Origin of the sequence: Pseudomonas sp. Os17, assembly GCF_001547895.1 — a bacterium.
Taxonomy (GTDB): domain Bacteria; phylum Pseudomonadota; class Gammaproteobacteria; order Pseudomonadales; family Pseudomonadaceae; genus Aquipseudomonas.
Genome location: NZ_AP014627.1, coordinates 5,372,442 through 5,485,077, shown reverse-complemented (window position 1 = coordinate 5,485,077; position 112,636 = coordinate 5,372,442). Strand labels below are relative to the sequence as shown.

At 63.3% G+C, this 112,636-nt stretch carries 108 protein-coding genes (1 of these 108 running past the window's edge); 43 read left to right on the top strand and 65 right to left on the bottom strand.

The window, feature by feature from the left end:
- The 3 genes from POS17_RS24105 to POS17_RS24095 all read right to left on the bottom strand — a co-directional run.
- A protein-coding gene (locus POS17_RS24105) for a glucose/quinate/shikimate family membrane-bound PQQ-dependent dehydrogenase (RefSeq protein ID WP_060840842.1) crosses the window boundary here: on the bottom strand, positions 1-459 show its beginning. Its footprint begins 1,962 nt before the window's first position; 459 of the gene's 2,421 nt are visible here — the first part of the coding sequence; it begins with the start codon at positions 457-459; its stop codon lies beyond the left edge, outside the window.
- Between the two features lie 116 nt (positions 460-575).
- Entirely contained in the window at positions 576-1,949 is a 1,374-nt protein-coding gene (locus POS17_RS24100; protein WP_060840841.1) for a carbohydrate porin, read from the bottom strand.
- Positions 1,950-2,172: 223 nt separating this feature from the next.
- Positions 2,173-3,375, bottom strand: coding sequence for a benzoate/H(+) symporter BenE family transporter (locus POS17_RS24095; protein WP_060840840.1), 1,203 nt, complete (start codon positions 3,373-3,375; stop codon positions 2,173-2,175).
- Positions 3,376-3,682: 307 nt separating this feature from the next.
- On the opposite strand from POS17_RS24095, the gene POS17_RS24090 reads away from it, so the two are divergent.
- The gene (locus POS17_RS24090) at positions 3,683-5,071 is read left to right on the top strand and encodes an aminotransferase-like domain-containing protein (RefSeq protein WP_060840839.1); all 1,389 of its coding nucleotides are present in this window, start codon (positions 3,683-3,685) and stop codon (positions 5,069-5,071) included.
- 66 nt (positions 5,072-5,137) lie between these two features.
- Here POS17_RS24090 and POS17_RS24085 read toward each other — a convergent pair whose 3' ends face one another.
- On the bottom strand, positions 5,138-7,177 hold the full coding sequence (locus POS17_RS24085) for a TonB-dependent receptor (RefSeq protein WP_060840838.1): 2,040 nt from the start codon (positions 7,175-7,177) through the stop codon (positions 5,138-5,140).
- Between the two features lie 265 nt (positions 7,178-7,442).
- Here POS17_RS24085 and POS17_RS24080 point away from each other — a divergent pair, with 265 nt between their 5' ends.
- Both POS17_RS24080 and POS17_RS24075 read left to right on the top strand, forming a co-directional pair.
- Positions 7,443-7,673 carry a VF530 family DNA-binding protein gene (locus POS17_RS24080; RefSeq protein ID WP_019093117.1) on the top strand — a complete coding sequence of 77 codons (231 nt, stop codon included), beginning with the start codon at positions 7,443-7,445 and terminating at the stop codon, positions 7,671-7,673.
- Between the two features lie 8 nt (positions 7,674-7,681).
- Positions 7,682-8,350 carry a Pr6Pr family membrane protein gene (locus POS17_RS24075; RefSeq protein WP_060840837.1) on the top strand — a complete coding sequence of 223 codons (669 nt, stop codon included), beginning with the start codon at positions 7,682-7,684 and terminating at the stop codon, positions 8,348-8,350.
- A 6-nt stretch (positions 8,351-8,356) separates the two neighbouring features.
- Here the strand turns inward: POS17_RS24075 and POS17_RS24070 are convergent, their stop codons facing one another.
- The 3 genes from POS17_RS24070 to POS17_RS24060 form a co-directional block, all read right to left on the bottom strand.
- Positions 8,357-9,142 (bottom strand): siderophore-interacting protein, encoded by a 786-nt coding sequence (locus POS17_RS24070; RefSeq protein WP_060840836.1) that lies wholly within the window; start codon positions 9,140-9,142, stop codon positions 8,357-8,359.
- A complete protein-coding gene (locus tag POS17_RS24065; RefSeq protein ID WP_060840835.1) occupies positions 9,139-9,717 on the bottom strand; it encodes a PadR family transcriptional regulator in 579 nt (192 codons plus the stop codon). Before POS17_RS24065 ends, POS17_RS24070 begins: the two co-directional genes overlap by 4 nt.
- 123 nt (positions 9,718-9,840) lie before the next feature.
- Positions 9,841-12,948: a transglycosylase domain-containing protein gene (locus POS17_RS24060; protein ID WP_060840834.1), complete on the bottom strand. Its 3,108-nt coding sequence runs from the start codon at positions 12,946-12,948 to the stop codon at positions 9,841-9,843.
- A gap of 597 nt (positions 12,949-13,545) precedes the next feature.
- Between POS17_RS24060 and POS17_RS24055 the strand changes: the two genes are divergently transcribed.
- Positions 13,546-14,967: an amino acid permease gene (locus POS17_RS24055; protein ID WP_016968550.1), complete on the top strand. Its 1,422-nt coding sequence runs from the start codon at positions 13,546-13,548 to the stop codon at positions 14,965-14,967.
- A 101-nt stretch (positions 14,968-15,068) separates the two neighbouring features.
- On the opposite strand, the gene POS17_RS24050 is transcribed toward POS17_RS24055, so the two are convergent.
- From POS17_RS24050 to POS17_RS24025, 6 genes are all read right to left on the bottom strand, one after another.
- Positions 15,069-15,668, bottom strand: coding sequence for a hypothetical protein (locus tag POS17_RS24050; RefSeq protein WP_060840833.1), 600 nt, complete (start codon positions 15,666-15,668; stop codon positions 15,069-15,071).
- A gap of 8 nt (positions 15,669-15,676) precedes the next feature.
- Positions 15,677-16,267 (bottom strand): papain-like cysteine protease family protein, encoded by a 591-nt coding sequence (locus POS17_RS24045; protein WP_060840832.1) that lies wholly within the window; start codon positions 16,265-16,267, stop codon positions 15,677-15,679.
- Between the two features lie 251 nt (positions 16,268-16,518).
- Entirely contained in the window at positions 16,519-17,361 is an 843-nt protein-coding gene (locus tag POS17_RS24040) for an alpha/beta fold hydrolase (protein WP_060840831.1), read from the bottom strand.
- Positions 17,362-17,441: 80 nt separating this feature from the next.
- Positions 17,442-17,738: a cupin domain-containing protein gene (locus tag POS17_RS24035; protein WP_060840830.1), complete on the bottom strand. Its 297-nt coding sequence runs from the start codon at positions 17,736-17,738 to the stop codon at positions 17,442-17,444.
- 76 nt (positions 17,739-17,814) lie between these two features.
- The gene (locus tag POS17_RS24030; RefSeq protein WP_060840829.1) at positions 17,815-18,099 is read right to left on the bottom strand and encodes a putative quinol monooxygenase; all 285 of its coding nucleotides are present in this window, start codon (positions 18,097-18,099) and stop codon (positions 17,815-17,817) included.
- 64 nt (positions 18,100-18,163) lie between these two features.
- Positions 18,164-19,783 (bottom strand): FMN-binding glutamate synthase family protein, encoded by a 1,620-nt coding sequence (locus tag POS17_RS24025; protein WP_060840828.1) that lies wholly within the window; start codon positions 19,781-19,783, stop codon positions 18,164-18,166.
- Between the two features lie 309 nt (positions 19,784-20,092).
- Between POS17_RS24025 and POS17_RS24020 the strand changes: the two genes are divergently transcribed.
- From POS17_RS24020 to POS17_RS24000, 5 genes are all read left to right on the top strand, one after another.
- Positions 20,093-20,362 (top strand): type B 50S ribosomal protein L31, encoded by a 270-nt coding sequence (locus POS17_RS24020; RefSeq protein WP_060840827.1) that lies wholly within the window; start codon positions 20,093-20,095, stop codon positions 20,360-20,362.
- A gap of 194 nt (positions 20,363-20,556) precedes the next feature.
- Positions 20,557-21,903, top strand: a complete 1,347-nt coding sequence (locus POS17_RS24015; protein WP_060840826.1) for an HD domain-containing phosphohydrolase — start codon at positions 20,557-20,559, stop codon at positions 21,901-21,903.
- Positions 21,904-22,002: 99 nt separating this feature from the next.
- The gene (locus POS17_RS24010) at positions 22,003-22,437 is read left to right on the top strand and encodes an NUDIX hydrolase (protein WP_060840825.1); all 435 of its coding nucleotides are present in this window, start codon (positions 22,003-22,005) and stop codon (positions 22,435-22,437) included.
- A 27-nt stretch (positions 22,438-22,464) separates the two neighbouring features.
- Complete coding sequence (locus POS17_RS24005) at positions 22,465-23,103, top strand: LysE family translocator (RefSeq protein ID WP_060840824.1); 639 nt, start codon at positions 22,465-22,467, stop codon at positions 23,101-23,103.
- Between the two features lie 23 nt (positions 23,104-23,126).
- Entirely contained in the window at positions 23,127-23,642 is a 516-nt protein-coding gene (locus POS17_RS24000) for a GNAT family N-acetyltransferase (RefSeq protein ID WP_060840823.1), read from the top strand.
- Between the two features lie 45 nt (positions 23,643-23,687).
- Here POS17_RS24000 and metR read toward each other — a convergent pair whose 3' ends face one another.
- Entirely contained in the window at positions 23,688-24,605 is a 918-nt protein-coding gene (gene metR, locus POS17_RS23995) for a transcriptional regulator MetR (protein WP_060842009.1), read from the bottom strand.
- Positions 24,606-24,713: 108 nt separating this feature from the next.
- Between metR and metE the strand changes: the two genes are divergently transcribed.
- Both metE and POS17_RS23985 read left to right on the top strand, forming a co-directional pair.
- Positions 24,714-27,023, top strand: coding sequence for a 5-methyltetrahydropteroyltriglutamate--homocysteine S-methyltransferase (gene metE, locus POS17_RS23990; protein WP_060840822.1), 2,310 nt, complete (start codon positions 24,714-24,716; stop codon positions 27,021-27,023).
- A 156-nt stretch (positions 27,024-27,179) separates the two neighbouring features.
- Positions 27,180-28,214 carry an alpha/beta fold hydrolase gene (locus POS17_RS23985; protein ID WP_060840821.1) on the top strand — a complete coding sequence of 345 codons (1,035 nt, stop codon included), beginning with the start codon at positions 27,180-27,182 and terminating at the stop codon, positions 28,212-28,214.
- Positions 28,215-28,285: 71 nt separating this feature from the next.
- On the opposite strand, the gene POS17_RS23980 is transcribed toward POS17_RS23985, so the two are convergent.
- Genes POS17_RS23980 through POS17_RS23955 form a run of 6 tightly spaced genes read right to left on the bottom strand, consistent with a single transcriptional unit; the run spans position 28,286 to position 35,529 of the window.
- The gene (locus tag POS17_RS23980) at positions 28,286-29,683 is read right to left on the bottom strand and encodes a sigma-54-dependent transcriptional regulator (protein WP_060840820.1); all 1,398 of its coding nucleotides are present in this window, start codon (positions 29,681-29,683) and stop codon (positions 28,286-28,288) included.
- Positions 29,673-31,445, bottom strand: a complete 1,773-nt coding sequence (locus POS17_RS23975) for a sensor histidine kinase (RefSeq protein WP_060840819.1) — start codon at positions 31,443-31,445, stop codon at positions 29,673-29,675. The genes POS17_RS23980 and POS17_RS23975 overlap by 11 nt, the downstream gene beginning before the upstream one ends.
- A complete protein-coding gene (locus POS17_RS23970; protein WP_060840818.1) occupies positions 31,442-32,569 on the bottom strand; it encodes a GNAT family N-acetyltransferase in 1,128 nt (375 codons plus the stop codon). Before POS17_RS23970 ends, POS17_RS23975 begins: the two co-directional genes overlap by 4 nt.
- A gap of 14 nt (positions 32,570-32,583) precedes the next feature.
- Positions 32,584-33,450 carry an alpha/beta hydrolase gene (locus POS17_RS23965; RefSeq protein WP_060840817.1) on the bottom strand — a complete coding sequence of 289 codons (867 nt, stop codon included), beginning with the start codon at positions 33,448-33,450 and terminating at the stop codon, positions 32,584-32,586.
- Entirely contained in the window at positions 33,447-34,841 is a 1,395-nt protein-coding gene (locus POS17_RS23960) for an aspartate aminotransferase family protein (RefSeq protein WP_047288922.1), read from the bottom strand. Before POS17_RS23960 ends, POS17_RS23965 begins: the two co-directional genes overlap by 4 nt.
- On the bottom strand, positions 34,834-35,529 hold the full coding sequence (locus POS17_RS23955) for an HAD-IB family phosphatase (protein ID WP_060840816.1): 696 nt from the start codon (positions 35,527-35,529) through the stop codon (positions 34,834-34,836). Before POS17_RS23955 ends, POS17_RS23960 begins: the two co-directional genes overlap by 8 nt.
- A gap of 229 nt (positions 35,530-35,758) precedes the next feature.
- Between POS17_RS23955 and POS17_RS23950 the strand changes: the two genes are divergently transcribed.
- The gene (locus POS17_RS23950; RefSeq protein WP_060840815.1) at positions 35,759-36,529 is read left to right on the top strand and encodes a MipA/OmpV family protein; all 771 of its coding nucleotides are present in this window, start codon (positions 35,759-35,761) and stop codon (positions 36,527-36,529) included.
- A 103-nt stretch (positions 36,530-36,632) separates the two neighbouring features.
- Positions 36,633-37,499, top strand: coding sequence for a fatty acid desaturase (locus tag POS17_RS23945; protein WP_060840814.1), 867 nt, complete (start codon positions 36,633-36,635; stop codon positions 37,497-37,499).
- Positions 37,500-37,857: 358 nt separating this feature from the next.
- Here POS17_RS23945 and POS17_RS23940 read toward each other — a convergent pair whose 3' ends face one another.
- From POS17_RS23940 to POS17_RS23875, 14 genes are all read right to left on the bottom strand, one after another.
- Positions 37,858-38,259, bottom strand: coding sequence for an EamA family transporter (locus POS17_RS23940; protein WP_016964655.1), 402 nt, complete (start codon positions 38,257-38,259; stop codon positions 37,858-37,860).
- Positions 38,260-38,290: 31 nt separating this feature from the next.
- On the bottom strand, positions 38,291-38,665 hold the full coding sequence (locus POS17_RS23935) for an EamA family transporter (RefSeq protein ID WP_060840813.1): 375 nt from the start codon (positions 38,663-38,665) through the stop codon (positions 38,291-38,293).
- Positions 38,662-39,582: an arginase gene (locus POS17_RS23930; RefSeq protein ID WP_060840812.1), complete on the bottom strand. Its 921-nt coding sequence runs from the start codon at positions 39,580-39,582 to the stop codon at positions 38,662-38,664. The genes POS17_RS23935 and POS17_RS23930 overlap by 4 nt, the downstream gene beginning before the upstream one ends.
- Before the next feature lie 163 nt (positions 39,583-39,745).
- Entirely contained in the window at positions 39,746-40,075 is a 330-nt protein-coding gene (locus POS17_RS23925) for a GlpM family protein (RefSeq protein ID WP_169892259.1), read from the bottom strand.
- Positions 40,076-40,101: 26 nt separating this feature from the next.
- Positions 40,102-41,427 carry a sigma-54-dependent transcriptional regulator gene (locus tag POS17_RS23920; protein WP_060840811.1) on the bottom strand — a complete coding sequence of 442 codons (1,326 nt, stop codon included), beginning with the start codon at positions 41,425-41,427 and terminating at the stop codon, positions 40,102-40,104.
- Positions 41,424-43,325: a sensor histidine kinase gene (locus POS17_RS23915; protein WP_060840810.1), complete on the bottom strand. Its 1,902-nt coding sequence runs from the start codon at positions 43,323-43,325 to the stop codon at positions 41,424-41,426. The genes POS17_RS23920 and POS17_RS23915 overlap by 4 nt, the downstream gene beginning before the upstream one ends.
- Positions 43,326-43,457: 132 nt before the next feature.
- Positions 43,458-44,192 (bottom strand): amino acid ABC transporter ATP-binding protein, encoded by a 735-nt coding sequence (locus POS17_RS23910; RefSeq protein ID WP_016964662.1) that lies wholly within the window; start codon positions 44,190-44,192, stop codon positions 43,458-43,460.
- Positions 44,189-44,860 carry an amino acid ABC transporter permease gene (locus POS17_RS23905; protein WP_011063127.1) on the bottom strand — a complete coding sequence of 224 codons (672 nt, stop codon included), beginning with the start codon at positions 44,858-44,860 and terminating at the stop codon, positions 44,189-44,191. Before POS17_RS23905 ends, POS17_RS23910 begins: the two co-directional genes overlap by 4 nt.
- Positions 44,860-45,606, bottom strand: a complete 747-nt coding sequence (locus POS17_RS23900; RefSeq protein ID WP_011063126.1) for an amino acid ABC transporter permease — start codon at positions 45,604-45,606, stop codon at positions 44,860-44,862. The genes POS17_RS23905 and POS17_RS23900 overlap by 1 nt, the downstream gene beginning before the upstream one ends.
- 192 nt (positions 45,607-45,798) lie before the next feature.
- The gene (locus POS17_RS23895) at positions 45,799-46,713 is read right to left on the bottom strand and encodes a glutamate/aspartate ABC transporter substrate-binding protein (RefSeq protein ID WP_060840809.1); all 915 of its coding nucleotides are present in this window, start codon (positions 46,711-46,713) and stop codon (positions 45,799-45,801) included.
- Positions 46,714-47,078: 365 nt separating this feature from the next.
- Positions 47,079-48,617: a glycerol-3-phosphate dehydrogenase gene (gene glpD / locus POS17_RS23890; protein ID WP_060840808.1), complete on the bottom strand. Its 1,539-nt coding sequence runs from the start codon at positions 48,615-48,617 to the stop codon at positions 47,079-47,081.
- 281 nt (positions 48,618-48,898) lie between these two features.
- Complete coding sequence (locus POS17_RS23885; RefSeq protein WP_011063123.1) at positions 48,899-49,654, bottom strand: DeoR/GlpR family transcriptional regulator; 756 nt, start codon at positions 49,652-49,654, stop codon at positions 48,899-48,901.
- 95 nt (positions 49,655-49,749) lie between these two features.
- Positions 49,750-51,255 carry a glycerol kinase GlpK gene (gene glpK, locus POS17_RS23880; protein WP_060840807.1) on the bottom strand — a complete coding sequence of 502 codons (1,506 nt, stop codon included), beginning with the start codon at positions 51,253-51,255 and terminating at the stop codon, positions 49,750-49,752.
- Between the two features lie 76 nt (positions 51,256-51,331).
- Positions 51,332-52,180, bottom strand: a complete 849-nt coding sequence (locus tag POS17_RS23875) for an MIP/aquaporin family protein (RefSeq protein WP_060840806.1) — start codon at positions 52,178-52,180, stop codon at positions 51,332-51,334.
- Between the two features lie 370 nt (positions 52,181-52,550).
- Here POS17_RS23875 and ybaK point away from each other — a divergent pair, with 370 nt between their 5' ends.
- Together ybaK and POS17_RS23865 are read left to right on the top strand one after the other, a co-directional pair.
- On the top strand, positions 52,551-53,021 hold the full coding sequence (gene ybaK, locus POS17_RS23870; RefSeq protein WP_060840805.1) for a Cys-tRNA(Pro) deacylase: 471 nt from the start codon (positions 52,551-52,553) through the stop codon (positions 53,019-53,021).
- Between the two features lie 120 nt (positions 53,022-53,141).
- Complete coding sequence (locus tag POS17_RS23865) at positions 53,142-53,924, top strand: PhzF family phenazine biosynthesis protein (RefSeq protein ID WP_060840804.1); 783 nt, start codon at positions 53,142-53,144, stop codon at positions 53,922-53,924.
- Between the two features lie 74 nt (positions 53,925-53,998).
- Here POS17_RS23865 and POS17_RS23860 read toward each other — a convergent pair whose 3' ends face one another.
- Positions 53,999-55,108: an ABC transporter ATP-binding protein gene (locus tag POS17_RS23860; protein WP_060840803.1), complete on the bottom strand. Its 1,110-nt coding sequence runs from the start codon at positions 55,106-55,108 to the stop codon at positions 53,999-54,001.
- A complete protein-coding gene (argF, locus tag POS17_RS23855; protein ID WP_060840802.1) occupies positions 55,105-56,025 on the bottom strand; it encodes an ornithine carbamoyltransferase in 921 nt (306 codons plus the stop codon). Before argF ends, POS17_RS23860 begins: the two co-directional genes overlap by 4 nt.
- Before the next feature lie 415 nt (positions 56,026-56,440).
- Here argF and POS17_RS23850 point away from each other — a divergent pair, with 415 nt between their 5' ends.
- From POS17_RS23850 to grxD, 3 genes are all read left to right on the top strand, one after another.
- Entirely contained in the window at positions 56,441-56,731 is a 291-nt protein-coding gene (locus POS17_RS23850) for a hypothetical protein (protein WP_060840801.1), read from the top strand.
- A gap of 135 nt (positions 56,732-56,866) precedes the next feature.
- Positions 56,867-58,975 carry a molybdopterin oxidoreductase family protein gene (locus POS17_RS23845; protein ID WP_060840800.1) on the top strand — a complete coding sequence of 703 codons (2,109 nt, stop codon included), beginning with the start codon at positions 56,867-56,869 and terminating at the stop codon, positions 58,973-58,975.
- Between the two features lie 96 nt (positions 58,976-59,071).
- Positions 59,072-59,410, top strand: coding sequence for a Grx4 family monothiol glutaredoxin (gene grxD, locus POS17_RS23840; protein WP_011063114.1), 339 nt, complete (start codon positions 59,072-59,074; stop codon positions 59,408-59,410).
- A gap of 78 nt (positions 59,411-59,488) precedes the next feature.
- Here grxD and bfr read toward each other — a convergent pair whose 3' ends face one another.
- Complete coding sequence (gene bfr, locus POS17_RS23835) at positions 59,489-59,962, bottom strand: bacterioferritin (RefSeq protein ID WP_011063113.1); 474 nt, start codon at positions 59,960-59,962, stop codon at positions 59,489-59,491.
- 212 nt (positions 59,963-60,174) lie between these two features.
- Complete coding sequence (locus POS17_RS23830) at positions 60,175-60,393, bottom strand: bacterioferritin-associated ferredoxin (protein WP_011063112.1); 219 nt, start codon at positions 60,391-60,393, stop codon at positions 60,175-60,177.
- A 322-nt stretch (positions 60,394-60,715) separates the two neighbouring features.
- Here POS17_RS23830 and POS17_RS23825 point away from each other — a divergent pair, with 322 nt between their 5' ends.
- A complete protein-coding gene (locus tag POS17_RS23825; protein ID WP_007922432.1) occupies positions 60,716-61,318 on the top strand; it encodes a peroxiredoxin in 603 nt (200 codons plus the stop codon).
- 77 nt (positions 61,319-61,395) lie between these two features.
- Here POS17_RS23825 and rnt read toward each other — a convergent pair whose 3' ends face one another.
- Both rnt and pyrC read right to left on the bottom strand, forming a co-directional pair.
- The gene (gene rnt / locus POS17_RS23820) at positions 61,396-62,067 is read right to left on the bottom strand and encodes a ribonuclease T (RefSeq protein WP_060840799.1); all 672 of its coding nucleotides are present in this window, start codon (positions 62,065-62,067) and stop codon (positions 61,396-61,398) included.
- Positions 62,064-63,110, bottom strand: coding sequence for a dihydroorotase (gene pyrC, locus POS17_RS23815; protein WP_060840798.1), 1,047 nt, complete (start codon positions 63,108-63,110; stop codon positions 62,064-62,066). Before pyrC ends, rnt begins: the two co-directional genes overlap by 4 nt.
- Positions 63,111-63,267: 157 nt before the next feature.
- Here pyrC and POS17_RS23810 point away from each other — a divergent pair, with 157 nt between their 5' ends.
- From POS17_RS23810 to POS17_RS23800, 3 genes are all read left to right on the top strand, one after another.
- Positions 63,268-64,182, top strand: coding sequence for a flagellar protein MotY (locus POS17_RS23810; RefSeq protein WP_060840797.1), 915 nt, complete (start codon positions 63,268-63,270; stop codon positions 64,180-64,182).
- A gap of 129 nt (positions 64,183-64,311) precedes the next feature.
- Complete coding sequence (locus tag POS17_RS23805) at positions 64,312-65,529, top strand: argininosuccinate synthase (RefSeq protein WP_016965323.1); 1,218 nt, start codon at positions 64,312-64,314, stop codon at positions 65,527-65,529.
- A 387-nt stretch (positions 65,530-65,916) separates the two neighbouring features.
- Complete coding sequence (locus tag POS17_RS23800; protein ID WP_016965324.1) at positions 65,917-66,543, top strand: response regulator transcription factor; 627 nt, start codon at positions 65,917-65,919, stop codon at positions 66,541-66,543.
- 135 nt (positions 66,544-66,678) lie between these two features.
- On the opposite strand, the gene POS17_RS23795 is transcribed toward POS17_RS23800, so the two are convergent.
- The 8 genes from POS17_RS23795 to metG all read right to left on the bottom strand — a co-directional run bounded on the left by POS17_RS23795 (position 66,679) and on the right by metG (position 73,749).
- A complete protein-coding gene (locus POS17_RS23795; RefSeq protein WP_016965325.1) occupies positions 66,679-66,858 on the bottom strand; it encodes a PA3496 family putative envelope integrity protein in 180 nt (59 codons plus the stop codon).
- Positions 66,859-66,965: 107 nt separating this feature from the next.
- The gene (gene nth, locus POS17_RS23790) at positions 66,966-67,604 is read right to left on the bottom strand and encodes an endonuclease III (RefSeq protein WP_060840796.1); all 639 of its coding nucleotides are present in this window, start codon (positions 67,602-67,604) and stop codon (positions 66,966-66,968) included.
- A gap of 7 nt (positions 67,605-67,611) precedes the next feature.
- Complete coding sequence (locus tag POS17_RS23785; RefSeq protein ID WP_060840795.1) at positions 67,612-68,208, bottom strand: Rnf-Nqr domain containing protein; 597 nt, start codon at positions 68,206-68,208, stop codon at positions 67,612-67,614.
- A complete protein-coding gene (locus POS17_RS23780) occupies positions 68,201-68,812 on the bottom strand; it encodes an RnfABCDGE type electron transport complex subunit G (RefSeq protein WP_060840794.1) in 612 nt (203 codons plus the stop codon). The genes POS17_RS23785 and POS17_RS23780 overlap by 8 nt, the downstream gene beginning before the upstream one ends.
- 2 nt (positions 68,813-68,814) lie before the next feature.
- A complete protein-coding gene (locus POS17_RS23775) occupies positions 68,815-69,801 on the bottom strand; it encodes an RnfABCDGE type electron transport complex subunit D (protein ID WP_060840793.1) in 987 nt (328 codons plus the stop codon).
- Positions 69,788-70,993, bottom strand: coding sequence for an electron transport complex subunit RsxB (gene rsxB / locus POS17_RS23770; RefSeq protein WP_060840792.1), 1,206 nt, complete (start codon positions 70,991-70,993; stop codon positions 69,788-69,790). Before rsxB ends, POS17_RS23775 begins: the two co-directional genes overlap by 14 nt.
- The gene (locus tag POS17_RS23765; RefSeq protein WP_060840791.1) at positions 70,990-71,568 is read right to left on the bottom strand and encodes an Rnf-Nqr domain containing protein; all 579 of its coding nucleotides are present in this window, start codon (positions 71,566-71,568) and stop codon (positions 70,990-70,992) included. Before POS17_RS23765 ends, rsxB begins: the two co-directional genes overlap by 4 nt.
- A gap of 129 nt (positions 71,569-71,697) precedes the next feature.
- The gene (gene metG / locus POS17_RS23760) at positions 71,698-73,749 is read right to left on the bottom strand and encodes a methionine--tRNA ligase (protein ID WP_060840790.1); all 2,052 of its coding nucleotides are present in this window, start codon (positions 73,747-73,749) and stop codon (positions 71,698-71,700) included.
- Positions 73,750-73,911: 162 nt separating this feature from the next.
- Here metG and apbC point away from each other — a divergent pair, with 162 nt between their 5' ends.
- Positions 73,912-75,006, top strand: a complete 1,095-nt coding sequence (gene apbC / locus POS17_RS23755; protein ID WP_060840789.1) for an iron-sulfur cluster carrier protein ApbC — start codon at positions 73,912-73,914, stop codon at positions 75,004-75,006.
- 101 nt (positions 75,007-75,107) lie between these two features.
- Here apbC and POS17_RS23750 read toward each other — a convergent pair whose 3' ends face one another.
- Entirely contained in the window at positions 75,108-75,866 is a 759-nt protein-coding gene (locus POS17_RS23750) for an SDR family oxidoreductase (protein ID WP_060840788.1), read from the bottom strand.
- Positions 75,867-76,032: 166 nt separating this feature from the next.
- On the opposite strand from POS17_RS23750, the gene POS17_RS23745 reads away from it, so the two are divergent.
- The 4 genes from POS17_RS23745 (at position 76,033) to groL (ending at position 79,545) form a co-directional block, all read left to right on the top strand.
- On the top strand, positions 76,033-76,764 hold the full coding sequence (locus POS17_RS23745; protein WP_060840787.1) for a HugZ family pyridoxamine 5'-phosphate oxidase: 732 nt from the start codon (positions 76,033-76,035) through the stop codon (positions 76,762-76,764).
- Between the two features lie 66 nt (positions 76,765-76,830).
- Positions 76,831-77,307, top strand: coding sequence for an FxsA family protein (locus tag POS17_RS23740; RefSeq protein ID WP_060840786.1), 477 nt, complete (start codon positions 76,831-76,833; stop codon positions 77,305-77,307).
- Positions 77,308-77,558: 251 nt separating this feature from the next.
- Positions 77,559-77,852, top strand: a complete 294-nt coding sequence (locus POS17_RS23735) for a co-chaperone GroES (protein WP_011063093.1) — start codon at positions 77,559-77,561, stop codon at positions 77,850-77,852.
- A gap of 49 nt (positions 77,853-77,901) precedes the next feature.
- On the top strand, positions 77,902-79,545 hold the full coding sequence (groL, locus tag POS17_RS23730) for a chaperonin GroEL (protein WP_016965560.1): 1,644 nt from the start codon (positions 77,902-77,904) through the stop codon (positions 79,543-79,545).
- A gap of 153 nt (positions 79,546-79,698) precedes the next feature.
- Here the strand turns inward: groL and POS17_RS23725 are convergent, their stop codons facing one another.
- Positions 79,699-81,648 (bottom strand): LTA synthase family protein, encoded by a 1,950-nt coding sequence (locus POS17_RS23725; RefSeq protein ID WP_060840785.1) that lies wholly within the window; start codon positions 81,646-81,648, stop codon positions 79,699-79,701.
- 205 nt (positions 81,649-81,853) lie between these two features.
- Here POS17_RS23725 and colR point away from each other — a divergent pair, with 205 nt between their 5' ends.
- From colR to POS17_RS23700, 5 genes are all read left to right on the top strand, one after another.
- A complete protein-coding gene (gene colR, locus POS17_RS23720; protein ID WP_060840784.1) occupies positions 81,854-82,537 on the top strand; it encodes a two-component system response regulator ColR in 684 nt (227 codons plus the stop codon).
- Positions 82,527-83,807, top strand: coding sequence for a sensor histidine kinase (locus tag POS17_RS23715; RefSeq protein ID WP_060840783.1), 1,281 nt, complete (start codon positions 82,527-82,529; stop codon positions 83,805-83,807). Before colR ends, POS17_RS23715 begins: the two co-directional genes overlap by 11 nt.
- A 198-nt stretch (positions 83,808-84,005) precedes the next feature.
- Positions 84,006-84,686 (top strand): class I SAM-dependent methyltransferase, encoded by a 681-nt coding sequence (locus tag POS17_RS23710; RefSeq protein ID WP_060842008.1) that lies wholly within the window; start codon positions 84,006-84,008, stop codon positions 84,684-84,686.
- 3 nt (positions 84,687-84,689) lie between these two features.
- Positions 84,690-85,403 (top strand): lipopolysaccharide kinase InaA family protein, encoded by a 714-nt coding sequence (locus POS17_RS23705; protein WP_060840782.1) that lies wholly within the window; start codon positions 84,690-84,692, stop codon positions 85,401-85,403.
- Between the two features lie 2 nt (positions 85,404-85,405).
- Positions 85,406-85,630 (top strand): hypothetical protein, encoded by a 225-nt coding sequence (locus tag POS17_RS23700; protein WP_060840781.1) that lies wholly within the window; start codon positions 85,406-85,408, stop codon positions 85,628-85,630.
- Positions 85,631-85,724: 94 nt separating this feature from the next.
- On the opposite strand, the gene POS17_RS23695 is transcribed toward POS17_RS23700, so the two are convergent.
- The 8 genes from POS17_RS23695 to POS17_RS23660 form a co-directional block, all read right to left on the bottom strand.
- On the bottom strand, positions 85,725-86,822 hold the full coding sequence (locus POS17_RS23695) for a DUF1513 domain-containing protein (protein ID WP_060842007.1): 1,098 nt from the start codon (positions 86,820-86,822) through the stop codon (positions 85,725-85,727).
- Positions 86,823-86,824: 2 nt separating this feature from the next.
- On the bottom strand, positions 86,825-87,889 hold the full coding sequence (locus POS17_RS23690; protein WP_060840780.1) for an imelysin family protein: 1,065 nt from the start codon (positions 87,887-87,889) through the stop codon (positions 86,825-86,827).
- A gap of 43 nt (positions 87,890-87,932) precedes the next feature.
- The gene (locus tag POS17_RS23685) at positions 87,933-89,357 is read right to left on the bottom strand and encodes a di-heme oxidoreductase family protein (RefSeq protein ID WP_060840779.1); all 1,425 of its coding nucleotides are present in this window, start codon (positions 89,355-89,357) and stop codon (positions 87,933-87,935) included.
- Positions 89,358-89,547: 190 nt separating this feature from the next.
- Complete coding sequence (locus POS17_RS23680; protein WP_060840778.1) at positions 89,548-90,888, bottom strand: imelysin family protein; 1,341 nt, start codon at positions 90,886-90,888, stop codon at positions 89,548-89,550.
- Positions 90,889-91,050: 162 nt separating this feature from the next.
- Positions 91,051-93,102, bottom strand: a complete 2,052-nt coding sequence (locus tag POS17_RS23675; protein ID WP_060840777.1) for a putative bifunctional diguanylate cyclase/phosphodiesterase — start codon at positions 93,100-93,102, stop codon at positions 91,051-91,053.
- A gap of 303 nt (positions 93,103-93,405) precedes the next feature.
- Positions 93,406-94,002, bottom strand: coding sequence for a superoxide dismutase (locus POS17_RS23670; protein WP_011063080.1), 597 nt, complete (start codon positions 94,000-94,002; stop codon positions 93,406-93,408).
- A 176-nt stretch (positions 94,003-94,178) separates the two neighbouring features.
- Positions 94,179-94,781: a LysE/ArgO family amino acid transporter gene (locus tag POS17_RS23665; protein WP_060840776.1), complete on the bottom strand. Its 603-nt coding sequence runs from the start codon at positions 94,779-94,781 to the stop codon at positions 94,179-94,181.
- A 2-nt stretch (positions 94,782-94,783) separates the two neighbouring features.
- Complete coding sequence (locus POS17_RS23660; RefSeq protein ID WP_060840775.1) at positions 94,784-95,188, bottom strand: ACT domain-containing protein; 405 nt, start codon at positions 95,186-95,188, stop codon at positions 94,784-94,786.
- Positions 95,189-95,298: 110 nt separating this feature from the next.
- Between POS17_RS23660 and POS17_RS23655 the strand changes: the two genes are divergently transcribed.
- From POS17_RS23655 to POS17_RS23640, 4 genes are all read left to right on the top strand, one after another.
- Positions 95,299-96,198 (top strand): LysR family transcriptional regulator ArgP, encoded by a 900-nt coding sequence (locus POS17_RS23655; RefSeq protein ID WP_060840774.1) that lies wholly within the window; start codon positions 95,299-95,301, stop codon positions 96,196-96,198.
- 103 nt (positions 96,199-96,301) lie between these two features.
- Complete coding sequence (locus tag POS17_RS23650) at positions 96,302-97,294, top strand: NAD-dependent epimerase/dehydratase family protein (protein ID WP_060840773.1); 993 nt, start codon at positions 96,302-96,304, stop codon at positions 97,292-97,294.
- 106 nt (positions 97,295-97,400) lie between these two features.
- Positions 97,401-98,240: an ATPase gene (locus tag POS17_RS23645; protein WP_060840772.1), complete on the top strand. Its 840-nt coding sequence runs from the start codon at positions 97,401-97,403 to the stop codon at positions 98,238-98,240.
- 117 nt (positions 98,241-98,357) lie between these two features.
- Complete coding sequence (locus POS17_RS23640; protein WP_060840771.1) at positions 98,358-99,206, top strand: cache domain-containing protein; 849 nt, start codon at positions 98,358-98,360, stop codon at positions 99,204-99,206.
- A 56-nt stretch (positions 99,207-99,262) separates the two neighbouring features.
- On the opposite strand, the gene POS17_RS23635 is transcribed toward POS17_RS23640, so the two are convergent.
- Positions 99,263-100,777, bottom strand: a complete 1,515-nt coding sequence (locus tag POS17_RS23635) for an MDR family MFS transporter (protein WP_060840770.1) — start codon at positions 100,775-100,777, stop codon at positions 99,263-99,265.
- A 402-nt stretch (positions 100,778-101,179) separates the two neighbouring features.
- On the opposite strand from POS17_RS23635, the gene POS17_RS23630 reads away from it, so the two are divergent.
- Positions 101,180-102,094: a helix-turn-helix domain-containing protein gene (locus POS17_RS23630; RefSeq protein ID WP_060840769.1), complete on the top strand. Its 915-nt coding sequence runs from the start codon at positions 101,180-101,182 to the stop codon at positions 102,092-102,094.
- Here POS17_RS23630 and POS17_RS32220 read toward each other — a convergent pair.
- Both POS17_RS32220 and POS17_RS23625 read right to left on the bottom strand, forming a co-directional pair.
- Positions 102,087-102,263 (bottom strand): hypothetical protein, encoded by a 177-nt coding sequence (locus POS17_RS32220; protein WP_016968420.1) that lies wholly within the window; start codon positions 102,261-102,263, stop codon positions 102,087-102,089. The genes POS17_RS23630 and POS17_RS32220 overlap by 8 nt on opposite strands.
- 129 nt (positions 102,264-102,392) lie before the next feature.
- Positions 102,393-103,298, bottom strand: a complete 906-nt coding sequence (locus POS17_RS23625) for a LysR family transcriptional regulator (protein WP_060840768.1) — start codon at positions 103,296-103,298, stop codon at positions 102,393-102,395.
- A 113-nt stretch (positions 103,299-103,411) separates the two neighbouring features.
- Here POS17_RS23625 and POS17_RS23620 point away from each other — a divergent pair, with 113 nt between their 5' ends.
- Both POS17_RS23620 and POS17_RS23615 read left to right on the top strand, forming a co-directional pair.
- On the top strand, positions 103,412-104,296 hold the full coding sequence (locus tag POS17_RS23620) for an MBL fold metallo-hydrolase (protein WP_060840767.1): 885 nt from the start codon (positions 103,412-103,414) through the stop codon (positions 104,294-104,296).
- Positions 104,297-104,365: 69 nt separating this feature from the next.
- Positions 104,366-104,980 carry an NAD(P)-dependent oxidoreductase gene (locus tag POS17_RS23615; protein WP_060840766.1) on the top strand — a complete coding sequence of 205 codons (615 nt, stop codon included), beginning with the start codon at positions 104,366-104,368 and terminating at the stop codon, positions 104,978-104,980.
- A 116-nt stretch (positions 104,981-105,096) separates the two neighbouring features.
- Here POS17_RS23615 and POS17_RS23610 read toward each other — a convergent pair whose 3' ends face one another.
- Positions 105,097-105,978, bottom strand: a complete 882-nt coding sequence (locus POS17_RS23610) for a LysR substrate-binding domain-containing protein (protein ID WP_060842006.1) — start codon at positions 105,976-105,978, stop codon at positions 105,097-105,099.
- 144 nt (positions 105,979-106,122) lie between these two features.
- Between POS17_RS23610 and POS17_RS23605 the strand changes: the two genes are divergently transcribed.
- On the top strand, positions 106,123-107,760 hold the full coding sequence (locus POS17_RS23605) for a 5-guanidino-2-oxopentanoate decarboxylase (protein ID WP_060840765.1): 1,638 nt from the start codon (positions 106,123-106,125) through the stop codon (positions 107,758-107,760).
- A complete protein-coding gene (locus POS17_RS23600; RefSeq protein WP_060840764.1) occupies positions 107,757-109,205 on the top strand; it encodes an aldehyde dehydrogenase family protein in 1,449 nt (482 codons plus the stop codon). The genes POS17_RS23605 and POS17_RS23600 overlap by 4 nt, the downstream gene beginning before the upstream one ends.
- A 27-nt stretch (positions 109,206-109,232) precedes the next feature.
- Here the strand turns inward: POS17_RS23600 and POS17_RS23595 are convergent, their stop codons facing one another.
- Positions 109,233-110,162: an AraC family transcriptional regulator gene (locus tag POS17_RS23595; protein ID WP_060840763.1), complete on the bottom strand. Its 930-nt coding sequence runs from the start codon at positions 110,160-110,162 to the stop codon at positions 109,233-109,235.
- A gap of 328 nt (positions 110,163-110,490) precedes the next feature.
- On the opposite strand from POS17_RS23595, the gene POS17_RS23590 reads away from it, so the two are divergent.
- Together POS17_RS23590 and POS17_RS23585 are read left to right on the top strand one after the other, a co-directional pair.
- Positions 110,491-110,856 (top strand): putative quinol monooxygenase, encoded by a 366-nt coding sequence (locus POS17_RS23590; protein WP_060840762.1) that lies wholly within the window; start codon positions 110,491-110,493, stop codon positions 110,854-110,856.
- A 9-nt stretch (positions 110,857-110,865) separates the two neighbouring features.
- Positions 110,866-111,138 carry a hypothetical protein gene (locus tag POS17_RS23585; protein ID WP_060840761.1) on the top strand — a complete coding sequence of 91 codons (273 nt, stop codon included), beginning with the start codon at positions 110,866-110,868 and terminating at the stop codon, positions 111,136-111,138.
- A 9-nt stretch (positions 111,139-111,147) separates the two neighbouring features.
- On the opposite strand, the gene POS17_RS23580 is transcribed toward POS17_RS23585, so the two are convergent.
- Positions 111,148-111,777 (bottom strand): flavin reductase family protein, encoded by a 630-nt coding sequence (locus POS17_RS23580; protein ID WP_060840760.1) that lies wholly within the window; start codon positions 111,775-111,777, stop codon positions 111,148-111,150.
- Positions 111,778-111,942: 165 nt separating this feature from the next.
- Entirely contained in the window at positions 111,943-112,317 is a 375-nt protein-coding gene (locus POS17_RS23575; protein ID WP_060840759.1) for a hypothetical protein, read from the bottom strand.
- Between the last annotated feature and the right edge of the window lie 319 nt (positions 112,318-112,636).

Sequence of the window (112,636 nt, the reverse complement as noted above, 5' to 3'; positions counted from 1 at the left end):
CAGGTCGCCGGAGATTTCCCCAGGGTGGGTGAACTGGCTGCCGATAGCGGCGCCACCGGCCAGGACCACGGCCACGCTCAGGGCCGCGGTGCCCATCGGTGCCGGGCCATCGCGCAGCAGCGGACGGCGGAACCAGGGCAGCAGCAGGACCACGCCGAGGGCGAACCACAGCGACAGGCGTGGCACCAGTTGCCACCAGTCCAGGCCGATTTCCCACAGCGACCAGACGGTGCTGGCGAACAGCACCAGGGCGTACAGACCCAGTGCCGCGCGTTTGCCGGCCAGCAACAGCAGGCCGGTCAGCGTCAGGCCGATACCGGCCAGGACGTAGTACAGCGAGCCGCCGAGCATGCTCAGCTTGATCCCCCCGGCCAGCAAGGCCAGGCCCATTAGCAGCAGCAAGATCCCGAGCAGGCTTGGCAGCCAGCGGCTCGGACTTGAAGCACCCTCAGTGCTCATAGTGTGGTTCTCCGTGACGTTAAGAGTGGACCCGCGCTTGTTCACTGTAGATGACGATCAGGCGCGGGCTTGGTTCAGCTGAAAACTGTGAATGACGTTGTTGGGTACCAGGGGCCTTAGAACGAACTCTGGATCTTGATCCCGCCGATCAGGGCGTCGTCGACCTGGCTCACGCCACCGGGATGGCGGATGTATTGCAGGTTGGGGCGCACGGTCAGCCAGTTGGCCAGGTGCACGCCGTAGTACAGCTCGGCGCTGTATTCGGTGTCCTGCGGCGGCAGGTAGCCGGGGTTGTTGTAGTCGTAGATCGCGCGGGCCTGGTTGCTGGCCTGGGCGTTCTTGCGGTACGCCGGGTTGACGTGGACTCGGGCCAGGGCAAAGCCGATGTCGTCCTTGGCGCGGGCATCGAACAGGCCCTTGTAGACCAGGCCGGCCTGGACGTAGTTGTCGATGGCGTTGGTCTTCTTGTCATGGGCGGTGACGTTGGCGAACAGGCTCAGGCCGCGGGAATGGTCGCTGGCGACGCTGGTGACTTGCTGTTGCGCGCCGAACCACAGGCCGTGCTTGCTTGAGCTGCTGCGGTAGGCTTCGCCGCTCAGGGCCGCGCTCTGGCCGTTGCTGTCCTTGTACACGTCGCTGGCCTTGGCGCTGCTGTAGTAGTAGCCGGCGCGGTACTCACCGGCCAGGCCGTTGAGCTTGGGCGTCCACACCAGTTCCACCGGCAACAGGGTGCCCTGGGTGCCGCTGCCGCTGAGCTTGAAGCCGTTGTCGCGGTCCAGGTTCGATGGGTTCTGCTCATAGGCGCCGATCTGCGCGTAGACCTCGGGCGAGAGGTGGTATTTGACCCGCAGCGCCCACTGGCTGACCGGCCAGTTGTACCAGACGCTGCCAGCCCAGTTGCCCACCTGGGAGCCGCAGAACGCCAGGTTCTGGAAGTCGCAGGGGAAGCTGTTGAAGTCTTCGCCCTGGCCGAAGCGGCCGGCCTTGATGTCGAGCTTCTGGTCGAAGAATTTCTGCTGGTACCACATCTGCGTCAGGCGCCAGGTCTGGCCGCGGCCCCAGACTTCCTGGGCCGAGGTGAAGCCGCCGACCCGTGGGTCGTTGATCCGGTCGTTGCTGATGTTGTCGCCGTCGCGCTTGGTCACCGTCAACTGGAACTCGGCGTCATCCCAGCCGAGGATCTTCTGCAGGTCCAGGTGGCTGCCGAAGGCGAACTGGTCGCTGTAGCGCGCGGTGCGGTCGTGGTCGTAGCCACCGTGCAGGTTCGACCCCATCTCGCCGACGTAGTCGACCTTGAAGTCGTAGCCCTTGTTCGCCAGTTCCGTGCGCGTGCCGTTCCAGTCGCCGAGCATCCAGGGCGAGTCGCTGTCGAAGGCCGGGGCGGCCTGGGCGCAGGCGGCGAACCCCAGGGCGCCGAGCAGGCTCAGGGTCTTGGGCAGGGCAACGGGAGTCAGGACAGCGCTGTCTTTTAAGCGCTGAAAAACGGGCATAGGCATTCGAGTCAGGTCTTTTTCTAGGAATAGGCAGAAGCAAGGGCAGGCTGCGTGGCTTTGATCGCGATGGATCAAGGTGGCATGCCGCTGATTTCAAAAGGAAAGATGAAGCGTTTCAGCTTCAGGGTGCGAAGGATAAAGCGCCGTCTCCTGGAGAGAAAGCGCTTTTATTGACATGAACCCTTTCGGATTCGGTAACAGTGGCCGGGGCCGGGCAGGTTCAGCGCGGCGCGGTGGCCGCGGCGAGGGCGTGTTTCTGCCGGGTGTAGCTCAAGACGCAGTGCGCCACCAGGCCGAAGATCAGCCCCCAGAACGCCGCCGCCAGGCCGAGGAAACTCATGCCCGAGGCGGTGACCAGGAAGGTGATCAGCGCGGCTTCACGTTGCTTCTCGTCGGCCATGGCGCCGCTGAGCCCGGCGCTGATGGCACCGAACAGGGCCAGGCCGGCCAGGGCCGCGATCAGTTCCTTGGGCAGGGCGGCGAACACCGAGGCCAGGGTCGCGCCGAAAATCCCCATGAGGATGTAGAACAGGCCGCAGGCGATCCCGGCGATGTAGCGCTTGTTCGGGTCTTCGTGGGCTTCGCGGCCGGTGCAGATGGCGGCGGTGATGGCGGCGAGGTTGATGCCGTGGGAGCCGAAGGGCGCCAGCAGCGCCGACGTGATGGCGGTCCAGGACACGATCGAGCGCGCCGGGGTGGTGTAGCCGGCGCTGCGCATCACCGCCATGCCCGGCACGTATTGCCCGGTCAGGGTCACCAGGGCCAGGGGCAGGCCGATGTTGACGATGGCGTGCCAGTTCCACTCGGGGGCGATGAAGATCGGTTCGGCCAGGGCCAGGGTGATGGAGCCGCCGTTGAACTCGCCAAGGCCGGCGGCCACGGCGCAGCCCACCAGCAGCACCGCGAGAATCGCGTAGCGTGGCGAGAAGCGTTTGCCCAGCAGATAGGCGGCGATCATTGCCAGCACCAGGGCCGGTTGCAGGGTCACCGAAGTGAACAGCCCGGCGCCGAAGCGGAACAGGATGCCCGCCAGCATGGCCGCGGCAATGGCCTTGGGCAGGCGGCTCATGAGCTTGTCGAAGGCCCCGGACAGGCCGAGCACGGCGATGATCAACGAGGCCACGACATAGGCGCCGATGGCCTGGGGCAGCGATACCGTGGGCAGCATCGATACCAGCAGCGCTGCGCCGGGAGTGGACCAGGCGGTGATCACCGGCACTTTCAGGCGCCAGCTCAGCAGCAGGCCGGTGAGGCCGCTGCCGATGGAGATGGCCCAGATCCAGGACGACACCTGGTCACTGGGCATATGGGCTTCGCGGGCGGCCTGGAACACGATGATCAAGGGGCCGGCGTAGGAAATGATCACGGCGATCAGGCCGGCGATCACGGCGGAGAGGGACAGGTCCTTGCTGAGACTGTGCATGGCATCTCGACTGGGCATGGGGTGGAAGAAGTTGAGTCGATTGAGTTGGCGAGGGTCGAGTGTATTTCAATGAATTGAATCGATTCAATTGTTTCTCGATGTGGGCACGGCAAAATCGTTGGTGATTGAAAGTCAAGTTACTGATTTATAGGGCTTTATAGGGTTTTCAAAAAGTTGTTGGACGAATCTAGGCCAGCGGTTTGGCCTATGGATCGAATCAATTTGTCAAATGAGTCGATGTTAAGGTCGATGCACGGCTGTGATATGCTCCGGTCCACCTCAACGCAGCCGATGGTCATCAGCCTCCATGTGGGTTCCCCAGTTAAGCGAGTTCAATCAGCCGGTCTACCTGTCCATTGCCGATGCCCTGGCGCGGGATATCGGCAGCGGCCTGTTGAATGACGGTGATCGTCTGCCGACCCTGCGCGAGCTGGCGGTGACCCTGAATGTCACCCCCGGCACCATCAGCCGCGCCTACAGCGAAGCCCAGCGGCGCGGGCTGGTGCAGGGGGAAGTCGGGCGTGGCACCTACGTGCTGGCGCAGCCGCCGCTGGCGTTGCCCGAAGGTTCCAGCGCGCCGTCGCTGTCCCTGGGCCAGTCCGACGTCCTGGACCTGTCGATCATCAAGCCCTACAGCGAAACCCTGGAGTACTGGTTGCGCGGCGCTCTGGTGGGCATGGCCCACAGCAGCGACTTCGGCCGCGCCCTGGACTACGCCCCCGACGGCGGCCATCCGGCCCATCGCGAAGCCGGTGCCCAGTGGTTGCGCCACTCCCTGTCCGAAGTCCATTGGCAACAGGTGGTGCTGACGGCTGGGGCCCAGCACGGCCTGACGGTGGCCATCAGCGCCTTGAGCAACGCCGGTGACCTGCTGCTTTGCGAGTCGTTGACCTACCCGGGCATCATCTCCGTGGCCCATGGCCTGGAGCGGCGCCTGAGGGGCGTGGCGATGGACGAGGAGGGGATGCTGCCCGAGGCCCTGCGCGAGCAGTGCCTGCGGGAAAAACCGACATTGCTGGTGTGCGTCGCCAGTTGTCAGAACCCCACCACGGCGATCATGTCGCCCCGGCGCCGGGCGCAGATCGCGGCGATTGCCGAAGAGTTCGACTTTCTGATCATCGACGACGATATCTACGGCTTTCTTGCCACCGATCCGTCGATCAAGCCGCTTTCCAGCTATGCGCCGCAGCGTTCGGTGTACCTCACCAGCCTGTCCAAGGCGATCATGCCGGCGTTGCGCGTGGGTTACCTCTACAGCCCGCCCAAGCTGCTGTCGCGCCTGAGCTCGATGGTTCGCAGCAGTGTGTGGATGCCGTCGCCCCTGACCGCGCAATTGGCCAGCAACGTGATTGTCGAGGGGTTGGATCGCAAGCTGGTGCAGACCCAGCGCAGCGAAGCGGCAGTGCGCCAGGCGATTGCCCGGGAGGTGTTTGCCGGTCTGCAGATCCAGACCCAGCCCCACAGCTATCACCTGTGGCTGACGTTGCCGGAGCCGTGGAGCGCTGATGAGTTCGCCACCCTGGCCCGGGCCAATGGGGTGCTGGTGATGAGCGGCAGCCAGTTCCAGGTGGAACGCGGCGTCAGCTCCCGTTGTGTGCGGGTGGTGCTGATGTCGCCCACCACCCGGGACGAGTTGCGTTTTGCCCTGACTCAGCTGGCCAGCCTGATCGAGGCGGACCCGCGCCGTTATCGCTAAGCCCTTTGCCGGCAAGCCGGCTCCTGCACCGATCGGTAGGAGCCGGCTTGTCGGCGAACAGGGCCCTTAGAAGGTGGTGCGCAAGCCCACTTCCACGCTGCGCCCGGCGGCCGGGGCGATATCCCGCAGGATCGAGCTGGCGTAGCGCACGGTCTGGTTGGTCAGGTTCTCGCCCTTGACGAAGGCCAGCCACTGGCTATGGCCGATGTCGAAGCGATAGCCGGCGCTGGCGCCAAAGGTGGTGTAGCCATCGGTGCCGCTTTCGTGGTCCGGCACCCGGCCCTGGCTGGCGGCATGTTGCACATCCAGGCGCGCCTGCCAGCGATCCAGTTCCCACAGCAGGCCGCTGTTCAGACGCAGCGGAGCAATGCGCGGCAGGTCCTGGCCGTTGTCCAGGTTCTTGGCCCGGGTGTAGTCGCCGGACAGCTCCAGGGCGAACTTGCCGTAGGCGCTTTCCCCCAGGGTCCAGCGATCCTGGGCTTCGATCCCGGTGAAGCGTGCTCGTACTCCGCTGTAGGCGTATTCCGGAATTCCGCCTGCCTCTTCTTCGCCTTCATCGTTGAGGGTCCGGCCCGTGCCCAGCAGGCCGATGTAGTTGGAGAAGTGGCTGTAGAACACCCCGACGCTGCCTTTGTGGGTGCCGTTGTCGAAGCGCAGGGCCAGGTCGCTGGACACGGCTTTTTCCTTCGACAGCTTGGCGTTGCCCACTTCATAGGTGCCGGTGGCGACGTGAGCGCCGTTGGCATACAGCTCATAGAAGGTCGGAGCGCGTTCGGTGTAGCCCAGGGTCGCGGCCAGGGACCAGACCGGGGTCAGGGTGTAGACCGCGCCGGAGGACAGGCTGCCGGCGGTGAAGCTGCTGGACTTGTCGGCCTGGGCGAAGCGTGGGTTGCCTTTGCCGTCCGGGTCCACGGTGGTGTGTTCCAGGCGCCCGCCGAGACTCAGGCGCAGGCGTTCGGTGGCTTGCAGCTCTTCGAGGATGAACAGCGCGCCGCTGTTGGTATCGGTTTGCGGGACGAAGGCTTCTTCGCCCAGGGCGGAGAACTCGTTGCGATTGACCTGGGCGCCGATCACCCCTTCCAGCGGGCCGAGGGGCTGGTGCCGGGCTTCGACCCGGGCTTCGTAACCCTTGTTCTTGAAGGTGGTGCCGGTTTCGCCGCCCTCGATCTCACGGTGTTGGTAGTCGGTGTAGCCCGCGTTGAACTTGAGCGAGCTGAACGGGCCCTGCAGGTTGCGCAGTTCCGAAGCGAAGGCGTAGTGGTCCTGCTTCATGCGGATGCGCACGTCGTCTTCGGCGGGGGAGCCGTAGTTGGAGTCGTAGTTGCTGTAGGACAGGCCGGCATAACCGTCGTCCCAGGTGTAGGAACCGCCGATGGCGCCGCCGTCCTGGCGTCCGTCGCTGTTGCCCAGGCGGCCTTTCTTGGCATCGCCGTCGTCACTGGCCGGGGCGTGGCGGCTGCGGGCGTAGCCGGGAATCTTCAGGTCGTTGAACTGCCGGGAGTTGGCGTCCAGGTGCAGGGCGAAGGTGCCGTCGCCGGCTTCCAGTTTGCCGGCGCTGCTGCGGGTGGTGTCGGCGCCGCCGTAGCGCAACTCGCCGGCGCCGTGAATCCCTTCGATGGCTTCGGTGGGAATGCGATTGTCGAAGCTGTTGATCACCCCGCCAATGGCGTTGCCGCCGTACAGCAGGGCCGCCGGGCCGCGGACGATTTCAATGCGCTCGACGTTCACCGGGTCCAGGGGCACCGCGTGATCGTAGGACAGCGACGAAGCATCCAGGGCGCCGACGCCGTTCTGCAGGATGCGGATGCGGTCGCCGTCCAGGCCGCGAATCACCGGGCGGCTGGCGCCGGGGCCGAAGTAGGACGAAGACACCCCCGGCTGTTTGTTCAGGGTTTCACCGAGGCTGCCTTTCTGTTCCAGGGTCAGTTGGTCGCCTTCCAGCACGGTGCTCGGGGCGGCCAGCTCGGTGCTGCCCAAAGGGTTGGCGGTGATGACCTGCCGGGGCAATTCCACGGCGTGGGCCTGGGAGGCGAGCAGCAGTGCGGCGGACAGGGGCGACAGGCGCCACAGTAAAGAGCGAGAAGGACGGGAGGCTGAACGGGACATCGGTCATTCCTTGGCAAGCAGGGCGCTAGGCGCTTTGAGTCAGAGGACAGGCGGGACACGGGGGTGCCCAGAATGCGGGTGAGTTGTTATTGATTGATACAATATAACATCTCTTTTATCGCGAAAAGCCAGGAACTTTTTGCCGCTCATGCCCGAGCACCGCACGGGCGGGTGGCGGCTACAGTTATTCAAGCGCTCTGGCGCGGGGGCATGCCCTCGGCTAAGGTGCGCGGCTTTCCCTCTTTTCTTCCCGCAAAGGCCTGGCATGACCGACACCCACACCGACCCGCTGCATGGCGTGACCCTGGAACAGATCCTCAAGGCGCTGGTGGAGCACTACGAGTGGTCGGGGTTGGCCGAGCGCATCGATATCCGCTGTTTCAAGAGCGATCCGAGCATCAAGTCGAGCCTGACCTTCCTGCGCAAGACGCCCTGGGCGCGGGAAAAGGTCGAGAAGCTCTACGTGAAGTTGCAACGCACCAAGCGCCCGCTTTAAGGAACCCCATGGCTGGCTTCTCGCTGCGGGGGCTGTTCACTCGGCGCGGCCTGATTGCCGTGGCGGCGATCCTTGGCTGGTTCGGGCTGACCGTCCAGCTGTACCTGATCCTGCTGCTGCGCTGGGAGGTGGGCGCCAGTCTGTTGGGCGGCCTGGTGAATTTCTTCAGCTTCTTCACCGTGCTCAGCAACACCCTGGTGGCCAGTGTGCTGACCTGCGCCCTGAACCTGCGGATATCCCGGGGGCAGGCATTCATGCTCAGGCCCGCGGTCAGTGGCGCGGTGGCGGCGAGCATTGTGCTGGTGGGCTTGGCCTACAGCCTGCTGTTGCGTCACCTGTGGCATCCCCAGGGCTGGCAATGGCTGGCCGATGAGTTGCTGCACGACGTGATGCCGCTGCTGTTTTTGCTCTATTGGTGGTGTTGCGTGCCCAAGGGCGGGCTGCGACTCAAGCACATCGGTCTGTGGATACTCTACCCGGTGCTGTATTTCGCCTACCTGCTGTTGCGCGGAAATCTGCTGGGGCTGTACCCCTATCCCTTCATTGCCGTGGACAAGCTGGGGTATCCCCAGGTGTTGCTCAATGCCCTGGGGATATTGGCCGGATTTGTCCTGGTGTCCCTGCTGTTGCTGGGCCTGGACCGCTGGCTGGGCGGGCGCCAATCCCAGCCCCGGTAGGCGGGGTTATTCCGCTTCGCTGCTGTCCAGGCGCCAGTAACCGGCAGCCTTGACGAATTCGTCGTTGAGCCGGTGTTCATCCAGCAACACCCGACGAACCTGGCGCGACACTTTGCTCTCGGTGGCCACCCAGGCGTACAGCTTGCCTGGCGGCATCTGCAACTGACGCACGGTGCTGAGCAGGTCCTGCCCGCCACCGTCACGTTCGACCCAGATCACCTGCACCTCGGCGGCGCTGTCCAGGGGCTGACGTTCGGCGGCGTCCTGCACCTCGATCACCGCCAGCACCCGGCGGCCGGCCGGCAGCTCTTCCAGGCGCCGGGCAATGGCCGGCAAGGCGGTTTCATCGCCGATCAACAGGTAGCTGTCGAAGATGTCCGGCACGATCATCGAGCCCCGGGGGCCGCCGATGTGCAGGTACTGCCCCGGCTTGGCCTGCTCGGCCCAGGTCGAGGCCGGGCCGTCGCCGTGGAGCACGAAGTCGATGTCCAGTTCGCCCAGCTCCAGGTCGTAGCGGCGTGGGGTGTAGTCGCGCATGGCCGGCATCGGGCCGCTGTCCTTGCCCGGGCCCAGCACCAGGGTTTCCAGGGCGGCTTGCTGTTCGGCGTTCTGCGGAAACAGCAGCTTCACATGGTCGTCGCTGCCCAGGCTGATGAAGCCGGCCAGCTCGGGCCCGCCGAGGGTGATGCGGCGCATGCGCGGGGTCAGGTCGACGACGCGCAGGACCTCCAGGCGCCGGCGCTTGATCTCGTGCATGACCCGGTGAATGGACAGTTCTGGGCTGGCAGTCATTGGCTTTTCTCCTGGGCAGGGTGGCTGAGGGGGCCATCGACAATGGCCTTGGCGGTGTTGTTCAGCAGGTCGCGGACCCGGAGGATTTCTTCCGGGCTCCAGCGGCCGTGGTGCATCTGCAGGGCGTGGCGCAGGTTGTGCACCGCCTCGTGGATCTCCGCGGGGCGATCGTGCCCGCGCAGGGAACGCTTGCTGACTTCGATGCGCATGCGCACGCCGTCCAGGGCGATGGCTTGCTCCTGCAGGGACTGACGTCCGGCGTCGGTCACGCTGTAGCGCTTTTTGCCGCCTTCGGCGTCGCCCAGGATCAGCTCGCTTTCTTCCAGGAAGGTCAGGGTCGGGTAGATCACCCCGGGGCTGGGGCTGTAGGCGCCGTCGAACATGCTTTCGATCTGGCGGATCAGGTCGTAGCCGTGGCACGGCTGTTCGGCGATCAGCGCCAAGAGCAGCAGTTTCAGGTCGCCGGGGGCGAAGACCCGGGGGCCGCGACCACCGCGTTCGCGGCCGGGGCGGCGTTCGAAAATCTCATGGTTGTCCCCGTGTTCACGATGGGGAGGAGGGTGATGCTCGCTCATTTTCTCGTTCTCCGTTTCGATTTAGACATAACTTAAGATATATCTTAAGTGGCGTGCAAGCATTTCTGCCCGCGACGCAGCGGCCGTTTGTCGGAGAAGGAGGAGTGAACGACGAACCCGGATTCAGCGTTGGGCGAGGTTGCCCAGGCACTGGGTACTGCTGTCCGGCTGCAGGTACGGCATGAGGATCGGCGCCATGCCCTTGAGCACCTGCACCGGCAAGGCCGAGGTGAACTTGAAGGCTTGTGCCGAGGCGCCCGGCACGTAGGCGGTGAGGGTGCCGAAGTGGTGCTCGCCGATATAGAACACGAAGGTCGCGGTGCGGTTGATGGACTTGGAACTCAGCACCCGACCGCCGGCACCGATGGCTTCGATGCGGTTGTCGCCGGTGCCGGTCTTGCCGCCCATGGCCAGCGGGGTGCCATCCGCCAGCTTGAAGCTGCCGGACACCCGTTTCGCGGTGCCGGCATCCACCACCTGGGACAAGGCCCCGCGCAGGGCCGTGGCGACTTCCGACGGCATGACCCGCTTGCCCTTGCCCGGGTCATTGCTCAGGCGGGTTTCGTAGGGCGTGCCGGCGGCGAAGTGCAGGCTGTCGATGCGCAAGGTCGGCAGGCGCACGCCGTCGTTGAGGATGGTGCCCACCAGCTCGGCCAGGGCCGCCGGACGGTCGCCGGAGCTGCCGATGGCGGTGGCCAGGGACGGCACCAGGTGGTCGAACGGATAGCCGACGCTCTGCCAGCGCTGGTGAATATCCAGAAACGCCTCGATCTCCAGCATGGTGCGGATGCGACTGTCCCGGGCGCTGCGATGGCGACTCTTGAACAGCCAGCTGTACACCTCCTGACGCTCGAACTCGCTGGCCTTGACGATCTGGCTGAAGCTCGCGTCGGGGTTGTTCATCAGGTAGCCCAGCAGCCACAGATCCAGGGGATGGACCTTGGCGATGTAGCCCTGGTCCGGCAGGTCGTAGGCTCCCGGGCCATAGCTGGCGTAGAGCTTGTCCAGGCGTTCGTCGGTGAGCTTTTCGCCGGTCTTGGCGTTTTTCATGTGGGCCCGGACAAAGCGCTTGAAGCTTTCCTGGCTGGCATCGGGCAGCAGGTAGCGGTGCACCGCGGCCAGGCGGATCGCCGTGGGATGCATGCCGTCGAGAAAGGTGTCCAGGCGTGTCTGGGTGTCCTTGTTGCGGTACTTCTTCCAGAACCGCAGGAGAAACGACGTGCCTTCGCGATCGGCGAAGCGCGCCAGGTACTCCTGGCGCCGCGGGTTGGCGTCGTCGCTGAGCAGTTCGGCGCTGGCGCTGTCGCCACCGTAGGTGCTGTAGCGCACCAGATCGCGCATCAGGCGGATGAACGGCAGGTTGATGGATTCGCGCAGGGCATCGCGCAGGGTCGGGCTGCGGCCGTTGTCTTCATTGCGGAAGTTGTGGAAGTGATGCACCCCGCCCCCGGTGAAGAAGGCTTCGCCGGGACTGGCGGAGTAGGTGCGGTCCAGGGCCGCGTCGAGCATCTTCGGCAGGCTGCGGTCGCTGTTCTGCATCAGGTAGTCGATGGCCCAGCGGCTCAGCCGGTCCTGGTCGTTGACCGCAACCTTCTTCAGCTCGGCCGGGGTCTGTCCGGCATGCCTGTCGTGCAGCTCGGCGATGATCTGCAGGTAGGTGGTCAGCACCCGCAGCTTGGCAGTGGAGCCCAGTTCCAGCTTGCTGCCTTCGTTGATATCGAACGGCTGGTCGGTGCTGTCGGTCTGCACTCGCACCCGCGAGCCGTCCGGGGTCAGTTCGAACAGGGTGAAGCTGTAGCGCACCTGGGTGGTGCTGGTGGGGGTCAACAGGCGCTCGCCGAGCACGCCGATCTGCGCGGCGAAGGCCGGGTCGGCCAGGTGCTTGAGGTAGTCGGTGGCCTGGCGTTGCAGGTCGCTCTGCAGGGTGCTGGTGGCGGACAGGTCGAGGCGGTCCAGGTCGTACAGGGGCCGGTTGAGCAGCGCCGCCAGCCGGCTGCGGGCCACGCTGATGCCCTTGTTGGTTTCGATCGGCTGGATCGTCGGCTGTTGCTGCCAGTCGCGGTAGCTGACCTTGCTGGCCAGGGCGGCGGCGCTCAGGGCCGGGTCGATGATGTCGTTCTGGGCCAGCAGGCGGATATGGCTGTCGGTCAGTTCCGCCAGCTCTGCGCGGCCCTTGGCCAGGTAATGGGAAGGGCGACGTTGCGCGATCATCAGCGACAGCACCTGACGCAGGGCCAACCCGCGCTGGGCCAGGCTTTGCGAGTCGTTGGCGGTGCTGCTCAACGCCCGGTTGACCTGTTCGAAATCGGCGCCGTACCAGACCCGCAATCCTTCGGCCATGCCATGCACCTCACCGTGTCCGGGCACTGCCGACAGCGGCACGCTGTTGAGGTAGTCGCGGACGATCCGGCGCCGGGCTTCCAGGGTTTGCGGGCCATCCTGATAGGCACGCACGCTGGCAGAGACCATCTGCCGGATCTTCTCGCCCCCGGACAGCGTCAGGCCGTCGGGGGAGTGGCGGTATTTCTCCAGCTGGGTGGCCAGGGTGCTGCCGCCGGCTGTCTGTCCCGGCAGGTGCATGAGCTTGGCCACCTGGGACCAGGCGGCCTTGGCGAAGCGTGGCCAGTCCACCGCCGGATTGGCCAGGGCCAGCTTGGGATCCAGCAGGTCGCGGTTCTCGATGAACAGCAGGCTGTGCACCATCAGCGGGGGGATGCTGGCGAAACTGGCATACAGCTGTTGCGGATAATTGAAGCGGTACAAGGGCGCGGCGCGGCAATCGGTGATGGACAGCCCGGCCTGGATCTTTTCGGTATAGGGCACGAAAAAGCCATGTTTGCTGTAGTCCATCAACGCTGCGGAAAACCGCGTCTGTGCGTCGATCTGGTAGCCGCGCTTGAGCAGGCGCGGCAGGAATTCCCCCAGGGCGCTGTAGCCCAGGCGGCGGTCGAAGGGACCGGCGCCAGGGTAGAGCACGGCATCGCTGGGCCCGGGTTGCAGGGAGTAGCTCAAATCGCTGGCCAGCCGGCTGAATTCCCGGGCCTGGAGCTTGGAGGTGCGCATCTCCCGGGACGCGGCTACCCCCAGGGCAATCAGGGCAATCAGCAGCAACAGCCAGAACAGGCGCCAGGCATAACGGCGCGCTCGGGGCTTTTTGGGTAAAGGCGCTTCGTCCTCGCTGTGGCCTGGCACTGCGGTTTTACGCGAATCGGTTTGCCACAGAGCGCCCATAGTCGATTGATCCATTCACGCAGATTGATCGGACTTGCCTGAAGCTTAGTCGGTGGCGGCCATGGGTGAGGAAATTGTGAAAACGACTCGGTCCCGCTTCTGTGGCGAGGGAGCTTGCTCCCGTTCGACTGCGCAGCAGCCGCCAAGCCTGAGCATGGGTTGCGTCAGAGAGATCACGGTGGCTGAGTCCAGGGCCGCTGCGCGACCCGGCGGGAGCAAGCTCCCTCGCCACAGGGTGGTGGGAGATTGCCGGGCTAGAGCCTTTGCATAGGTAAATACGCCCTAGGTAGGGGCATGACGATGCACCAGGGCTGTGCAATACTCCGGACCCTTTCGGAATGAGGTATTGAGGCAAAAAGCAGGTAATGCTTCTTTGCAAAAGCGCTTTAGGCCGAGATTTCTCTCTGAATTTAGCTACTTATAGAGTGAAAAGCCCTATCAGGAGCTTTTTATACTGCGCACCCCGCTGATCTGGCAGGTCTTGTCCTACAGACGCGCCGCCCCACAAGGCCGGAACGGTTGAGCAAGCTGCGGCTACCCGCCATGGCTTCGCAGACTCGGTGGTTCAATCCAATAACAAAATGAGGTTGTATCTCTATGTCAGTTGGCAACCAACTGCCCCACGGCGAGTCCGCTCAGGGCGGTCCGCTGAAACGCGAACTGGGTGAACGGCATATTCGCTTGATGGCCCTGGGCGCCTGCATTGGTGTCGGCCTGTTCCTGGGCTCGGCCAAGGCCATCGAAATGGCCGGCCCGGCCATCATGCTGTCCTACATCATCGGCGGCCTGGCGATCCTGGTGATCATGCGCGCCCTCGGCGAGATGGCGGTGCACAACCCGGTCGCCGGGTCCTTCAGCCGTTACGCACAAGACTACCTGGGTCCATTGGCGGGTTTTCTCACCGGCTGGAACTACTGGTTCCTGTGGCTGGTGACCTGCGTCGCGGAAATCACCGCGGTGGCGGTGTACATGGGCATCTGGTTCCCCGATGTGCCGCGCTGGATCTGGGCCCTGGCGGCCCTGGTGAGCATGGGCTCGATCAACCTGATCGCGGTCAAGGCCTTCGGTGAGTTCGAGTTCTGGTTTGCCCTGATCAAGATCGTCACCATCATCGCCATGGTCATCGGCGGTGTCGGCATCATTGCCTTCGGCTTCGGCAACGATGGCGTGGCCCTGGGGATCTCCAACCTGTGGACCCACGGCGGCTTCATGCCCAATGGCGTGACCGGCGTGCTGATGTCGCTACAGATGGTGATGTTCGCCTACCTGGGCGTAGAGATGATCGGCCTCACCGCCGGTGAAGCGCGCAACCCGCAGAAGACCATTCCCAACGCCATCGGCTCGGTGTTCTGGCGCATCCTGCTGTTCTACGTGGGCGCGCTGTTCGTGATCCTGTCGATCTACCCGTGGAACGAGATCGGCACCCAGGGCAGCCCGTTCGTGATGACCTTCGAGCGTCTGGGCATCAAGACCGCCGCCGGCATCATCAACTTCGTGGTGATCACTGCCGCGCTGTCGTCCTGCAACGGCGGCATCTTCAGCACCGGGCGCATGCTCTACAGCCTGGCGCAGAACGGCCAGGCCCCGGCCGGCTTCGCCAAGACCTCGAACAACGGCGTGCCGCGTCGCGCGCTGCTGCTGTCGATCTTCGCCTTGCTGCTGGGCGTGCTGCTGAACTACCTGGTGCCGGAGAAGGTGTTCGTCTGGGTGACGTCGATCGCCACCTTCGGTGCGATCTGGACCTGGGTGATGATCCTTCTGGCCCAGCTCAAGTTCCGCAAGGGCCTGAGCCCGAGCGAGCGTGCCGCGTTGAAGTACCGCATGTGGCTGTACCCGGTCAGTTCCTACCTGGCCCTGGCGTTCCTGGTGCTGGTGGTGGGGCTGATGGCCTACTTCCCGGACACCCGCGTGGCGCTGTACGTCGGCCCGGCGTTCCTGGTGCTGCTGACCGTGCTGTTCTACCTGTTCAAGCTGCAACCGACCAATGTCCAGCAAGGGGCGGTACGCTCGGCGTCCTGAGAGGTGCTGCGGGGATGCGGCTGGCTTGAACATCCCCGACTGAAAAGCTGAGACACGCCATCCGGCGGCCTGCCAAGGCCGCCGGATTTTTTTTGCCCGGGTCAGCCGCCCAGGGTGCCGCTGCGATCGGCGTCGAAGATGGCCTTGGCCTGTTGTGCCGGGGGCGTCAGCAGGGCCAGCAACGCTGTCTCGCTGTAGAGCTGCCGGTTGGCCAGGGTTTTCGGCGTGGGTTCGATGGGAATCAGCTGATCCTGGTCGCCGCCGTGCAGCCAGATCGCGGTCATTTGCAGGGCCGGGACGAACAGCAAGCGCAGCTCATGGCTTTGGCCCTGCAACTGGGGAGCCTGCTCGGCAAGTTCCAGGGCACTCACCACGGACGCCGCCAGGGCACCGTGGTTCAGCGCCGAGAAGCCGAGCTTGCCGGCCACCTCGCTCAGTTGCGCATCGGCGATCGACACCCCGGCATCGAACACCAGGTAGTGCCAGTCACCGGCCTTGGCCTCGGCCAGCCCTTTGCCCTGGGCCAGGTCCTCCAGGCCCAGGGTGTAGCCGCGAAAGGCCTGGGACAGCTTCAGGTTGCCGGCGCGGGCCTGGGCAAACCCGCGGTTGATGCCGAAACCCTGGGTCTGCAGGGCCGCCTGGAGTGCCGAACGCAGGTGCTGGACGCCATCGACAGGCGCCTTGGGGTAAGTCAGTTGCATGACGCCTCCTAGTTTTTCCGGGTGAAGTAGGTGTGGGTCCAGTAGCCGCCGCCGTTGTAGGAGGCGGGGAAGCTGTTCAGGGCGCGTGTCGAGTAGCCGTAGATCGAGTCCGCCACCAGAAGGTAGCCGCCGTCGCTGCCGTAGATCGTCAGAAAATGCGCGCCGCCGCCGTACCAGGCGCAGCGCAGGCCCACGGGGCGGCCCATGCCCAGCTGGTTGTCGATGGCCGGCATCTGCATCCGGTCTTCGCGCATGCCGCCATAGCAGCGGGTGGTGCGCAGGGCCGAGTCCAGGTAGCCGTAGACGTTGCACGGCCCGGGCTGGCTGCAGCAGGAGTGGCGGCCCAGCTCGGCATTGGCCACTGCGCATTGGGTCCAGGACCCGGTGCCGTAATAGTTGCCGACCGAAGCGGACAGGGCGGCCCAGCACCAGTTGCTCTGGGTTTGCGGCTGCACGCTGAAATTCAGCCGGGCAGCGGCCTGGGGCGCCGCTTCGGCGCGGGGATCGACTTCGCTCAGTTGCGGGTCCAGCAGCGTATCGGCCAGGCACTGGGGCAGGGCCTGGAGAGTGCCGCTGGGGGTCAGGTTGCTACTTAACATGTTCATCCTCCATGAATGAAAACCAGCCTCCGGCTGGGTCGCTGTAACGTGTCGGCTACGGTCAGTAGCCGGACCCGGCGAGCTGTTGCTGCGCCGTGCCAGCCTCGATGGCCGGCGCTGACCGGGTCTGTAGACAACCTTAGAGGGTTTATGCGTTTATGCAATTTAATGATGCATAAATGCATTATTGCGCGCATGGATGTCCCCGCTAAGGGGGGCATCCGTGGCCGTAGCCGAAGGCGAGTGCCGGGCTATTTTTCGTCGAGGAAGTGCTCCAGGGCCGCATTGAACAGGCCCGGGTCCTGGAGGAAGGCGAAGTGACTGACGTTCGGCAGAATCAGCAGTCCGGCGCCGGGAATGGTCGCGGCCATGTACTGGGTGTGCTCGCGCTTGATGGCTTCATCGTGGTCGCCATCGACGATCAGCACCGGCGTCTTGATCCGCGCCAGGTCGGCGTCGCTCCAGTTCGGTTGGCTGGCCCACATGTGGCCGATCTGCTCGACAAAGGCCGGGTACTCCTTGGGTGTCGGTGACAGTCGGGCGTATTCCCGGCCGGCCCGCTCGATGTAGGCGGCGAAGGTCGGGTTGTTCTCCACGCCTTCCTTGACCCCGGAGGTCTGGGTGTTGGCGGCGTAGGCGAAGACCTTGCCGACCCGCTGCGGATAACGCATGGCCAGGTCCAGGCCGAGGATCGCGCCGTCGCTCCAGCCGACGAAGTCGGCGCGAGGGATCTTCAGTTGATCCAGCAGGGCGATCACGTCATCGGCCATCAGGTCGTAGCCGTAGGGCCGGGCATCTCGGGTGCTGCGCCCGTGGCCGCGGCTGTCGACGCTGATCACCGTGTGCCGGGCGGCCAGGGCCTTGGCCTGCAGCCCCCAGTAGTCGGCATTGCCCAGGCCGCCATGCAGCAGCACCACCGGCGAGCCGTGGCCGAGCTTGCTGTAGTAGAGGCGGATGCCGTTGACCTCGGCATACCCGGCTTGCGCCCCGGCCACCGGCGCGGGTGTGGGCGGCAGGGTCTGCCAGCGTTCGCCGGCAAAGGCGCTGTTGAAGGACATCACTAGAGCGATCACTGCAAATAGACGACGAGGCATGGGCTTCTCCGTGCATGGGCCCTCGGGTCGGACCGACCTTGGGGCAGGTGGTTACCGCGGTTGAGTCGATGAGGGACAGGCTAGACGTCGATGACCACCAGGGTGCCGTGGCTGCCGGGCAGTACGCTGTGGGGCTGGCCGGCCTCCACCAGGTACATCTGGCCCGCCAGGACTTCCACGGTGGCCTGGCCAATGCCCAGGCGCAGGCAGCCCTGGGTCACCAGCAGGCCTTCGTTGTAGTCGTGGGTTTCTTCCGGATGGGGCTGCTGGTCCATGCGCAGCACCTTGATACGGGCCGGGCCGACCTGGCCCACCCGCGTGGAGTGCCAGGGACTCGGCAGCTGGCTGGACAGGTGTTCGAATGACAGCAGGGGCATGGCGGATCTCCGAAAGGTCAGTGAGGCTGGTGGCTGCTTTCGGTGGTCCGGTCAAGCAAGGGCTGGGTCGGGTTTTCTAGAATTCGTCCATCAGCAGCACGCGGCATTCGCGGCGCTGGAAGGCATTGATCTGCGGCACCAGGCGGGTGAAGTGCTCGGTCTGGCAGTGGGCGTCGAGGGCCGCTTGGTCCGGCCACTGTTCGACGAAGATGAAGTGCCCGGGGTCTTTCTGATCGACGAACAGATCGTAGGCGATGCACAGCGGTTCCTGGCGGGTTTTTTCCACCAGTTCGGCGTACCACGGGCGCACGGTGTCCAGGTGTTCGGGGTGGATGAAGTCTTCAGCGATGACCTTGAGCATTGCAATCTTCCTTGGCTGTCGCCCGGCGCTCCCCGGCAACCGGGCAGCGTCGGGCAATAGGAGGTTAAGCCGCGGCTTGGGTATTGGGTTCGAAGCTGTCGGCCCGGGCCAGTTGCCACATGCGCGAGTAGAACTCGCCGTTGACCTCGCCGGTCAGCAGTTCGCCGGGCTTGAGGAACACGTGCAACTGGGAGAACAGCTTGATCTCGGTGGCCGACATGCGCCGCACCAAGTGCTTGGCTTCCAGTTGCGAAGGGTGTTGCAGGCCGGCGGCGGCGAGCATTTCTGCCAGGGCCTTGAGGGTATTGCGGTGGAAACTGTAGACCCGCTGGGCCTTGTCCGGCACCACCAGGGCGCGCTGGCGCAGGTTGTCCTGGGTGGCCACGCCGGTCGGGCACTTGTTGGTGTGGCAGCTTTGCGACTGGATGCAGCCGATGGCGAACATGAAGCCGCGGGCCGAGTTGGCCCAGTCGGCGCCGATGGCCAGCACGCTGGCGATGTCGAAGGCGCTGACGATCTTGCCGCTGGCGCCGAGCTTGATCTTGTCTCGCAGGTTCAGGCCCACCAGGGTGTTATGGACGAACAGCAGGCCTTCGCGCATCGGTGCGCCGATGTGGTCGGTGAATTCTACCGGTGCCGCGCCGGTGCCGCCTTCCTTGCCGTCGACCACGATGAAGTCCGGGAGGATGCCGGTTTCCAGCATGGCCTTGGCAATGCCCATGAATTCCCACGGGTGGCCCAGGCAGAACTTGAAGCCCACCGGTTTGCCGCCGGACAGCTCACGCAGCTGCTGGATGAAGTGCATCATTTCGATCGGGGTGGAAAAGGCACTGTGGCTCGATGGCGAAATGCAGTCCTCGCCCATGCGGATGCCGCGGGTGTCGGCAATTTCCTGGGTCACCTTGTGCTTGGGCAGGATGCCGCCGTGGCCCGGCTTGGCGCCCTGGCTCATCTTGATTTCGATCATCCGCACTTGCGGGTTCTGTGCCTGGGCGGCGAAGCGCTCGGGGTCGAAGCGACCGTCGGCAGTGCGGCAGCCGAAGTAGCCGCTGCCCAGTTCCCAGGTCAGGTCGCCGCCGTGTTCGCGGTGGTAGGGGCTGATGCTGCCTTCACCGGTGTCGTGGGCGAAGTTGCCGAGCTTGGCGCCCTGGTTCAGGGCGCGGATGGCGTTGGCGCTGAGGGAGCCGAAGCTCATCGCCGAGATGTTGAATACCGAGGCCGAATAAGGCTGGGTGCATTGCGGGCCGCCGACCGTCACGCGAAAGCTGCTGGGATCGCTCAGGGGCGCCGGGCGCATGGAGTGGCCGATGAACTCGAAGCCCGATTGATAGACGTCGATCAGGGTGCCGAAGGGCTTGTCGGCGCTTTCGTTCTTGGCCCGCGAGTACACCAGCGAGCGCTGGGCGCGGGAAAAGGGCAGGGCGTCGCTGTCGGACTCCAGCAGGTACTGGCGAATCTCCGGACGGATGCCTTCCACCAGGTAACGGATATTGCCCAGGATCGGGTAGTTGCGCCGTACCGCGTGCGGGCTTTGCAGCAGATCGAAGATCCCCAGCAGGCTCAGCAGGCCGGTGACCAGGGTGAATGGCCAGAGCCAGTCGTGTTCGAGAAAGGGCAGGCTGGCGAGGGTGAACATCACGCAGGCGGCAAAGAAGGCGTAGCGGCTCAGAAGGGACAGGCTCATACGGTTTCCTTGGTTCGGACTCATCGGTTCAATCAGGCAGCAGGTGCCTGGGCAACGGGTAATCGACAGCGCCACCGAACGGCTGGGACGGTGAGCTGCGCGGGTATTTCTTATAGGAATTCACGGCTGTGTCAGAGCGTCGCAGGCCAGCATACTGGCCCGCCAGTGCCGTGCGGGCAAGCCTGAATCGGCGGATCAGGGCTGGCGTTAGACCATTGTTGCAGGATCTTATTGCGATAAATTCTCGTTTGAGTTGGGTTTTATTGTTACTGTATAACAGTATTTTTACCCCAGCCGCTGGAGACTCCGATGAAACCCAACATCCACCCCGACTATCGCACCGTGCTTTTTCACGACACCGCCGCCGACGTGTTCTTTCTCATCGGCTCCACCGTCGACACCGATCGCACGCACACCCACAGCGACGGCAAGACCTACCCTTACGTGACCCTGGACGTGTCCAGCGCCTCGCACCCGGTGTACACCGGCCAGCAGCGCAAGACCCAGTCCGAAGGCCGTATCGCCGGCTTCAACAAGCGTTTCGCTGCATTCGGCTCCAGCGGCAAAGCGGCCAAGTGAGGACCTGGCCGGCGGGCGTTGCCTGAGGGCGGCGCCTGCTCCTGGCCGCGCTTGGACGCTGGCAACGGATGGATGGCATTAAAAAGCCATCATTGGGCTGGAAATTCTTCTAGTCTTGAATCAGGCGACAGGGATTGCGGTTGCCAGTCCAACTCATCAAGGACATGTGCATCGATGGTGACCCGAGGTGTCTCATGGGTGAACTAAACGTTGCCACAGTCACACGCTTGCCCGGGGTCCTGCTGGTGGATAGCCAGGACACCATTCTGCAACGCCTGCATCAACTGCTCAGCGCCCATGACTACCGCCTGTTCCTGGCCCACGATGCCGGCGAGGCGTTGCAGGTCATGGCCCGCGAGGAAGTGGACCTGGTGATCAGCGCCGCCCATCTGCCGCAGGTGGACGGCGCGACCCTGCTGGCGCGCATGCACCAGGACTATCCGGCCACCACGCGCATCCTGCTGACCGGTGATCCGGACTTGAAGCTGATCGCCAAGGCCATCAACGAAGGGGAAATCTACCGTTACCTGAGCAAGCCCTGGGATGACCAGGAGTTGCTGCTGACCCTGCGCCAGGCCCTGGACCATCAGCATTCCGAACGCGAGCGCCAGCGCCTGGAAGCCCTGGCCCAACAGCAGAATCGCGAGCTCAAGGCGGTCAATGCCTTGCTCGAGAAGCGGGTTGCGGCGCGTACCGCCGAGTTGCAGCAAACCGCCGACATGCTCGATCTGGCCTATGAAGAGCTCAAGCACAGTTATGCCACCGGCGCCGAGCTGTTCTCGCTGCTGGTGAACCAGCGTCTGCCCAGCGACAAGCAGACCAATCGCCGGATCATCGAACTGGTGCGCGCCTACTGCAAGGTCCAGGGCATCGACGCCGTGGCCCAGCGCGACCTGGCCATGGCCGCGGCCCTGCACAACATCGGCAAGCTGAGCTGGAGCGACAGCATGATGATCACCCCGGCCGATTTGCTGCATCACCATGAGCGCGAGCGTTATCGGGCCTATCCGGCGCAGAGCGAGTCCCTGCTGATGACCCTGGAACCGGTGCAGGATGCCGCGCGTCTGATCCGTCACCATCAGGAACACTGGGACGGCACGGGCTTTCCCGATCACCTCAAGGGCGAGGCAATTCCCCTGGGCTCGCGGCTGCTCAAGCTGGCGGTGGATTTTGTCGAACTGCAGTGCGGGCTGATCCTCGAACGCCGCATGAACAGCGACGAGGCCCTGGTGTTCATCCGCAAGTACGCCGGCCGGCTGTACGATCCGCAACTGGTGGAAGGCTTCATCCAGGTGTGTTCGGTGTACCTGAGCGACGTGACCCTGGGCGACCCTTCGGTCAAGGTCCTGAGCACCCGGGAGCTGCAGGCGGGCATGGTGCTGGCGCGCAACCTGAATGCCGACAACGGCATGCTGCTGCTCAACGCCGGCAAGGTGTTGAGCATGCCCCTGGTGGACAAGCTGATCGCCTTTGAAACCATGGAGGGCGGCCGCTACAGCGTGTTCGTCAAACTGCCCCGGGAGCAGCCGGCCCAGGCTTGAGGCGAGCGGCAGCGGGTCGGTCAAGGCGCTGTTGGCGGATGACGAGCGGCCGCCGGGCATGGGATCCTTGCGCCCTCTTGTTCAAGGTTTCGGATGCCCATGTCGCTGTCTTGCGTTGCTGTACCTTCCCTGATTCGTATCGCCGCGGCCCTGTTGATCGGGGCCGACGGCCACACCCTGCTGGTGCGCAAGCGCGGCACCCTGGCCTTCATGCAACCCGGTGGCAAGATCGAGCCCGGTGAGCTGCCGGTGCAGGCCCTGGCCCGGGAGCTGGAGGAGGAACTGGGGTTGCGCATCGACCCGAGCCAGGCTCGCTACCTGCAGCAGTTTTCCGCGCCGGCGGCGAACGAACCCGGGCATGTGGTGCAGGCCGAAGTCTTTCTGGTCCACATCGATGCACCGGTGCTTCCGGCGGCAGAGATCGAGGAGGTGCGCTGGATCGATCCGGCCGGCGATGGCGATTTATTCCTGGCGCCGTTGACACGGGATCTGATCTTGCCGTTTTATCGCCAGGCCCAGGCGGATCTCGCCTGACCTCCCCCCCGCTCGCCAAGGACTGCCATGATTCCACTCCACGATTTCCTGATCTTCGCTGCCGCGTCGCTGTTGATGGTGCTGACCCCCGGGCCGAACATGATCTACCTGATATCCCGTTCGATCTGCCAGGGGCGCAAGGCCGGCGTCACTTCGCTGTTGGGCGTCGTGGCGGGTTTCTTTGTCCACCTGTTCGCGGCCGCCCTGGGGCTGACCGCGGTGTTCATGGCGGTGCCCCTGGCCTATGAAGTGCTCAAGTGGGCCGGTGCCCTGTACCTGCTGTGGCTGGCCTGGCAGGCGCTCAAGCCGGGCGCCCGCTCGCCGTTCGAAGCCCAGCAACTGCCGGCGGACTCGCCGCGCAAGCTGGTGACCATGGGGTTCCTGACCAGCGCCCTGAACCCCAAGATCGCCATGTTCTACCTGTCGATCTTTCCCCAGTTCATCAACCCTGAACACGGTTCGGTGTTCTCCCAGAGCCTGATTCTCGGTATGACCCAGATCAGCGTGAGCTTCTCGGTGAACCTGCTGATCGCGCTGTTTGCCGCGGGCATTGCCTCCTGGTTCGCCAACAACCCGACCTGGCTCGCGGTACAGCGCTACTTCATGGGGTTCGTGCTGGCGGGGCTGGCGGTGCGCTTGATGTTCGAACAACGCCGTACCAACTGACTATCACGCCCTGACGATCCCGCATGAGCCCGCAGATCCAGCACCTGACGCCTGACGATGCCGAGCAATACCGGGCCTTGATGCTCGAGGCCTATGAGCGCCATCCCCAGGCGTTCACCTCCAGTGTCAGGGAGCGCGAGAAGCTGCCCCTGGCCTGGTGGGGCGCCCGTCTGGACGGGGAGCTGGACCTGATGCTCGGAGCCTTTGTCCAGGGCCGGCTGGCGGGGATCGTCGGCCTGGCCTTCGAGCTGCGGGAAAAGGCCCGGCACAAGGCGACCCTGTTCGGTCTCTACGTCACCGCCGAGCAACGTGGCAGCAGCCTGGGCCGGCAACTGGTGCAGCAACTGCTGGCCGAGGCGGCGCGCTATGAAGGACTGCGCCTGGTGCAACTGACAGTGACGGCGGGCAATGACCCGGCGCTGTCCTTGTACCGGCGCTGCGGCTTTGTCCAGTTCGGTCTGGAACCCCAGGCGGTGCGCGTGGGGGACGACTATTTCGACAAGATCCATATGTGGCGGGAAGTGCCGGTCGACGCGTGAACCGGGCCGCGGGGCCCGGTCGCTGGCCAGCCGATGCCAGGCGGATCAGCGTACCGCGCTGACACCGTCCAGGGTCGAGAACGAGGTGTCCTTGGCCGTCAGCAGGAAATCGCGCATGTAGGGCGCGTCCAGCATGTCGGCGCGAACCGCGGCGTACAGCGTGGCGAACAGTCCCTTTTCACCCAGGCGCTTGGCCTTCACATAGCCCCGTGAGCTGTATTCATGCAGGGCCCAGTGGGGCATGCCGCACACACCGCGGCCGCTGGCCACCAGCTGCATCATCATCACCGTCAGTTCCGAGGTGCGCACCTGCGCCGGCTCGATGTCCGCCGGTTCCAGGAAGCGGGTGAAGATGTCCAGGCGGTCCCGTTCCACCGGGTAGGTGATCAGGGTTTCGTTCAGCAGGTCTTCGGGCACTATGTAGGGCCTGTTCGCCAGGGCGTGCTGGTTGGCCACGGCGAGCATGGCTTCGTAGGTGAACAGCGGCACATAGGTGATACCGGTCAATTCCACCGGATCGGAGGTCACCACCAGATCCAGGTCGCCCCGGGCCAGGGCGGGCAGCGGGGCGAAGGAAAAGCCCGAGGCCAGGTCCAGCTCCACTTCCGGCCAGGCGTCGCGAAACTGATCGATGGTCGGCATCAACCACTGGAAGCAGCTGTGGCATTCGATGGCCATGTGCAAGCGGCCGGCGGTGCCGCCGGCCAGGCGGGCGATGTCCCGTTCGGCGCCGCGCAGCAGGGGCAGGGTCGCGTCCGCCAGTTGCAGCAGGCGCAGGCCGGCGCTGGTGAAGCGCACCGGTTTGGTCTTGCGCACGAACAACGGCATGCCCAGGCGCTCTTCAAGTTCCTTGAACTGATGGGACAGGGCGGACTGGGTCAGGTGCAGGCGTTCGGCGGCTTCAACCAGGCTGTCGGCTTCGCGCAGGGCGTGCAGGGTCTTCAGGTGACGGATTTCGAGCACCAGTTCCTCCATGAGTAAATTTTGTGATCAACACGAAAAGGTTGAGTTTGTCTCATGTTGCTCGGGCTGTCGACAATAGCGCCATCTTTTACAAGGAGGCACTTTCCCATGGCACTGGCCCACACCCTCGGTTTTCCCCGCATCGGCGCTGACCGCGAACTGAAAAAAGCCCTTGAGTCCCACTGGAAGGGCGACCTCGATCAGGCCGCCTTGCAGGGGATTGGTCGCGAGCTGCGGGCCCGGCACTGGCAATTGCAGAAAGACGCCGGCATCGACCTGCTGCCGGTGGGCGATTTCGCTTGGTACGACCAGGTGCTCACCCACTCCCTGACCTTTGGAGTGATTCCCGAGCGCTTCGACAACCTTCGCGATGCCCAGGGTCGCCCGACCCTGGACACCCTGTTCGCCATGGCCCGCGGCGCGTCCAGCGGTTGCTGCGGAGAGCAGGGGCAGGCGCAGTACGCCCAGGAACTGACCAAGTGGTTCGACACCAACTACCACTACCTGGTGCCTGAATTCAGCGCCGACCAGGCTTTCCAGCTGAGCTGGGAGCAGTTGTTCGACGAGGTCGAAGAGGCCCATGCCCTGGGGCATCAGGTCAAGCCGGTGATCATCGGCCCCTTGACCTACCTGTGGCTGGGCAAGGCCAAGGGCAACGCCTTCAACAAGCTCGATCTGCTGGAGCGCCTGTTGCCGCTGTACGGCGAGATCCTCAACCGGCTCAAGGCCCAGGGCGTGGAGTGGGTGCAGATCGACGAGCCGATCCTGACCCTCGACCTGCCCCAGGAATGGAAAAGCGCCTTCGAGCGGGCTTACCACATCCTTCAGTACTCGCCCTTGAAAAAGCTGGTGGCCACCTACTTCAGCGGCTTGGAAGACAACCTGGGCCTGGCGGTGGGCCTGCCGGTGGACGGCTTGCACATCGACGCGGTGCGGGCCCCGGAACAACTGGGCCAGGTCCTGGACCGGCTGCCGACCTACAAGATTCTTTCGGTGGGGCTGGTCAACGGGCGCAACGTCTGGCGCTGCGAACTGGAGCAGGCCCTGCAACAGCTGCAGGTGGCCCAGGAGCGTTTTGGCGACAACCTCTGGGTCAGCAGTTCCTGCTCCCTGCTGCACAGCCCGGTGGACCTGTCCCGGGAAGATCAGCTGGATGCCGAACTGAAAAGCTGGCTGGCCTTCGCCGTGCAGAAATGTGGCGAGATCTCGGTCCTGCGTGATGCCCTGAACGATCCCCAGGCCCCGGCGGTGCAGGCGGCCCTGGCGCAAAGCCGGGCGGTCCAGGCCAGTCGCGCCCGCTCGCCACGGATTCACAAGCCCCAGGTCCAGGCGCGGGTCGAGGCCATCAGCGCCGCCGACAGCCAGCGTCGCTCGCCCTTTGCCCGACGCATCGAGCAGCAGCGGGCTCGCCTGCAACTGCCGGCCTTTCCCACCACCACCATCGGCTCTTTCCCGCAGACCTCGTCGATCCGCCTGGCGCGCCAGGCCTACAAGCAAGGCAAGCTGTCGCTCAATGACTACACCGACGCCATGCACCGTGAGATCCGTCACGCGGTGGAGATTCAGGAGCGCCTGGGCCTGGACGTGCTGGTCCACGGTGAAGCCGAGCGCAACGACATGGTGGAGTACTTTGCCGAACAGCTGGACGGCTACCTGTTCACCCGCTTCGGCTGGGTCCAGAGCTACGGTTCACGCTGCGTCAAGCCGGCGATCATCTACGGCGACCTGAGCCGGCCCCGGGCCATGACCGTGGACTGGATCCAGTACGCCCAGAGCCTCACCGACAAGATCATGAAAGGCATGCTCACAGGCCCGGTGACCATGCTCATGTGGTCCTTCCCCCGGGAGGACGTGTCACGCAAGGTCCAGGCCCAGCAGCTGGCCCTGGCCCTGCGCGATGAAGTGCAGGACCTGGAGCGGGCCGGGATCAGGATCGTGCAGATCGACGAGGCAGCGTTCCGCGAAGGCCTGCCCCTGCGCCGGGCGCAATGGCAGGAGTACCTGGATTGGGCGGTGCAGGCCTTCCGCCTGAGCGCCTCCGGGGTGAAGGATGAAACCCAGATTCATACCCACATGTGCTACAGCGAGTTCAACGACGTGATCGACGCCATTGCCGCCATGGATGCCGACGTGATCACCATCGAGACTTCCCGCTCGGACATGGAGTTGCTGCAAGCCTTCGAGGCCTTCGATTACCCCAACGACATCGGCCCGGGGGTGTACGACATCCACTCGCCACGGGTGCCGGATACCGCCGAGATGGTCAAGCTGATCAGCAAGGCCGCCCGGCGCATTCCCGCCGAGCGTCTGTGGGTCAACCCCGACTGTGGCCTCAAGACCCGCGCCTGGCCGGAAACCGAAGCGGCCCTGGTGAACATGGTGGCCGCCGCCCGCCAGCTGCGCAGCCAGCTGGCCTGAGCCCCTGGCCGGCGAAGGCGATCACCGGATCCTCTTCGTCGGCCAGGGATGACCGCTGGGCAATCTTCATCAAACTGTCACGCAACTGTGGCAGCGCGAATCATCGAAGTTCATCAGACTCGCGCTCCACTGGGGTTCTGCGTTTCGGTGTTTTCCATGCGGGCAAGATTGTTTTCCACTGTCATCCTGCTGGCCGGGCTATTGCTCGGCCAGCTGTCCTTTGCGGCCGCGCGCTGCGATGTCAACGTACCCACGCAACGGGTCGACCTGCCACAGGTGAGCCTGGCCTACCAAAGCATTGGCCGGACTTCCGATCCGGCGCTGTTGCTGGTCATGGGGCTGGGCGGGCAATTGATCCACTGGCCGGACGAGGTGGTCATGGCCTTGTGTCAGCAGGGCTTTCGGGTCATTCGCTATGACAATCGCGACGTCGGCCTGTCCACCTGGCGCCAGGCTCCGGCCAGCGCCAACCTGACCTTCGAAGTGCTGCGCTACAAGCTGGGCCTGCCGGTGTCGGCGCCCTACACCCTGACCGACATGGCCGACGATGCCCTGGGGCTGATGAATGCCCTGCACATCGAGCAGTTCCATGTGCTGGGGGCGAGCATGGGCGGGATGATTGCCCAGCACCTGGCGGCCATGGCGCCACAGCGGGTCGAGAGCCTGACCCTGATCATGACCAGCTCCGGCGCCGAGGGCCTGCCCGCGCCGAACGCGGCCCTGGTGCAGTTATTGTCCCGGCGCAATGCACCGAACCGCGAAGCGGCCCTGGAGCAGCAGGCGGACCTGCTGGCGGCCCTGGGCAGCCCGAAGGTCGCGGATGATCGTCAGGTTCTGCTGCATCAGGCTGCGTTGTCCTATGACCGGGCGTTCAACCCGCAGGGGGTTCAGCGCCAGATCATGGCGATCCTCGCCGAGCCGAGCCGGGTGGCGCTGCTCAAGCAACTGCGGGTGCCGACCCTGGTGGTGCACGGCACCGCCGATCCGCTGTTGCCGGTGATGCACGGTGTGCACCTGGCGGCGCAGATCCAGGGCAGTCAGTTGAAACTGATCCCGGGCCTGGCCCATCGTTTCCAGGAAGCTTTCAAGGCACCCTTGCTGGCGGCGGTGCTGCCATACCTGCAAAACCATCGCGAAGACACGTCCCACTGGGCCCAGATCGAACCACTGGAAGTGGGGCGCATGCTCTGAGCCAAGCCTCAAACGGCTAGATTTTCACTTGCAGCTTGCAGCTTGCAGCTTGCAGCTGGTCGCTGTTCGCGTCAGCGAACGATCTTGTCCACCTGAATGCCGAGTTTCTTCAGGCGGTACCAGAAGCTGCGCTCGGAAATGCCGATCATCTGCGCCGCCGCAGCCTGGACGCCGTTGCTCTGCTGAAGGGCCGCGAGGATGTAGCTGCGTTCCACCTCCGCCAGGGCTGCATCCAGGTCGCTGGGCACTGGCGCACCGACTCCGGGGAGTGCGCCGCCTTCGACTCCCGCGGGCTGGGTGTCGAACAGATAGCCCGGCAGGTCGCTCTCTTCGATGACCGAGGCGCGGGCCACGATGGTGGCGCGCTCCACGCAGTTCTGCAGTTCGCGAATGTTGCCCGGCCAGTTGTAGCTGGCCATGGCCTGTAGCGCCTGCGGGCTGAAGCCGGTGATGCGCTTGCCCGCGGCGGCGCCCAGGCTGTGGGCGAAGTGGCGGGCCAGCGGGGCGATGTCCTCGACCCGTTCGCGCAGCGCCGGCAAGGGGATCGGGAACACATTGAGGCGGTAGTACAGGTCTTCGCGGAATTCCTTGTTGGCCACCGCTTCCAGCAGGTTCTTGTTGGTCGCGGCAATCACCCGCACATCGACCTTGCGCTCTCGCGGGTCGCCCACCGGCTCGATCACCCGCTCCTGCAGGGCGCGGAGAATCTTGGCCTGCAGGGCCAGGGGCATGTCGCCCACTTCGTCGAGGAACAGGGTGCCCTTGTCGGCCTGCTGAAAGCGCCCGACGCGGTCGGCCACGGCGCCGGTGAAGGCGCCCTTGCGATGGCCGAACATCTCGCTTTCCAGCAGGCCCTCGGGAATCGCCGCGCAGTTGACCGCGACAAACGGCTTGTCGGCGCGATTGCCGTGCTTGTGGATGGCCCTGGCGACCATTTCCTTGCCGGTGCCGCTTTCTCCGGTCAGGAGGATGGTGGCATTGCTGTCGCGCACCGAGTCCACCGCCTGCAGCACCTGGCGAAAGGTCGGGCTGTCGCCCACCAGACTGTCGAACTGCTGGTGTTCGTCGAGTTCGGCGCGCATGCGCTGGTTGTCTTTGAGAATGTCGCGAAACTGCAGGGCCTTGCTGACGGTGATGTCCAGCTCGTCGATATCGAACGGCTTGGCGATGTAGTCGTAGGCGCCGTTGCGCATGGACTGCACGGCGTTCTTCACCGTGCTGTAGGCGGTCATCACGATCACTGGCAGGTTCGGGTAGCGCTGCTTGATTTCCCCCAGCAACTGCGGCCCGTCCATGCCCGGCATGCGCCAGTCGCTGATCACCAGGTCGATGTCCTCCTGCTCCAGCACCTTGAGGGCGTGCAGGCCGTTGCTTGCGGTGAACACCTGAATGCCGTCCTGGCTCAGGGCCGAGGACAGCAGGTCGCAGAGTTTCGGTTCGTCGTCGACCACCAGCAGGTTATGCGTCATCACTGTCCTCGTCGTCCTCTTCACCGTTGGCCGGAATGTACAGGCTGAAGGTGGCGCCGGCATCTTTTTCGCTGACGCACTCGATATGGCCGTCATGGCTTTCCATGATCGAGAAGACTTTAGCCAATCCCAGGCCGGTGCCCGAGGCCTTGGTGGTGACGAATGGGGTGAAAATGCGCTCCAGCATGTCCGGCTCGATGCCCTGGCCGGTGTCGCTGACGCTGATGATGGTTTCGTCTTCCTGCTGGGCGATGCCCAGGGTCAGGCGGCCGCCCTCGGGCATGGCGTCGATGGCGTTGAGGATCAGGTTCAGGCAGGCCTGCTTGAGCTGTCGGGCGTCGGCGTGGATGGTCGCGCCGGGGGCCTGGTCATCAATGCGCGCGTCGATGTTGTGGGTCGCCAGTTCCGGGGCGCAGAAGCCCAGCAACTCTTCCAGCAAGGGGCGCGCCGGCTGGGTGGCGCGGATCGGTGCGCTGGGCTTGGCGAAGTCGAGGAACTCGGTGATCAGGTCATTGATCCGGCTGACCTCGCTGATCACGTATTCCAGGTGGCGCTTGTCGTTTTCCGGCAGGTTGGCCCGGCGGTGCAGCAGTTGGGTGGCGGTCTTGATGATGCCCAGGGGATTGCGGATCTCGTGGGCCAGGCCCATGGCCACTTCGCCCAGGGCGTGCAGGCGGTCCCGGCGACGCAACTGGGCTTCCAGGTGCTGCAGTTCGCCGAGACGTTCGGTCATGTGGTTGAAGGTGCTGCTCAGCTCCGCCAGTTCGTCGCCACCGATCACCGGCACCCGTTGCCGGTAGTCGCCGGCAATCACCGCCTGGACGCCCTTGGACAGGCCCCGCAGCGGCCGGGTCAGGCGTTGCGACACCAGCCAGCCGACACACAGCGAGGCCGCCGAGCTGAGGAGAAAGATCAGGATGAACAGGTTGCTCTGGTTGACCAGGCCCACCAGGCTGCTGTGGCGCAGCAATCCGCTGAAAATCACCCCCACCAGGTCGCCGCTGTCATTGAAGATCGGTCGGTACAGGCCGCTGTAGCGGCTGGTGAACTGTTCGGTGGGCTGGCGCGTGGCGCGCAGGATGTCTTCGATCTTGTGCGGCACCCGCGGGGGGTGATCCTCGAAGCGCTGGGTGGCGAAAATCTCGGAGAAGTCATCGGCCTTGGCCAGGTACAGGCGCAGGTCCAGGGAGTGCACGTCGGCCACGCTGGTGAGGAAGCTGGCGTCCAGGTAGGTGGCGATCAACAGCTGATAGTCGACGCCGTCCAGCTGGGTCTGGAAGGTCGAGACCACCGCGCCGGTGGCCACACCGCCAACCTGGATCGTCTGCAGCACGGCATTGGAGGCGGTGCTGATCTGCCCCACCACGTCATCGGCGGCGGTGGTGAACATCACTTTGTGGTCGTTCTTGCGAATCAGCGCCACCACGTCGATGCCCATGGAGTCGGCGATGTCGGCGGTGAGCTTGTCGTGCTTGGCCGCATTGCGATCGGTGGGCGGGCGGGTGTAGCGCAGGAACAGCTGGGCGATCCGGGCGTTGTCACGCAGGATCTCGGTGATCTCGTCCTCGACGATCTTGGTCGACTCCTGCAGCCAGATCCGCACGTTGCTGTCGAAAATTTCCGACAGCGTGGTGGCCGCCAGCTCAGCCGCGATCATGGTGGGGATCACACTGACCAGCCAGAAGGCCAGCACCAGCTTGCGCTGCAGGCTCCAGCGGGAGATGGCGAAGGGGCGAGGCGGGCGACGATCTTTTCTGGTCATGTACTTTCGCTTATTGCAGCAGCCATGGCGGGGTCGGAGCGATCCGGGCGAACAAAGCGTTTTATCACTTTGAGCAGGGCATTGAGCAACGGATTGCGGTGGCGGAAAAACAGCATGTTACCGGTGAAGCGGCAACCCAGGCGCAGTTTGCTGGCATAGCCCGCCTGGCCGCACTCGTAGAGCGGAATCCGTTGCTGGATGCAGAAGTCGACATTGGCCAGCCAGCTGCGGAAATACAGGTTGTGCTCGCGACTGACGTTGAGGTCGTGGGCAAAGAACTTGTCGATCAGCCGATGCTGGTCGATGAGGATCAGGTTGAACGCCACCAACTGCTCGCCGACCCAGTACAGGACGCAGGCGGCACGCTCGCCCAACTGCTCGAGGATCGCCGTGAAGTAGTCCGCCGGCAGGCGTTCGAACTGCAGGTCGCTGCGGTTCAGGGTCGCTTCGTACAGGCGCATGATGTCCGGCAGCACGTCGTCGATCTGTCGGCGCCATTCGATGCGCGGTGCCGGAGCCCGGAGCTTGCGGCGCAGGTCCTTGCGGGTGGATTTGCCCAGGGTGCCCAGGTACGCGTCGATCGAGGCGAAGGGCACGGGCAGCAACGCGGTGGGCAGGCTGGGCATGGCTTGCAGGCCGGCGGCCAGGCAACTGTCGGCCCATGGCTGATCGTGGCTGGGGGCATCCTTGACCGCCAACAGGCCGATGCCAAAGCTGTCGGCGTCGCGCCGGGCCAGTTTCAGCAGTTCTTCGAGCAAGGCCTGACGGCGCTGGGGCGGGACGTGGCTGGCGGTGCCGGCGTTGCACTGTTCGGCCACGGGCGAGCCGATGGCGTACAGGCGCAGTTGCAGGACACCGGGCCACTGGCGCTCCAGACGCTCGGTAAAGCGTTTGGCCAGTCCCGACACCGTGGTGTCGAGCCGGTACTGGGTGGTAAAGGCCGGGGCCACCGCCACCAGGGTCGAGCCCTCGAAGACCGCCAGGTAGCGCCACTGAAAGTCGGCAATGGCGGCTTTTTCCACGGCCAGGTAGTAATCCCAATCCTCCAGGGCCCCCGGAAAACAGTCATTCCAGGCACTGCGTTCGATGGCCTGTATGGTTGAAAAGGCTTGGGCGGTAATCACGTCTCTTCCTTAAGTCACGCCAGCTGTCGGTAGTCTTCACGTTCGGCGGGTTGGGTCACTCGTTGCTGGATGAAGTCGACGCTCAGCTCGATCACTCGCTGGTACTGCAGGTCCACGGTGATCATGTGATAGCAGTTGTCGAGGAGGATCTTGGTCACCGGTCCGCCGAGCTTGCGCTCCACGTAGTTGGCGTTCCAGGGACTGGTGATGTCGTCCTCGCTGGAGTGCAGCACCAGGGCCGGGGTCATGATCGAAGGCATGCGTTTCTTGACCACGGCGTTCATCCGATGCAACTCGCGCACCGTCACGCCCTCCATGGTCAGGAGCCCGGCATTGCTGCTTTCGCCGGCTTTCATCTGCTTCTCGACGATGGCCCGCAGGCGTTCGTTCTTGATGCCGTAGGGCGGTTTCTCTTCGAAACGGCAGATGTGCACGCCAAAGGGGATCTTCATCAGCAACGGCGTGAGGAACGCCAGCTTGTTGATGCTCCAGCCGTCGTACTTGAGGGTGGTGGAGTACATCAGCAGGCCGCTGATCCGGCCCGGATGCTCGGAGGCCAGGTACATGGACATCACCGCGCCCATGGACAGGCCGCCGACGAACACCTCTTGGTGACGCTGCTGCACGCCGACAAAGGTCTTGCGCACGCCTTCGTACCAGTCCTGCCAGCCGGTGGCCTGCAGGTCGCTGTTGTCCCCGCAGTGCCCGGGCAGGGTCGGAACGTACACGCTGCACGTTCCGTCCTTGGCCAGGCCCTGGGCCACCCGACGGAGTTCCGTCGGGGTGCCGGTCAGGCCGTGGATCAACAAGACCCCGACCGGACCCGTGCCGAGAACGAAGCCGGCGTCGCCTTCGCCCAGATCGATCTCAGCCTGGCTCATCGCTTCATGGCCCGATCCAGCAGGCGGTCCAGCAGTGCGATGCCCAGATCGATTTCCGCGTAGCTGATTTCCAGCGACGGGGCCAGGGTGATGACGTTCTTGTAGTAGCCGCCCACATCGAGGATCAGGCCCAGGCGCTGACCGTTGATTTCGATGTCGCCCTTCATGCCTTCCTCGACCATGAAGTCCAGGGTCGCCTTGTCCGGGGTGAAACCGTCGGTGGTGCAGATTTCGCAGCGCAGGGCCAGGCCCAGGCCGTCGACATCGCCGATGATCGGGTAGCGTTTCTGCAGGTCTTGCAGGCCGGCCAGGAAGTACTTGCCCTTTTCCATGACCATCGCGCCGTAGTCGATCTCGCTGGTCATCTTGAACATTTCCAGGCCCACGGCGGTGCCCAGCGGGTTGGAGGCGAAGGTGGAGTGCGTCGAACCTGGCGGGAACACGCCCGGGTTGATCAGCTCTTCACGGGCCCAGATGCCGCCCAGCGGGTTGAGGCCGTTGGTCAGCGCCTTGCCGAACACGATCACGTCGGGTTTGACGTCGAAGTGCTCGATCGACCACAGCTTGCCGGTGCGGTAGAAGCCCATCTGGATTTCGTCCACCACCAGCAGGATGCCGTGCTGGTCCAGCACATGCTTGAGCTCGCTGTAGAAGTTCATCGGCGGGATCACGTAGCCGCCGGTGCCCTGGATCGGCTCGACGTAGAAGGCGGCGTATTCGCTCTGGCCGACTTTAGGGTCCCACACGCCGTTGTATTCGGTTTCGAACAGACGGGCGAACTGCTGCACGCAGTGGCTGCCGTACTCTTCCTTGGTCATGCCCTTGGGGCCGCGGAAGTGGTACGGGAACGGGATGAACTGGGCGCGCTCGCCGAAGTGGCCGTAGCGGCGACGGTAGCGGTAGCTGGAGGTGATCGACGAGGCACCCAGGGTGCGACCGTGGTAGCCGCCTTCGAAGGCGAACATCAGGCTCTTGCCGTTGGTGGCGTTGCGCACCACTTTCAGCGAGTCTTCGACCGACTGCGAACCGCCGACGTTGAAGTGCACGCGACCGTCGAGGCCGAACTTCTTCTTGGCGTCCACGGCGATCATTTCCGACAGTTCGATCTTGCCTTTGTGCAGGTACTGGCTGGCGATCTGCGGCAGGGTGTCGATCTGTTGCTTGAGGGCGTTGTTCAGGCGCGGGTTGGCGTAGCCGAAGTTCACCGCCGAGTACCACATCTGCAGGTCGAGGTAAGCCTGGTCGCTGGTGTCCCAGACATAGGAGCCTTCGCAGCGGCTGAAAATGCGCGGAGGTTCGATGTAGTGAACGGTATCGCCGTAGGAGCAGTACTTGGCTTCTTTTTCCAGAAGGATCTGGTCTTCGGCGGTCGCGATGCGGATATCAGACATGGTGGAAGAGTTCCTGGGTTTCAAGAGAGAAATTGGTGGCGTTGGCGGCGTTGTTCGGCAGCTTGGCCAGCAGCGCCGGCAGTTCGGCGAAGGAGTCGAACCGCGCATGGGGAATCTGGTTGCGTTCGCAGTAGTCGGCCAGGCGGTCCTTGGCGAACACGAAGTCGGCGGTGGAAGCCACGCACATGTCCGACTGGCCGTCGCCGATCACCAGTACGCGTTTGCCCCGTGGGGTGGACTTGCACTTGCAGTTGCCGGAGGCGGCGCGGCAGGCGTCGCTGGCGTAGGGAAAGTCGATGCGCCAGCTGTTGTGGTCGACCTGGCGCAGGCGGTTGGCGAGGATCGGCAGCAGGGTCACGTAGTTGCGTGCCAGGATGCGGGCGATGCCTTGTTCGATGCCGTCGCTGACCACTTCGATGGAAGCCCCCAGGCCGATCACGTGATCGACGAAGTCGGGGAAGTCGGGGTCGATTTCGACACTGTCGAAGTAGCCCAGCAGTTCGGCGGGCGAGGCCTTGACCAGGGCCAGTTGGCGGCTGAGGCATTCTCGGGAGCCGATGTGACCGTCCAGCCATTCCTGCTCGATGCCTTCCCAGCTCGGGTCGGCGAAGCGTTGGAGAACGTTATCGATCACGTCGGCGCGGGAGATGGTCCCGTCGAAGTCACATACGATATGCCAGTGCATCATCTGCTGTTACCTGTTGAATAAGAGCGCTGTTTGCGCTTGCGGCAGGGGTAGAGCAGGGACTGTGCCAAGTGGCGAAAACCCAGCAGGGCCGGGGCTCTGGTCGGGCGGGGAGGGGTTTTGTAGTTTTCTGGCTACAATTTTTGTAGCTTGCTACAACCAACATCAGTGCTTGCGTCCGTGGGGCGCTCTGGTGATTGATGCGCGGCTGTTCAGACAAGGAAACTCACTCATGCCTAGGCTTTCTCTCCCCGCCATACTGGCCGGCCTGCTGTCGCTGGGCGCGGCCATGGGCGCCGCCGCCGACTCCGGTATCACCGGTGAACTGGGACTTGGCCTCGGCTACCAGCCCCACGACCCGACCGGCAGCAGCTACGACACGGTGCCGCTGCCTTATATGGATCTGGAATGGGGCGATGTCAGCCTGAGCACCGATGACGGCCTGACCTGGAGCGCCTTCAAGGGCAATGGCTTGAGCATCGGTCCATACGTCAACTACCTGCAGGGGCGCAACGCCGACGGCAAGCTGCGCGGCTTGCGGGACGTGCGCGACATGGCCGATATCGGCGGTTTCATTGAATACGCTCCGGATGACTTCTGGCGGGTGTTCGCCACCGTCGGCCAGGCGGTCGGCGGTGCCGGCGGCCAGGGCGGCCTGCTGGGCAAGCTCGGTGGCGAGATCGGCTATCCCCTGGGCATGGGCATCATTGGCAGCAACGAGCTGACCCTGCACTTTGCCGACGACCGTCAGGCCAATACCTTCTATGGCGTCAGCGCCAAAGAGTCCCTGGCCTCCGGTATCGATCGCTACAACGCTGGCGGTGGCATGCAGAACTTCACCCTGAGCCAGAGCTTCCAGTTCCCCCTGGGGGACAACTGGTCGCTGGTGGCCAGTGCCAGCTGGATCCGTCTGGTCAACTCCGCCGCGGACAGCTCCATCGTTCGCGATCGGGGCGAGGTCAACCAGGGCCAGGTGCAGACCGCCATCAGCTACAAGTTCTGAAGCGCGCCACCGCAGGCCGCGCCCCGGCCTGCGGTGGCCCCGGTGAAAACTGGTCTGGCCTTTGCAAAGGCGGTCATGAATTCAATTTCTCAGGAAGTTCTTCATGGCTCGACCCGCCTACCGTCTGCTTGCCCATTCCCTCTGGGACCTGATCCCGATTGTCATGGCCCTGGCGCATTTCGCCTTTGTCCTGCGGCTGGTGCTGGACTTTCACGCCCTGTCCTGGTGGGTCATTCTCCCGGCGGCGCTGCTGTATGCGGTCAGCCTGTCGTGGAGCATCAACAGCATTTCCCACAATCAGATCCATAACGCCTACTTCACCCCGGGGTGGATGAACCGGGCCTTCGACCTGCTGCTGTCGGTGACCATCGGTTTTTCCCAGACCCTTTACCGCGACATCCACAACCGTCACCACCGTGGCAACTCCGATCGGCCGGATGCCCAGGGCAAGACCGTGGATCCGCTGTCGATCTACCTGCACGGCAAGCATGGCCAGCCGGACAATCCCTGGGCCTACACCTTCCTGAGCTTCTTTCGCGACGATCCCAAGGAGATCTACCAGGACATGCAGCGCAAGCGGCCTGACGATGCGCGCTGGGTGAAGGTGGAAATCGGCGTCACCGTGGCGTTCTACCTGGCCCTGGCGCTGTATGACTGGCACGCGGTACTGGTGCTGCTGCCGTTCTGGTACCTGGGACAATCGCTGTCGTCCCTCAATGGCTACTACGAGCACCTGGGCGGCAACCCCGACCTGCCGATTGCCTGGGGCGTGAGTTCCTACAGCCCGCTGTACAACCTGATCTGGATGAACAACGGCTACCACGCCGAGCATCACTACCGGCCGAAGATGCACTGGACCAAGGTCAAGGCCTTCCACCGCGAGATTCGCGAGCAGCAGCGCGCGGCGGGGGTGAAAGTGATTCCCGTGTCCCACGGCCTGGGCTTCCTGGTAGCCCACCGCAAGGCTTGAGGGCAAGATCGCCTTCGTCGGCAAGCCGGCTCCGACCAAGGCACTACGCCAATCCCCCTCCGTAGGAGCTGGCTTGCCAGCGAAGGGGTCCGCAAGATCGCCTTCGCCGGCAAGCCGGCTCCTACCAGGGCACGACGCCAATCCCCCGCCGTAGGCGCTGGCTTGCCAGCGAAGGGGCCCGCAAGATCGCCTTCGCCGGCAAGCCGGCTCCTACCAAGGCACTACGCCAATCCCCCGCCGTAGGAGCTGGCTTGCCAGCGAAGGGGCCCGCAAGATCGCCTTCGCCGGCAAGCCGGCTCCTACCAGGGCACGACGCCAATCACTCGCCGTAGGCGCTGGCTTGCCAGCGAAGAGGCCTTCAGGCCTCTTCACCCTCCGCCAGCAGGGCAATCCCGCCGATGATCACGAAGACGCCGATCCAGTGCAGCAGGCTGATCTGTTCGCCCAGGCCCAGCCACGACCCCAGCAGGACCACCACGAACACCAGGGAACTCAAGGGGAAGGCCAGGGACAGGCTGCTGCGACGCAGGATCAGCATCCACACGAAAAACGCGCCGATGTAGCAGGCAATCGCCAGCAGCACACCCGGATTGACCGCCACGGCCGCCAGCCATTGCAGGTTGAAATCCATCTGCCCCAACTGATCGCCGCCGACCTTGGTGGCGATCTGCCCGGCGCTCTCGAAGCCGATCAGCAGGGCCCAGAGCACGATGGTGCCCAGACGCTCGTGCAGCCAGCCGTGGGAGGTGTTCGAACTCATGAAGCGTTTCCTTCTATTCGTTGAATGAGGCTCAGGTACTGGCCACGCACACCAGCATCACCCCGGCGGTGATCACCAGGGTGCCCAGCCAGCGCCGGCGGCTGACGGTCTCGCCCAGCACCACCTTGCCCGCCAGTACCACGCCGCAATAGGCCAGGGCCGCAGCCGGGAACAACAGGCTCAGGGGCGCCCGGGACAGGGCTTCGAGCCAGACGAAGAACTCGATGGCGTAGGCGCCGATGCCGCACCACAGCAGGGGCGCGTTGAACACCTGGCCCCAGAAGGCATTCAGGCGAAAGCCGCCTTCCAGCTCCGGCAGGCGGTCGAGGCCGAGCTTGAAACAGAGTTGGCCGATCACGTCCAGGAGGATTGAAAAGGCCACCAGCAGAACAACGGTCAGGGTCACGGGAACAGCTCCTCGAACAGCGAAATCAGGGCTTCATTGGTCACCGAGTTGCGCAGCAGGTCGTCCTGGCTCCAGCGTTCGGCCGGGGGCTGGTCGGACTTGGCTTCCCAGCGTTTGAAGGCGTTGCTGAAGGCCGGTTTGGCGAACTCGCCGCAGACGTCGATGCCCAGGATGCGCTTGCGCGCCGCCAGTGCCCGCAGTGCCTGCAGCAGGTGGGTCAGGCGCATGCCGCCCTGGTCCCAGTTGGTGGCGGCGTCTTCGCTGGCCAGCACGTCCTTGTCGATGGTGATCCACACCGCTTCGGTGGGCAGGCTGTCGATCATCTGCGCGAGGAAGGCGGCCCAGTCCAGGTCCGCCAGGTTGCGCCAGTGCAGGAGGTTTTCCTGCTGTTGATGCCCGGCGCCGTCGCCGACCCGGCCCCAGACCTTGGACGGCGCGTGCTGCCAGGGAAACAGCTGCAGTTTGCCGTGCTTCAGGGCGCCGAGGTTGCCGCCGCGCAGTTGCGGATTATGCAAATCTTCGCTGCAAGGGCCCAAGGTGACGATGCGCTGGATATTCGGCAGCTGCAGCGCCCGGTTGACCCAGGAGCCGCAGTGCCGGCGCGGGGCGAAGCGTACCCAGTCGGGGTGGTTGTCGAAGTGGATCAGGCTCACCGGCTCTTTGAGGTCGCCGAGAAAGGCCGGGGTCAGGTGGTGATAGTCACCGGAGCCGACGAAGAAGATTTCCGGCTGCGGGCCGCTGTGCCGGGGGCGTTGGCCCAGGCGCTCGGTGAAGTGGCGGTAGGTGCGTTCGGTGGACCAGAGGCGCAGCTTGGGGCCCAGGTCCAGCAGGTCCAGGCGTCGTGCCTGGCCGCTGTTCAGGCGCCGGACAATGGGCTCCTGGGCGGTCAGGCTGTGGTCGAGATCTAAGATATTCAAGGTGTTCTTTACCCATGGCAGCGCCCTCCAGAAACTGCGTGATAACGCGCAAACGCAGGCTGGACGGGCTTTACCGGGTAAATGCAAGGGTCGGGCCAGGGTGGCAGGCGACAGGCGGCGCCGGCCTCGCGAGCAAGCTCGCTCCTACACAAAGGGCAGGGCCTCAGGCGTGGAGGCGGACCCAGACGCTGACCAGGATCGTCGCGGCTATCAGCCAGGCCACGGCGGCCACCGCCAGGGACGCTTCCAGGCGCAGGCGGTCAACCATCACATACAGGGTCGCCAGGTAGACGAAGTAGGGAATGATCGACCACATGCCGAACAGGATGGTGGTCTTCAGGTCGTCGAGCGAGCGGCCCTTGCCGACGATGTAGTGGGCGATCAGGGCAAAGGTCGGGAACAGCGGCACCAGCCCGGCGATGTAGTAGTTCCGGGTCTTGGCCAGGGCCGCCAGAATCACCACCACCGCCGCGCCCAGGGCGGCCTTCAACAATAGATCCATAAGTCCTCGCGCTGGGGTCAGTGGTTCAGGCCGTACTTCTTGACCTTGTCGAACAGGGTGGTCTTGGCCATGCCCAGCTCCTGGCTGGCCTGGGTCAGGTTGCCGCCGCTGCGCTGCAAGGCGTCGTTCAGCAGGTTGCGTTCGAAGGCTTCCACCGCCTCGGCAAAACCCAGGCCCTGGGCTGCGCTGCCGCCGGTCTTCTTGAACGCCGGCAGGCCCAGGGCGAAGCGCTCGGCGACGTTGCGCAGTTCGCGCACGTTGCCCGGCCAGTCGTGGCTCATCAGGCTCGACAGGGTCTGGTTGTCCAGCTCCGGCACGGCGCGGTCGAAGCGCAGGGACGACTGCTGCAGAAAGTGTTCGAACAGTTGCAGGATGTCCTCGCGGCGCTCGCGCAGGGGCGGCAGTTCCAGGGTCACCACGTTGAGGCGGTAGTACAGGTCGCTGCGAAATGCCTTGGCCCGGCTCAGCTCGTCCAGGTCCGACTTGGTGGCGGCGATCACCCGGCAATCCACGGCCACGCTCTGGTTCGAACCCAGGCGTTCCAGGGTCCGCTCCTGCAATACCCGCAGCAGCTTGATCTGCAGGTTGATCGGCATGCTTTCCACTTCATCGAGGAACAGGGTGCCCTGGTGAGCGTGCTCGATCTTGCCGATCCGGCGTTTGCCGGCGCCGGTGAAGGCGTTGGCCTCGTGGCCGAAAATCTCGCTTTCGAACAGGTTCTCCGGCAAGCCGCCGCAGTTCAGGGCGACGAACTGTTGCGGGTGGCGGCGGCTGAAGTCGTGCAGGCAGCGGGCGACCAGTTCCTTGCCGGTGCCGGTTTCGCCTTCGATCAGCACGTTGGCCGACGTATCGGCGACGTTGGCGATCAATTCCCGCAGGTTCTGCATGGCCGGCGAGCGCCCGATGATCCGGCCTTCCAGGGAACTGCGTTCGGCCAGTTGGCGGCGCAGGGAGGTCACTTCCCGGGCCAGGCCTCGCTGCTCCAGGGCGCGGCGGGCCACGTCCACCAGGCGCTCGGGAGAAAAGGGTTTCTCCATGAAGTCGTAGGCGCCTTTCTGCATGGCCCCCACGGCCATGGAAATATCCCCGTGACCGGTGATCAGCACCACCGGCAGGCTGCGATCCCGGGCCTTGAGTTGGGTCAGCAGTTCCAGGCCGTCGATGCCCGGCAGGCGGATGTCACTGACCACGATGCCGGGAAAGTTGTCGCCGACCTGGGCCAGGGCCTCTTCGGCGCTGCCCACGCCAATGCAGGGGATGTCTTCCAGGGCCAGGGCCTGCTGGCAACCCAGCAGGACATGGGGATCGTCTTCGACGATCAGCACGGTCAGCTCGTTGTTCATATCGACTCGGCTTGAGTGGGGCTTGCCAGGGGCAAGCTGAGGACAAAGGCGGTGCCGCCGCTTGCCGGATGTTCCACCCCCAGGCTGCCGCCGGTGGCGGCGGCGAGGCTGGCGGACAGGGTCAGGCCCAGGCCCAGGCCCTGCTCGCCGGGTTTGGTGGTGAAGAAGGGTTCGAACAGATGCTTGCGCGCCTCGGGATCGATGCCGTGGCCGTTGTCGCGTACCCGCAGACGGTACTTGCCGTCGCCGGGTTCGCCTTCCAGCCACAGTTCCGGCGCCGGCTGCGCCTGCATGGCGTCCAGGGCATTGCCGATCAGGTTGACCAGGATCTGCTCCAGGCGGGTCTGGTCGATCTGCAGGGTCTGTTCGCTGAAGTCGCGGTGCAGTTGCAGGGGCAGGGGTTCGATGCGGGCGTTGAGGATCTGCAGGGCGGCGTCCACCGCCTTGTCCAGGCTGGCCTGGCCCTGGTCGTCGCCGCGGCGGGCGAAGGCGCGCAGGCTGGCGGTGATGCGGCCCATGCGGTCGATCAGTTCGTTGATGGTCTTGAGGTTGGCGCTGGCGGTGTCCAGGGCGCCGCGCTCAAGAAAGCGCACGGTGTTGCCGGACAAGGTGCGCAGCGCCGCCAGGGGCTGGTTGAGCTCGTGGGCGATGCTGGTGGACATCTGGCCGATGGCCGCCAGCTTGCCGGCCTGGACCAGCTCGTCCTGGGCCCGGCGCAGGGTTTCCTCGGCCTGGCGGCGTTCGCGGATCTGGCTCTTGAGCCGCTCGTTGCTGGCCCGCAGGTCGGCGGTGCGCTCGGTGATTCGGCGCTCCAGCTGGCTGTTGGCTTCCTGCAGGGCTTCACGGGCGGCCAGGCGCGTGGCGATGACCTTGCGCCGCTCGTTCCAGGCGATCAGCAAGAACGCCACCAGGGCAAACGCCACGGCCACCAGGATGCCCTGGTTGATGGCTTCGCGGCGCAGGTCCTGCAAGGGGGTGAGCAGGGTGAAATTCCACGGGGTGTCGCTCAGGGGGCGGGTCTGGGACAGGTAGCTGATGGCCTTGCCGTCGGACTCGAGTTCGGTGTTGGCGGGGAAGGTCAGTTTCTCCACGCCTTCGGCCAGGCGTTCCCGGGCCAGGGGTTCGAGTTCGTTGAGCGGGAACCAGTAGTACTGCAGGCTGCGGGCCAGGCGCTCCTTGGTGTCGTCGCTCAGGGGGAGGACCGACTTGAGACGCCGCGCCGGGTCGCTGGAGAGGATGATGATGCCGTTCTCGTCGCTGACGAAGGCTTCCAGACGGGCGCGCTGCCAGCGCTCCTCCAGGGCTTCCAGGCGCACCTTGACCACCGCCACGCCAATGATTTTGCCGTGCTCTTCCAGGCCGTGGGCCAGGTAGTAGCCGGGTTCGCCGTTGGTGCTGCCGATGCCGTAGAAGCGTCCGGGCTGGCCGCGCACGGCGTTCTGGAAGTAGGCGCGAAACGACAGGTCCTCACCCAGGTAGCTGTCGACGTCACGCCAGTTGCTGGTGGCCAGTACCCGGCCGGTGGTGTCCATGACATAGATGGCCCGGCTGCGACTGCGGCGGTTCAGGCCTTCGAGGTATTGATTGACGGTCTGCCGGTGTTCCGGCGAGGGATCGTCCAGCAAGCGCGAGACACTGGATTCCAGTTCCAGCAGGCTGGGCAGATAGGTGTATTTGCTGATCTCGCTTTCTACGGCGCGGGCGTGCAGCTCCAACTGGCGTTCGCCATTTTCGCTGAGGGTGCGGATGCCGTTGTGTTCGCTGACCCAGAAGCCGATGTAGCCCAGGCCGATCATCAGCAGGATGACCAGTGGCGGCAGGAACAGTTGGCGGATCAGACGGGGTTTCACGGCAAGTGATGGCGGCGCGGCGCGATAGAGAGTGGGGTCGCATTTCATCACAGATGCCTTGGGTCAACCACTGTGCGGTGTCCATAGGAGCCGGCCGGCCGGCGAAGAGGGCGACCCTGGCGATAGGGGAGCCAGGTGCGTTCCCTTCGCCGGCCAGCCGGCTCCTACAGAAGCACAGGTTTAGTGCTGCAGGATCTTCTCGAGGAAGTGCTGGGCACGTTCGGAGCGGGCGCTGATGTCGCCGAAGAATTCCTCTTTCTGGCAGTCTTCGATGATCTGGCCCTTGTCCATGAAAATCACTCGGTTGGCCACTTTGCGGGCAAAGCCCATTTCGTGGGTCACGCACATCATGGTCATGCCTTCCTGGGCCAGTTGCACCATGACGTCCAGCACTTCATTGACCATTTCCGGGTCCAGGGCCGAGGTCGGTTCGTCGAACAGCATGACGATCGGGTCCATGGCCAGGGCGCGGGCGATGGCCACGCGCTGTTGCTGGCCGCCGGACAGTTGGCCCGGGTGCTTGTGGGCGTGGGCGGCGAGGCCGACGCGGTCCAGCAGTTGCAGGCCTTTCTTGGTGGCCTCTTCCTTGCTGCGACCCAGGACCTTGATCTGCGCGATGGTCAGGTTCTCGGTGATGGTCAGGTGCGGGAACAGTTCGAAATGCTGGAACACCATGCCCACGCGGGAGCGCAGTTTCGGCAGGTTGGTCTTGGGGTCGGCGATGGAGGTGCCGTCGACCACGATGTCGCCCTTCTGGAAGGGTTCCAGGGCGTTGACGCACTTGATCAGGGTCGACTTGCCCGAGCCGGACGGCCCGCAGACCACCACCACTTCACCCTTCTTGACCTCGGTGCTGCAATCAGTCAGCACCTGGAAGTCCCCATACCACTTGTTGATGTTCTTGATAGAGATCATACGGCGAACCTTTTTTGCAGACGCTTGACCAGCAGCGAGGCGGCAAAGCTGATTGTGAAATAGACCAGACCAGCGATGATCAGGAATTCATTGGAGCGGCCGATGATGTCGCCGCTGGAACGCGAGGCGTTGAGGAAGTCCACCAGGCCCACGGTGTACACCAGGGAGGTGTCCTGGAACAGGATGATGCTCTGCTGCAGCAGCAAAGGGGTCATCTTGCGGAACGCCTGGGGCAGGATGATCAGGCGCATGGTCTGGCCATAGCTCATGCCCAGTGCCTGGGCGGCGCCCATCTGGCCCTTGGGAATGGACTGCACGCCGGCGCGGACGATTTCGCAGAAGTACGCCGCTTCGAACATCATGAAGGCCACGATGCACGAGGTGAAGGCGCCGATCGGGGTGTCTTCGCCGGTGATCCAGCGCAGTACGAAAGGCACCGCCAGATAGAACCAGGTGATCACCAGCAGCAGCGGGATCGAGCGGAAGTAGTTGACGTAGGCACCGGCCAGGTTCGACAGCAGCTTGTTGTGGGACAAGCGCATCAGGGCCAGCAAGGTGCCGAGGATGATCCCGCCGACCACGCCCATGACCATCAGCTTGAGGGTCATCAGCATGCCGTTCCACAGGCCGGGAATGGCCGGGATGATGCCCGAGAAGTCGAATTCCATTATTTACCCCCCACGGAGATCAGGCCGGGGACCGAGACTTTTTTCTCTACCAGGCGCATCAGCAGCATCAGGCTCATGTTCAAGGTGAAGTAGATCAGGGTGGCCAGGGTGAAGGCCTCGAACAGGTTGGCCGAGAACTCGGCGGTCTGTTTGGTCTGGGCCAGCAGCTCCATCAGGCCGATCAGGGACGCCACCGAGGAGTTCTTGAAGACGTTGAGAAACTCCGAGGTGAGCGGCGGAATGATGATCCGGTAGGCCTGGGGCAGCAGCACGTTCCAGTAGATCTGCGGCAGCGAGAAGCCCATGGCGCGGGCGGCGGATTCCTGGCCGCGGGGCAGCGCCTGGATACCGGTACGTACCTGTTCGCAGACTCGGGCGGCGGTGAACAGGCCCAGGCACACGACAACGCTCAGGTAGGCCGAGGTGGTCGGGTTGAGGTCCTGCTTGTACCACTCCTGAAGGTTTTCCGGCAGCAGGTCGGGTACCAGGAAGTACCAGATGAACAGCTGCACCAGCAGCGGCACGTTACGGAAGATCTCCACGTAGACGGTGGCGATGCCCGACACCAGACGGTTCGGCACGGTACGCATGACGCCCAGGATCGACCCCAGCAGCAGCGCGATGATCCAGGCCACCACGGCGATGGCGATGGTCCAGCCCAGGCCGCTGATGAACCAGTCGAGATAGGTCTCGCTGCCCACGCCGGTGGACTTGAAGAACACGCCCCAGTCCCAGTTGTAATTCATTAGGGTTACCCCTCAGATCGTTCGATGTACAAGCACCCGCCTGGGGACGTCCGTTCCCACCCGGCCAGGAAGGCCAGGCACACGCGATCGGCTCGACAACCACCGGTTCGAGTGTTTCCAAAAAAATGCCAGCAGGTAGTGACAGACTCCCGAAGGGGCGGCGCCCCTTCAGGAGATAAGGTTAGTCAGGAATCAGGACTTTTTATCGTCAGCCGCTTTGTCGGTCGGGTTGGCGATCAGGGCCTTGAGCTCGTCGCTCATCGGGAACATCAGGTTCAGGCCTTTTGGCGGAATCGGCGATTGGAACCACTTGTCGTAGATCTTGTTGATTTCGCCAGACTTGTAGGTGGCAACGATGGCGTCGTCCACGGCTTTCTTGAACGGGGCATCGCCCTTGCGCACCATGCAGCCGTAGATTTCGTAGGACTGCGGGGTACCGGTCACGGCCCAGTCAGTGGGCTTCTTGGCCTTGGCCATTTCACCGGCCAGCAACGCGTCGTCCATCATGAAGGCGACGGCACGACCCGATTCCAGCATCTGGAACGACTCACCGTGGTCCTTGGCGGAGATCACGTTCATGCCCATCTGCTTGTCGGCGTTCATGGCCTTGAGGATGCGCTCGGACGTGGTACCGGCGGTGGTCACCACGTTCTTGCCTTTCAGATCAGCGAAATCCTTGTAGGTCGAGTCCTTTTTGGACAGCAGACGGGTACCGATTTCGAAGATGCCGACCGAGAAGTCGACCTGTTGCTGGCGCTCGACGTTGTTGGTGGTGGAGCCGCACTCGACGTCCACGGTGCCGTTCTGCACCAGCGGGATACGGGTCTGGGAGGTTACCAGGTTGTACTTGACCTTCAGGTCAGGCATGTCGAGGTCTTTCTTGATCGCTTCGACGATTTTCAGCTGGATGTCGTGGGAGTAGCCCACTGGCACGCCAGAAGCGTCAGCGATGTAGGAAAACGGGATGGAAGCGTCGCGATGTCCGAGGGTGATGGTGCCGGACTCTTTGATTTTCTTCAGTGTGCCGGTGAGCTCGGCAGCGAAAACTGGAGTGCTAATCAGAGCGGCAGCGATAGCTGCGCCCAACAGATGGGGAACGATGCGCATCAATATTTCCTCGACATTTGTTTTTTTTATGAAGCCAGTTCGACGGCTCTTTTATACAGCGAATGCCTTGACGGCTCCTGGTGTGTTGGCACGACAGGCATTCGTCGCACAGTGTAGAGCATGAGTCGTGCCAGACCCATTGATCATGCTCAAGTCATTGATTTTAAAGGTCATAAAAATTTATTGAGGCATAAATTTCCGTGCTTTTATCCGGTTATCCGAATGCCTTTCGGTCGGCCATTCGGAAAACCGAACGCGATGCTTTGCTGTGGAGAGGGGCGGCGAGTCGAGGCGAGCGGCTGCGATGCACCACAAAAAAAGCCCCTGGGCCTTCCGGCGCAGGGGCTTGACGTGCTCCATGGCGTTCAGGCCGCCTTGATCTTGCCGCGATTGTCCTCGACCTTTTGCAGATAATCCTGCAACTGCCGTTGTTCGGCGGCGGTGGTGAACAGGCCCAGCTTGCTTCGGCGCCAGAGAATATCCTCGGCCTTCAGTGCCCATTCCTCGGCACACAGATAATCCACTTCGCGGGTGTACAGGCCGCCCCCCAGGTGTTCACCCAGGTCGTTGAGGCTATGCACGCCTTCCAGCAGGCGCCAGGTGCGGCTGCCATAGGTGGTGGCCCAGCGGCGGGCGATCTGGCTGGGCACCCAGTCGAATTTCTTGCGGATGGCTTCCGCCAGGGCTTGCGGCGTGCTCATGTGCTCGCCGCCGGGCAGGGTGGCCTGGGCGGTCCAGCTCGGCTTGGCCTGCTTGAAGTAGGGCGCCAGCTGCGCCATGGCCGATTCCGCCAGCTTGCGGTAGGTGGTCAGCTTGCCGCCGAACACTGACAGCAGCGGAGCTTCCTCGCCAGTGCCGGAAAGGGCCAGGGTGTAGTCGCGAGTCACGGCCGAAGGGTTGTCGGATTCGTCGTTGCACAGCGGGCGAACACCGGAGTAGCTGTGCAGGATATCGCCGCGGCTGAGCTGCTTCTTGAAGTGCGCGTTGACCACCTGCAGCAGGTAGTCGGTTTCGCCTTCGGTGATTGCGACCTTGGCCGGGTCACCGGTGTATTCACGGTCGGTGGTGCCGATCAGGGTGAACTGATCGAGGTAGGGAATGGTGAAGACAATGCGCTGGTCTTCGTTCTGCAGGATGTGCGCGTGCTCGCCCTCGTACAGCTTGGGCACGATCAGGTGGCTGCCCTGGATCAGGCGGATGCCGTAAGGCGATTCCAGTTTCAGGTCATCCTTGATGAACTTGGCGACCCAGGGGCCGGCCGCGTTCACCAGGGCCTTGGCGGTGATGGAGAACAGGCTGCCGTCGGCCCGTTCCAGTTCCAGTTGCCACAGGCCCTTGCTGCGTCGGGCGCTGATGCAGCGGGTCTGGGTATGCACATGGGCGCCGTGCTCGCGGGCGGCCATGGCGTTGAGCACCACCAGGCGGGCATCGTCGACCCAGCAGTCGGAGTATTCGAAGCCTTTGCTGATCTCGGCTTTCAGCGCGCTGTCGGCACCGAACTTCAGGCTGCGCGAACCGGCGAGCTTCTCCCGCTTGCCCAGGTGGTCATACAGGAACAGACCGGCGCGAATCATCCAGGCCGGGCGCAGGTGGGGCCGGTGCGGCAGGACAAAACGCATGGGCTTGACGATATGCGGCGCCTTGGCCAGGAGCACTTCACGCTCGGCCAGGGCTTCGCGTACCAGGCGGAACTCGTAATGTTCGAGGTAGCGCAGGCCACCGTGGATCAGCTTGCTGCTGGCCGACGAAGTGTGGCTGGCCAGATCGTCCTTTTCGCAAAGGAACACGGACAAGCCGCGACCTGCCGCGTCCGCGGCAATTCCAACACCATTGATCCCACCGCCAATGACGGCGATATCGTAAACCTCGGAGAGAGGGCGCGCGGGCAAGGTAGAAGTGGGCATCGACGGGCCTCGTGTTGCTTTGGTATTTGAATTCGAACATTGATGTTCATTTTCGAAAATACTAGCGCATAAAGACCCACGCATCCAGCGCACTTCGATTGAAAAAACTGATCGAAACAGCTTTGGAAGATGGTTTTCGAACATTGTCAGGCGATTGATGCCGCGGTTGCCCCGCGCCCGCAGGGGCGGGTCACTGATGCAGGTGGACGAGGGCGCTATCGAGCCAGCCGTGGGCCGGCGCGCGAATGCGCCCTGCGTTGTCTTGCCGGAGGGAAGGGGGCTCAGACCACTTCGAGGCGGATCTTGTGCTGGTTGAGCAGTTGGGTCAGGGCCGGGACCGGTTGCTGGTCGGTGACCAGGCAATCGATCAGGCTGATGGGGCCGAGGCGGATCATGGCGTTGCGCCCGAACTTGCTGGAGTCGGCGGCCAGGATCACTTGCCGGGCATTGGCGATGATCGCCTGGGAAACCCGCACTTCCTGGTAGTCGAAGTCCAGCAGGCTGCCGTCCTCGTCGATGCCGCTGATGCCCACCAGGGCGAAGTCCACCTTGAACTGATTGATGAAGTCGACGCTGGCCTGGCCCACCACGCCGCCGTCACGGCGCACATTGCCGCCAGTGAGCAGCACGTCGAAATCATCCTTGGCACTGAGCATTGAAGCCACGTGCAGGTTGTTGGTGATGATCTTCAGGTGGCTGTGGTTGAGCAGGGCGCGGGCGATGGATTCGGTGGTGGTGCCGATGTTGATGAACAGCGAGGCGTGATCGGGGATCTGCGCGGCAACGGCTTCGCCGATGCGCTGCTTTTCATCGCGCATCTGGTCGGCGCGCATGGCGTAGGCGGTGTTTTCGACGCTGGAGTCGTAGGCCGCGCCGCCGTGGTAGCGGCGCAGCAGATTGGCTTCCGCCAGCTGGTTGATATCGCGGCGGATGGTTTGCGGGGTCACAACGAACAGCTGGGCCAATTCCTCGATGCTGACGTAGCCGCGTTCGCGGACCAGATCGAGGATTTGCTGCTGACGGGGAGGCAGATTCATGGGGCTTCCTTTGGGCTGCCGTGCAAAATTTGCCCATGATGCCGCAGGAATCCCCTCCCGACCAGTTACAAGCGGTTACCTATCCACGGCTTGGCCTATTTGGCCTCTTCGTGGGGTTCCCAGTCGCGGGTGCGGCTGACGGCCTTCTTCCAGCCTGCGTACAGGCCTTCTTTTTCCGCTTCGGCCAGTTGGGGTTCGAACTCGCGCTCGATCACCGCCTTGCCTCGCAGCTCTTCCAGGCTGCCCCAGAAACCGCAGGCCAGGCCTGCCAGGTAGGCGGCGCCCAGGGCCGTGGTTTCGCGCATTTGCGGGCGCTCCACCTGAGTACCGAGGATGTCGGCCTGGAACTGCATGAGGAAGTTGTTGGCCACGGCGCCGCCGTCCACGCGCAGGGCTTTGAGGCGTTCACCGGAATCCTGTTGCATGGCGTCGAGCACGTCGCGGGTCTGGTAGGCGATGGATTCCAGGGCGGCGCGGATGATGTGATCCACGCGCACGCCTCGGGTCAGGCCGAACAGCGCGCCACGGGCGTAGGGGTCCCAATAGGGCGCGCCGAGACCGGTGAAGGCCGGCACCAGGTACACGCCATTGCTGTCCTTGACCTTGTTGGCGAAGTATTCGGTGTCGTGGGCGTCGTTGATGATCTTCAGCTCATCACGCAGCCACTGCACGGTGGAGCCGCCGTTGAACACTGCGCCTTCCAGTGCGTAGGCCACTTCGCCGCGGGGGCCGCAGGCGATGGTGGTGAGCATGCCGTGCTGGGATTTCACCGCCTTGTCGCCGGTGTTCATCAGCAGGAAGCAGCCGGTGCCGTAGGTGTTCTTGGCCTGGCCCGGCTCGACGCACATCTGGCCGAACAGCGCCGCTTGCTGGTCGCCGGCGATGCCGCCGATGGCGATACCACTCTTGGTGCGACCGTAGATTTCCGACGAGGACTTCACCTCGGGGAGCATTTTCCGCGGGATATCCAGCACCTCCAGCATCTTCGCGTCCCACTCCAGGGTGTGGATGTTGAAGAGCATGGTGCGCGAGGCGTTGGTGTAGTCGGTGACGTGGGTCTTGCCGCCGGTGAATTTCCAGATCAGCCAGCTGTCGATGGTGCCGAACAGCAGCTCGCCGCTACGGGCGCGCTCGCGGCTGCCTTCGACGTTGTCGAGGATCCACTTGAGCTTGGTGCCGGAGAAGTAGGGGTCGGTGACCAGGCCGGTGGTGTCGCGAATGTAGGCTTCGTGGCCGTCGCGCTTGAGCTGCTGGCAGATCTCGGTGCTGCGGCGGCACTGCCAGACGATGGCGTTGTAGATCGGCCGGCCGGTGGTCTTGTCCCAGACCACGGTGGTTTCCCGCTGGTTGGTGATGCCGATGGCGGCCACCTGGTCGTGATGCAGGCCGGCTTGCGCCAGGGCCTCGACCATCACCGCGCTCTGGGTGGCGAAGATTTCCATCGGGTCATGTTCGACCCAGCCGGCCTGTGGGTAGTGCTGGGCGAACTCGCGCTGGGCGGTGCACACCACGTTGGCGTCGCGGTCGAAAATGATCGCCCGGGAGCTGGTCGTACCCTGATCGAGGGCAATGATGTAGTTCTTATTCTGAATGTCGGTCATGTCGATTGCCTTGGACGAAATAAGGGAGTGGAAACAGGCGCGTGATCGATTTGGGCAGGATCACGCGCCGCGAGATTCAAGAAGCTTTGACTTTGCCATCGGCGACCGATTCGCTCTCGGAGGCGGCGACGGCGTTGGGCAGGTGCCGGGCAATCAGTCCGCGATAAGCGGCCGCACCCAGGCAGGCACCGAGGATCGGGGCGAAGACCGGCACCAGGAAGTACGGAATATCCCGGCCGCCGGTAAAGGAAATCTGACCCCAGCCGGCAAAGAACGTCATCAGTTTAGGTCCGAAGTCCCGCGCCGGGTTCATGGCGAAGCCGGTCAGCGGGCCCATGGCGCTGCCGATCACGGCGATCAGCAGGCCGATCAGCAGGGGCGCCATCGCGCCGCGAGGCAGGCCATTGTTGTCGTCGGTCAGGGCCATGATCACGCCCATCAGGATCGCCGTGATCACCACTTCCACCAGGAAGGCCTGGGCGGTGGACAGCGCCGGGTTGGGGAAGGTGGAGAACACCGAGGCCAGTTCCAGGCTGGCCTGGGAACCGCGGATCATTTGGTGAGCCTGTTCGAAATCGAAGAACAGGTTGCTGTACAGCGTGTAAACCAACAGCGCCGCGCAGAAGGCGCCAGCGACCTGGGCCAGGATGTAGAACGGCAGTTTGCGTTTTTCAAAGTCCGCGAACAGGCACAGGGCGATGCTCACGGCAGGATTGAGGTGCGCGCCGGAAACGCCGGCGGTGAGGTAGATCGCCATGCTCACGCCGATCCCCCAGATGATGCTGATTTCCCACAGGCCGAAGCTGGCTCCCGCGACCTTGAGCGCCGCGACGCAGCCGGTGCCGAAGAAGATCAGCAGCGCAGTACCCAGGAACTCGGCCATGCATTGGCCCGATAGTGACGGTTGTTGCAGAGCAGTTGTCATTGTGAACCTCGTTTTTTGTTGTTGTCTGGCGCTGCTGCAAAAGGCATGGAGCGCGACTTCCAACGAAGACGGAATCCCCATTCCGGCCTCGTCTTGCTGCTGGGTGCAACGGTGCATCTACTGCATGATATTCAGAAACGAAAAAATATAGACAAGAAACACCGCTGTCAAAGGTCGAAAGTGAACGGCTGGTCATTTTATAGATATCAATCAAATGAATGATCCGGGGCGACAGTCCCGGGAGTGACAGGTGGTGCGGCGCTGGTGTCTGTGGCCAGGGCTTATCAAGGCCTGGAATAGAGCCTTTTGCCGATTAATGGCCTAAAATTCGCGCGCTCGGTTTTGCCTTTTCGTCCCTCTTGGAGCTGCCATGACCCCTGCATTGGATCTGCTAAAAAAAGTTCGCGCCGAACATCGCATCCACAGTTACGAACATGATCCCAAGGCGGCCTCCTACGGTCTGGAGGCGGCGGAGAAGCTCAGCCTCGATCCGGCGCAAGTGTTCAAGACGCTGCTGGCCAGCAGCGAGAAGGGGGAATTGCTGGTGGCGGTGGTGCCGGTTGCCGGCAGTCTCGACCTCAAGGCCCTGGCCCACGCGGCTGGGGTGAAAAAAGCCGAAATGGCCGATCCGGCCGCTGCCCAGCGTGCCACGGGCTACCTGTTGGGGGGGATCAGCCCGCTGGGGCAGAAGAAGCGTCTGCGGACCTTCATCGACAGCAGTGCTCAGCCTTTGGCCAGTATTTTTGTCAGTGCCGGTCGACGCGGACTGGAAGTGGAATTGGCTGCTGCCGTGCTGGCCGAGCAGACCCAGGGCAAGTTCGCCGACATCGGTCGCCCTTGAGCCAAGGCGTCGGCGGTTGAGCGGGCCGCTGCTGTATGCCGGAAAATCTTCTCGTCTGTGTCTGTCGCGCTGCCGCTCACGCAAGCCATGCTGGCCGCCGACTGATCAAGGAGAAGGGCCATGCAGCTTGAGTTTCAACAGATCGATGCATTCAGTGATCAACCCTTTGCTGGCAACCCGGCCATGGTTTACCGGCTTGATGCATGGCTCGACGACGCCCTGATGCAGCAGATTGCCGCCGAGCACAATCTGGCGGAAACCGCGTTTGTGGTGCGTGAAGCCCAAGGTTGGCGGATTCGCTGGTTCACCCCGGCCACCGAGGTGCCCCTGTGCGGGCATGCCACTCTGGCCAGTGCCTACGTGCTGTTCGAGCTGTATGGGGAGCCGGGGCCACGCATTGAGTTTCTCAGCCGCTCGGGGCCCCTGAGCGTTACCCGTGAAGGCGGCCTGTTGTGGCTGGACTTTCCGCTGCGCAGCCCCCGCCGCCAGGCCGATGCGGAGCAGGTGGCGCAGATACTCGGCGCCAGGGTCATCGATCTGCAAGGCGCCCATGAGCTGTTGGCGGTGCTGGAGTCGGAGCAGGCGGTCCGCGATTGCCGGCCTGATCTGGCGGCGCTGGCCAAGTTGCCCTGGCCGGGGGTGATTGTCACCGCGCGGGGCGAGCGGCATGACTTTGTCTCGCGGTATTTTGCTCCGGCCATCGGCATCGACGAGGATCCGGTGACCGGCTCGACCCATTGCTGCCTGACGCCTTACTGGGCGCAGCAGCTGGACAAGCAGCAACTGAGCGCCTTTCAGTGCTCCGCACGCGGTGGTGAGCTGTTCTGTCGCCTGGAGGGGGAACGGGTGAAGATCGGCGGACACGCCCGGCTGATTGCCAGCGGGCGCTTGCATCTGCAATGACGGCGTTCTGACTCGCCGGCAAGCCGTTTCCTACAGTGTGTTGGCGTAGGGGCTGACTTGCTGGCGAGGGCGGCTCAATGAGCGCTGCTGTAGCGCCGTACCCCTGAGTCGCTATGGGGAATCTGCGCCGCCGTGCTGCCTGAAGCCTGGAACAGCACCAGGTGTTCCGCCGCAACCCGAATGCCCACATCCGCTCCGACCTGATGGTCGGCGTGGCTGGGGAAAATCGATTCCAGCTGGCTGCCGGTAGGCAATTGCAGGCGATACAGGGTCGAGGCGCCAAGGAAGGTTTTGCCCACCACCCGGGCTTTCAAGTCACTGTCCGGCGCGTGGACGATGTCGTCCGGGCGCAGCAGGACGTCCACCGCGCCACCTGTCGGCCAGGTATAGGCCCGGTTGCCCTGCAGTACACCCAGTTCGGTCTGCACCGATTCCGGCGTGTTCAGCTGGCCGCGAATGAAGTAGCCCTGGCCAATGAAGCTGGCGACAAAGGGCGTCTGTGGTTCGTGATAGAGGTTGTAGGGGGTGTCCCACTGCTCCAGGCGGCCTTCCTTGAACACGCCGACCTGATCACTCACGGCGAAGGCTTCTTCCTGGTCGTGGGTGACCAGGATCGCACTGGTGCCGCGAGCCTTGAGGATGTCGCGCACCTCGTGGCTGAGCTTGCGCCGCAGTTCGCCGTCGAGGTTGGAGAAGGGTTCGTCCAGCAGCAGCAGTTGCGGCTCGGGAGCCAGGGCGCGAGCCAGCGCCACTCGCTGTTGCTGGCCGCCGGACAGCTCGTGGGGAAAGCGCTGGCCGAGGTCCTTCAGGTTGACCAGCTCCAGCAGTTCGGCGACCACTCGGTCTTTCTGCGGGTGCTTGCGGATGCCGAAAGCGATGTTGTCCGCCACGCTCAGGTGGGGGAACAGGGCATAGTCCTGAAACACCATGCCGATCCGGCGTTTCTCCGGGGCCAGGGTGAAGCCGGCGCTGGATATGGTTTCGCCGGCCAGTTGGATCTCGCCTTCGTGCACCGGCTCGAACCCGGCGATGGCCCGCAGGGTGGTGGTCTTGCCACATCCGGACGAGCCCAGCAGGCAGCCGATGTCCCCGGCGTTGAGGTGCAGATTGAGGTTCTGCACCACGCGTTGGTCCTGGTAGCCGCATGCCAGATTGCGCAGGTTCAGCAGGAGTGGCTGGCTCATGCGTGGTGGTACGCCGGCTCGACGAGGAACTCGAGCAGGGCCTTTTGTGCGTGCAGACGGTTTTCCGCCTGGTCCCAAGCCACTGAGCGAGGGTCGTCCAGCAGGTCGAGGCTGATTTCCTCGCCACGGTGGGCGGGCAGGCAGTGCATGAACAGTACGTCCGGGGCGGCCAGGTCGAGCAGCGCGCGGTTGACCTGGAAGGGGGCAAACAGTTGGAGACGCTTGGCGGTCTCTTCTTCCTGGCCCATGGAGGTCCAGACGTCGGTGCTCACCAGATGGGCGCCGATCACTGCCTCGCGAGGGTCGCGGACGATGGTCACGCGATCGCCGGCCTTGGCGACAAACTCGGCGTTGGGCTCGTAGCCCTCGGGACAGGCGATGCGCAGCTGGAAGTCGAACTGGATGGCCGCTTCTATATAGCTGTTGCACATGTTGTTGCCGTCACCGATCCAGGCCACGGTCTTGCCCTGGATCGAGCCACGGTGTTCGAGGAAGGTCTGCATGTCCGCCAGCAGTTGGCAGGGGTGCAGGTCATCGGACAGGCCGTTGATCACCGGGACCCGGGAATTGGCCGCGAATTCGGTCAGGGTGCTGTGGGCAAAGGTGCGGATCATCACCGCGTCGAGCATGCGCGACATGACGATGGCGCAGTCGCCGATCGGCTCGCCGCGACCCAGCTGAGTGTCCCGTGGCGAAAGGAAGATGGCCTGGCCGCCCAGCTGGATCATGCCGGCTTCGAAGGACAGTCGGGTACGGGTCGACGACTTCTCGAAAATCATGCCGAGTACACGATTTTTCAAAGGCTCGAAGAGTACGCCGCGGTTACGCAGGTCCTTCAGCTCGATGCCTCGACGAATCACACTGACCAGCTCTTCGGGCGTGCAATCCATCAGGGAGAGAAAGTGCCTTGCGCTCATCATTAACTACCTTTTTGCAACGGACCGCAGATTCTCAAAGCCTTGTTTAATCGAACAACGGGCTGGACCTGCGGCGAAAGCCGCACGGGGCGACGAAATAGGGGAAGGCGCGATCTTATAATTAAATGTCGCGTCTTACCAATAGTGCTACGGCGTTCATGGGCATTCAGAGAGGCCAGGACGCGAATGCGCTGGCGCTTTTGAGACCGGTTTTCAGACAGCAGCCGGGCATTTGTACACTGCCCCGGCGCGGCTTGGCAATCGAGTGTGGCGCCGGCCGTGCGGTTGCGGTCGCTTTCTGACCTGTGGGCCGAGGTCCGCTGCGGGGGGAATCCGCGGCTTGGCCACTTGAAACATTTCCTAATGCAAAGTGCTGAGTCTATAAAGGCGAATCTGCGGCAAGGATAGGTGTGCGATGGAATCCAGGGAGCAACAACTGATGACGCTGTTGGGGCTCACCGCCCGGGCGCTGACGGACATGACCGCTTCGGTGACGGCCTTTTCTTTCGAGCTGCTGCGCAGCGAGGATCCGCTGACCCGGGCAGCCGCGCGCAAGATGATCGACCGAATGATGACCCTCAGCGCCGGGCTGGATGAGCATTGGCGACTGCTGGCCGAGTTGTCGGGTGTCCATGCCGAGCAGGGGCCCATGGACGCCTCCTCGCGAATCTCCATGGAGGGGCCGCCGCGCTTGCCGCCGAACTGACGGCCCTGATCATGGCCCAGGTTGATGGACCTCAATTCATGGGGCGAACGTCGCTGGTGTCGGCAGAGGCCAGCCGCCATAGTTTTGGCTTCCTGCGGCCCTGTGCGGGGCGCCTTCAAACAATAGAGACTGGCCATGACCAAGACTCTCCATCACCGTGCCTGCCACCTGTGCGAAGCCATCTGCGGCCTGACCCTGGAAATCACTGAAGAGCCGGGCAGCGCTCCACGCATTACCTCGATCAAGGGCGACCCCCTGGACAGTTTCAGCCGTGGCCATGTCTGCCCCAAGGCCGTGGCCCTGCAGGATATCCAGAATGATCCCGATCGCCTGCGTCAGCCGGTGCGCCGTGTGGGCAACCAATGGCAGCCCATCGAGTGGGACGAGGCCTTTGCCCTGGTGGCCGAGCGGCTGGCGAGCATCCAGCAGCGCCATGGCAACAATGCCGTGGCGACCTACCAGGGCAATCCCAGCGTGCACAACTATGGGCTGATGACCCATAGCAATTACTTTCTCGGCCAGCTCAAGACCCGCAATCGTTTCTCGGCCACATCGGTCGATCAGTTGCCCCAGCACCTGACCAGTTACCTGATGTATGGCCACGGCCTGCTGTTGCCGATTCCGGACATCGATCACACCGATTTCATGCTGATCCTGGGCGGCAATCCCCTGGCATCCAACGGCAGCATCATGACCGTGCCGGATGTGGAGAAGCGCCTCAAGGCCATTCAGGCTCGTGGCGGCAAGGTGGTCGTGGTCGATCCGCGGCGCAGTGAAACCGCAGCCATGGCCGATCAGCACCTGTTTATCCGGCCGGGGGGCGACGTGGCGCTGCTGTTCGGTCTGCTCAACAGCATTTTCGACGCCGGCCTGACCCGCGACAGCCATTTGCCGGTGGATGGGCTGGCCGAGGTGCGCCAGGCAATTGCGCGGTTCACTGCCGAAGCCATGAGTCCGTTGTGCGCAATTCCGGCTGCGCAGATTCGGCAACTGGCCCGGGATTTCGCTTCGGCGGACAAGGCGGTCTGTTACGGACGCATGGGGGTGTCGACCCAGGCCTTCGGCACGCTGTGCCACTGGTTACTGCAGCTGCTCAATCTGGTCACCGGCAACCTGGACCGTGTCGGCGGTGCCTTGTGCACCCAGCCGGCGGTGGATCTGGTGGCGGCGACCTCGGGCGGTCACTTCAATGTCTGGCAGAGTCGGGTTTCCGGGCTTCCGGAGTACGGCGGCGAGCTGCCGGTATCGGCCCTGGCCGAAGAGATGCTCACCGAGGGCGAAGGACAGGTACGGGCCCTGATCACCGTGGCCGGCAATCCGGTGTTGTCCACACCCAACGGCCGGCAGCTGGAGCAGGCCCTGGACGGGCTGGAGTTCATGCTCAGCATCGATCTGTACATCAATGAAACCACCCGTTATGCCGACCTGATCCTGCCGTCCACCTCGGCTCTGGAGAACGATCACTACGACACCACCTTCAATCTGTTCGCGGTGCGCAATGTCAGTCGCTTCAATCGAGCGATCCTGCCCAAGCCTCAAGGGGCGCTGCATGACTGGGAGATCTTCGTCGGCCTGGCCAAGGCATTTGCCGCGCAGACCGCCAGCCCGTTGAAGCCGACCCTGGCCCCTGCACAGATGATCGACATGGGCTTGCGCGCCGGGCCTTACGGCGATGCCTCGCCGCTCAAGCTGTCCCTGGCGACTCTGGACCAGTACCCCCACGGCATTGATCTTGGGGCGCTGCAGCCGAACCTGGCGGCCCGCTTGAAAACCGAGAATCGGCGGATCCAGGCCGCACCGGCGCCGATCATGGCCGATCTGCAACGCTTTGCCGCGTTGAGTGCGCCACCTTCGGGCGAGTTGTTGCTGATCGGGCGTCGGCATGTGCGCAGCAATAACTCCTGGATGCACAACTATCACCGCCTGGTGAAGGGCAAGCCTCGCCATCAGCTATTGATGAATCCCGAGGATCTGGCTCAACGGGGCCTGAGTGATGGTCAGCGGGTGCGAGTCCGATCCCGGGTGGGCGCGGTGGAGGTGGAAGTGCTGGCCAGCAGCGAGATGATGCCGGGCGTGGTAAGTCTGCCCCATGGCTGGGGGCACAGGCGTCCCGGCGTGCAGATGAGCATTGCCAGGGAGCAGCCTGGTTGCAGCGCCAATGACCTGACCGATGAGCGTCAGCTCGATGCGTTGTCCGGGAATGCGGCGTTGAATGGGGTGCCGGTTACCGTGGAGGCGGCCTGAGGTGTCTGTCGGAGAGGCCGAGCAGGGCGCTCAGGATTCCGTTACAATGCGCCACCGTGCCGACAACAGAGTCGGAAAGTTCAGCCGAGGTGTTCCATGGATATCATCGAAACTATTAAAGAGCAGATTGCCAACAACACCATTCTGCTCTACATGAAAGGCTCGCCGAATGCCCCGCAGTGCGGCTTCTCGGCAAAAGCCGCTCAGGCCGTAATGGGCTGTGGTGAGAAGTTCGCTTACGTGGACATCCTGCAAAACCCAGAGATTCGCGCCAACCTGCCCAAGTACGCCAACTGGCCAACTTTCCCGCAACTGTGGGTGGCCGGTGAGTTGGTCGGCGGTAGCGACATCATGGCTGAAATGTTTGCCAATGGTGAGCTGCAGAGCCTGATCAAGGCTGCTGCCGAAAAAGCGGCTGCCAAGACCGAAGCCTGACGCGAACTTCTTGTTCGCGGTCAATAAAAAGCCCCGCCTCTCTTACGAGGGCGGGGCTTTTTATTACATGGGCGTTGGTTACTCGTCGCCCATTTGCGATTGCAGGTAGTTCTCGATACCCACTTTGTCGATCAGGCCCAGTTGGGTTTCCAGCCAGTCGATGTGTTCTTCTTCGGATTCCAGAATGTCTTCCAGCAGTTCACGGCTGCCGAAGTCGCCAACCGATTCGCAGTGAGCGATGGCGGCCTTGAGGTCGGCGTGGCCGGTGCGTTCGATGCGCAGGTCGCACTCGAGCATTTCCTTGGTGTGTTCGCCGATGTGCAACTTGCCCAGGTCCTGGACGTTGGGCAGGCCTTCGAGGAAGAGGATGCGCTTGATCAGCTTGTCCGCATGCTTCATCTCGTCGATGGATTCGTGGTACTCGTGCTTGCCCAGCTTGTTCAGGCCCCAGTCTTCATACATGCGTGCATGCAGGAAGTACTGATTGATCGCGACCAGTTCATTGGCAAGGATTTTATTGAGATGCTGGATGACTGTAATGTCGCCTTTCATGTTGGGGTCCTGCCCTTTAATTAGTGAAATAAGGGCAGAGTCTGAGCCGCACAAACATTACTGTCAAACCTAAGTTATTGAATAATATATGAAAATTAATCGGAATAAGAATGTTTGTGTTCCGCGTTTTGCACCTAAGCGATTGAATTACAGACATAAAAAAACCGGACGCTAGGTCCGGTTGTTTCAAATGCGGCTATTTATTCGGTACATCAAGCAACATTAAATTCCACTGGGTAGGGAATGGCGGCTTGGCTGCTCTGCAATTCGGTCAGGGTTTCGCGAACCACTTGCTTGGCCAGGCATGCGCATTTGCCGCATTGGCTGGCGACGCCGGTGGCCTGGCGCACTTCACGGTAGCTGCAGCAACCTTCGTAGATCGCTTCGCGAATTTGTCCGTCGGTGACACCGGTGCAGAGGCAGACATACATAGGATGAGAACCGTCGCTGGTTAGGGCTCAATTGCGATGGATCTTAATGTTAACGAGAATGATTGTCAAAGTGGTTTCGGCCGCCTTTGTGGCCGTTTCATCCCGGGGTGACGAACGGTTTTGTTAGCGATGGTGACAGATGATTCGCATTTTCCGCTTTGTGGGCCGGGCTGACGAAAAACCGTTAAGGACAGCTCAAAGACGCGGTGTATGATGGTCGGTCCTTGCGAAGCGGGGTCGGGTCACAGAGCTGTCGCATCAGCGTGGCAGACTCAAGGCCAATCCCCTTCTTCATTACTACGTCCACACCAGGAGATATCCAATGAGCGTACTCGTAGGCAAACAAGCCCCTGACTTCACCGTACCGGCCGTTCTCGGCAATGGCGAAATCGTCGACAGCTTCACCCTGTCCTCGGCCATCAAAGGCAAATACGGCCTGGTGTTCTTCTACCCACTGGACTTCACCTTCGTTTGCCCGTCCGAGCTGATCGCTCTGGACCACCGCATGGCCGACTTCAAGGCGCGCAACGTGGAAGTGATCGCTGTTTCCATCGACTCGCACTTCACCCACAACGCCTGGCGTAACACCCCGATCAATGCCGGCGGCATCGGTCAGGTTCAATACATCATGGCCGCTGACATGAAACACGACATCGCCAAGGCCTATGACGTCGAGTCCGAAGGCGGCGTGGCCTTCCGTGGCGCGTTCCTGATCGACGACAAAGGTGTTGTCCGTTCGCAGATCGTCAACGACCTGCCGCTGGGCCGCAACATGGAAGAGCTGATCCGTCTGGTCGACGCTCTGCAATTCCACGAAGAGCACGGTGAAGTCTGCCCTGCCAACTGGAAGAAAGGCGACAAGGGCATGACCGCTTCGCCAGAAGGCGTTGCTGCTTACCTGAGCGAGAACGCCGGCAAGCTGTAAGCCTGGCGTCACGCATAAAAAAACCGGCCTCAGGGCCGGTTTTTTTATGCGGGCGATTCAACTCGACCAGGGATCGATCAGTCGTCGAAGTCCTGCCAGCCGCCCATTTGCTTCCAGCGGTTGACGATGCCGCAGAACAGCTCGGCGGTCTTCTCGGTGTCGTAGCGGGCCGAGTGGGCCTCGCGACCGTCGAAGTCGATGCCGGCGCTCTGGCAGGCCTTGGCCAAAACGGTCTGGCCGTAAGCCAGGCCAGCCAGGGTGGCGGTGTCGAAGCTGGAGAACGGGTGGAACGGGTTGCGCTTCATGTCCAGGCGCGCCACGGCGGCGTTGAGGAAGCCCAGGTCGAAGCTGCTGTTGTGGCCCACCAGGATCGCGCGTTTGCAGCCGTTGGCTTTCAGCGCCTTGCGCACACCACGGAAAATATCCGTGAGAGCGGTTTCTTCGCTGACGGCCATGCGCAGGGGATGGTCGAGCTTGATCCCGGTGAACTCCAGCGCCGCGGCTTCAATGTTGGCGCCTTCAAAAGGCTCGACGCGGAAGAAATAGGTGTGTTCGGGGAACACGAAGCCCTTTTCGTCCATGCCGATGGTGGTAGCGGCAATCTCCAGCAGGGCGTCGGTGGCTGAGTTGAAGCCACCGGTTTCTACGTCGACGACTACCGGCAGGTAACCGCGAAAGCGTGCCGCCATTGGATGGCGGGGGGCGCCGCTGTTGCCGTCTTGTTCGTCGTCGAAATGGTCGTCACTCACGAGTGATCCTCCAGCAGGCGCCAGCGCAGTTTTTCACCGGCGCGCAGCGGAATGACAGTCAGCTCGCCGAACGGCAGGCTGGCGGGTGCGGTCCATTCTTCACGAACCAGGGTGATGCGATCGGTGTTGGCCGGCAGGCCGTAGAAGCGCGGACCGTTGAGGCTGGCAAAGGCTTCCAGCTGGTCCAGGGCATTGCGCTGTTCGAACGCTTCGGCATACAGCTCGATTGCGGCGTAGGCGCTGTAGCAGCCGGCACAACCGCAAGCGGCTTCCTTGGCATGCTGGGCGTGGGGCGCGGAGTCGGTGCCGAGGAAGAACTTTTCGCTGCCGCTGGTGGCCGCATCCAGCAGGGCTTCCTGGTGGGTGTTGCGCTTGAGGATCGGCAGGCAATAGAAGTGCGGACGAATACCGCCCACCAGCATGTGATTGCGGTTGTACAACAGGTGGTGCGCGGTGATGGTGGCGCCGACGTTGGCCGAAGCCTCCTTGACGAACTGCACGGCTTCACCGGTGGTGATGTGCTCGAACACCACTTTCAGGCTGGGGAAGCGCTCGACCACGCGACGCATGTGTTCGTCGATGAAGATTTTCTCGCGGTCGAAGACATCGACCTCGCCGCGGGTCACCTCACCGTGGATCAGCAGCGGCAGGCCGACTTCGGCCATGGTTTCGAGCACCGGGAAGATCTTGTCGATGCTGGTCACGCCCGAATCCGAATTGGTGGTCGCACCGGCCGGATACAGCTTGGCGGCGTGCACGAAGCCACAGGCCTTGGCCGCGCGGATCTCGTCCGGCTGGGTGCGGTCGGTCAGGTAAAGCACCATCAGCGGCTCGAAGCGGCTGCCGGCCGGGCGCGCAGCTAGAATACGCTGGCGATAGGCGTCGGCTTCCACGGCGTTGCGCACCGGAGGTACCAGGTTGGGCATGATGATGGCGCGGCCAAAGGTGCGCGCGACATCTGCGACTGTATTGGGCAACACGGCACCATCGCGAAGATGAATATGCCAGTCGTCGGGACGCAGCAGGGTCAGGCGGTCGGACATGGGAGGTTCCAGGCGGGTAAAACTCGGTGGGAATGCTACCGGAAAAGACTCTTCCAGGCACTCGCTATCAAGTTTTGCGACGAGCAACCGATATCCCGAAGGTATGGCGTATTAACGCCTGTCGATTTTTCTGTTGTACACGTCAGTGGAGCCTCCCGTGCGCCAGCGTTATCTAGCCTTGCTCAGTGTGTTTGCCAGCCTGCCCGCGATGGCTCTCACTTTCCAGACTCGTCTGGAGAGCATTGAGTGGACGGTCGAAGGCGACAAATTCGAGTGCCGCCTGATCCAACCGGTAACCGATTTCGGTTCCGGCGAATTCGTTCGCCGCGCCGGCGAGCAGGCGATCTTTCGTCTCAAGAGCTTCAACCCGATGCAGGCGGGGGGCTCGGCGACTCTGCTTGCGGCAGCGGCGCCCTGGCAGCCGGGACGTGGCGACATCAACCTCGGGGCGGTCAAGGCCGGTACCGACGGGGTGCTGATCAACAGCAACCAGATGCAGGCCGGGCGCCTGATCATCGGGCTGCTGGAGGGGCGCAGCCCCGTGGTGCGCAATTATTCCCGTGAAGGCGGAGTGTCCGAAGTGCGCCTGTTGCCGGTGAAGTTCAGCAAGGCGTATGGCGACTATCAAAGCTGCATGGCCAAGCTGCTGCCGATGAACTACGAGCAGGTGAAGCAGGGCGAGATCGGTTTTCCGGGAGGGGGGATCGAACTCGATGCCCGGGCCAAGGCCAAGCTGCAGGTGATGGTGGACTTCATCAAGGCCGACCCGACGGTCAACCACGTCGAACTGGATGGCCACTCGGACAACAGCGGCAATCGCTTGACCAACCGTGACCTGTCCCGTCGTCGTGCACTGGCGGTGATGGAGTTCTTCAAGGCCAACGGCCTGGCGGAAAACCAGATCGTGGTGCGCTTCCATGGCGAGCGTTACCCCCTGGCGCCCAACACCAATGCCGCCAACCGGGCGAAGAACCGTCGGGTCAATGTGCATCTGGAGCGGGTTGCGCCCACCGAAAAGCCGGCTCCAGCGCCCCAGGCGGCCTCTGGCTCCAGCGCTGCTGCGACCTCCTGATACGGCTGTCATCGTCGCGCGCTCGACATAATCTGTCGCTTGGTCGTCATAAGCTGTCGCGCCTCTGTAAATTATCCGCGTGGATCGGTAGACTTGGCGGCTTTCCGTACAACCCCGTGGAGTGATGGCATGGCGGACGTTAACAAGGTCGTTCTGGCGTATTCGGGCGGCCTGGACACTTCGGTGATCCTCAAGTGGCTGCAGGATACTTACAACTGTGAAGTAGTGACTTTCACTGCTGACCTGGGCCAAGGCGAAGAGGTCGAGCCGGCCCGCGCCAAGGCGCAAGCCATGGGCGTCAAAGAGATCTACATCGACGATCTGCGCGAAGAGTTCGTGCGCGATTTCGTTTTCCCGATGTTCCGCGCCAACACCGTCTACGAAGGCGAGTACCTGCTGGGTACTTCCATCGCTCGTCCGTTGATCGCCAAGCGTCTGATCGAGATCGCCAACGAAACCGGCGCCGACGCCATTTCCCATGGTGCTACCGGCAAGGGCAATGACCAGGTGCGTTTCGAGCTGGGTGCCTATGCCCTCAAGCCAGGCGTGAAAGTGATCGCTCCTTGGCGCGAGTGGGACCTGCTGTCCCGCGAGAAGCTGATGGACTACGCCGAGAAGCACGGTATTCCAATCGAGCGTCACGGCAAGAAGAAGTCGCCGTACTCGATGGACGCCAACCTGCTGCACATCTCCTATGAAGGCGGCGTGCTGGAAGACACCTGGACCGAGCACGAAGAAGACATGTGGCGCTGGACCGTCTCCCCGGAGAAGGCTCCTGATACCCCGCAGTACCTGGAACTGACCTACCGCAACGGTGACATCGTCGCCATCGACGGCGTGGAAATGACCCCGGCTACCGTGCTGGCGACCCTGAACCGCATTGGTGGCGAGCACGGCATCGGTCGTCTGGACATCGTCGAGAACCGTTACGTCGGCATGAAGTCCCGTGGCTGCTACGAGACCCCGGGCGGCACCATCATGCTGCGTGCTCACCGCGCCATCGAGTCCATCACCCTGGACCGCGAAGTGGCTCACCTCAAAGACGAGTTGATGCCCAAGTACGCCAGCCTGATCTACACCGGCTACTGGTGGAGTCCTGAGCGTCTGATGCTGCAACAGATGATCGACGCCTCCCAGGCCCACGTGAACGGTGTAGTGCGCCTGAAGCTGTACAAGGGCAACGTGATCGTGACCGGTCGCAAGTCCGATGAGTCGCTGTTCGACGCCAACATCGCCACCTTCGAAGAAGACGGCGGTGCTTACAACCAGGCGGACGCAGCAGGCTTCATCAAGCTCAATGCCCTGCGCATGCGCATTGCTGCCAACAAGGGTCGGACTCTGATCTGATCCCGAGTTGTTGAAAAAGAGCCCCGCCCTATGCGGGGCTTTTTTTTGCCTTTGATTAACTCAACGGCTTGTTGCTGCAGAGCAATGCTTGGACAGAGAAGTTGATTGGAAAAAATGAAGTGAGTGATGGCGGACTTATCAGCGGTTGGCGCTGGAAAAGATGCGGCAGCGTGTAATTTTTTTAGTACGAAAAGTAGCTAATTTGAAGATTAATCCTAAGCAACTTTTCCGTTGAACGCCCTTTATCTAATTTATTTTGTAAGGTAAATCGGTATTGTTTGTAAGGATCGTCCTCGTAGGCTCGTAGCCCCTTTTGGCACGGTGTCAGAGTCAATTCTCTGGGGTATTGTGCGGGCTCTAAAAAACTCTAAGTACTTGGATGGACCTATGAAAAGAGTATTGATCGTGGACGATCATCCTGTTGTTCGCCTCGCTGTTCGCATGTTGATGGAGCGTCATGGCTTTGAAGTAGTGGCAGAAGCAGATAACGGTACGGACGCATTGAAGTTGGCTCTTGAATATGTTCCCGATATCTTGATTCTGGATATTGGCATACCACAACTGGATGGACTTGAAGTTATAGCTCGCCTCATGTTCAGAAGTTTGCCGATCAAGATCCTGGTATTGACGCTGCAAGCGCCAGGGCCCTTTTCCATGCGCTGCATGCAGGCCGGTGCCGCCGGCTACGTGTGCAAGCAGCAGGACATTACCGAGCTGATCAGTGCGGTACGGGCGGTATTGGCGGGTTACAGCTACTTTCCCAACGAGGCGTTGCACACTTTTCGTTCCAGCCAGGGCATCAGCAGCGAGGAAGAAATGATCGAGCTTCTTTCCGGACGTGAGTTGATCGTATTGAAACAGCTCACCAATGGCATGAGTAACAAGGAGATTGCTGAAGGCCTGTGCCTGAGCAACAAGACGGTCAGTACTTACAAGCGGCGGTTATTGGCCAAGCTCAACGCGCGTTCATTGGTTGACCTGATCGAGTTTGCCCAGCGCCATCAGTTGGCGTGAGCCTTGCTGTCCGAGACGATGCTGGACTGCCAGGCCTGAAAGTACGGATAGGGCCGGTCATGCCGCGAGGCTGATCGGCCGGGCGTGACGGCAAGACAGGCACAAAAAAACCTCCGCATGGAGGTTCTTTTGCGACTACAGGTCAAAGTCGTAATCGGCCAGTTGTTTCTGCAGACGCCGCTCTTCCAGAAGATTGTCGATGGTGCGGCGCTTGCTCAGATTGGTTTTCGCCACTTCGACCACCGGTTCGACATCGTCTGTTTCCGCGGCGATGAAGTCTTCTTCTACGTCCAGTTGTTCTTTGCCAGTGCTCATAAGGTCAACTCCAGGCTAAGACTGCCATTGGCGCTCCTTATATCGATATTCTCCTGGCGGGTAAAAAAGATTTTTTCAATCGACTCATTGGCAAAATCAATGCTTCCTCAATCGTCGGAAGTCTTCTGCTTGTATTCGCACAGGTCTTCGATTCGACAGCTGCCGCAGCGTGGCTTGCGGGCCAGGCAGACATAGCGTCCGTGCAGGATCAGCCAGTGATGGGAGTCCAGCAGGAACTCCTTGGGCACGAACTTGAGCAGCTTTTTCTCCACTTCCACCACGTTCTTGCCCGGGGCCAGGCCGGTGCGGTTGCTGACCCGGAAGATGTGGGTGTCCACCGCCATGGTCAGCTGCCGGAAGGCGGTGTTGAGGACCACGTTGGCGGTCTTGCGCCCGACACCGGGCAGGGCTTCCAGTTCTTCCCGGGTTTGTGGCACTTCGCTGTTGTGGCGTTCCACCAGCAGGCGGCAGGTTTCGATGACGTTCTTGGCCTTGCTGTTGTACAGGCCGATGGTCTTGATGTACTCGGACAGGCCTTCGACCCCCAGGGCGTGAATCGCCGCGGGTGTATTGGCCACGGGGAAGAGTTTGGCGGTCGCCTTGTTGACCCCGACGTCGGTCGATTGCGCCGAAAGAATCACCGCGATCAGCAGCTCGAACGGCGAGGAATAGGCCAGTTCGGTCTTGGGCTCGGGATTGTCTTCATGAAGTCGGCGAAATATTTCCAGGCGTTTGGCGGCATTCATGGGTGGTTCATTTCCTCGAAGACTGTCGGTTGAAGGGCGATGAGGCGGTCCAGGCCCGCTTTGCCGCCAGCAACAGGCCCAGCAGGATAAAGCCCCCGGGGGCCAGAGTCAGCAGGCGCAAGCCGCCCTGGGGTAGCAGCACCCAGCCGGTGCTGTCACCGCTCTGGCCGACAAGCCAGCCCAGATGGCTGCCCAAGGCGCCGGTGCCCAGCAGTTCGCGCAGTGCGCCCAGCAGCACCAGTGCGCCACAGTAGCCAGCGGCCAGGTGCAGTCGCTCGCGGTGCTGGAAGAAGCCCGCCTGTTCCAGTATCACGCATTGCAGGGGCAGCAGGCCCAGGTACAGGCTCAACTGCTGGTGCAGTTCGTAACTCAATGCCTGCAGCGCCAGCCACAGGCAACTGCCGAGGGACGCTCCGAGCAGCAGGCTGGCGAGCCACTGCTGCTGGCGTTGCAGCGCTGCTCGCAACAGGCCCATGGCGGCCCCAAACAAGCTGAGCAGCAGCCCGGATGCCAGGGCCAGGCCCAGGGCCTTGACCCAGGAGTCGGTGGCACCGATCAGCGGCGTCAGCATCAGCAGGCCCGGCAATGTCAGCGGCTTACTCATGGGCGGCCCCCGTGAGCAGTTGCTGGCGATGTTCGTCGAAGTAGCGCAAGGCATCGTGCAGGGCACTGATGACAGCGCGGGAGGTGATGGTGGCGCCGGCAATCTGATCGAACTGGCCGCTGTCCTTCTTCAGCGCCCAGGCGGCATCGCCCGGATCACTGCGAGACTTGCCGGCAAAGCCTTGCAACCAGGGGTTGGGCTGATCAGCGATCCTGGCGCCCAGGCCGGGAGTTTCATCTTGTCGGAGGGTCTTGCTGCCCAGCAGCCGGCCCTGGCTGTCGATGGCGATCAACAGCTCGATGGGGCCGGCATAACCGCTGACCTGGCTGCGCAACAGCACGGCGCTGGGCTGACCCTGGCGGGTGGCCAGGTAGCCCTGCAGCAAGCGGCTGTTGTCCAGTTGCACATCCCTTAGAGGCAGTGGCTGCTCCAGGGGCTGGTTGTCGTAGCTGGCAACAGGCAGCAGGTCGAGCAACTTGCGCGCCTGCAGTGCCCGTTGTTCGGCGGCGATACGCGGCGCCGCAACCGAGTGCAGCCACAAGGTCGCCGCCACGCCCAGCAAACCGAGCAGGGCCAGCAGGAGCAGAGCGCTGGATTTTTTCATGCTCAAGCGTTCTCCCGTTTTGCCGCGCACAGGCGTTCCAGTCCCGGCACCGCCAGGTTCATCAGCAGCACGGCGAAGGCGACGCCGTCGGGGTAGCCGCCCCACGTCCGGATCAGGTAGGTCAGCAGGCCGACACCGACACCAAACAGCAACCTGGCTTTTTCCGTCTTGGGTCCCGATACCGGCTCGGTGACGATAAAGAACGCGCCGAGCATGCTGGCGCCGCTGAGCAGATGAAACAGCGGTGAACCGTGGGAGTCCGAGCCCGTGCCGTTCCAGCACACCAGGCTGATGACCAGGAGGCTGCCCAGCATGCCCACCGGCGCCTGCCAGCCGATGACCCGCTGCTGCAGCAGAAACAGGCCTCCGGCAAGAAATCCCAGGTTGATCCATTGCGCGGCCCGACCGCCGAAATGGCCGAAGGCCGGGTTGCTGGCAAAGAGTTCGTCGAGGGTCAGGCTCTTGTTGATGCGCAGACTGTCCAGCGCCGTGGCCTGGGCCCAGGCATCCGCTTGCAGGCCGTTAGAGAGGCCGAAGACGTGTTGCAGCCCCGCGCCCAGGTCCATGGCGTGCGGCGCGGGCCAATGGGTCATCGATTGGGGAAAGCACAATAAGGCCAGGGCGTATCCGAGCATCGCCGGATTGAACGGGTTCTGGCCGACTCCACCGTACACCTGCTTGCCCAGGGCAATGGCTGCCGCCGCGGCGCTGAGCGGCAGCCACCAGGGGCAGTAAGGTGGCAACGCCAGGGCCAGCAAGGTGGCGCTGACCAGGGCGCTGCCGTCGCCAAGGCCGGTTGGCAGCGCACGCTTTCTCAGCAACAGCGCCAGGGCTTCCATGGCCAGGGAGCCGCCTATCGCCAGCAACAGGTTGAGCAGTACGCCCCAGCCGAACCACCACAGCAACACCAGCAGCCCGGGCAGCGTGGCCAGCAGCACGCGCTGCATGGCCTGGCGCAGGCGCTGGTCGACGCCGTCAGCAGTCAGCATGGGCCTTCACCTGGCGTTCGGCCTCGTGCAAGCGCGCTTGAGCCTGGGCCAGTTGCTCGGCATGAGTGTCAGGCTGGCGCTGCAGCTTGTTCAGTTCGGCGCGGGCGTAGGCCAGTTCGGTTTTCAGTTGCCGCAGTTGCGGATCGATCGGGCGCTTTTCGCTACGCATCAGTACCGGGGCCGGTTTGCCGCTGGCGTCCTCGGCGGCGTGCAGCGCCTGTTCGGCGGCCGCCAGGGCGGCGCTCAAGGCGTGTAGCTCGGCGTCGGAGGCTTGCGCTGCCTGGGCCTTTTTCAGTTCGGCGCGGCGGGTGGCCAGCTGGATCTTTGCCCGCTTGAGTTCGGCGTCCTTGGCCACGGGGGCCGCCGCAGCTGGCGCCGCCGACTCCAGCTGAGCCAGGGCCTGCTCGGCGGCTTCGAACTGACGCTGCAGCACGATGAGCTGTGCCTGCTGCTCGAAGGTCGGTGGGTGGCCGAAGGCCTTGAGGGATTTGTGCAATTGAGCCCGGCTCATGGCCAGCTCGATCTTGGCTTTTTTCAGCGCCGCGTCGTCGGCAGCGGCTTTCTGCGCGCGGACCCGTTCGATGGCAGCCTGCAGCGGATTCTGGCTGTCGTCGGCAGCCTGCGCGGCTTTCTGCGCGCGAGCCTGACGCTCGGCCAGGCGCCGGGCTTCTTCCCGTTGCAAGCGCTCGTTGCGTTGTTCGAAGCGCCGTCGCGCCTGTTCGCGCTTGCTGTTGCGGGCCTGCAGTTGCTCGGGGCTGGTGGCCAGGCCGCCAACAATCGGCACCACCTTGGCCTCCGGGAGCGGCAGCATATCGATGCAGTCCACCGGACAAGGCGCCACGCACAGGTCGCAACCGGTGCATTCGTCGATCAGCACGCTGTGCATCCATTTGGCCGCGCCGACGATGGCGTCCACCGGGCAGGCCTGGATGCACTTGGTACAGCCAATGCACTCCGCCTCGCGGATATGGGCGATCTGTGCCGGCGCTTCGCCGCGGCTGCGGTCCAGTTCCAGTACCGGTAACTGCAACAGTTGCGCCAGGCCGGCAATGGTTTCCTGGCCTCCGGGCGGGCACTTGTTGATGGCCTCGCCGTTGGCGATGCCCTGGGCGTAGGGCTTGCATCCGGGATGGCCGCACTTGCCGCATTGGGTCTGGGGCAGCAGGGCATCGATGCGTTGAATCAGACTCATGTTTTGATCAGTCCGTTGAAGCCGAAAAACGCCACCGCCATGAGACCGGCGCTGATCAGGTCGATCGGCAAGCCGCGCCAGGGCAGGGGAATATCGTTGGTGGAAATACGCTGGCGCAAGTCGCTGAACAGACTCAGCACCAGCCAGAAACCCAGTCCGGCGCCCAGGCTCATGGCACTGAGGGTGGCCAGGTCCAGATCGTCCCGGGTGCCGATCAGCAGCAGGCCGAGCATGCCGGCATTGCCCAGAAGCAAGGGCCAGAGGCCTTCGAACGGCAAGCGCGGCAGGGCCCGGGACAGCAGCTTCAGCAGCGGTTTGATCAGCAACAGGCTCAATGGCAGCCAGATGAACAATTGCAGCGCCGCCAGCCCCCAGGGCTGCAACAGCCCACGGTAAAGGATATGCCCCAGCACGCTGCTGAGCAGCATCAACACCGTGGTCGCCAGCCCCAGGGCATGAACCCGTTGCCGGTTGCTACCGTCGGCCTGCAACAGCGGATCGACGCCCAGCGGCCATTGCAACACGAAGTTGTTGATCAGGACGGTGCTGAAAAGGGCGAGCAGGAACTGGGTCATGGTGGCGGCCGGTGCGGGCAGGCTATCCCTCAAGAGTAGGCAAACTCTGCGCGCACGCAGGGTCGCCAGATATGCAAATCCCCCCGTTGCGCCTGGGCGCGACGGGGGGATGGGGGGCTGCGTGGAGGCTTACTTGATCCGCTGGCCAGGCTTGGCGCCGCTGTCCGGGCTCAGCAGGTAGATCTCTTCGCCGCCAGGGCCGGCAGCCATCACCATGCCCTCGGAAATGCCGAACTTCATTTTCCGCGGCTTGAGGTTGGCGATCATCATGGTCAGGCGACCATCCAGCTTGGACGGGTCCGGGTAGGCGCTCTTGATTCCGGAGAACACGTTGCGTTGCTCATCACCGATATCCAGGGTCAGGCGCAGCAGCTTGTCGGCACCTTCCACGGCTTCGGCCTTGACGATCAGGGCGACACGCAGGTCGACGGCGGCGAAGGTGTCGAAGTCGATTTCCGGCGACAGCGGATCCTTGGCCAGTTCGCCGTTGCCTGCAGGTGCTGCGGCACCGGTGTCGGTCTGGCTGGCGGTCAGGTCTTCTTTCGAGGCGTCGGTCATGGCTTGTACTTTTACCGGGTCGATCCGCGTCATCAGCGGCTTGAATTCGTTGAGCTGATGGTTGGCCAGCAGGTGCTGGTGGTCGTTCCAGGTCAGCGGCGCCACGTTGAGGAACGCCTCGGCATCGGCGGCCAGCAGCGGCAGCACCGGCTTGAGGAAGATCACCAACTGGCGGAACAGGTTGATGCCGGTGGCGCAGATGGCCTGCACCTCGGCCTGCTTGCCTTCCTGCTTGTTCAGCGACCATGGGGCCTTGTCGGCGATCCAGGCGTTGGCGCGGTCGGCCAGGGCCATGATTTCGCGCATGGCGCGGGCAAAGTCGCGGGCTTCATAGGCGTCGGCGATGCTTGGTGCGGCGGCCAGGAAGGCCTCGGTCAGCTCGGGGGCGGCATTGCTGTCGACCATCACCCCGGCATTGCCTTTGTGGATGAAACCGGCGCAACGGCTGGCGATGTTGACCACCTTGCCCACCAGGTCGGAGTTGACCTTCTGCACGAAGTCTTCGAGGTTCAGGTCCAGGTCGTCGACGCCACGGCCCAGCTTGGAGGCGTAGTAGTAGCGCAGGTATTCCGGCGACAGGTGCTCCAGGTAGGTGCGGGCCTTGATGAAGGTGCCGCGGGACTTGGACATCTTCTGGCCATTGACCGTCAGGTAGCCGTGGACGTTGATGCCACTCGGCTTGCGGTAGCCGGCGCCTTCAAGCATGGCGGGCCAGAACAGGGCATGGAAGTTGACGATGTCCTTGCCGATGAAGTGGTACAGCTCGGCGGTGGAATCCTTGCCCCAGAACGCGTCGAAATCCAGCTCCGGACGACGGTTGCAGAGGTTCTTGAAGCTGGCCATGTAGCCGATTGGTGCGTCCAGCCACACGTAGAAGTATTTGCCCGGCTCGTCGGGGATCTCGAAGCCGAAGTACGGCGCGTCGCGGGAAATGTCCCACTGCTGCAGGCCGGCATCCAGCCACTCGGCGATCTTGTTGGCCACGGCGTCCTGCAGGGTGCCGCTGCGGGTCCAGCTTTGCAGCATCTGCTGGAAGTCCGGCAGCTTGAAGAAGAAGTGCTGGGAATCCTTGAGCACCGGAGTGGCGCCGGAGATCGCCGACTTCGGATCCTTCAGGTCGGTGGGGGCATAGGTGGCGCCGCATTTTTCGCAGTTGTCGCCGTACTGGTCCTCAGTGCCGCATTTCGGGCAGGTGCCCTTGATGAAGCGGTCGGCCAGGAACATTTTCTTTTCCGGGTCGAAATACTGGGTGATGGAGCGCGTGGCGATGTGCCCGGCGTCGCGCAGCTTGAGGTAGATCTGGCTCGACAGCTCGCGGTTTTCCTCGGCGTGGGTCGAGTGGAAGTTGTCGAAGTCCACCAGGAAGTCGGCAAAGTCGGCGCTGTGTTCGGCCTGGACGTTGGCGATCAGTTGTTCCGGGGTGATGCCTTCCTTTTCCGCGCGCAACATGATGGCCGAGCCGTGTGCGTCGTCCGCGCAGACATAGATGCATTGGTTGCCGCGATGCTTCTGGAAGCGCACCCACATGTCGGTCTGGATGTACTCAAGCATGTGGCCAAGGTGGATGGAACCATTGGCATAGGGCAGGGCGCTGGTGACGAGGATCTTGCGTGGCTCGGACATGGGGCTCGGCTACTTGATGAAACGGAGGTCGGCCACTATAAAGCGCCGGCGCGGATTTTTCACCCTTCCGGACAGATTGTACGCAGCGGGCTCCCTCGCCACGAAGGAGTCGGCGGCGTAGGATAGCCGGCTGATTTTCCAGTCTTGTTATCGGAGTTGCCCATGAGCGCCGTCAATCGCGCAGCGGTGGAAGCCGTCCTTCGCCAGTACACCGACCCTTACCTGAACCAGGACCCGGTCAGCGCCGGCTGTGTGCGGGACATCGACGTCCAGGGCGACCGGGTCACGGTCCGCATGGAGTTGGGTTATGCCGCCGGTCTGTTCAAGAGCGGCTGGGCGCAGATGCTGCAATTGGCCATCGAAGGCCTGGACGGCGTCGGTTCGGCCAAGGTCGAGATCACCAGCGTGATCGCCGCGCACAAGGCCCAGGCGCAGATCCCGGGCCTGGCCAACGTCAAGAACGTGGTGGCGGTGGCGTCCGGCAAGGGCGGTGTGGGCAAGTCCACCACCGCCGCCAACCTGGCCCTGGCCCTGGCCCGCGAAGGCGCCAAGGTGGGGATTCTCGATGCCGATATCTATGGTCCGAGCCAGGGCATCATGTTCGGCATCGCCGAAGGCACCCGGCCAAAGATCAAGGACCAGAAGTGGTTCGTGCCCATTGAGTCCCACGGGGTCGAAGTCATGTCCATGGCCTTCCTCACTGACGACAACACGCCCATGGTCTGGCGCGGGCCAATGGTTTCGGGCGCCTTGCTGCAACTGGTGACCCAGACCGACTGGGGCAACCTCGACTACCTGGTGATCGACATGCCGCCAGGCACCGGCGACATCCAGCTGACCCTGGCGCAGAAAGTCCCGGTGGCCGGGGCGGTGATCGTCACCACGCCTCAGGACCTGGCCCTGCTGGATGCACGCAAGGGCGTGGAGATGTTCCGCAAGGTCAACATCCCGGTGCTGGGGGTGGTGGAGAACATGGCGGTGCACATCTGCTCCAACTGCGGTCATGCCGAGCATCTGTTCGGTGAGGGCGGCGGTGAGAAACTGGCCAGCCAGTACGGCGTCGAACTGCTGGCCTCGCTGCCGCTGTCGATGCTGATCCGTGAGCAGGCCGACGGCGGCAAGCCGACGGTGATCGCCGAGCCGGAAAGCCAGATCGCCATGGTCTATCAGGAACTGGCGCGGCATGTGGGGGCGCGCATCGTATTGCAGGAAGCCGCGGCGCCGGCGATGCCCAACATCACCATCAGCGACGACTGAAACCCCAGGCGGGTGGATCAGGCAGGAGCCGGCTTGCCGGCGCAGGCGCTGGCAAGATCGCCTTGGCCGGCAAGCCGGCTCCTAACGTTGCGATGACAGGATCAGACCCGCAGGCCGCCATCCAACTCCAGGATGCGTCCGGTGTAATAGTCGTTCTCGAAGATGTACGCCGCCGAGTGGGCGATCTCTTCCGGCTTGCCCATGCGCTTGAGGGGAATCCCCGAGGTCATCTTCTCCAGGGCTTCAGGCTTCATGCCCAAGGTCATCTCGGTTTCGATAAAGCCCGGGGCAATACCGGCCACGCGGATGCCATAGCGCGCCAGTTCCTTGGCCCAGGTCACGGTGGCCGCCGCGACCCCGGCCTTGGCCGCGGAATAGTTGGTCTGGCCAATATTGCCGGCGCGGGAGATCGAGGAGATGTTGATGATCGTGCCGCTGTTGTTCAGCTCGATCATTTTTGCCGCCACTTCACGGGTGCAGAGGAATACCCCGGTCAGGTTGACGTCGATCACCGCTTGCCACTGGGCCAGGCTCATCTTGGTCATTTCACCGTCCTTGACCTTGACCAGCAGGCCGTCGCGCAGGATCCCGGCATTGTTGATCAGGCCGTGGATGGCGCCGAAGTCCTCGGCCACCTGGGCCACCGTGTGGCTCACCTGTTCTTCATTGGCGACATTGCACAGATAGGCACGGGCCTCGACGCCCAGGGCCTGGCAGGCGGCGACCGCCTGATCGAGTTTTTCCTGGTTGAGATCGACCAGGGCCAGCCGCGCGCCCTTGGCCGCGAAATACTCGGCCATGGAGCGGCCCAGGCCTTGGCAACCGCCGGTGATCATGATTACTTTGTCAGTGAGTTGCATTCGCATGTCCCGCTAGCAGGTCTTGAGGGGTTGTCCTTGGTAGGGGAACCTCGGCTGACTGCCGGATCTGGCCTGGCTGCAGATGAGAATTGCCCTGTCGGCGTAGCTGGAACAATGCTCCAGGCGCCCGTCCGTTTTCGACGGATTTTACATGAGGAGTCACAAAGTGAGCGTTGAAGCTGCGAAAAATGCACGAGAACTGCTGCTCAAGGAGTATCGCGGGGTGCTGTCGACTCACTCCAAGGCCATGCCCGGCTTTCCCTTTGGCTCCGTGGTGCCGTACTGCCTGGACGCCGAGGGACGGCCACTGATTCTGATCAGTCGCATTGCCCAACACACGCACAACCTGCAGAAGGACTCCAAGTGTTCGCTGCTGGTGGGCGAGCGCGATGCCGACGACGTGCAGGCGGTCGGACGCCTGACCTATCTGGCCGAGGCCGAAAAACTCGAGGATGAACAGGCAATCGCTGCCGCGGCCGAGCGCTACTACCGCTACTTCCCCGAATCGCAGAACTACCACAAGGCCCACGATTTCGATTTCTGGGTACTCAAGCCGGTGCGTCATCGTTACATCGGCGGCTTTGGGGCGATCCACTGGATCGATCAGGTGACCCTGGCCAACCCGTTCGCCGGCAAGGCCGAGTCGAGCATGGTGGATCACATGAACAGCGATCATGCCAAGGCCATCGCCCATTACGTCGAGCTGACCGGGCTGCCCGACAGCGAGCCGGCGCAACTGGTCGGGATCGATGCCGAAGGCATGCACCTGCGCATTGGCCAGGCCCTTTACTGGCTGCCGTTCCAGGCGCCTTGCAACACGCCGACACAAGTACGCGAAGCCCTGGTTTTCCTGGCTCACGCCGATCAATGGCCGAAAAATCCAGCCGTTGGCGCTTGAATTCACGAATTGGCGACGTCATTTACGGTCTACTGGAAGGCATTCTTCCGCAGAGGAAACCATTTGATGCGCCCTTACCTGTTGCTCTTTTTACTGTTCCCGGTGCTGGAGCTGTTCGTCTTCGTCAAGGTCAGCGCGGCCATCGGGTTTTTCCCGGCCCTGCTGCTGATCATTCTCGGTTCGATGCTCGGTGTGCTGGTGTTGCGCGTGGCCGGTCTGGCCACGGCACTGCGTGCCCGTGAGAGTCTCAATCGCGGCGAACTGCCGGCCCAGCAGATGCTCGAGGGGCTGATGCTGGCCCTGGGCGGCGGCCTGCTGATCCTGCCCGGTTTCATCAGTGATGTATTCGGCCTGTTGATGCTGCTGCCGATCAGCCGTCGCCTGCTGGCCAACAAGATGCGCCAGCGCGCCGAGGAGCAGGCCCTGCGTCAACGCGCTTTTGCCGATGACATGCGCGCGGCCCGCGGCGGCCCTGCGCCGCAACAGCCATTGGGCCGCGAGCCCAATGTCATCGAGGGCGAGTTCGAGCATCGCGACTCGTAACTTGGCGGCTCCACTGCACGGCACCTTCGGGTGCCGTGTTCGTTTTGGTGCAAGCACCGCAAAAAAAATCACCGGTCAGCCCTTGTAATAACCTTATGCGCCCTTATGTAACGGTCACCGCAAGGTTTCTGGTGCTTACACCAGACAGACTTCCGCGGCTCGCTTGTCGAGTCGCACCCGGCACAGCCGGATTTGTTAACCCGCCGGTGTCGACACCGGCCGTTGAAAACCACAATTAGGAGAGATCGACAATGAAGCTTCGTCCTCTGCATGACCGCGTCGTCATCCGTCGCAGCGAAGAAGAATCGAAAACTGCCGGCGGCATCGTTCTGCCTGGTTCGGCTGCTGAAAAACCTAACCGTGGCGAAATCGTCGCTGTAGGTACCGGCCGTGTGCTGGACAACGGTGAAGTACGTGCGCTGGCCGTGAAAGTGGGTGACAAAGTGGTGTTTGGCCCGTACTCCGGCAGCAACACCGTGAAAGTCGATGGCGAAGATCTGCTGGTAATGGCCGAGAACGAGATTCTCGCTGTTATCGAAGGCTGATTTCCCGCGTATTTTCCCGCTACTACACAGTATTTAAGGAATATCGATCATGGCTGCTAAAGAAGTTAAATTCGGCGATTCCGCCCGCAAGAAAATGCTCACCGGTGTCAACGTTCTGGCTGACGCGGTAAAAGCGACCCTCGGCCCGAAAGGCCGTAACGTGATCATCGAGAAGAGCTTCGGCGCTCCGACCATCACCAAGGACGGCGTTTCCGTTGCCAAAGAAATCGAGCTGAAAGATCGCTTCGAAAACATGGGCGCGCAGCTGGTCAAAGACGTTGCCTCCCGTGCCAACGATGACGCTGGCGACGGCACCACCACCGCCACCGTTCTGGCTCAGTCGATCGTCAACGAAGGCCTGAAAGCCGTCGCTGCCGGCATGAACCCGATGGATCTGAAGCGCGGTATCGACAAGGCCACCATCGCCATCGTCAAAGAGCTGAAAGGTCTGTCCAAGCCTTGCGCTGATTCCCGCGCCATTGCTCAGGTCGGCACCATCTCCGCCAACTCCGACAACTCCATCGGCGACATCATTGCCGAAGCCATGGAAAAAGTCGGCAAGGAAGGCGTGATCACCGTTGAAGAAGGCTCGGGCCTGGAAAACGAACTGTCTGTCGTAGAAGGCATGCAATTCGACCGTGGCTACCTGTCCCCTTACTTCATCAACAAGCCGGACACCATGGTTGCCGAACTCGACGGCCCGCTGATCCTGCTGGTGGACAAGAAGATCTCCAACATCCGCGAAATGCTGCCAGTGCTGGAAGCCGTTGCCAAAGCCGGCCGCCCACTGCTGATCGTGGCTGAAGACGTTGAAGGCGAAGCCCTGGCGACTCTGGTTGTGAACAACATGCGTGGCATCGTCAAAGTCGCTGCCGTCAAGGCACCAGGCTTCGGCGACCGTCGCAAGGCCATGCTGCAGGACATCGCCGTTCTGACCGGCGGTACCGTGATCTCCGAAGAGATCGGCCTGAGCCTGGAAAGCACCACCCTGGAGCACCTGGGTAACGCCAAGCGCGTGATCCTGTCCAAAGAAAACACCACCATCATCGACGGTGCTGGCGTTGAAGCGGACATCCAGGCTCGTGTGACCCAGATCCGTCAGCAAGTGGCCGACACTTCGTCCGACTACGACCGTGAAAAACTGCAAGAGCGTCTGGCCAAGCTGTCCGGCGGCGTTGCAGTGATCAAGGTTGGCGCTGGCTCCGAAGTTGAAATGAAAGAGAAGAAAGCCCGCGTTGAAGACGCCCTGCACGCTACCCGTGCAGCCGTTGAAGAAGGCGTGGTACCTGGCGGTGGTGTAGCCCTGATCCGTGCTCTGCAAGGCATCAAGGACCTCAAAGGCGACAACGCCGATCAGGACGTGGGTATCGCTGTTCTGCGTCGCGCTATCGAAGCGCCGCTGCGCCAGATCGTTGCCAACTCCGGCGACGAGCCAAGCGTGGTGGTGGACAAGGTCAAGCAAGGTGCCGGCAACTTCGGCTACAACGCTGCCACCAGCGAATACGGCGACATGATCGAAATGGGCATCCTGGATCCAACCAAGGTGACCCGTTCCGCGCTGCAAGCTGCATCGTCCATCGGCGGTCTGATCCTGACCACCGAAGCCGCTGTTGCTGAAATCGTGGAAGACAAGCCTGCAGCTGGCGGCATGCCAGACATGGGCGGCATGGGTGGCATGGGCGGCATGATGTAAGCCAGCCTTACCCCTGTACTGAAAAAGCCCCGCCGGTGAAAGCCGGCGGGGCTTTTTTCATGCCTGGGATATGGGAGGCGCCTGGATCTTCGCGGGCAAGCCCGCTCCTACAGCGATGCACCTCTGTAGGAGCGGGCTTGCCCGCGAATGACTTCAGCGCTGACTCAACTCGGCCGCCGAGGCTTTTGGCGCCTTCCAGCCCAGCAACTGCTGCTTGAAGCCATAACTGGCGCTCTGGTAGTAACTGATCCCGCGCTGGATCAGTGGATCGCTGTCCGGCACCCGGGATTCCCGGCTGGCGCCCAGCGCCTGGTCATGGCGGCGCAGACCCTGGCGCGGGCTGAGAATCGCCAGGTCCTGTCCGTCGAACAGTCCCAGGTGCTGGTAGTTGCCCACCAGCACCCGAGGCGGCAGCGGGTTGTCCTGCAGCAGGTTGCGTCCGAAAAAGGTCGATTCGTAGTCCAGGTTCAACAGCCCCAGCAGGGTCGGCGCCAGGTCGATCTGACTGGCCAGTTGGGCACTTTCCCGCGCCGGGATCAGTTTGGGCGCGTAGACGAACAGCGGGATCTGATAGTTGCTGATGGGCAGGTCTTCCTTGCCCGCGCTGCCCGCCGTGTGGTCGGCGACGAACACGAAGATCGTGTTGTCGAACCAGGGCTTTTGCCGCGCGGCCTTGAGGAACTCGCCGATGGCGTAGTCGGTGTATTTCACCGCGCCGTCACGGCCATTGCCGGACTTGATGTCGATCCGGCCATCGGGGTAGGTGTACGGCCGATGGTTGGAGGTGGTCATCAGTTGCAGCAGGAACGGCCGCTGTTGGGCGTAGTCGGCATCGGCCAGCTTCAGGGTCTGGCCATAGAGGTCTTCGTCGGCCATGCCCCAGGCGTTCTTGAAGTGGATCTCGGATTCCTCGACGCTGCTCTGGTCCACCACCCGGTAGCCGTTGCCGCTGAAAAAGGCATTCATGTTGTCGAAGTAGCCGCGCCCGCCGTAAACGAACACGCTGTCGTAGCCCACGGCGCGCAGTTGCTGGCCCAGGCTGGCGAAGCCGCTTTCACGACCGATGCGTTTGACGATCGAGCGCCCGGGCGTGGGCGGGATCGCCAGGGTAATGGCTTCCAGGCCACGGTCGGTGCGGGTGCCGGTGGCGTAGAAATTGTTGAAGTACAGGCTCTGCCGGCGCAGCGCATCGAGGTTGGGGGTCAGGTTGCGCTCGTCACCATTGCTGCCCATGTACTTGGCACTGAAGCTCTCGAGGGTCACCAGGACGATATTCGGCGTGCGCGGTGTGCCCGGGTTATCGATGGCGCGGCGGATATCCAGCGGGTCCTGGCCAATGAAGCGGGCATTGGGCTCGTTCAGCTCGGCGCGCATCTGCCGCGCCACGGCCTCGGCGGGCAGGCTGCGATAGAACTGTGAATAGTCCAGTTCGTTGTTGCGAAAGGCGGCAAAGAACTGGTACGGGCCGTTGCTCGCCAGCTCATTCTGATAGGCATTGCCGCCCTGGGCGCGCGGACTGTCCTGGCTGAGCAGTTGCAAACTGGCCACGGCCACCAGCAACAGGCTCAGGGCGCTGAGCAGGCGACCGCGCAGGGGCGGCAAAGGCGCGTTCAGGGCGGCCAGCAGGGGCCTGCGCAGGACCAGGCTGAGGATCACCGCCGCCAGGGCCAGCAGGCTCATCAGCAGGCCGATGGGATAGGACTCGAGGATGTTGTTCATGACCTCGTCGGAGTACACCAGGTAATCGACGGCGATGAAGTTGAAACGCACGCCGAACTCATCCCAGAACAACCATTCCGCCACGGCGGTGAAGAGCATGGCGAACAAGCTGATGCTGAACAGGCCCTGCATCAGCCAGCGCAAGCCGCGTCGGCGCCAAAGGCTTGCCGGGCACAGCAACAGGCCCAGCCCCAGGGGCAGGGCGGCGTAGGCCAGGAAACCCAGGTCATAGAGCAGGCCGACGCCGAACACGGGCAGCCAGCCGCTACCGGCTTCGTTGAGGTGGGTCAGCAGGAGGGTGCTGCGGGTCAGCAGGAAAATCGCCAGCCAGGTGCCGGTCAGTAGCAGTACCAGGCGCGCGGGCGCGGTCTTGAGAAGGTCCATCGAGGGGGTGTTCCTTGTGGGCAAAACGGTCCGCAGTCTGAGGTTGTCCCTGTAGTCAGGTTGTGAACCCTCGGTGAAAAACTCGTTAAGACATTGATTGGATAACAGCGCTGCGGCAGCGGTCAGACAAGGCTGGCGGCGAGTCGGACTTGGCCTTAAGCTGCGCGAGCCAAGACGGCCGTAACTGTGTAGGGAGAGAGTTCCGATGCGAATTCTACTGGTTGAAGACAACCGCGATATTCTCGCCAACCTGGCTGACTACCTGGGGCTCAAGGGCTACACCGTGGACTGCGCCCAGGATGGCCTGTCCGGGCTGCACCTGGCGGCCACCGAGCATTACGACCTGATCGTGCTCGACATCATGCTGCCGGGAATCGATGGCTACACCCTGTGCAAGCGCCTGCGTGAAGATGCCCGGCGCGACACCCCGGTGATCATGCTCACCGCCCGCGACCAGCTGGATGATCGGCTGCAGGGCTTCAAGTCCGGCGCCGACGACTACCTGCTCAAGCCTTTTGCCCTCTCGGAACTGGCGGCGCGAATCGAGGCGGTAATGCGCCGTACTCAGGGCGGTGGTCGCCGTGCGTTGCAGGTGGGCGATCTCAACTATGACCTCGACACCCTCGAAGTCACCCGCGAAGGGCGTCTGCTCAAGCTCAACCCGGTGGGCCTTAAGCTGTTGGCGGTGTTGATGCAGAAGAGCCCCCATGTGTTGCGCCGGGAGATTCTCGAAGAAGCCCTGTGGGGCGACGATTGCCCGGACAGCGACAGCCTGCGTAGCCACGTTCATCAACTGCGCCAGGTGATCGACAAGCCATTTGCCAAGCCGCTGCTGCACACCGTGCATGGTGTCGGTTACCGGCTGGCCGAGGGCCGTGATGGAGTTTAAGCAAAGCCTTGCCCAGCGCATCATCATCGCCTTTGCCTTGATGAGCGCATTGGTGGCAGGGGCATTCGCCATGGGCATCGTGGCGACCGTGCATCTGGTGGAGGAGAAGCTCATCTCCGCCGGCCTGGGGGGCGACCTGCAACGCCTGTTGCTGATGGACGACGTCAACGATTGGCGGCATCGTCCCGAGCCCGACCAACTGTTCTACTACAGCGGCGGTCGCGGCGATTTCGAGTTGCCCAAGGACTTGCGCCATCTGGATCCAGGCTTCCATGAAGTGTTCCGCGAGCAGCTGTCCTACCACGCCATGGTCGAAGTGGTGGACGGCCGGCGTTACGTGCTGCTGCAGGACCAGAGCGATTTCGAAGAGCGCGAGCGGGTGCTGTTCGCCGTGGTGCTGGTGGGCTTCGTCCTGAGCCTGGCGCTGGCGGTGTTCCTGGGCTGGATCCTGGCGCGCCGGGTGATGGCGCCCGTCGTGCGCCTGGCCCGTCAGGTACGGCATCGAGATCAGTTACTGGGGTTGGCGCCGCCGTTGGCGCCGGATTATGCCGCGGATGAGGTGGGCGAGTTGGCCATCGCCTTCGACGCCACCCTGGGGCGCTTGCGTCAGGCCTTGAGTCGCGAGCGGCTGTTCACCAGTGATGTCAGCCATGAACTGCGTACGCCGTTGATGGTGTTGGCCACCTCCTGTGAGCTGCTCCTGGAGAACCCCGGGCTGGACCCGCGCGGACGGGCTCAGGTGGAACGGATTGCCCGGGCCTGCGAGGAGATGCGCGAACTGGTGCAGACCTTCCTGATGCTCGCGCGTGCCCAGCGAGAAGACGCCGGCATGGCGCCGCAACTGACCCTGACGCAAGCGGCCACCGATCTGGTCGGCCTGTGGCGCGAGTCCATCGAGGGCAAAGGCATCGAGTTGATCTTCGAGCCCGGCCAGCCCGGCGACACTCGCTACAACGCCACCTTCCTGCATGCGGTGATGGGCAATCTTCTGCGCAACGCCTTGCACTACACCGAGCAGGGCTTTATTCGCCTGAGCCTTGAGCCGGGCGGGTTTGTGGTGGAAGACAGCGGCGTGGGCATTCCCGAAGAGAAGCGCGAGGCGATGTTCCAGCCCTTCGTGCGCGGCGATGAAAAGCGTGGTGAAGGCTTGGGCTTGGGCTTGTCCCTGGTGCAACGCATCTGCGAGAACCAGGGCTGGAGCGTCAGCCTCACCACCATGATCCCCAATGGCTGTCGTTTTCACGTGCAGCTGCAACCAGCCAAGAGCTGAGTTTCCTGCTCCGGCCCTGTTATGCAGGGCCGGTCACTTGTCGTTTTTTGTTCCTCTGTGGCCCTAGGCCATTGCCGGCAGCCTGTAAAAATCTGAAATATCTTCCTGTCGGACGGTACGAAGTTTTCACAAAGGGATGACCTGTCGCTGACATGCCGCTGCCTAAGGTGGCGCCATCAGCTACAGGAGACCTTGATGATGGCCAAGCCGATCAGGCTGGAATTTTCCGACAAGTACGATGCCCAACACGCCGAGCAATACCTGCAGAAGCATCAGGATGGCCTGGCCCGTCGTTTGTCCCATTGGCGCGATGAACAACTGGCCCGCGCGGCCTTGGCCGCTGCCGGCGAGCCGGGGCTGGTGCTGGACCTGCCTTGTGGCGCTGGCCGCTTCTGGCCGTTGCTGGCGCAGAAGGCCAACCGGGTCATCATTGGCGCGGACAATTCATCGGCTATGCTGAGCACCGCCATGGCGGCACAGCCTGCCGACGTGGTGAGACGGGTACGGCCTTTGCAAACGTCCGCCTTTGCCATTGATTTGCCGGACAACGCCGTGGACTGCATTTTTTCCATGCGGCTGTTGCACCATGTGGGCCAGGCCGAGCATCGGCTGGCGTTGTTGCGGGAGTTCCAGCGCGTGACCCGCGACAGCGTGATCATCTCGCTGTGGGTTGACGGCAATTTCAAGGCCTGGAAGCGCAAGCGCCTGGAGCGCAAGCGGTTGTCCGCAATGGGGCCGGAGACTTACCAGAATCGTTTCGTGTTACCGGCGGCCACCGTCGAAAAAGAGTTCAGGCAAGCCGGTTTTCGTGTCCAGGAGCACCTGGATTTTGTTCCGCTCTACGCCATGTGGCGAGTGTACGTATTACGAAAGAGGTAACGGATGGTTGTTGAATCTGCTTCGCAAATGGATGCTGCGCCCTCGGATCGCTTCGAGTACTTCTGGAACAGACAAGGTGAATGGGTCGAGGAACCCAATCAGCGTCGAGGCGGTGAAAGCGGTGTGCAGCGCATTGTGAGCAGCAGCGGGCGTCTGCTCTATGCCAAGCGCCAGATCGGGCACATTTATCGAAGCGTGCTGCACCCTTTCGGGCGACCGACCGTCTTGCGCGAACTCGCCGCGTTGCAAGGCCTGCGGGTGCTCGATGTGGGGGTTCCGGAACTGGTGTTCTGTGGTGCTCGGCGCGATCCGCAGAATCGCTGGCAGGCCCTGCTGGTGACCGCGGCGCTCGATGGCTTTGTGGAAATCGACAACTGGTACGCCGCCGGTGAGCGTGAGCGCCTTGGTGAAGCGTTCCATGAGCGTTTGCTGGAGGCCCTGGCGGTGACCCTGGCGCGCATGCACAAGGGGCGCTGGCAACATGGCTGCCTGTACGCCAAGCATATTTTCGTGCGTGTGGAAGGCGAGGGCGAGCAGGCCCGGCCACAGATCGCTTTGCTGGATTTCGAGAAGTGCCGGCAGCGCCTGAGCAGTCAACGAGCAGCAGCCCACGACCTCAAGCAACTGCGCCGCCATTCGTCGTGGAACGACACGGATTGGCAAAAGCTCTACTACTTTTACAAAACGGCGTTTGGCAGCTCCATCAAAGGTTTATAGCTATGAAGCTAGAAATTGCACGAGGTGTTTTCCTGGCAGGAGCCTTGGCAGTTGCTTCCTTGGCCCTGGTTGTCTGGGAGCAGCCGCGAACGCAGGTGCTCAGTGCCGCTCAAGGGGAACATTGTCCTTTGCCGCGGGTTGCCAAATCGACAACCGCCGCGCGGCCCGATCATGAGCTGCTGTTGTTCATGTTCGGCATGAGCCAGGGCTTGAAACCCCAGAGCTGAACCTATTCTCCTGCCCAACCAAAGGCCTCGCCATGCGAGGCCTTTGGCATGTCTGGGGCTCGGGCATTGGCGCTGCCCGCTGCCCGGAGGCTGTTCAGACCAGATGCAAATGGTTGTCCCAGAGCCCGGCGGGCAGTTCCAGGGGCTTGGCCACAATCTGCTGCTGACGACAGTCATAGAAGCGGCAGCGGCCTTGGCCTGAGGTCACCACGAAGCCGTCGGCCACGGCACCGACCCCGGCGCAGTCCGGCAGAGGCGCGTCGACCCGCACCGCGCCAGTGTCCAGATCCCAGATGAAGAAGCGGTTGCCCCGCGGGGCGGTCAGGGCCACCAGGCGCAAGTCGCTGTGGACGGCAACGCTGGCGGTGTAGTGCCCCATGGCCTGCAGCTGCTGCTCGGGGACCGGGAAAGGCGCAAAGGGCTGGCCCGGGCGCTTGATCGCCAACAGCTCCGAGGATTCGTGGGCGGCGCCCATGAACTGCTGGCCGGTGACGATGGTGCCGTCGCTGGCGATGCCCATGTGGCGCACGCTGTTCATCTGCTGGGCCAGGGTTTCCTTGCTCAGCAGGGTGCCGTCACGCTGCATCAGCACCAGGCTCGGCTCCATGGCATCGAGGTTCATCTCCACCCGGCTTTCGGCTTCGGTGCGGATACCGCCGTTGGCCACCACCAGGGTTTCGCCGTCGGGCATCCAGGACACTTGATGCGGACCGATGCCATGGGTGGACAACTCGCCGCTGTGCACCAGGCGTTCGCCTTCAAAGCGGTAGACCCCCAGCAGGCCGCGCCCCGGATCACGGGTGTCGTTCTCGGTGGCATACAGCCACTGGCCGTCCTTGTGGATCACTGCGTGGCCGTAGAAATGCCGGTCAGGCTGCGAGCTCAGGGTTTGCAGCAGGCTGCCGTCCCGCAGGTCGATCAGGTAGCTCTCGGTGCCCGGACGCCGGGCCACGAACAGCGCGATCGGCAGTTGCGGGTGATTGATGATGTCGTGGCAACGCTGGCCGACCTGGGTAGCAAACACCTGTTTACCGTCCAGCTGATAACCGACGGCGTAATGCTTGCCGTCACCATCATCCCTGGCCGACAGCAGCAGGGGCTGCTTGTCCTTTTGCTTGAACAGCGTCCAGCCGCCCAAGGTCACCGCACTGAGCAGCAGGCTGCCCAGTGCCAAAGCCTGACGTCGCAGCATCATCAGTCACCGTCGTTGGCGTTGAAGCCCAGTTGGATGCCCAACGCCTTGGCCAGTTCGCCTTCGTGCAGGCGGTGGACCACGTTGAGGCTGTCGTACAGATCGTTGAGCTGCTGGCGCCCGGCGTCGTCATTGAGCATTTCAGTGAGCGAGCGCTGGGTGCTGGCAAAGAGTTTCAGCGAGGCGGCGTAGGCGGCGTCGATCTTCTCGGCCAACGGTTTCTGGTCGGCCGGCAACAGGCCACGCAGGCCCTTGTTGTCGACCCCGGCCCAGACGGTCTGGGCGGCGCTGAGGCTGGCTTCCAGGCCCTGCAGGGACGACTGGCTGCGCCAGGCATCGGCCTGGAACGGCTGGGGGATGCCCTTGGTCTGGCGGCCCATGGGCGTACCGAGTTTCTTCTTCAGGGTATCCAGAGCGGTGACCTGAACCCGCAGCAGGTCGGCGATGGCCTCGTGGGAATCGGCGTAGCGCTGGTTGGGGAACTTGCTCATCTGCGCGAGCATGCCGTCGTTGGTGTTCCAGCTCGACAGGATCTCTTCGGCCAGTTGCTTCTGGCGTTCACCGATGGCGGTCAGCAATGGGCAGTAGCGGGCTTTCTGCGCGCTGTCGGCCATGTCGATCTTGCTGTCGAAGAGGATGTATTCGTAGGCCGACAGGCCTTGCACCACCACGCTGGACTTGGCCAGGGCCGCGGCATCGATCTGCGGGGTGGCGCTGACCAGTTGCTCGACCTGACGGCCCACCAGGTTTTTCTTGTCCGGCCAGAACTGCACCTGCCAGGAGCGGTTGCCCTCGGCCAGCGGACCGATCAGCAAGGGCTGCAGCTCGGCCCAGGCCTTTTGCGCATGGAGGAAGTCGGCCCGGGCGGTGTCCAGGCTTTCCTTGCCTTCACAGAAGGCCAGGGCGCTGATGGCCAACTGGCGGTCGGCATCGACCCAGCGGCTGTAGGTCGGCAGGATGACCTGTTTGGCGATGGCCGCCGAGGTCACGGCTTGTGGGTCCTGAGGCGCGCAGGCGCCCAGGGCGAGTGCAGCCAGGCTGGTGAACAGCAGTTTGGGGCGGAACATGTTCGGGCTCCCTTTATTGTGGAGAAAGCAGTTGAGTCGAGCGTTATAGAGAATTCAGGAAGGCCAGCAGCGCGGCGCGCTGCTCGGCGTTGAACGCGAGCACCTGTTGTTTTGCGCCTTCGGCCTCGCCGCCATGCCAGAGCACCGCTTCCATCAGGTTGCGGGCACGGCCGTCATGCAGGAACTGGGTGTGGCCACTGACGGTTTCCGTCAGGCCAATGCCCCACAGGGGGGCGGTGCGCCAGTCGCGGCCACCGGCCTTGAACTCCGTGCGGTGGTCGGCCAGGCCTTCACCCATGTCATGCAGCAGCAGGTCGCTGTAGGGGCGTATGACCTGGTTGGCCAATTCGGGTTCGGCGGCATCGGCCGCCGTGGTGAAACTGGGGGTGTGGCAGGACTGGCAACCGGCCTGGAAGAACAGGTTCTTGCCCGCCAGGACCTGGGGCGAGTCGACGTCGCGGCGCGCCGGTACCGCCAGGTTGCGGGTATAGAACAGCACCAGGCGCAGGATGTTGTCACTGACCTCCGGCTCGCCGTCCGGGCCATTGCCGTTGGGCGCCTGCTTGCACGCGGTTTGCGCGTCAGTGCAGTCGTCGAAGGGCCGCAGGCTTGTGGTCAGGCCCATGTCGCCGGAAAACGCATGAACATTTTGTTGATTGAGATTGGGTTGGCCGGCTTTCCAGCCAAAGCGCCCGAGCACGGTCTTTTGCTGAGCGTCATCCCAGACCCAGTTGGGCCGTCCGGCAATCCGGTTGTTGCCGGTGGCGGGCTGAGCGTTGGCCAGGATCGCCGCTTCGGGAATGGCTTCCAGCAGCCCCAGGCCGATCATCGGCGGCGCGACCCGGGCTGAAAAAGCGGTGTCCGGATGCATCGGGCCGTAACCCAGGTCGGTGATCTGCAGCCTGGGCTTGCGCAACTCCACCAGGCTGCCGTCCTTGAACCGTACCGGCACGCTGTCGTAATCGACCCGGACCCGGCCTTCGGGAGCGACGCCGGGAATCGCCATGTCCTGCAACTGGCCGCCGTACACCGGTTCCGGCACCACGCCGAGCTGTTCGATGACCTTGGCGTAGGCCGGGGTATCCGGGATCGACAGGCGCACCAGCATGGACACCGCGTTCAGGGCATCCGGCGCGGGCGGATGGCCGCGGCCGTCCTTGACGTGGCAGTTCTGGCAGGCGTTGGTGTTGAACAGCGGGCCCAGGCCGTCGCGGGCGGTGGTGGTGGAGGGCGCGATGACCCAGGGGTTGCGGAAGAAACTGTTGCCCACGCTGAAGTCCAGGCGCCGGGTCGCTGGCAGATTGGCCGAAGGCAGGGAAAACGCGTTGCGATCCGCCTTGTTGACCGTGGTGGCGCCGCCGGCGCGGGCTTCACCCGGTTCGGCCTGGGTAAAGCGTGGAGCGTCATCGCAGGCACTCAGGCCCAGGGCCATGGTCAGAGCGAACCAGCGAAGCAGCGACGAGGGCATCGGACATCCTGCAAGACGAGCAAAACAAGGGCGCAAAGTCTAACAGGCTGCTGAAGTTTGAATAAGAGGAATTATCGTTTGGTTTGACCCAGGACAAGCTTGCCGAGGGACGGCTCACCCACGGCGTTGGAACCGCGCAGCGACAAAAAAAGGCGACCCTAAGGTCGCCTTCTGCCTGCAGCGGCGCTGATCAGAACTCGTGATCGGCGTTGTCCGGGTTCAGGTCGCTGATGCCCAGCTTGCCGGCGGCCTGTTCGATCGAACCGGTCTGCTTGACCAGGGCGGCGATGGCGTCGCGCACGATCTGGTTGCCGGATTCGTTGCCGGCGGCGATCAGCTGGTCGTAGTGCTCACCCTTGTTGGCGTGGTCGACCATGACCTGGATCTTGGCTTCGGTAGCGGCCAGATCGGCTTTCAGGGCGGCGTCGGCGGCGGGGTCGGCCTTGGCCACCAGGGACGACAGGCTGGCGCCGGTCATCTTGGTGCCGTCGACACGGGTGTATTCGCCCAGGTAGACGTTGCGGATGCCCTTGGCGTCATAGAAGTGCGAGTTGTGGGTGTTGTCACTGAAGCAGTCTTGTTCGTCTTCAGGCGAGTTGGCCTCCAGGGACACTTTCATCCGCTCGCCGGCCAATTCGCCCAGGGACAGGCTGCCCATGCCGAAGAGCATTTTGCGCAGGCCGGTTTCGGCCGGTTCCGCTTCCAGGGTGGCGCGGTAGTTGTCGGCCACGTCCGGTTTCCAGTTGCCGACCATTTCTTCCAGGTCGTTGACCAGCAGTTGGGTCACGGCTTTCAGATAGGCGCGACGACGATCGTTGTGGCCACCGGTAGCACCTGCGCCTTCCAGATAGTCGGACGCTGGGCGCGCGCCGGCGCCTGGGCCGGTGCCGTTCAGATCCTGGCCCCAGAGCAGGAATTCGATGGCGTGGTAGCCGGTGGCGACGTTGGCCTCGGCACCGCCCAGCTCGTTCAGGCTGGCCAGGGTTTCCGGGGTGATGTCCTTCACGTCGATCTTGTCTTCGCCGACCTGGATCTCGGTGTTGGCGATGATGTTGGCGGTGGCGCCGGGGTTGCCCAGGGCGTGTTCATAGCTCTTGTCGACGTAGTCGATCAGGCCTTCGTCCAGCGGCCAGGCGTTCACCTGACCTTCCCAGTCATCGATGATGGTGTTGCCGAAGCGGAACACTTCGCTCTGCAGGTAAGGCACGCGAGCGGCCACCCAGGCAGCCTTGGCGGCCTTCAGGGTTTCGTCGTTGGGCTTGGCGAGGAAGGCGTCGATGGCGGTTTGCAGGGTTTTCGCGGTGGATTCGGCGTCGCTGTAAACGGCAAATACCATGTCGGCGTAATGCGCGACCACGGCCTTGGCTGCGGCTTCGTCGACCTTGCCGGCGGCGTCGTTGGCCGGGGTGGCAGTGCTGGCAGCCGGGGTCGGCGCTTGAGCGGCAGCCTTGTCGTCTTTGCCTTCGCCGCAGCCGGCGAGGGAAATAGCGATGGCCAACAGACTGGCGGTAGCCAGAGGCATACGAATCATGGCGAACATCCTGCTTCGAGAGGGGGAATGGACGGCGCGTGGGGCGCGCAAAACTGCGACATAATGCGAAAGATTTGCATTATGTGTAAAGGGTCGTGCCTGTAAATATTTCTTATTCAGCGCAGGATTGCGTCAGCCGGGGGGACCGGCGCAATGCCCGGTTCAGAGGATGGCCGCGTTACTGCGCTGCGCCTGTTTCAGGTAGGCACTCAGCTCCCGGGCCGGCAGGGGTTTGCTGTAGTGGTAGCCCTGACCTTCATGACAGCCTTCGGAGATGATGTAGGCCTCCTGTTCGGCGGTTTCCACGCCCTCGGCAATCACTTGCATGCCCAGGCTTTTGCCCAGTTGGATGATGGCGCGCACGATGGTGGCATCGTCGTCGTCATCCAGCAGGTCCTGCACGAAGCTCTTGTCGATCTTGATCTTGTCCAGGGGCAGGCTTTTCAGGTAGCTCAGGGACGAATAGCCGGTGCCGAAGTCGTCGATGGCGATCAGCGCCCCGGAGCGGCGCAGGCTCAGCAGGTGCTGGGCGGCGGTGCTGATGTCTTCCATCAGGCCGGTTTCGGTAACTTCCAGTTCCAGGCTGCGGGGCGGCAGGCGGTAGATCTGCAGCAGGTTGTTGACCACCCGTGGCAGTTCGGCGTGGTGCAGTTGCACCGTGGACAGGTTGACCGCCATGCGCAGGTCGGTGAACCCCATGTCGTGCCATTCCCGCAGTTGGCGACAGGCCTGGTCCAGTACCCATTCACCGATGGCGATGATGGTGCCGTTCTGTTCCGCCAGGGGGATGAACAGGTCCGGCGGCACCATGCCGTGCTCGGGGTGCTGCCAGCGGATCAGGGCCTCGACCCCCACTACCCGATGGTCGCGATAGCTGATCTGCGGTTGATAGACGAGGAAGAACTGTTCCCGGATCAGGGCTTCGCGCAGGTCTTTTTCCAGTTCCCGGCGCCGGCGCATCTCGCTGTCGACGCTGGCGATGTAGAACTGATAACGGTTGCGTGAGCGGCTTTTGGCCAGGGTCATGGTCTGTTCGGCTTTCTGCAGGAGTTTTTCCGTGCTGTCGCCGTCTTCCGGGAACAGGGTGATGCCGATGGTGGCGCGCAGGCGGATTTCCTGATGATCGAGAGCAAAGGTGGCTTCCAGGTCGTCGAGGATGCTTTGCGCCAGTTCCGCCGCTTCGTAGGGCTGTTCGATATCGGCCTGGACCAGGGCGAACTGGTCGCCGCCCAAACGCGCCAGGGCACCGAGACGGCCGCTGTGGCCACGCAGGCGGTCGGCCAGGGCCAGCAGCAACTGGTCACCGGTCTGGTAACTGAACTGTTCGTTGATGCCCTTGAAGTCGTCCAGACCGACACACAGCACGGCGACCCTGCGTTGCAGGCGGCCGGCGTCTACCAGGATCTTGTCCAGCTGCTGTTGCAGTTGCTGGCGATTGGGCAGGCCGGTGAGGAAGTCGTATTGGGACATGCGCAGCAGGCTGTTTTCCGCCTCGTGGCGCAAATGGGTGTTGCGCTCGATGGAGGCCAGCAACTGGTTGGCGGTGTTGATCCAGATCCCCAGTTCGTTCTTTTCGTGGCCCTTGAGCAGGGGCAACTGGTGTTCACTGGGGCGGTCGGGGTTGATGTTGGTCAGGTGCTCGATGATCCGTGACAACGGCTTGGTCAACAGGCAGTGATAGACCAGGTACAGCACCAGGCCCATGGCCAGGGCGCGCAGGACCCCTGAGACAAAGATGATCACCGAGCTGATGATGAAATCCTGGCCATAGGTGGCGGTGTCGAGGGTAATGCTCAGGTCGCCGTAATACTCGCTGTAGGGCCCGCGGCCAACCAGTTGGGTGGTGAAGGTGCGTTCCTGGCCAAGGATCAGGTCCGTGAGCCAGCGACTGGGGGAATGCTGCAGCTCGCGGGATTTCTCCGCCAGCATGGTTTCGTTGGGGTGGCCGATGGACGCCATGCGCACCGCGTCATCCTGGAACAGGCCTTCAATGACTTGCATGCCCATTTCCCGATCCAGGCTGTAGACGGCCTGTGTCGATGGGTCGCGAAACATGTCGAGAATGCGCTGGGCATCGTTCGCGACCGCCTGCCGGGTCTTGTAGGCGTCGAAGACGATCTGGGCGCAGCTCAGAACCACGCCGACGATGAGTGCCGACAGCAGCACAACCCGGAGCAACTTCACCGACAAGCTGTTTTTGAGTTCCAGCTTCAAAGGGCTATTCCTTGTTCCGTGTGTGTAGCGTCAAGTTGCCGTGAGTATTGGCAATCCCGTGATAGCCGTCAAAGTGACATCAGCGCCGAAAACGGGACGTCTGCGGGCCAGGCCCGGGTGATCAGATTCAGGATTGCTCTAGCTGTGGATAGTGTGTCGGTAGCGACGCCTTGCAACTTGAGGGGCGGCGTTGTTTTTTACATCAGATGAATCTTAGCGCCTCGGCTGGGCGGGACAAGATGCCAGCTTTGTCCAAGGCAAAAAAAACCCGGCCAGGCCGGGTTTTTTGCACTGCAAACGGACTTAAGCGACGAAGTTCTTGCCTTCGAACTGCTCAGCCACGAATTTCCAGTTGACCAGGTTCCAGAACGCCTCGACGTACTTAGGACGAACGTTGCGGTAGTCGATGTAGTAGGCGTGTTCCCAGACGTCGCAGGTCAGCAGCGGGGTGTCGCCGCTGGTCAGCGGGTTGCCGGCGCCGATGGTGCTGGCCAGGGCCAGGGAACCGTCAGCCTTCTTCACCAGCCAGCCCCAGCCGGAACCGAAGGTGCCAACCGAAGTCTTGGTGAATTCTTCTTTGAACTTGTCGAACGAACCGAATGCCGCGTTGATGGCTTCGGCCAGTGCGCCGGTAGGTTGGCCGCCGGCGTTTGGCGCCAGGCAGTTCCAGTAGAAAGTGTGGTTCCAGACCTGGGCTGCGTTGTTGAAGATGCCGCCCGAAGAGGTTTTGACGATCTCTTCCAGAGTCTTGCCTTCGAACTCGGTGCCTGGCACCAGGTTGTTCAGGTTCACGACATAGGTGTTGTGGTGCTTGTCGTGGTGGTATTCCAGGGTTTCCTTGGAAATGTGCGGCTGCAGGGCGTCGTGTGCATAGGGCAGCGGCGGCAATTCGAAAGCCATGATGATTCTCCTAATCAGGTCAGTTGCGGTGAGCGCAAGGCCGATCACGGGCGGCCGGACATGCGCCGGGGAGTTTGTACTCTTTGCGGCGCAGGGATCGGATCATAGCACCGGGGGTGCGGCTTAACCACGCAACAACTGTGTGGGATAGAGGTTCCAGAGCCTTTTGGAATAAGTCACGCAGCGCTGATCAGCTGCAACGCCACGCTGAACATCATCACCGCCACCAGCAGGTCGAGAATCCTCCAGGTGCTCGGTCGGGCGAGCCAGGGAGCCAGCCAGGCGGCCCCCAGGGCCAGGGTGAAGAACCACAACAGCGAAGCACTCGCAGCGCCGACCACATAGGCGCCCGGTTCGGTCTGCTGAGCCCCCAGCGAGCCGATCAGCAGCACGGTGTCCAGGTACACGTGAGGGTTGAGCAGGGTCACCGCCAGGGCGCTGAGCATCACCGCCCGCAGGGAGCGCACGGTCTGGCCTTCGCCCTGTTGCAGGCTTTGCCTGGAGCAGGCCCGGCGCAGCGCCTGGGCTCCATACCAGATCAGGAACGCCGCCCCGCCCCAGCGCGCCACGGCCAGCAGCATCGGACTCTGGGCGAGCACGGTGGCCAGGCCGAATACTCCGGCGGCCACCAGCAGGGCATCGCAGGTGACGCACAGTGCCGCCACCGGCAGGTGGTGCTCACGGCGCAGACTCTGGGCCAGGACGAAAGCGTTTTGCGTACCGATGGCCATGATCAGGCCGGCGGCCACCAACAGGCCGTTCACATAGCTTTGCCACATGTTCACTGCTCCTCGCCGGCGGCCAGTTGCTGCAGGACCTGCATGGCCCGCTGGGCATCTGCCTGACCGACAAACAGGTGATCGTGGTAGTAGCCGGCGATCACGTTGCAACTGATCCCGGCCCGGCCCAGCGCGCCGGCAAAGGCGGCCGTCAGGCCGACCGCCTGGAGTGCCGAATGCACATTGAGGGTGATCCAGGCCGCGACGTAATCGAAGACCAGCCCCAGGCGTTCGGCTTCCTGCCGCTGGATGATCACCGTCAGGCCTTCCTGTTCGCGAAAACTGCCCAGCACCTCGACGCCCTGCAGCAGGCTGTGGTCAGCGAGGGAACAGAACACGTATTCGCCGTCGTTGAGTTGCGGGCTCATGCTGCGCAGCAGGGTTGTGAGGGAAGTTTCACCGGCCATGAACAGAATCCTTTAACGAAGAGGTATTACCGAGGCTTTAGGCTGGCTATTTTCCGGTTGCATGCCGTATAAGAAAAACCAATATTGCTGATCACTCATTAGGAAAACTGATGTTCGACTACAAGCTGCTTTCCGCCCTGGCTGCGGTGATCGAACAGGCAGGCTTCGAACGGGCGGCCCAGGTGCTGGGGTTGTCGCAGTCGGCGATTTCCCAGCGCATCAAACTGCTGGAGGCCCGGGTCGGGCAGCCGGTGCTGGTGCGGGCGACACCGCCGGCGCCCACGGAAATCGGCCGGCGCCTGCTCAACCATGTGCAACAAGTGCGTCTGTTGGAGCGGGACCTGCAAAGCCTGGTGCCAGCCCTGGATGAAGAAGGGCTGCCGGAGCGCTTGCGCATCGCCCTCAATGCCGACAGCCTGGCCACCTGGTGGGCCCAGGCCGTGGGGGACTTCTGCGCCGAGCATCGCCTGCTGCTGGACCTGGTGGTGGAGGACCAGACCGTGGGCCTCAAGCGCATGCGGGCCGGGGAAGTGGCCGCCTGTGTCTGCGCCAGCGAGCGTCCAGTGGCGGGGGCCCGCAGCCTGCTGCTGGGGGCCATGCGCTACCGGGCCCTGGCCAGCCCGGCATTTGTCGCGCGGCACTTCCCCCAGGGCGTGCGTGCCGAGCAACTGGCCCGGACCCCGGCGCTGGTGTTCGGTCCCGATGACTTCCTGCAGCATCGTTACCTCGCCTCCCTGGGCGTCAACGGCGGTTTCGAGCATCATCTGTGCCCGTCATCCGAAGGCTTCATCCGCCTCACCGAAGCCGGCCTGGGCTGGGGACTGGTGCCCGAGCTGCAGGTTCGCGAGCAATTGCAGCGCGGTTCGCTGGTGGAGCTTTTGCCGGATAAACCCATCGATGTGCCGTTGTACTGGCATCATTGGCGCAATGGTGGGCAGTTGCTCGGGTTGTTGACCGAGCACCTGGCTCGTCTATCTGCACAATGGTTGGTGCCCTGGGAGCAGCCATGAGCGTCAAGCGACAGTCAATCCGCGGCTGTGCACTTGCAGCTTGTCGCTCGTGGTTTGTCCCTGCTTTTCTGTGGTTCGTCACTGCTTTTCTTAGGAATATTTCATGAAGATTCTGGTTACCGGCGCAAGCGGCTTCATCGGCGGGCGCTTTGCTCGCTTTGCCCTTGAGCAGGGCCTGGAAGTGCGGGTCAATGGCCGGCGTGCCGAAGCGGTGGAGCATCTGGTGCGCCGCGGCGCGGAGTTCATCCCGGGCGACCTGAGCGACGCCGATCTGGTCCGCGAGCTGTGCCGCGACGTGGATACCGTGGTGCATTGCGCCGGTGCCGTGGGCCTGTGGGGGCGCTATCAGGACTTCCATCTGGGCAATGTGCTGGTCACCGAGAACGTGGTCGAAGCCTGCCTCAAACAGCGGGTGCAACGCCTGGTGCACCTGTCTTCGCCATCGGTCTATTTTGATGGTCGCGATCATCTGGGGCTGACCGAGGAGCAGGTGCCCAAGCGCTTCAAGCACCCGTATGCGGCCACCAAGTTCCTGGCCGAACAGAAGGTCTTCGGCGCCCAGGAGTTCGGCCTGGAGGTGATTGCGTTGCGCCCGCGCTTCGTCACTGGCGCCGGCGACATGAGCATCTTTCCGCGGCTGTTGAAGATGCAGCGCAAAGGCCGCCTGGCCATAGTCGGCAATGGCCTGAACAAGGTCGACTTCACCAGTGTGCACAACCTCAACGAGGCCCTGTTCAGCAGCCTGCAGGTCGGCGGCTCGGCCCTGGGCAAGGTCTACAACATCAGCAACGGCGCACCGGTGCCGCTGTGGGACGTGGTCAACTACGTGATGCGCCAGATGCAGGTGCCGCAAGTCACCCGCTATCGCTCCTTTGGCCTGGCCTACAGCGTCGCGGCGCTCAACGAGGGGTTCTGCAAGCTCTGGCCCGGACGCCCGGAGCCGACGCTGTCGCGCCTGGGCATGCAGGTCATGGACAAGAACTTCACCCTGGACATCAGTCGCGCCCGGCATTACCTGGGGTATGAGCCCAAGGTCAGTCTGTGGAGCGCCCTGGATGAGTTCTGTACCTGGTGGAAGGCTCAGGACATAAGCTGAAATCAAAGACTGAACCCCGCTTGCCCGGTCCGGTCCATTGGCCGGGCTGATTAGCGGTTTATACTCGCCGCACTCAGCCATCACCGCGGTCCATAAAGGTTGCCCCATGCGTAACGATGCACACGATGACTTCGATGACGTTCCAAGTCTGCGCGCCGATCCCCTCGACGACGATGTCTTCCCCACCACCCACGCTGCCCGCGAACGCACCACCGTGCATTCGCGCAGCACCCCGGTGGTCAAGGTCAAGGGGCCCAGCACCGGTCCTTTGTGGGCACTGGTCGGTGCGCTGTTCTTTGCCTTCATCGGTCTGGCCTGGTGGAGCTTTCAGCAGATCTCGCTGATGGAGCAGCAGCTGGTGGCGACCCAGGAAAGCTTCGCCAGGATCAGCGAAGAGGCGGCCGGACGCTTGCAGGACATTTCCGGCAAGGTGGTGGCCAGCCAGACCAATGTCACCACCGACAGCGAAGCGTTGAAGCTGCAGATCAAACAGTTGGAAAGCCGCTTGCAGGACCAGAGCCGACAGCAGCAGGGCGTGGCGGGCCAGGCCACCGACCTGGACAAGCGCCTGGCGCAGATGAGTGCCCAGACCAGCGAACAGCAGGCGGCCAACAGCCAGTTGCAGGCCCAGGTCAAAGCCCTGAGTGCTGAGCTGGCGAGCCTCAAGGGCGCCCAGAGCGATGCCGGCAAGCTCGATGCCCAGCTCAAGAGTCTGAACGCCGATCTGGCCGCGCTGAAAAAACAGGGCAACCCGAGCGCCGCAATCGAGCGCCTGGAACAGGAACTGGTGGTGCTCAAGAGCGAACAGGACAATCGTCCCGCCGCCGCGCAGAACGGCGCCAGCACTGCCGAGTTCGATGCCTTCCGTGGTCAGGTCACCCGCAACATCAATACCCTGCAAAGCCAGATCCAGAACCTGCAGCAGCAGATCAACAACCGTCCTTGAAGGCTCAGCCCCCCGCCTGTGGTGGCGGGGGAGGGCCAGCCAGGGTTTGCTGAATACTCGACCATATCCTGCCGCCGTCTACGCTCTTCACACGCCAACGGGAACGAGGAGCGAGCGATGAGGCGAGTGAAGAAAACGACCTGGCTGGGATGGCTGCTGTGGCTCTGCATGGGGTCGCTGCAGGCGGCGGTACCGGCTGCCGATGATTCGGTGGCGGCCCGCGCCTTGCTGGAAAAGGCCCTGCGTTATTACCACGACCAGGGTGACAAGGCGTTCGCGGCGTTCAGTCATCAAGGCGAGTTCGTCGATCGCGATCGTTATGTGTTCGTGGTCGATACCCGGGGCGTGATGCTGGCCAGTGGCGGTCCTTCGTCGGCGCTGATTGGCCGTGATGTCTCCGAGGTACTGGGGCCGGACCTGCGCAAGGCGTTCAAGGACGCGCTGAAGACTCCCGAGGCCAATGGCATCCAGCAGGCCGAATACCGCTGGCAGAACTGGGCCGACGGCAAGATCGAGCGCAAGCATGTGTATTTCCAGCGTATCGGCGAGCGCATCCTGGCAGTGGGGTATTACCTGCCACGGGCCTCGGCCGACCAGGCCAAGGCCTTGCTGGAACGGGCGGCCACGGCCTTGGAGCGCGACCGCGCCGGCACCCTCAAAGCCATCAATGATCTGCGGGGCGGGTTTCTCGAAGACGATCTGTATGTGTTCGTGGTGGACCTCGACAGCCGGCGCTATCTGGCCCACGGCACCAACCTGCGGCTGCTCAACACCGATTTCGCCAAGATCAGGGATCCCGAGGGCAAGCCGGTGGGGGAACCGATCCTGGCGCTCATGGCTCGCCAGGACCAGGGGGAATACCAGTACCGCTGGAAGAATCCGGTGACCGGCAAGGTCGAGGACAAGCACGCCTATCTGCGCAAGGTGGGCCGGGTGCTGGTTGCGGTGGGCTACTACAGCCCCTGACTCCCGGTTGCGGGCCGCTGGCCGCCCTGGTCCGGCGGCTGGCGGCGGGTGGTCCCTCAGGCCTTGTCTTCACGCCCGCGCAACAGCCGGTTGGGCATGGCGATGGCCGCCGCCAGACCCAGCAGGGAAACCCCGGCACTGACCAGCAGCAGATGACGGAAGGTCAGCAACAGTTCGTTGCGCAAGGCCTCCCGCGCGGGACCGGGGGCGGCATTCAGGCCGTCCAGCAGCGCGTTGCCGGATTGGCCTTCGCCCATCAGCCCGGCGCCGCTTAAATGGGCCAGGCTGGAATCCTGCAGCAAGGCCAGCAGCAGCGCCGACATCAGCGCCACCCCCACCGCACCGCCCAGGGCGCGAAACAGGTTGGTGGTGCTGGTGGCGACGCCGATGTCCCGCTGCTCCACCGAGTTCTGGCTGCCCACCAGGGAGGTGGGGAACTGCATGCCGCTGGCGATTCCGCAGAGCAACATGCACAGGCCGCTCGGCAGCAGCGCTTGGGGCGGCACCAGGGCCATGCCGAGAATCGCCAGCGGCATCAGCAGCGCGCCACTGAGGATCATGGGTTTATAGCGTCCGGTCACCGAGGTCAGGCGGCCGGCGCAGTAGGCGCCCATGGGCAGGCCCATGGCCAGGGGCAGCAGGTGCAGGGCGGCGCTGTCGGCCCCGGCCCCGGTGATGCTCTGAAAGCGCAGCGGCATCAGCACGATCAGCGAGATGGCCTGGAAGCTGGTGAAGAAGATCGTGCACCAGCACAGCAGCGCGTTGCGGTTGGCGAACAGGTGCATCGGCAGCAGGGGTTCCCGGGCCCGTCGTTCATGCCAGACGAACAGGGCCAGGACGATGACGGCGATGGCCAGCAGGTCGAGCACGTCGGCACTGCGCCAGGAATGGCCCTGGCCCACCTGCGTGATGCCCAGCAGCAGGGCGCTCAGGCCGATGATCAGCAGCACGGTGCCGAGGTAGTCGATGATCGGTTTGCGCTGGGGCACCGGCAACCCTACCAGGGTGCGATGGGCCACCCACCAGGCGCCCAGGCCCAGGGGCAGGTTGATCAGAAACACCCAGCGCCATGAGAGAAACTCGGTCATGTAGCCGCCCAGCACCGGGCCGGCGACACTGGCCACCGCGTACATGCTGCTGAAGTAGCCTTGGTAGCGACCGCGCTCCCGGGGCGGGACTATGTCGCCGATGATCGCCTGACTCACCGAGATCATGCCGCCGGCACCGATGCCCTGGACTATCCGCGCCAGCACCAGTTGCTCCATGTTCTGTGCCAGGCCGCAGAACAGCGACGCCAGGGTGAACAGGCCCATGCCGAACAGCATCAGCCGTCGCCGGCCATAGAGATCGCCGAGCTTGCCGTAGATCGGCACGGCCACGGTCATTGCCACCATGTAGCCGGAGATGACCCAGGCCAGCAGGCTGACATCCTTGAACTGGGCGGAAATGGCCGGCATGGAGACAGCGACGATGGTCTGGTCCAGGGCGCCGAGAAAGATCGCCAGCATCAGGGCGATCAGCACGCTGCGGATGGCCGGTTTGGTCGGGACGGGTTGTTGGAGGTGAGTCACGAAAGAACCTGCGGGCGGTAATTGACCCGGTGCGGCAAGGCCGGCGGGGTTAGGCGCCAGTGTACTCGATAGGGAGCTATCGGATAGCTCCGCCAGCCTGGTGCCGGGAGATTTTCATGCAGGTTTTTCAACTCGGGGTGTCGCGCCAGACCATCTCGTCTGCCGCGTTCCGGAAAAGCTTTGTGGCACTTGCTGATGCCGGGTAATGGGACGCATTCTGTATAGTGTCGGCCCTGTACCGGCAGCCTGAACCTTGACTGTACGAATGTTCATTTGTGTTTGCGGTGCTTGCATTTTTCCTGGGTGAACCTGTCAATTGACCGGTGGAACCTGGCGGTTACCCGAGCATTTCGCCGATCGGTGCAAATGTCCCCCCGATACTCTGAGGCCTGGACTGTAGTGATGAACAAGCCTGCCCTTGCGCCCATTCCCGTGTTCAAACTCTATGGCGAAAGCCTGGGCTGGCCGACCCCGGACCTGCTTCATTGCGAACCCATCAGCCAGCGCAGCCGCGAGCACCATTGGGAAATAAAACCCCATCGACACGCCGACCTCTGCCAGTTGCTGTTTATCAGTCGCGGGCAGGCGCAGTTGCAGGTCGAAGGGCAGCACAGGCTGCTGGACGAGCCGCTGGTCCAGGTGTTGCCACCGCTGTCGGTGCACGGCTTTCGTTTTTCCGAAGACATCGAAGGCTTTGTCGTGACTCTGGCAGCGCCGCTGGTCAGCCACTTGCAAGCTCAGTTGGGAGCCTCGGCAACTGCCCTGGCGAAGTCGGGCAGCTATCCGGCCGGGGAGGATACGCAATACCTGAACGGGCAGTTCGCCGCCCTGCAGAATGAATACCAGGGACAGCAACCTGCCCGGGAAATGCTCATGCATGCGCTGGTGAGCACGATCGTGGTCTGGATCGGGCGCCGGGCTCTGCAGTGCAGCAGTGCCAGCCAGCGTCCGCAGCGCGCCCGGGAATATTTCAATGGCTTCATTCAGTTGGTCGAGGCCCATTACCGCGAGCATCTGAAGGTCGAGGATCTGGCGCAGAAACTCGGTATCTCGGTGTCGCACCTCAATGGCACCTGTCGTGAGCTGGCCGGGCAACCGGCGCTGCAGATCATCCACCAGCGCCAGTTGCTGGAAGCCAAGCGCCTGCTGACCTACACCGGGATGACCATCTACGAGATCTCCGATGAGCTGGGGTTTTCCGACCCCACCAACTTCACCCGGCTGTTCCGGCGCCGCGAAGGCATCTCGCCCAAGGTGTTCCGCGACCGGCTCAAGGCCGATCAGGCCGGAGACGGCGTGGCGTCGTCACTCACCTGAGGGCGTTCAGGGTGGCGTTGTGGGGGATGCAGCGTTCCAGGTTGCAGCTGGCGTAGTTGCGCGGCTGCATGCGGGCCTGCTCGACGCGATAAGCCGCGGTACCGTAAAGCGCCAGGGTCACGGTGCAGGTCATGAAGATGGCCAGGTACCTTCTTGTCTTGACGTTCATGGCTAAAACCTCTGAACCAATACCCCCGTCATTTGAGGGGGTACTGTTATGAGCATAGGTCAGTTGCCGTTGCTTGCCAGACCGCTGGCCGGTCTGATTGGCGAGGTATTCAGCGGTTCGATCGTATGGCTAGAGCCCCACGTCCCAGAGCGGTTCCTGGGGGAATCTGAGGACCAGGAAGTCCAGCATGCTGCGTAGGGTGGCGGGCATGTGCTTGCGTGAGGCGTAGACCGCGTACATGTTCATCTTGCGCGGTTCGGCATGGGGCAGCAGGCGCACCAGCTCTGCGCGCTTGATGTACTCCCCGGCCTGGTAGCTGGGGAGCATGGCGATACCGGCGCCGGCCACGGTGGCGCGCAGCAGGGTGCTGGCTTCGTTGGCGCTGATGTTGCCCTGTACCGGTACTGACACCTGCTCGCCGTCCTGTTCGAAATGCCACAGGCTCTTGCCGAAGTAGGAGTGGGTCAGGCAGTTGTGCCGGCTCAGCTCTTCCACCCGTTGCGGTGCCGGGTGTTCGCGCAGATAGGCCGGGGACGCGCAGATCACCGAGCGGCAGACGGTCAGGCGGCGGGCGATCAGGTTCGGATCCAGGTCGTTGCTGGTACGGATGGCCAGGTCGATGCGCTCATCCACCAGGTTCACCGTGCGATCGAGCATCTGCAGGTCGATGCTCACGCCCGGATAGCGTTTGACGTAGTCGGCCATGGCATCGGCCAGTTGCGATTGGCCGAACGAGGTACTGACGCTGATGCGCAGCAGCCCGCGGGGCGCGTCATCAGGTTCGCCGACCGCCGCCTGCATGTCGTTGGACAACTCCAGCATCTGTCGACAGCGGGGCAGGATCTCGCCGCCGGCGGCGGTCAGACTCAGCTTGCGCGTGGTGCGGTGCATCAACCGCGCGCCGACCCAGTCCTCCAACTCCGCCAGATAGCGTGAAACCACCGGTCGCGACAGGTCCAGGTGGTCGGCGGCGGCCGATTGGCTGCCCAGGTCGACGACGGTGACGAATACCCGCATTGCTTGGAGACGATCCATGATTTGCCCGCTTTCAGAAACAAACTATGTTCAAGCATCGCATTTTTTGTAACGAGACTGGCAACTAAGCTTGCTCCACTTCTCACCTGTCAATCGATGCCGGAGCTGCCTTCATGATCGGATTCACCTCACTCAAACGCCTGCTGCTGGCCACCGCCACCCTGGGTTTTGCCGCCCATGCCGCAGCCGCCGAGCCCAGCCTGCAACTGGATGTCTACAACCCGGGCGCCAATGCCATCTTCCCGGTGACCTCGGTGCTGGTCAGCGGCAAGAAGGACGCCATCCTGGTGGACGCCCAGTTCGGCAAGTCCCAGGCCCAGCAACTGGTGGAAAAGATTCGCGCCAGCGGCAAGCACCTGACCACCATCTACATCAGCCACGGTGACCCGGACTACTACTTCGGCCTCGACACCCTGACCGCCGCCTTCCCCGACGCCAAGGTCGTGGCTTCGCAGCCGACCGTGGATCACATCAAGGCCACGGTGGACGGCAAGCTGGCGTTCTGGGGCCCGAAAATGGGCGCTGACGTGCCGGCCAAGACCATCGTGCCCGGTGTGCTCAAGGGCCACAGCCTGACCCTGGAAGGGCAGAAGCTCGAAGTCATCGGCCTGGACGGCAAGCAGCCGGACCGCAGTTTTGTCTGGATTCCGTCGATCAAGGCGGTGGTCGGTGGCGTGGTGGTCGCGGAAAACATCCACGTGTGGATGGCCGATACCCAGACGCCACAGTCCCATACCGACTGGCTGAGCACCCTGAAGACCATCGAGGGCCTGCAACCCAAGACCGTGATCCCCGGGCACTTCCTGGGTGACAGCGCCCGTACCCTGGCCCCGGTGCACTTCACCGCGGACTACATCAAAGCCTTCGATGAAGAGACAGCCAAGGCCAAGGATTCTGCCGCACTGATCGCGGCCATGAAGAAGCGTTACCCGGACCTGGGCGAAGACAGCTCCCTGGAGCTGAGCGCCAAGGTCGCCAAGGGCGAAATGAAGTGGTGACACCGGTTTGACCCGCTCCCCTGTGGAGGCGGATGCCTCTGTACTCTCTTAGCCAACTGGAGACACATCATGAGCAACATCGCAATCATTGGCGCCACCGGCCGTGCCGGTAGCCAACTGCTGGAAGAAGCCCTGCGTCGCGGTCACAGCGTCACCGCCATCGCCCGTAGCACAGCGAAGATCGGCCAGCGTGCCGGCGTGGTCACCCGCGAAGTGGATGTGGCCGACAGTGCTGCGTTGCAGGCGGCGGTGGCCGGTCACGACGTGGTGATCAGTGCCGCGCATTTTTCCACCATCCCGGCCAATGCCATCATCGATCCGGTGAAAAAGGCCGGGGTCAAGCGTCTGCTGGTGGTCGGCGGTGCCGGTTCGCTGCTGTTGCCCGGCGGCGGCAAGGTCATCGACAGCCCGGGCTTCCCGGAGGAGTACAAGGCCGAGGCCAGCGCCGGTGGCGTGTACCTGGACACCTTGCGCAAGGAGCAGGATCTGGACTGGACCTTCCTTTCGCCATCGGCGGAGTTCGTCGAAGGTGAACGTACCGGGCACTTCCGCCTGGGCCAGGACGATCTCTTGGTGAGCGCCGAAGGCCGCAGCTGGATCAGCTTTGCCGACTACGCCATCGCCCTGCTCGATGAAGTGGAAAAACCGGCTCATCGCCGTCAGCGTTTCACCGTTGGTTACTGATTAGCGGCCGATTGCCCCGTTAGCCGCCTGCTCCAGGCGGCTAACGGGGTGTTGCACTCAGTGTCGAAGGCCCCACGCGGGCCTTTTTGCTGTCTACCGGCATCAGGTTTTCTGCTTCAGCGCTGTCGGGCCTGTTCCACCAGCCAGTCCAGCAGTTCCTGCAGGGCCGCCGAAGGCCCCGGACGTTCCGGGTACACCAGGTAATACGCCTGCCCCGTGGGCACCTTCAATTCAAAGGGCATGACCAGCCGCCCGGCACTCAGGTCATCGCCAATCAACGCCCAGTCGCCAATCGCCACGCCCGTGCCCTGGGACGCCACGGACATCGCCAGGTCCAGGGTTTCGAAGTGCTGGCCCTTGCCCAGGGTGTCCAGTGGCGTACCGGCGGCCTTGAGCCAGGTCTGCCAGTCCCGTTGGTCATGGGATGGGTGCAACAGCAGGTGCTGTTGCAGGTCGGCTGGGCTTTTGAGCGGTACCGGGCCTTCCAGCAGCGGCTGGGAGCAGACCGGGGTCAGCTGTTCATTGAACAGGTGCCGCGAGCCCAGGGTCGGGGGCGGCGGCGCGCCATACATCACCGCCGCGTCAAACGGCTCGCGGCCGAAATCCACCCCGTGGGCAATGGTCGTGGTCAGTTGCACCGGCACCTCGGGGCGCTCCTTCTGCCACTGCAGCAAGCGGGGCAGCAGCCAGCGCATCACACAGGTCGGGGCCTTGAGCCGCAGGTGGCGATTGCGCCCGCCGATCTCGTCCACCGCACCATTGATCAGTTCGAACACCTGCTGCACCCGCGGCAGCCATTCCCGGCCTTCGGCCGTGAGGCTCAGGCCGCGGGCCTGGCGCTGGAACAACGGATAACCCAGGTGGCTTTCCAGTCCGGCGATCTGCCGGCTCACGGCGCCTTGCGTGATGTGCAGTTGCTCGGCGGCGCGGGTGAAGTTGCAGCACTGGGCGGTGACCAGAAAAGTGTGCAGCGCGGGCAGGGGGGGAAGGCGTTTCATGGGGAGCCAAGGCATGACGTGGGGACATGGCTAGTATGACTTTTTATCCATTGTTGCGGCTACCGGCGCGCCGTTCCAATAGCCCTCTCCCGGCGCCCGGCAGTGGCGCCCGCCGGGTATCCAATCAACAAGAAGGGCGATGAGATGGCGACGTGCGGTGAAGTACTGGTCAAGTTACTCGAGGGCTATGGCGTCGAGCAGGTGTTCGGCATTCCGGGGGTGCATACGGTCGAGCTGTACCGCGGCCTGGCCCGTTCTTCCATCAAGCACGTCACCCCACGGCATGAACAGGGGGCCGGTTTCATGGCCGATGGCTACGCCCGCACCCGTGGCAAGCCCGGCGTGTGTTTCATCATCACCGGTCCCGGCATGACCAACATCACCACCGCCATGGGCCAGGCCTACGCCGACTCGATCCCGATGCTGGTGATCTCCAGCGTGCAGACCCGCAGCCAACTGGGCGGCGGACGCGGCAAGCTGCACGAGTTGCCCAACCAGAGTGCGCTGGTCAGTGGCGTGGCGGCGTTTTCCCATACCCTGATGAGCGCCGACGAGCTGCCGGCAGTGCTGGCCCGGGCCTTCGCCCTGTTCCAGGCCGGGCGTCCACGGCCGGTGCACATCGAGATTCCCCTCGATGTGCTGGTCCAGGAAGCCGACCACTTGCTGGCTTGCGAGCCGGTGCAGATCGCCCGTGCCGGCGCCGCCCCGGCGGCCATCGCGCAGATGAGCCAGCTGTTGGCCAACGCCAAGCGGCCGTTGATTCTGGCCGGTGGTGGCGCCATTGACGCCGCAGAGGCCCTGACCCACCTGGCGGAACGGCTGCAAGCGCCGGTGGCCTTGACCATCAACGCCAAGGGCCTGCTGCCGTCGGCGCATCCGCTGCTGATCGGCTCCACCCAGTCGCTGGTGGCGACCCGGGCCCTGGTGGCGGAGGCCGACGTGGTGCTGGCCATCGGCACCGAACTGGCGGAAACCGACTATGACGTGACCTTCGCCGGTGGTTTTGAAATTCCCGGTGCCTTGCTGCGCATCGATATCGACCCCGACCAGACCGTGCGCAACTACCCGCCGAAAGTGGCACTGGTGGCCGACGCACAGATTGCAGCCCAAGCGCTGCTGGCAGAATTGTCGCGCCAGCCCTTGAGTGCCCGGAGCACCGATTGGGGCCCGGTTCGGGCTGCGGCTCTGCGCAGCGAACTCGAAGGCCTGTGGGACGCGCCGACCCGGGCCCAGACCCGGTTGCTGGCAACCGTGCTCAAGGAGTTGCCGGAGATCGTCGTGGTGGGCGATTCCACCCAGCCGGTGTACAGCGGCAACCTGACCTTCAACCCCGAGCGGCCACGACGCTGGTTCAATGCCTCCACCGGCTACGGCACCTTGGGTTATGCCTTGCCGGCGGCGATTGGTGCCTGGCTCGGCGGCGGCTCGCAGCCCAGCCAGCGCCGGCCGGTGGCCTGCCTGATCGGCGACGGTGGCTTGCAGTTCACGCTCGCGGAACTGGCCTGCGCGGTAGAGGCGCAGACCCCGATCATCGTCCTGCTGTGGAATAACCAGGGCTACGAAGAGATCAAGAAATACATGGTCAACCGCGCCATCGAGCCGGTGGGCGTCGACATCTACACCCCGGATTTCATTGCCGTGGCCAAGGGCCTGGGGTGCGCCGCCGAGCGCATCGACACCGCCGAGCAACTGCGTGCGGCATTGCGTGCGGCGGTGGATCGCCAGGGTCCGACCCTGATTGAAATCGACCAGAACCGCTGGACCCAGGGAGTCACGGCATGAGCGCGCAAGCGGTGTTGAACGGGCTGTACATCGACGGCCAATGGTCGGCGGGCGACGCGTTGTTGCAGGTCATCAGCCCCGTTACCGAGGCCCCGCTGGCGCAGGTGGCGGGGGGCGGTGCCGAGGCGGTGGATCAGGCATTGCAGGCCGCCACCCAAAGTTTTGCGCGCTGGTCTCAAAGCAGTGGGGCCGAGCGTGCCGCGGTGCTGCGCAGGATTGCCCGCGGCGTCGCCGAGCGCCGTGAGCGCCTGATGCACTTGCAGTCGAGCAACAACGGCAAGCCGCAGTTCGAAGCCGCAATGGACGTGGACGATGTGATTGCCACCTTCGACTATTACGCCGGGCTGGCCGAGGGTCTGGACCGGACCCAGGACACCGAGGTGGCGCTGCCCAGCGCCGACTTCAGCGCCCGCTTGCGCCGCGAGCCCTGTGGCGTGGTCGGGCTGATCGTGCCGTGGAACTTCCCCATGGTCACCACCGCCTGGAAGCTCGCGCCCGCTCTGGCGGCGGGCTGTTGCGTGGTGCTCAAGCCTTCGGAAGTGACCCCGCTGGCGGAGCTGGAGCTGGCGGCGATCATTGCCGACAGCGGCTTGCCCGATGGCGTGTTCAACCTGGTGTGCGGCACCGGCCTGGCGGTGGGCGCGCCGTTGGCGGCGGACCCGCGCGTGGCGAAGATTTCCTTCACCGGCAGCAATGCGGTGGGGGTCCAGGTCATGCAGCGGGCGGCGGAAACCGTCAAGGGCGTGAGCCTGGAACTGGGCGGCAAGTCATCCTTGCTGGTGCTGGCCGATGCCGACCTGGGCCTGGCGGTGGAACTGGCCTGTGGCGGCGGTTTCTTCAATGCCGGGCAGATGTGCTCGGCCACCAGCCGGGTGTTGGTCGCCGACGAACTGGCCGATGAATTCCTCTTGCGGCTCAAGGCCCGGACCGAGGCTATTCGGGTGGGCGACCCGTGCGACCCGGAGGTGACCATGGGCCCCCTGGTCAACCAGGCGCAATACCGGCGCGTGCTGGCGCACATCGAGCGCGGCTTGAATGTCGGCGCCAGGCTGGTGTGTGGCGGCGGCCGTCCGGTGGGGTTGGCCCAGGGCTTTTTCATCCAGCCCACGGTGTTCACCGAAGTGCCGCTGGACAGCGCCCTGTGGCGCGAAGAGATCTTTGGCCCGGTGCTTTGCGTGCGCAGCTTCAGCAGCGAACAGGAGGCGATCGCGCTGGCCAACGACAGCGAGTTCGGCCTGGTGGCCAGCGTGGTGGGAGCGGACCTGGACAATGCCGAACGGGTCGCCAATGCCTTGCAGGCCGGCCTGGTATGGATCAACGCGCCCCAGGTGATCTTTCCCCAGACCGCCTGGGGCGGTTACAAGCAGAGCAGCATCGGCCGCGAACTGGGCCCCTGGGGCCTGCAGGCGTTCCAGGAACTCAAGCACGTCATCCGCGCCCTGTAGGCGCCGGCGTGTTCTGGCGAACCCGAGCTACCCGCCAACCCGCAGGCGCGCCATGTCCCGCAACGGCGGCGCGCCGAACAACCGACTGTATTCGCGGCTGAATTGCGACGGGCTTTCATAGCCGACCCGGTAACCCGCCGCCGAAGCTTCCAGCCCTTCGGCCAGCATCAAGCGCCGGGCTTCCTGCAGGCGCAGCTGTTTCTGGTACTGCAAGGGACTCATGGCGGTCATCGCCTTGAAGCGGTGGTGCAGGGTCGACACGCTCAGGTTGACTTCCCGGGCCAGCTCATCGATGCGCAGCGGGTGGACGAAATTGCCGTTGAGCCACTTGATGGCCTGGTTGACCCGGTGGCCCTGGCTGTTGGCGGTGGCGATCTCATACAGGCGGTGGCCCTGGGGGCTGCGCAGCAGGCGATAGAGAATTTCCCGGCGCACCAGGGGCGCGAGCATGGCGATGTCTTTCGGGGTGTCCAGCAGGCGGGTCAGGCGCAGCACCGCGTCGAGCATCGCCGGGTCCAGGCGTTCCACGTACAGGCCGCGCCCGGTGGGCCGGGCAGGGACGCCGAGGGGGCCGGCATCGGCGATCAGCGCATTGATTTCGCCGGGGTCGATGTCCAGGCGCAGGGCCAGGATCGGCTCCTGCGGCGACACGATCGCCACCTTGCCGCTCAGCGGTACGGAAACCGAGACCACCAGGTAATTCAGCGGGTCGTAGTTGTAGCTTTCATCGGCCAGGCGCACTTCCTTGCGGCCCTGGGCCATGATGCACAGCGCTGGTTGCGCCAGCACCGAGCCGAAGTGATGGGAGGTGCTGTGGCGCGAGACGAACAGCGAGTCGATGGCAGTGGCGTAGCTGCCGTCTTCGGTGGTGTTGCGCGCGATGATCGCGGCCAGTTCCACGCGCTGGCGTTCCATCTCCGGAGCCAGGGGCGGCGGCAGGGTATCCAGTGATGACATGGGGCGCCTCGGGGTGTTTGCAGTCGGCACAGCTTAAGTTTGTGCAAGAGTCGCGGGTAGGCGAATCCTGCGTAAAACTTGCCTGATCCTGCTGCTTACGCGCGGGATAGACAAGAGGCGCCGACGCCCGGGCGCGTCACTTGCTTGAAACGCCGCGGTAACGCTTTTGCCCCATGCCGCCGCCCAAGCGATGGAGAAAGCGGCTGGTCGCAGGATTGGGCAAATCAACGGCAGAAATCGACTAACGCGCGAAAGGGCCCGCCCCGTATCGTTGATCCTGTCGCAGCCCGTCCCCGGCTGCCTCGACAACACCCTGGGAGGGTCGCACATGTCCACGCATATTCCGGTCAGTCACATGGCCTTTGTCCGAGCCCGGGCCGGGCGTTCCAAGGAACTGGGTGCGCGCTTGAGCAGCCTGATCGAACCGTCGCGCCAGGCCAGTGGTTGCCTGCACTTCGCCCTGCAGCATTCGCAGTGTGATGCCGACCTGTGGCTGGTGTCCGGTTTCTGGAGCAGCCAGCAGGCGATGACCGCCTATTTCAGCTCGCCGGCCATGGCGATCTTTGCCGAGCTGGTGCAGGACCTGGTGGTCAACAGCCTGGATTTTCATACCTTCGGTACGGTGTCGGCGCTGCAAGCCCATGGCGAATACCCCCAACTGCAGCGTGCACCGCTGCACAAGCTGGCCAGTTGAAGGTTTAGAATGGCCGACTTTTCATTGGCCAGGACTTGCAACATGGCACGCAAAGAGTTTGCACATTACGAAGCCGTTTCCGCGGTGGTTCCGGGGGAGGGCGGATACAGCGCCGCCATCGCCGTCAAAGCCCTCGGAGCATCGGGCGCCCCGCGCTTTCACAAAGTCCTGGATGAGCAGAGGTTCAAGACTGCTCATGACGCCGACCAGGCTGCCGCACAACAACTCGAACAGCTGGCCGACGTCGATCAGGACGGCGAATTGAGCTGGAAAGCCGACTGATTCGTCGCGCTACTTGACCGCCCCCGGGCGGTGCATCTTGAACAACGCTTCCGGCCCCAGCTGGAAGTAATCCGCCGGTCCGCCGCCGCGCAGAATCGGTTCTGCCGCGGCGGTGTCGTAGATCCCGTCCTTGAGCAGCCACTTGGCGATATGCACGGCGACCACCTCGCCGAGGATCAGCCAGCTCGGCACCAGCTCTTGGTCCGCCCGCTGCAATTGAATGATCTGGGTGACCTTGCACTCGAAGGACACCGGGCTCTCGGCTACCCGCGGCACACTGATGACCTTCGACGCCACGGGCGTCAGGCCGGCCAGGGCGAACTCGTCGACCTCGGGCGCAACCGCGGCGCAGCTCTGGTTCATCTGCTCGGCCAGTGGCCGGGTGGCCAGGTTCCAGGCGAATTCACCGGTGGCCTCGATGTTGTTCAGGCTGTCTTTGCGCCCGACGCTGGAGAACCCGATGATCGGTGGAATGTAGTTGAAGGCATTGAAGAAGCTGTAAGGCGCCAGGTTCAGCCGGCCTTGTGCATCCTGGGAAGAGATCCAGCCGATGGGGCGCGGGCCGACGATGGCATTGAACGGGTCATGGGGCAGACCGTGGCCCAGGGCGGGTTGGTAGAAGTGGATATCGTCGGACATGGCTCAAGGCTCCTGCTGTGGGGCGAGTGAAGGGCGCCATAGTGCAGTGCGCACTGCTCGAATTCCAGCGTTCCAAACCCCGGTTTAGGCCGCTGACGGGGGATGTTGGCGGAGCACAAAAGACTAAGCCCGGCCGAAGCCGGGCTGTGATGTCAGGTGAGTCGATCAGCTGATGGTGGCGGAACCGGTGCGATCGTAACCGTCGGCCGCGAAGGTGGCGGAACCGGTGCGGTCGTAGCCGTCGGCGGCGAAGGTGGCGGAACCGGTGCGGTCGTAGCCGTCGGCGGCGAAGGTGGCGGAACCGGTGCGGTCGTAGCCGTCGGCCGCGAAGGTGGCGGAACCGGTGCGGTCGTAGCCATCGGCGGCGAAGGTGGCGGAACCGGTGCGGTCGTAGCCATCGGCAGCGAGAGTGGCGGAACCGGTGCGGTCGTAACCATCGGCGGCGAGGGTGGCGGAACCGGTGCGGTCGTAACCGTCGGCAGCGAAGGTGTTGGCAGCCAGTACCGACAGGGTCAGGGCGAGGATCAGTTTGGTTTTCATGGCGGTGTCTCCGGGTTCGTTGAGGTGTTTGCGTTGGGCTTGATGTGAATCCTACTCCGATAAAGTTGATTAAAAAGCGCAAATAAATGCTTATTAAAATCTAATTTATCGATGTGTATAGGGGCGTCACTCACCGCCGATCAGCGCATTCAGGCCTCATTACAGATACGCACCAAGTCGCAACTTGGATTCAGTAGCAGCCTAAGGAGCCGGCATTAACTGACCGTTAATGGCTCAGTCCATGGGGCAGGAAAGGATTAAAAAAACCATCAACGGTTTTTTCATTCGCCCCCGACCTATTTTTCACCCCCGAGCCTTC

Coding starts and splice junctions, on each gene's coding strand:
- POS17_RS24100 (WP_060840841.1), bottom strand. CDS start 1,949: ATGCCCGTTTTTCAGCGCTTAAAAGACAGCGCTGTCCTGACTCCCGTT.
- POS17_RS23985 (WP_060840821.1), top strand. CDS start 27,180: ATGCGGGCAAGATTGTTTTCCACTGTCATCCTGCTGGCCGGGCTATTG.
- pyrC (WP_060840798.1), bottom strand. CDS start 63,110: ATGTCCGACCGCCTGACCCTGCTGCGTCCCGACGACTGGCATATTCAT.
- glpD (WP_060840808.1), bottom strand. CDS start 48,617: ATGCCCACTTCTACCTTGCCCGCGCGCCCTCTCTCCGAGGTTTACGAT.
- POS17_RS23575 (WP_060840759.1), bottom strand. CDS start 112,317: ATGAAAACCAAACTGATCCTCGCCCTGACCCTGTCGGTACTGGCTGCC.
- POS17_RS23805 (WP_016965323.1), top strand. CDS start 64,312: ATGGCGGACGTTAACAAGGTCGTTCTGGCGTATTCGGGCGGCCTGGAC.
- POS17_RS23965 (WP_060840817.1), bottom strand. CDS start 33,450: ATGAGCCAGGCTGAGATCGATCTGGGCGAAGGCGACGCCGGCTTCGTT.
- POS17_RS24080 (WP_019093117.1), top strand. CDS start 7,443: ATGACCGACACCCACACCGACCCGCTGCATGGCGTGACCCTGGAACAG.
- POS17_RS23655 (WP_060840774.1), top strand. CDS start 95,299: ATGTTCGACTACAAGCTGCTTTCCGCCCTGGCTGCGGTGATCGAACAG.
- POS17_RS23610 (WP_060842006.1), bottom strand. CDS start 105,978: ATGAAACGCCTTCCCCCCCTGCCCGCGCTGCACACTTTTCTGGTCACC.
- POS17_RS23650 (WP_060840773.1), top strand. CDS start 96,302: ATGAAGATTCTGGTTACCGGCGCAAGCGGCTTCATCGGCGGGCGCTTT.
- POS17_RS23895 (WP_060840809.1), bottom strand. CDS start 46,713: ATGCGCATCGTTCCCCATCTGTTGGGCGCAGCTATCGCTGCCGCTCTG.
- POS17_RS23705 (WP_060840782.1), top strand. CDS start 84,690: ATGGTTGTTGAATCTGCTTCGCAAATGGATGCTGCGCCCTCGGATCGC.
- POS17_RS23800 (WP_016965324.1), top strand. CDS start 65,917: ATGAAAAGAGTATTGATCGTGGACGATCATCCTGTTGTTCGCCTCGCT.
- POS17_RS23885 (WP_011063123.1), bottom strand. CDS start 49,654: ATGAATCTGCCTCCCCGTCAGCAGCAAATCCTCGATCTGGTCCGCGAA.
- POS17_RS23750 (WP_060840788.1), bottom strand. CDS start 75,866: ATGCAACTCACTGACAAAGTAATCATGATCACCGGCGGTTGCCAAGGC.
- metG (WP_060840790.1), bottom strand. CDS start 73,749: ATGTCCGAGCCACGCAAGATCCTCGTCACCAGCGCCCTGCCCTATGCC.
- POS17_RS24035 (WP_060840830.1), bottom strand. CDS start 17,738: ATGCCCCTGCTGTCATTCGAACACCTGTCCAGCCAGCTGCCGAGTCCC.
- colR (WP_060840784.1), top strand. CDS start 81,854: ATGCGAATTCTACTGGTTGAAGACAACCGCGATATTCTCGCCAACCTG.
- POS17_RS23780 (WP_060840794.1), bottom strand. CDS start 68,812: ATGAAAAAATCCAGCGCTCTGCTCCTGCTGGCCCTGCTCGGTTTGCTG.
- POS17_RS23715 (WP_060840783.1), top strand. CDS start 82,527: ATGGAGTTTAAGCAAAGCCTTGCCCAGCGCATCATCATCGCCTTTGCC.
- POS17_RS24060 (WP_060840834.1), bottom strand. CDS start 12,948: ATGGGCGCTCTGTGGCAAACCGATTCGCGTAAAACCGCAGTGCCAGGC.
- POS17_RS23920 (WP_060840811.1), bottom strand. CDS start 41,427: ATGAACAACGAGCTGACCGTGCTGATCGTCGAAGACGATCCCCATGTC.
- POS17_RS23765 (WP_060840791.1), bottom strand. CDS start 71,568: ATGACCCAGTTCCTGCTCGCCCTTTTCAGCACCGTCCTGATCAACAAC.
- POS17_RS23605 (WP_060840765.1), top strand. CDS start 106,123: ATGGCGACGTGCGGTGAAGTACTGGTCAAGTTACTCGAGGGCTATGGC.
- POS17_RS24055 (WP_016968550.1), top strand. CDS start 13,546: ATGTCAGTTGGCAACCAACTGCCCCACGGCGAGTCCGCTCAGGGCGGT.
- POS17_RS23980 (WP_060840820.1), bottom strand. CDS start 29,683: ATGACGCATAACCTGCTGGTGGTCGACGACGAACCGAAACTCTGCGAC.
- POS17_RS23845 (WP_060840800.1), top strand. CDS start 56,867: ATGACCAAGACTCTCCATCACCGTGCCTGCCACCTGTGCGAAGCCATC.
- ybaK (WP_060840805.1), top strand. CDS start 52,551: ATGACCCCTGCATTGGATCTGCTAAAAAAAGTTCGCGCCGAACATCGC.
- POS17_RS23975 (WP_060840819.1), bottom strand. CDS start 31,445: ATGACCAGAAAAGATCGTCGCCCGCCTCGCCCCTTCGCCATCTCCCGC.
- POS17_RS23830 (WP_011063112.1), bottom strand. CDS start 60,393: ATGTATGTCTGCCTCTGCACCGGTGTCACCGACGGACAAATTCGCGAA.
- POS17_RS24000 (WP_060840823.1), top strand. CDS start 23,127: ATGAGCCCGCAGATCCAGCACCTGACGCCTGACGATGCCGAGCAATAC.
- POS17_RS24015 (WP_060840826.1), top strand. CDS start 20,557: ATGGGTGAACTAAACGTTGCCACAGTCACACGCTTGCCCGGGGTCCTG.
- POS17_RS24050 (WP_060840833.1), bottom strand. CDS start 15,668: ATGCAACTGACTTACCCCAAGGCGCCTGTCGATGGCGTCCAGCACCTG.
- POS17_RS24040 (WP_060840831.1), bottom strand. CDS start 17,361: ATGCCTCGTCGTCTATTTGCAGTGATCGCTCTAGTGATGTCCTTCAAC.
- POS17_RS24085 (WP_060840838.1), bottom strand. CDS start 7,177: ATGTCCCGTTCAGCCTCCCGTCCTTCTCGCTCTTTACTGTGGCGCCTG.
- POS17_RS23630 (WP_060840769.1), top strand. CDS start 101,180: ATGAACAAGCCTGCCCTTGCGCCCATTCCCGTGTTCAAACTCTATGGC.
- POS17_RS23775 (WP_060840793.1), bottom strand. CDS start 69,801: ATGCTGACTGCTGACGGCGTCGACCAGCGCCTGCGCCAGGCCATGCAG.
- POS17_RS23680 (WP_060840778.1), bottom strand. CDS start 90,888: ATGATTCGTATGCCTCTGGCTACCGCCAGTCTGTTGGCCATCGCTATT.
- apbC (WP_060840789.1), top strand. CDS start 73,912: ATGAGCGCCGTCAATCGCGCAGCGGTGGAAGCCGTCCTTCGCCAGTAC.
- POS17_RS23580 (WP_060840760.1), bottom strand. CDS start 111,777: ATGTCCGACGATATCCACTTCTACCAACCCGCCCTGGGCCACGGTCTG.
- POS17_RS23620 (WP_060840767.1), top strand. CDS start 103,412: ATGATCGGATTCACCTCACTCAAACGCCTGCTGCTGGCCACCGCCACC.
- POS17_RS23625 (WP_060840768.1), bottom strand. CDS start 103,298: ATGGATCGTCTCCAAGCAATGCGGGTATTCGTCACCGTCGTCGACCTG.
- POS17_RS23645 (WP_060840772.1), top strand. CDS start 97,401: ATGCGTAACGATGCACACGATGACTTCGATGACGTTCCAAGTCTGCGC.
- POS17_RS23665 (WP_060840776.1), bottom strand. CDS start 94,781: ATGTGGCAAAGCTATGTGAACGGCCTGTTGGTGGCCGCCGGCCTGATC.
- POS17_RS24030 (WP_060840829.1), bottom strand. CDS start 18,099: ATGCTCAAGGTCATCGCTGAAGACTTCATCCACCCCGAACACCTGGAC.
- POS17_RS23600 (WP_060840764.1), top strand. CDS start 107,757: ATGAGCGCGCAAGCGGTGTTGAACGGGCTGTACATCGACGGCCAATGG.
- POS17_RS23685 (WP_060840779.1), bottom strand. CDS start 89,357: ATGCCCTCGTCGCTGCTTCGCTGGTTCGCTCTGACCATGGCCCTGGGC.
- POS17_RS23795 (WP_016965325.1), bottom strand. CDS start 66,858: ATGAGCACTGGCAAAGAACAACTGGACGTAGAAGAAGACTTCATCGCC.
- nth (WP_060840796.1), bottom strand. CDS start 67,604: ATGAATGCCGCCAAACGCCTGGAAATATTTCGCCGACTTCATGAAGAC.
- argF (WP_060840802.1), bottom strand. CDS start 56,025: ATGAGCGCAAGGCACTTTCTCTCCCTGATGGATTGCACGCCCGAAGAG.
- POS17_RS23910 (WP_016964662.1), bottom strand. CDS start 44,192: ATGATCTCTATCAAGAACATCAACAAGTGGTATGGGGACTTCCAGGTG.
- POS17_RS23945 (WP_060840814.1), top strand. CDS start 36,633: ATGGCTCGACCCGCCTACCGTCTGCTTGCCCATTCCCTCTGGGACCTG.
- POS17_RS23690 (WP_060840780.1), bottom strand. CDS start 87,889: ATGTTCCGCCCCAAACTGCTGTTCACCAGCCTGGCTGCACTCGCCCTG.
- POS17_RS24065 (WP_060840835.1), bottom strand. CDS start 9,717: ATGAGCGAGCATCACCCTCCTCCCCATCGTGAACACGGGGACAACCAT.
- POS17_RS23590 (WP_060840762.1), top strand. CDS start 110,491: ATGTCCACGCATATTCCGGTCAGTCACATGGCCTTTGTCCGAGCCCGG.
- POS17_RS23940 (WP_016964655.1), bottom strand. CDS start 38,259: ATGAGTTCGAACACCTCCCACGGCTGGCTGCACGAGCGTCTGGGCACC.
- POS17_RS23850 (WP_060840801.1), top strand. CDS start 56,441: ATGGAATCCAGGGAGCAACAACTGATGACGCTGTTGGGGCTCACCGCC.
- POS17_RS23695 (WP_060842007.1), bottom strand. CDS start 86,822: ATGCTGCGACGTCAGGCTTTGGCACTGGGCAGCCTGCTGCTCAGTGCG.
- POS17_RS24005 (WP_060840824.1), top strand. CDS start 22,465: ATGATTCCACTCCACGATTTCCTGATCTTCGCTGCCGCGTCGCTGTTG.
- POS17_RS23615 (WP_060840766.1), top strand. CDS start 104,366: ATGAGCAACATCGCAATCATTGGCGCCACCGGCCGTGCCGGTAGCCAA.
- POS17_RS23710 (WP_060842008.1), top strand. CDS start 84,006: ATGGCCAAGCCGATCAGGCTGGAATTTTCCGACAAGTACGATGCCCAA.
- POS17_RS23900 (WP_011063126.1), bottom strand. CDS start 45,606: ATGAATTACAACTGGGACTGGGGCGTGTTCTTCAAGTCCACCGGCGTG.
- POS17_RS23950 (WP_060840815.1), top strand. CDS start 35,759: ATGCCTAGGCTTTCTCTCCCCGCCATACTGGCCGGCCTGCTGTCGCTG.
- POS17_RS23595 (WP_060840763.1), bottom strand. CDS start 110,162: ATGTCATCACTGGATACCCTGCCGCCGCCCCTGGCTCCGGAGATGGAA.
- POS17_RS23860 (WP_060840803.1), bottom strand. CDS start 55,108: ATGAGCCAGCCACTCCTGCTGAACCTGCGCAATCTGGCATGCGGCTAC.
- rsxB (WP_060840792.1), bottom strand. CDS start 70,993: ATGAGTCTGATTCAACGCATCGATGCCCTGCTGCCCCAGACCCAATGC.
- POS17_RS23640 (WP_060840771.1), top strand. CDS start 98,358: ATGAGGCGAGTGAAGAAAACGACCTGGCTGGGATGGCTGCTGTGGCTC.
- bfr (WP_011063113.1), bottom strand. CDS start 59,962: ATGAAAGGCGACATTACAGTCATCCAGCATCTCAATAAAATCCTTGCC.
- POS17_RS23700 (WP_060840781.1), top strand. CDS start 85,406: ATGAAGCTAGAAATTGCACGAGGTGTTTTCCTGGCAGGAGCCTTGGCA.
- POS17_RS23735 (WP_011063093.1), top strand. CDS start 77,559: ATGAAGCTTCGTCCTCTGCATGACCGCGTCGTCATCCGTCGCAGCGAA.
- POS17_RS23785 (WP_060840795.1), bottom strand. CDS start 68,208: ATGAGTAAGCCGCTGACATTGCCGGGCCTGCTGATGCTGACGCCGCTG.
- groL (WP_016965560.1), top strand. CDS start 77,902: ATGGCTGCTAAAGAAGTTAAATTCGGCGATTCCGCCCGCAAGAAAATG.
- metE (WP_060840822.1), top strand. CDS start 24,714: ATGGCACTGGCCCACACCCTCGGTTTTCCCCGCATCGGCGCTGACCGC.
- POS17_RS32220 (WP_016968420.1), bottom strand. CDS start 102,263: ATGAACGTCAAGACAAGAAGGTACCTGGCCATCTTCATGACCTGCACC.
- POS17_RS24090 (WP_060840839.1), top strand. CDS start 3,683: ATGTGGGTTCCCCAGTTAAGCGAGTTCAATCAGCCGGTCTACCTGTCC.
- POS17_RS23740 (WP_060840786.1), top strand. CDS start 76,831: ATGCGCCCTTACCTGTTGCTCTTTTTACTGTTCCCGGTGCTGGAGCTG.
- POS17_RS24070 (WP_060840836.1), bottom strand. CDS start 9,142: ATGACTGCCAGCCCAGAACTGTCCATTCACCGGGTCATGCACGAGATC.
- grxD (WP_011063114.1), top strand. CDS start 59,072: ATGGATATCATCGAAACTATTAAAGAGCAGATTGCCAACAACACCATT.
- POS17_RS23960 (WP_047288922.1), bottom strand. CDS start 34,841: ATGTCTGATATCCGCATCGCGACCGCCGAAGACCAGATCCTTCTGGAA.
- POS17_RS23725 (WP_060840785.1), bottom strand. CDS start 81,648: ATGGACCTTCTCAAGACCGCGCCCGCGCGCCTGGTACTGCTACTGACC.
- POS17_RS23660 (WP_060840775.1), bottom strand. CDS start 95,188: ATGGCCGGTGAAACTTCCCTCACAACCCTGCTGCGCAGCATGAGCCCG.
- POS17_RS23670 (WP_011063080.1), bottom strand. CDS start 94,002: ATGGCTTTCGAATTGCCGCCGCTGCCCTATGCACACGACGCCCTGCAG.
- POS17_RS24075 (WP_060840837.1), top strand. CDS start 7,682: ATGGCTGGCTTCTCGCTGCGGGGGCTGTTCACTCGGCGCGGCCTGATT.
- POS17_RS23875 (WP_060840806.1), bottom strand. CDS start 52,180: ATGACAACTGCTCTGCAACAACCGTCACTATCGGGCCAATGCATGGCC.
- POS17_RS24025 (WP_060840828.1), bottom strand. CDS start 19,783: ATGAGCCTGTCCCTTCTGAGCCGCTACGCCTTCTTTGCCGCCTGCGTG.
- POS17_RS24045 (WP_060840832.1), bottom strand. CDS start 16,267: ATGTTAAGTAGCAACCTGACCCCCAGCGGCACTCTCCAGGCCCTGCCC.
- POS17_RS23825 (WP_007922432.1), top strand. CDS start 60,716: ATGAGCGTACTCGTAGGCAAACAAGCCCCTGACTTCACCGTACCGGCC.
- glpK (WP_060840807.1), bottom strand. CDS start 51,255: ATGACCGACATTCAGAATAAGAACTACATCATTGCCCTCGATCAGGGT.
- POS17_RS23955 (WP_060840816.1), bottom strand. CDS start 35,529: ATGATGCACTGGCATATCGTATGTGACTTCGACGGGACCATCTCCCGC.
- POS17_RS24010 (WP_060840825.1), top strand. CDS start 22,003: ATGTCGCTGTCTTGCGTTGCTGTACCTTCCCTGATTCGTATCGCCGCG.
- POS17_RS23915 (WP_060840810.1), bottom strand. CDS start 43,325: ATGAAATGCGACCCCACTCTCTATCGCGCCGCGCCGCCATCACTTGCC.
- POS17_RS24020 (WP_060840827.1), top strand. CDS start 20,093: ATGAAACCCAACATCCACCCCGACTATCGCACCGTGCTTTTTCACGAC.
- POS17_RS23905 (WP_011063127.1), bottom strand. CDS start 44,860: ATGGAATTCGACTTCTCGGGCATCATCCCGGCCATTCCCGGCCTGTGG.
- POS17_RS23585 (WP_060840761.1), top strand. CDS start 110,866: ATGGCCGACTTTTCATTGGCCAGGACTTGCAACATGGCACGCAAAGAG.
- POS17_RS24095 (WP_060840840.1), bottom strand. CDS start 3,375: ATGCACAGTCTCAGCAAGGACCTGTCCCTCTCCGCCGTGATCGCCGGC.
- POS17_RS23865 (WP_060840804.1), top strand. CDS start 53,142: ATGCAGCTTGAGTTTCAACAGATCGATGCATTCAGTGATCAACCCTTT.